The organism is Pseudomonas sp. IT-196MI5, from assembly GCF_949767415.1.
In the GTDB taxonomy this organism is placed as follows: Bacteria; Pseudomonadota; Gammaproteobacteria; order Pseudomonadales; family Pseudomonadaceae; genus Aquipseudomonas.
In genome coordinates, this window is the sequence record NZ_CATKPZ010000084.1 from 1 (window position 1) to 114,861 (window position 114,861).

Genomic DNA, 114,861 nt, shown 5'->3' on the forward strand with positions numbered 1-114,861 from the left:
GCTGAGGTCGGTGAAGCTGTCATCGACCGGCGTGACGTCGATGTTCAAGGCCGAGGTGACGTTGCTGCCGGACCCGTCGGTGACGGTATAGCTGACGGTCGGCACCGCGCCGTTGTAGTTAGCGTCCGGGGTGAAGGTGTAGGCCCCGTTGGCGCCGATCACCAGGGTGCCGACGTTGGCGATGGTTGCGGTGCTGCCGGCGGCGTAGGTGGTGTCACCGATGGTGAAGCTGAGCACGCTGACCGGGCCATCGACGCTGCTCGTGCCCGTGAGGACGCTGCCGCTCACCGGGGCATCTTCAGCAGTGGTCACACGTTCGCTGGCATCGACAAAGCTGTCATCGACCGGCGTGACGTCGATGTTCAGCGTCGAAGTGGAGCCATCAGTCACGGTGTAGCTGACGGTTGGCACCGCGCCGTTGTAGTTGGCGTCCGGGGTAAAGGTATAGGCGCCGTTGGTGCCGATGACCAGGGTACCGACGTTGGCGATGGTCGCGGTCTGGCCGGCGGCGAAGGTGCCAGTGACACCGTCGATGGTGAAGCTGACCACGCTCAGGGCGTTGTCGAGGTCGCTGTCGTTGCTCAGCACGTTGCCGGTTGCGGTGGTGTCTTCTGCAATGATCTGGCTGTCGGCAGTCAAAATGCTCGGATCATCGAACGCTGTCACGGTGAGATCCAGCGTGCTGCTCGAGCCGGTGTTGGTGGTGTACGTGACTTGCGGTACGGCACCGTTGTAGTTGGCGTCCGGCGTAAAGGTGTAGTTGCCGTTGGCATCGATGGTCAACGTACCGACGCCGACGATGGTTGCTATCTGGCCAGCGGTGAAACTGCCGGTCACGCCGGCGATGGTGAAACCGGTGACGCTGAGCGGCGTGCTGGCATCGCTATCGTTGCTCAGTACATTGCCCGTCGCGACGCTGTCTTCGGTCAGCGTGCCAGTATCCGCATTCAGTACGCTCGCAGCGGTGGCGGTCGTGAGAGTCGTGAGGGTCTGGTTGCCGATATCGAGGGTCGTGGGGGTGACAGTGGCAGCAGGGCCGTCGGTCGGGAAGCCAATGGTCGGATCGACGCGGCCAGCCGTAGCGTCGAGCATCACGAAGCTGTGACCGCCACCGGCGGCACCACCAGAGCCTGCCGTCGTCGGGCCCGCAGCGGTGGCTTCAAGGTCTTTGGTCGGGTCGGCACCGGCGACAATGGCTTGTTGCAGCTCCTCTACCGATGGCGCGGCTTGCGCAGTGGCGGCTGCCAGATCAGTGCCGGAGTCCGGGGTGTCAGCGCTCCACTGGGTGTCACGGCCCAGATCGAGGGTGCGGCCATCGGCCAGTTCCAGGGACACGGCGCCGGAAAGGCCCGTGTCGATCTGGTCGCCGGCGAACAGTTTGTCGCCTTCAACGAGAACACGGCGGACGCCCTCTGGGGACACCACGAAAACCTGACCGACAATGCTTTTGACGATGGCAACAACACTGCTCATTGAAGACTCTCCGGGGTGTCACGTTCAGTTGACTTCCATAGACCTGATGGCGCTTGCGCCGACCAGCCTGGACGTACATTGCAAAATAAGTGCACAAGTTTGACGCAAAAATACGTCAATAAATTGGCTAGAATTTTTCGCTATTAACTTAATGCCAAACTATTGACCTTCTTGGAGCCATCCTAAACAATCACCCCAGTAATGTCACATTGATATTTCAGTGGTGACCGGTCCTCGGCATGTGATCCAGATCCGCTGTTGAACTTTCCGACATACGGTCATTCCGCTTGCGATCTTCCGACGCAGCGCGCTCTTTTGCTGTGATTCAAGACAAGAAGTTCTGGGAAATTCCTACCATGCGTTCGCCTTTGTTCATGGCTATACCTTTCGTCCTCGCCGCGTCTTTCGTCCAGGCGCAGTCCTTGCCAGACGCCATGCAACAAGCGCTGGATGTCCATCCGGAGGTCCAGGCAGGCGTCAACAGCCGATTGGCTGCGGACTATCAGTTGAAGGCTGCGAAAGGTGGATACCTGCCACGGGTCGATCTGCTGGGTGGTTACGGTCGTGAAGGCACCGATAGCGTGACTACACGCACGGACAGCAGTAGCAACAAGCACTGGGAAACCCTGAATCGCAGTGAGTCCAGTTTGCGTTTGACTCAAATGGTTTTTGACGGTTTTGCGACGTCCAGCGAAGTGGGGCGTCAACAAGCCGCCGTCAACTCCCGCGCCTACTCGCTGCTGAGTACTTCCGAGCGTACCGGGCTGACCGTTGCCCAGGTTTATCTCGACGTGCTGACCCGTCGCGAATTCGTGCGTCTGGCCGAGGACAACCTCAAGAGTCACCAACGCATTTACGACCAGATCCAGCTGCGCACCCAGCGAGGTGTCGGCAGTGGCGCCGACCTCGATCAGGCGGAAGCGCGGATGGCCCAGGCGCGCAACAACCTGATCACCGAGCAGACCAACCTGGCTGACGCCGAAACCAACTACCTCTCCGCTGTCGGCCAGATGCCGGATCAACTGGAGCGCCCGGCGAGCTTCATGGCGCTGATGCCGGCCAACCTGAATGAAGCCCGTGCGCAGATGCTGGAAAACAGCCCGATCCTGCGCTCGGCCGAATCCGATATCGCCGCCGCCGAGAAGCAGTACGACACGGCCAAGTCGACCTTCTACCCACGCGTCGATGCTGAATTGGGTCGCAGCGCGGACAACGATATTGATGGCCAGAACGGCCACAACAACGAATGGCAAGCCATGCTGCGCATGCGTTTCAACCTGTATTCCGGCGGCAGCAACAAGGCCGATCTGGAGTCCAAGTCCTACCTGTCGAATCAGGCGCTGGACATCCGCAACAACGCCCTGCGCCAATTGAATGAAGAGCTGGGTCTGGCCTGGAATGCCCTGAACAATGCCAACGCGCAGGTGCCGATCGCCCAGCAATACGTCGACCACAGCACCGCTGTGCGTACCGCTTATCAGCGTCAGTTCAGCCTTGGCGAGCGCACTCTGCTCGATTTGCTCGACAGTGAGAACGAACTGTTTACCTCCTCTCGTCGTCTGGCGGAGATCAAGAACACTCAGTTATTTACTCAGTACCGTATCAAGGCGACCATGGGCGAATTGCTCAAAAGCCAGGGAGTGGTCGCACCATTGGCATCCGTTGTGCAGAACGACGTGAAGCCCAAGGTTCAATTGCCCGGTATGAATTGAGCGGGACCTTCGTTGTTCAATTGTTAGCCAAGAGTGCCGAGCGTGGAATCAGAAGTCAGTCGGGTTCAACTCATTCATGATCCGCGCGCGTTGCATGACGATCCGTTGCTGGATGGTCTGCTCGCTCTTTGCATGCTGCACCAGAAGCCTGCCAGCGCGGCAATGCTGACCACCGGCCTGCCGCTGCCCGAGCAGCGCCTGAGTGTCGACTTGCTGCCTCGCGCGGCCGCTCGCGCGGGGCTGCAAGGTCGGGTGCTGCAGCGCAAGCTGGAGGATATTCCGGTGATTGCCATGCCGGCATTGCTGCTGCTCAAGGACGGTCGCAGTGCCGTCCTGCTTGGCTGGCAAGGCGAAGATCGGGCGCGGGTGCTGCTCAGCGAAAGCGATGGCGGTGAGTCCCTGGTCACTCGCGAACTGCTGGCCGACGACTATACCGGCAAGGTCTTTTTCGCTCAGCCCCAGCACAAATTCGACGTCAACCACGGCACGCTGATTCCGCGTGCGCGCTCGTGGTTTCGCGACACCCTCAAGCGTTCGCGCTGGTTGTATGTCGACGCCATCGCCGCCAGTTTTCTGATCAACATCATCGCCATGGCTGCGCCGTTGTTCGTGATGAACGTCTACGACCGCGTGGTGCCGAACCAGGCCGAAGCGACGCTCTGGGTGCTGGCACTCGGCATCACGGGCGCCTACCTCTTCGACCTGATCCTGAAAAGCCTGCGCAGTCTGTGCCTGGATCTGGCCGGCAAGAAAACCGACCTGATCATCTCGGCCACGCTGTTCGAGCGCATCGTCGGCATGGCCATGAAGTACCGGCCGGCGCGGGTCGGCAGCTTTGCCCAAAACATCCATGAATTTCAGAGCCTGCGGGACTTCCTCGCCTCGCTAACGCTGACCAGCCTGATCGACCTGCCGTTCACGATTCTGATCTTTATCGTCATCGCGATCCTTGGCGGGCACCTGGTGTGGATTCCGGTGCTGGCATTCCCGATCGCCCTGGCCATCGGCTACGCCTTGCAGAAACCCCTGGTGGCAACCATGGAACGGACCATGGCGCTGGGGGCCGAGCGTCAGTCGAGCCTGATCGAAACCTTGGCCGGCCTGGATGCGGTGAAGGTCAACAACGCCGAAAGCGAACGCCAATATCAGTGGGAACAGACCATCGGCACCCTCAGTCGCCTTGAGTTGCGGGTGAAAATGCTCTCCGGCCTGGCGATGAACATCACCTTGCTGATCCAGCAACTGGCCGGGGTGATCATGATCGTCTTCGGCGTGTACCAGATCATCGACGGTCACCTGAGCATGGGCGGCCTGATTGCCTGCTACATGCTCAGTGGCCGAGCGCTCAGCCCGCTGGCGTCACTGTCCGGGTTGTTGACCCGCTATCAGCAAGCGCGGGTGACCATGACCTCGGTCGACCAGATGATGGAGCTGCCTCAGGAGCGCAATTTCGAAGAGCGTCCGCTCAGCCGCAAGGTGCTGCAAGGCGGCATTGAGTGCCGTCAGCTCAACTTCACCTACCCGCAACAGCAGAACCTGGCGCTGAAGAACATCAACCTGTCGATTCGTCCCGGCGAGAAGGTCGGCATCATTGGTCGAAGCGGCTCGGGCAAGAGCTCGCTGGCGAAACTGCTGGTGGGGCTGTATCAGCCAGATGATGGCTCGTTGTTGGTCGATGGAGTGGATATCCGCCAGATCGACGTCAGCGAGCTGCGCTACAACATCGGCTACGTGCCCCAGGACATTCAGTTGCTCGCCGGCACCTTGCGCGACAACCTGGTTTCCGGTGCGCGGTATGTCGAGGACGAACTGGTGTTGCAAGCGGCAGAGCTGGCCGGCGTCCACGAATACGCGCGCCTGCATCCGCAGGGCTATGAGCTGCAAGTCGGCGAGCGCGGGCAGAACCTTTCCGGTGGTCAACGGCAGAACGTCGCCCTGGCCCGTGCGCTGTTGCTCAATCCGCCGATCCTGCTACTCGACGAACCGACCAGCGCCATGGACAACACCGGCGAAGAACGCCTCAAGCAGCGCTTGGCAGCGGTGATCGAGAACAAGACCATGGTGCTGGTGACGCACCGGGCATCGCTGTTGTCGCTGGTCGATCGACTGATCGTGATCGACCGCGGGCAGATACTCGCCGACGGCCCGAAAGCCGCGGTGATGGAAGCGTTGAAGAAGGGGCAGATCAGTGTTGCTTAAGTCGGGTAAGGATTCGATCCGTCGCTACTTCAAAGGCGCTGCTTCGCTGCAGGGCCAGCCGCTGCCGGAGGTCAACAAGGCACTGATCGAGGATGCGCCGCGAGTGGTGCGGCTGACGATCTGGGCGATCATCGCGTTCTTCGTGTTCCTGATGCTCTGGGCCAACTTCGCGGTCATCGACGAAGTGACCAAGGGCGATGGCAAGGCGATTCCATCGTCGAAGATCCAGAAAATCCAGAACCTCGAGGGCGGCATCGTTGCCGAGCTGTTCGTCAAGGAAGGCCAGATCGTCGAAGCCGGGGCACCGCTGATTCGCCTGGACGACACGCGATTTGCTTCGAATGTCGGTGAAACCGAGGCCGATCGGTTGTCGATGCTGCTGCGGGTCGAACGCCTGAGCGCCGAGGTCGAGGATCGCCCGCTGAACTTCCCCGAAGATGTACTCAAGGCCGTACCGGGTCAGGCCAAGAACGAAGAGTCGCTCTATATAAGCCGCCGCCAACAGTTGCACGATGAGATTGGCGGCTTGCAGGAGCAGTTGATCCAGCGCCAGCAGGAGCTGCGCGAATTCACGTCCAAGCAGGCGCAGTATCGCCAGCAATTGGGCTTCCAGCGTCAGGAAATCAGCATGTCCGAGCCGTTGGTGGCCCAAGGTGCGGTATCGCCGGTGGAGGTTTTGCGCCTCAGGCGTGCCGAAGCGGAGACCCGTGGTCAGCTCGACGCCACCACCCTGGCCATTCCGCGTGCCGAATCGGCAATCAAGGAAGTGCAGCGCAAGGTCGATGAAACCCGCGGCAAATTCCGCAGCGAAGCCCTGACCCAACTCAACGAAGCACGCACCGACCTGAACAAGGCCCAGGCCACCGGCAAGGCCCTTGAAGATCGGGTCAGCCGGACGCTGGTCACTTCGCCGGTGCGGGGTATCGTCAATAAACTGCTGGTCAATACCATCGGCGGGGTTATCCAGCCGGGCAGCGACCTGGTGGAAATCGTGCCGCTGGACGACACCTTGCTGGTCGAGGCGAAGATCCGCCCGCAGGACATTGCGTTCCTGCATCCGGGGCAGGAAGCGACGGTGAAATTCACCGCCTATGACTACACCATCTACGGCGGGTTGAAGGCCAGGCTGGAGCAGATCGGCGCCGACACCATCACCGATGAAGACAAGAAGACCACCTACTACATCATCAGGCTGCGCACCGACCGCAGCCACTTGGGCACTGATGACAAGCCGTTGCTGATCATTCCGGGGATGGTGGCTTCCGTGGACATCATCACCGGCAAGAAGACCGTCCTCAGCTACCTGCTCAAGCCGATCATCCGCGCGCGGGCCGAGGCGCTGCACGAGCGCTAGAAATTCATCGAGGCTGATGGTCTCTTCGTCGGAACGCCGCCCGGAGCAGGCTCGCTCCCACACGGATTTTTGCTGGAGCACAATTTTGTGCCCATCGGAGAACCCCTGTGGGAGCGAGCCTGCTCGCGATGGCGTCCGCCAAAGCACCACAATTCTGTCAAAAAGTGACAAATAACATCACACCACGATTCCTCCATCCCCTTAGCAATCGCCATATCGTTATTCGTTAACGGTATTTAAATTTCAATTTTTATATCTATAAAGTCAACCTCCTGCGTACCTGCCGACCAATCGGCGCGCCGCACGACACGAACCAACACGGGACCTCCGTGAGTTTCTGATCGACGCGCGCGCCTTTGAGCGTGCCGTGCGTGGGAGTGATTTATGTCTGCAGCTTCAGCTTCGCCAAGCATCGCGCCACAGTTCTTTGAAATCCGCCCGTTCAGCGGTGCGGTAGGGGCCGAAATCATCGGCCTCGACCTGTCCCGTCCGATCAATGATCAGGACTTCGCACGCATTCATCGCGCGCATCTGGACCATCATGTGGTGGTGTTCCGCGACCAGCGCATCACCCCCGAACAGCACATCGATTTCAGCCGTCGCTTTGGCGTGTTGCAGATCCACGTGCTCAAGCAGTTCCTGCTGGCAGGGCATCCGGAAATCCTCATCGTTTCCAACATCGTCGAGAACGGCCAGAACATCGGCCTCGGTGATGCCGGGAAGTTCTGGCACTCCGATCTTTCTTATAAGGAGCTACCGAGCCTGGGTTCGATGCTGCATGCCCAAGAGCTGCCAGCGGAGGGCGGCGACACGCTGTTCGCCGACATGCACAAAGCCTGGGACAACCTGCCGCTCGCGCTACGTAAAGCGGTGGAAGGTCGCTCGGCGGCGCACTCCTACACGGCGCGTTACAGCGAAACAAAATTCGAAGGCAACTGGCGCCCGACCCTGACCCCGGAGCAACTCGCCCAGGTCGCTGAAGTCGTCCACCCGGTCGTGCGCACCCATCCGGAAAACGGCCGCAAGGCGTTGTTTGTCAGCGAAGGGTTCACCACCCGCATCGTTGGCCTGCCAGAAGACGAGAGTCAGCAACTGCTGACCGAGCTCTACGCCCACAGCGTGCTGCCGCAAAACATCTACCGCCATCAATGGCAGCCCCATGACCTGGTGTTCTGGGATAACCGTTCGCTGATCCACCTCGCCGCCGGATGCCCCAGCCATCTGCGCCGCAAGCTGTATCGCACCACCATCCAGGGCGACGCGCCTTTCTGATTTGTCGGAGATTTGATCATGTCCAAACGTCTTCCATTCGCACCGCTGGCCGCGGCCATCGGCCTGGGTTTCAGCCTGATTGCCGGCAGCCTGGTGACGCCGACCGTGGCCCACGCCGAAGGTGAAATCCGCATCGCCGAACAGTTCGGCATCGTCTACCTGCTGCTCAATGTGGTGCGCGATCAGAACCTGATCGAGAAATACGGCAAGCAGGAAGGTATCGACATCAAGGTCGACTGGACTCAGCTCTCGGGTGGCGCGGCGGTCAACGATGCGTTGCTCGCAGGCTCGATCGATATTGCCGGCGCAGGTGTCGGCCCGTTGTTGACGATCTGGGACCGCACCCATGGCAAGCAGAACGTCAAGGCCGTGGCTTCCCTGGGCAACTTTCCGTACTACCTGGTGAGCAATAATCCCAAGGTCAAGACCATCGCCGACTTCACCGAGAAGGACCGCATTGCGGTGCCAGCGGTGGGCGTGTCGGTGCAGTCGCGCTTCCTGCAATACGCGGCGGCCAAGCAGTGGGGTGACAAGGACTTCAATCGCCTCGACAAGTACACCATCGCCGTTCCACATCCTGATGCCACGGCTGCGCTGGTGGCCGGCGGCACCGAGCTGAGTGGGCACTTTTCCAACCCGCCGTTCCAGGATCAGGAACTGGCCAATCCCAACGTGCACGTGGTGCTGAACACCTATGACCTGCTCGGTCCGAACTCGCCGACGGTGCTGTTCGCCACCGAGAAATTCCGCGACGAGAACCCGAAAACCTACAAGGCATTCATTGATGCGCTGACCGAAGCGGCGCAATTCGCGCAGAACGATAAGGGCGCGGCAGCCGACACTTATATCCGCGTTACCAATGCCAAGATCGACCGCGCCGCGTTGCTGAAAATCATCGACAACCCGCAGTTCGAATTCAGCGTCACGCCGAAAAACACTTACCCGCTGGCCGAGTTCCTTTACCGCGTCGGTGCGATCAAAAACAAACCGGATTCGTGGAAGGACTACTTCTTCCAGGACGCCAAGCCGCTGCAAGGGAGCTGACCGAAATGAACGCCCCTTTGCAAGGCCACACGGTCAGCAAATCGATCGCGGCAGCCCAGGCGCTGCTGTCGGTCGATAACGTCAGCCTCGAATACCGCACGCCGCAGCGTGTGGTGCGGGCGACCCATCAAGTCAGTTTCGAGATCGATCCGGCGGACCGTTTTGTCCTGCTCGGACCGTCCGGTTGCGGCAAGTCGACGTTGCTCAAGGCGGCGGCTGGATTCATCCAGCCCGTGGAAGGCGAGATCCGTCTGCAAGGCCGGCGCGTCGATGCGCCGGGGCCGGACCGGATCGTGGTGTTCCAGGAGTTTGACCAACTGCCGCCGTGGAAAACCGTGAAGCAGAACGTGATGTTTCCGCTGCTGGCCTCGAAAACCCTCAAGCGCAAAGAGGCCGAAGAGCGGGCGTTGCACTATCTGGAGAAGGTCGGTCTGGCGGCGTTTGCCGATGCTTATCCGCATACCCTGTCGGGCGGGATGAAGGCGCGGGTTGCGATTGCCCGGGCACTGGCGATGCAGCCGAAAATCCTCCTCATGGACGAACCCTTCGCCGCCCTCGACGCCCTGACCCGACGCAAGATGCAGGAAGAATTATTGCTGCTCTGGGAGGAGGTGCGTTTCACGCTGTTGTTCGTCACGCACTCCATCGAAGAGGCATTGGTGGTGGGCAATCGCATCCTGTTGCTGTCTCCGCATCCGGGGCGGGTGCGGGCGGAAGTCCACAGCCATCAATACGATTTGCACAGCCTCGGCGGCGTGGCGTTCCAGGAATCAGCGCGGCGCATCCATCGGCTGTTGTTCGACGAAGGCCAGCCGACCCAAGCCGATCATGAACTGGATTTCGCCGACATCCGCATCGCGTATTGAGCCAGTTGAAAGGAGGGCCCGATGAGCCATTTATCATCCCCGCGTGAAGAGTTCGAAACGGTTTTGCAGCCACTGATCAGCGTGCCGCTGGAGCGGGAACTACCCCTCGGCCAACGACTGTGGCAACAGAGCTGGCTACGTAAGAGCCTGATCCTGATTTTGCTCGCCGTGCTTTGGGAAGCGGTTGCCCGGTATCAAAACAACGACCTGCTGCTGCCGAGCTTTGTGCAAACCGCACAGGCGTTTTACGACGGCCTGCTCAGCGGTGAATTGCTGGGCAAGGTGTGGATTTCCCTGGTGGTGTTGCTCAAGGGTTACCTGATCGGCATCGTCCTGGCATTTGCCCTGACGACGTTGGCGGTGTCGACACAATTCGGTCGCGACTTGCTCAGCACTCTGACCTCGATGTTCAACCCGTTGCCGGCCATCGCGCTGCTGCCGCTGGCGCTGCTGTGGTTTGGACTGGGCCAGAACAGCCTGATTTTCGTGCTGGTGCATTCGGTACTCTGGGCGCTGGCGCTGAACACCTACGCCGGCTTCCTCGGCGTCTCGGAAACCCTGCGCATGGCCGGGCGCAACTACGGCCTCAAGGGCATGCGTTTCGTGCTGTTCATCCTGATCCCGGCAGCACTGCCGTCGATCCTCGCCGGGCTGAAAATCGGCTGGGCGTTTGCCTGGCGCACGTTGATTGCTGCTGAGCTGGTGTTTGGTGCAACCAGTGGGAAGGGCGGGCTAGGGTGGTACATTTTTCAGAATCGCAATGAGCTGTATACCGACAAGGTGTTTGCCGGGTTGGCGGTGGTGATTCTGATTGGGTTGCTGGTGGAGAATCTGGTGTTTGATTCTTTGGAGCGGGTGACGGTGAAACGGTGGGGGATGGTTCGGTGATGTTTGCTAGCATTGCGTCTGAGTCAACCTTGATCAGACACGAGTGCTCGCAATGCAATTGCCAGACATGAATCTGTTGGTCGCCCTCGACGCCTTGCTCGACGAGGGCAGTGTGGTGGGCGCCGCGCGGCGGATGAACCTGAGTCCGGCGGCCATGAGCCGGACGTTGACGCGCATCCGCGAAGCCATTGGCGATCCGATTTTGGTGCGCGCCGGGCGTGGCCTGGTGCCGACCCCCAAGGCGCTGGAATTGCGCGAGCAGGTGCGCAGTGTGGTGGAGCAGGCCGGGTTGCTGTTTCGCTCGGCTGATGCGGTGGAACTGAGTTCGTTGCGGCGGCGTTTCAGTATTAGGGCCAACGACTTTTTTGTCGGCGTTTACGGCGGCAAGCTGTTCGACACCCTTGACCGACAGGCACCGCACTGTGAGTTGCGTTTCGTCCCCGAAGGCGATGGCGATGATGAGGCGTTGCGCGAAGGGCGGATCGATTTGAGCATCAGTAACACCCGTCCGCTGACGCCGGAAGTGAAAGTCCAGAACCTGTTTTCCACCCACTTCGTCGGCCTGGTGCGTGAGGATCACCCGCTGTTGGACGAAGAGATCACGGCAGAGCGCTATGCCGGTTATTCCCATATCAGCATGTCCCGGCGTGGCATTGCCCGTGGGCCCATCGATACCGCGCTCAATGCCCTGGGGCTGGAGCGGCGGGTGGCGGTGATCGCGCCCAGTTTTCATGCGGCGATGTTCGCCTTGCCCGATTCCGACCTGATTCTGCCGGTGCCCAAGGAAGCCTTGCTGAGTGTGCGGCGGCTGGGGTTGAAACTGCGCTCGTTCGACCTGCCCATCCCGTTGCCGACCTTGATGCTGACCCAGGCCTGGCACCCGCGCTTCGACAAGGACCCGGCACACCGCTGGCTGCGCGAAACGCTGAAATCCTGCTGCGATGAAACCTGGCTGGTCGCTCAACCTGAAAGTCACCGCTGAACCCCTGTGGGAGCGAGCTTGCTCGCGATAGCGGCAGGTCAAGCAATAAAGATGTCGAGGCTACCGGCCTCATCGCGAGCAAGCTCGCTCCCACAAGGGATGGCGGGACTATCGTTGCGTCTAGCGCACTTATAACCTGCCAATAAGTTGATTTTCGTCAGGCACCACGCTTCCTAGAATGCTTCGGTCTTTCCACGCCGGAGCTTGCAATACATGACTTCCCTCACGGCCCCGGCATCCGTCGCCGCGACCGGCCCGACAGCTTCACCACAGGTCTTCGGCCCGCGAATCATCATCGGCCTGGTGGGTGTGCTGCTGGCGGTGCTGGCGTCGGGCCTGAACGAGATGGTGACCAAAGTCGCCCTGGCCGACATCCGCGGTGCGTTGGCCATCGGCTACGACGAGGGCACCTGGCTGGTCGCCTGTTACACCGCGACTTCCGTGGCGGCCATGGCCTTCGCGCCGTGGTGTGCGGTGACGTTCTCGCTGCGGCGTTTCACCCTGTGGGCCATCGGCCTGTTCACCCTGTTGGGTATGTTGTGCCCGTTCGCCCCGAATTACGAAAGCCTGTTGTTGCTGCGCACCTTGCAAGGCCTGGCGGGTGGCGCATTGCCGCCCATGCTGATGACCGTGGCCCTGCGGTTTCTGCCGGCCAATGTGAAGTTGTATGGCCTGGCCGGTTATGCCCTGACGGCGACGTTCGGCCCGGGCCTGGGCACGCCATTGGCCGGATTGTGGACCGAATATGTCGGCTGGCAATGGACCTTCTGGCAAATCATCGCGCCGTGCCTGATTGCCATGGCTGCGGTGGCGTATGGCTTACCCCGGGACCCACTACGTCTGGAACGCTTCAAGTCCTTCAACTGGCGCGGTGTGCTGCTGGGTTTTCCCGCCATCTGCATGCTGGTGATCGGCATCTTGCAGGGCAATCGCCTGGACTGGTTCGAGTCGAACCTGATCTGCGGATTGCTCGGCGGCGGGCTGTTGCTGCTGGCGCTGTTCTTGACCGGCGAATGGTCGCAGCCGATGCCGTTTTTCAAGATGCAGATGCTCGGCATCCGTAACCTGTCTTTCGCCCTGCTGACCCTGGCGGGCGTGCTGGTGGTGTTGCAGGCGGTGATCATAATTCCGTCCAGCTACCTGGCGCAGGTCCAGGGTTATCGCCCGGTGCAGACCGCGCCGATCATGCTGCTGGCGGCGCTGCCGCAATTGATTGCGCTGCCGTTGGTGGCGGCGCTGTGCAACTTTCGCTGGGTCGATTGCCGCTGGGTATTGGGCGTCGGCCTGAGCATGCTGGCGCTGTCGTGCGTCGGCGGTTCGCAACTGACGTCCGCGTGGATTCGCGACGATTTCTATGTGCTGCAATGGCTGCAGATTTTCGGTCAGCCCATGGCAGTGTTGCCGCTGCTGATGCTGTCCACCGGCAGCATCAACCCGATGCAAGGGCCATTCGCATCGGCCTGGTTCAACACCGTCAAAGGCCTTTCGGCGGTCATCGCTACCGGTGTAATCGAAGCGCTGACCACGGTACGCCTGCATTTTCACTCGACCATGCTGGTCGATCGCCTCGGCAACTCGCCGCTGGCTGAGCGCGACAGCGCAAGTCTTGCCCATCGTCTGCATGAGCAAGCGGTGGTGCTCACTTCCTCTGATCTTTACCTGTGCATGGCCGGTATCGCTGTGACCTTGATCCTGTTGATTTTCTGGCTGCCGACGCGGATCTATCCGCCGCGCGCACCGACCTGAATGCTCCACTGATACAGAAGGTTTTTATGAACACTCAAGCAAAGCAGAAAGTCGCGGTGGCCGTGGTCGCCGCGTTGGCCGTCGGCGTGTTGCTGTACCTGACGATGCCCGGCCTGTTCGGCAAGCGTACCCAGCAGAGCACCAACGATGCTTATGTCTCGGCGGATTTCACCCTGGTCGTGCCGCGGGTCGCCGGGTTTATCAAGCAAGTGCTGGTCGAGGACAACCAGCAGGTCAAGGCCGGGCAGTTGCTGGCGCTGATCGATGACCGGGATTTGCGCGCCGCCGCCCAGGCCGCCGACGCCGAAACGCTGGTGGCCAGGGCGCAACTGCAAAACGCCCGGGCGACCCTCGAGCGCCAGGCGTCGGTGATTGCCCAGGCGCAATCCTCGGTGGTTTCGGCCAAGGCGGAAATGGCCTTTGCCGAGCATGAATTGAACCGCTACAACCACCTCGCCGGGGTGGGCGCCGGCACGGTGCAAAATGCGCAACAGGCGCAAACACGCATCGACCAGGCCTCCGCGCGGCTGGCCAACGCCACGGCAGTGCTGGCGGCGGAACGCAAGCAGGTGGAAATCTTCACGGCCCAGCGCGATGCAGCCGAAGGGGGGCTGAAGCGGACGCAAGCGAAGCTGGAAATGGCCAGCTACGAGTTGTCCTATACGCGGATCGTGGCGCCACAGGACGGCATGGTCGGCGAACGCGCGGTGCGGGTCGGTGCCTACGTCACTCCGGGCAGCAAAATCCTCGCAGTGGTACCGCTGGCGCAGGCTTATGTGATGGCCAATTTCCAGGAAACCCAACTGACGGATGTGCAGCCGGGGCAGGCTGTGCAAGTGCGCGTCGACAGCCTGGGCGGTGCGGCATTGAACGGTCGTGTCGAAAGCATTGCACCGGCCACCGGGGTGACGTTCGCCGCGGTCAAGCCGGACAACGCCACCGGCAACTTCACCAAGGTGGTGCAGCGGATTCCGGTGAAGATCGTGCTGGAGCCGGGACAGTCGCTGGCCGAGCGCTTGCGGGTGGGGATGTCGGTGGAGGCGAGTATCGATACCGCAAGTGCTGTCTTGCGTGAGGTGACTCAGCGATGAAAGCCTGTGTTGACAGTGCGGACGCCATCGCGAGCAAGCTCGCTCCCACAAGGGTTATGCGCGATGTACAAGATTTTCGCATCACAGAAAGTCCATTGTGGGAGCGAGCTTGCTCGCGAAGGGGCCAACTGTCGCAACTTACCTTGAGTGCCTTGCTCGCAATGAGCCTCAGCGCATGCACCGTCGGCCCCGATTTCAAAAAGCCCGAAGCCACACAAATCGCCGAATGGGCAAAACCGGCTAAATCCGCCGCCAGCCAGGCCGTTGCCGAAACAATGGCCGAGCGCTGGTGGGAGGTGTTCCACGACCCGAAACTCTCGGCCCTGAGCCAGCGCGCCCTGACCGACAACCTCGACCTGAAGCTGGCCAGCAGCCGCTTGCAGCAAAGTCGCGCGGTGCGTCAGGTCATCACTGCCGAGCGCTACCCCAACACGGCCGCCAGCGGCCGTTATGGACGCAACCGTAACAGTGGTGAAGGCCTGAACGACCCGTCAGGACACGACGGCCAATCCGCCTTCAATCTGTGGGATGCCGGCTTTTCCGCCTCCTGGGAGCTGGATTTCTGGGGGCGTGTGCGTCGGGAAACCGAAGCCGCCGACGCCAACCTGGAAGTCGCCGAGAACGACCGACGCGGTGTGCTGCTGTCGGTGCTGGCCGAAACCGCCCAGGACTACATTCAACTACGCGGTGTGCAGAACACCCGGCTCGTCACCGAACAGAATCTCGACGTCGCCCGTCATAGCCTGAAGCTCTCGCAACTGCGCCTGGCCGACGGCGTCGCGACGGATCTGGATGTCGCCGAAGCCGCCGCGCAGGTAGCGGCCATCGAATCGCGCCTGCCGACACTGGAGCAGCGCCAGTGGCAACTGATCAACGCCTTGAGTCTGTTGATGGGCGAACCGCCCCAGGCATTGGCGGCGGAGTTATCCACAGACGCACCGGTGCCACAAACGCCGCGGCAGGTCGCCATTGGCTTGCCCTCGCAACTGGCTGAGCGCAGGCCGGACATTCGCCAGGCCGAAGCACGGCTGCATGCCGCCACGGCCAGCATTGGCGTGGCCAAGGGCGATTTCTATCCGCGCATCACCCTGTCGGGGAACATCGGGTCCCTGGCCATGCAACTGAGTGATTTTGGCTCCTGGGGTTCGCGTTCGTTCGGGGTCGGACCGCAGTTCACTTTGCCGTTGTTCGATGGCGGCCGCTTGCGCGGCGTGCTCGAATTACGTGAAGCACAACAACAGGAAGCCGCTATCGCCTATCAGCAAACCGTGCTGCGCGCCTGGCATGAAATCGATGACCAACTGACCGCCTACAACGCCAGCCAGTTACGTCGCGACAGCCTGGCCGAAGCCGTGCGCCAGAACCGCATTGCTCTGGACACCGCGCAACAGCAGTACGTCGAAGGCGTGGTGGATTTCGTCAGCGTACTCACCGTGCAAGGGGCGTTGCTGGCGACGCAGGAGCAGTGGGTCGAGAGTTCGACCGGCGTGTCGCTGGCGGCCGTCGGGTTGTACAAGGCGTTGGGTGGAGGTTGGGAGTCGGTGTATCCCGTGGCGCAGACGACGCTGCGCTGACGGTGCCACCGCCGGCCATCGCTCCATTACCGGGTCAGCATCGACGTTGCTCGGCTTGAAGGGCTAAAGTGATGCGCAAACAATCCGGCTCTTCACTCAACGTCGCAAGGGGAGGCAATGGAGGCGCGCAGAGAAACGCCAATGGGCGACACTCAGGGACCGCCCGCCAATCCTGGTTTCGCCAGGGGCGCGCAACCGTTGATCCGCTGGACGCGGGAGCATTGGCTGGTGCCGATTCTGGTGTTGGCCGCGCTGGTGCGCTTTTACGATCTCACTGCCGCCGCGATTTGGGGCGACGAGGGTTCCAGCCTGCTGCTGGCCCGTTATTCGATACCTGATATCTGGTTGCATGCTGCCTATGACGTCCACCCGCCGCTGTACTTCATGTTGCTGCACGGCTGGATCGCGATGTTTGGCGACGGTATCTTTTCAATCCGCTGTCTCAGCGCCCTGCCGGGGATTGCCTCGGTCGGATTCGGTGTGTGGCTGGTCGATCGGCTCGCCACCCGCCGTGCCGCGATACTGGCCGGTTTCCTGTTGGCCCTGCTTCCCACGGCTGTGCGGTATAGCCAGGAAGTGAGAATGTATTCGCTGCTGGGGCTGTGGTTGCTGGGAGCAACCATTGCACTGGTGTACTGGATCCGCAGGCCCCAGCGTCGGCGCTACCTGGTGATCTACGTCGTGCTGATGAGCGCGGCGTTTTACACCCATTACTTCACGGCCCTTTGCGTGCTGTGTCATTGGCTGTACCTGGGGATCATCCGTGTGCAGCCGGGGCATCGCCTGCGGCACATCCAGCGGGGTGACTGGTGGCTGGCCAATGTGGCCATCGTGGCGCTGTATCTGCCATGGCTGCCGGGGTTTGTCGACCTGCTACGGCACGTGGATCAACTCAAGGCCAATGGCGATGTCGGCTGGGAGTTGCCCGTCAGCCTGGATTCCTTACCGTCGATGGTCTGGACGATACTGACCCAGGACGACGGCGAAACCCTGCCCTCGCTGATATTTATCGCCTTGCCGCTGGCCCTGCCTGTGTTGGTGTGGGTGGCGCTGGCACGTGATCGAAGCGTGTCCCGCGGCAGTGCGTTGCTCGCGGTCTACACCTTTGTCCCGATACTGCTGGTGTTCGCGGTGTCGTATTTTTCGCCGATATTCATCGAGCGCTACCTTACCGCGTATGCCCTTGGCCTGCCGCTGTTGGCGGCATTGGCAATCGACCGCTTGTACTCCGGTTCCCGGGTGCTTGCCTTGACGGTGCTGGTGCTGTTTGTCGGTGTTGAACTGGTGGGTCTGAAAAACAACGCGACGGTGGACGTCCATGATCAGGTCAATGTCCTGGTGGAAGACGTTAACCTGCATTTTCAGTCGGGGGACCGGATCGTCACCAGTGACATGCTCTGGTACTTGAGTTACGTCTACTACAACCGCAGCAATACCCAGCCCCTGCTGTACACCCCGCCACGGGCCGATGGCACTTCGAGCCGGCCGAACGACTATGGTTTCGGTACCTTGACGACGCCAGACGCGTATCTGGACCACTTGAGCGACCTGCCCAAGGGTACGGGGCGAATCTGGCTGATTGGCACCGCCGACGTACCTGACGAGTTCGCACCGTTGCCGGCGCAATGGCAGATCGCTCGTCAAATGAAGGCCGGTGGTGTTGCCGCGAGGTTGTACCTGTCCGGCAATATCGGGCAATGAGTGGCGTCATCGCAACCTTCAGGGTTTCGATGACAAGTCCGCCATGCCCTTGAGCAACTCGATCGGCAGTGGAAAGACGATGGTCGAGCTCTTGTCGCCGGCAATCGAACTCAGGGTCTGCATGTAGCGCAGCTGCATGGCACCCGGTTGGCGGCCAAGCATTTCGGCGGCCTGCATGAGTTTTTCCGAGGCCTGCAATTCGCCTTCGGCGTGGATCACCTTGGCTCGCCGCTCCCGTTCGGCTTCGGCCTGCTTGGCGATGGCGCGGATCATCGATTCGTTGAGGTCCACGTGTTTGATCTCGACGTTGGCAACCTTGATGCCCCAGGCGTCGGTCTGGGCGTCGAGTACTTGCTGGATGTCCAGGTTCAACCGTTCGCGTTCGGCCAGCAGTTCGTCCAGTTCGTGTTTACCCAGCACCGCCCGCAGCGTGGTTTGCGCCAATTGGCTGGTGGCCATCAGAAAGTCTTCAACCTGGATGATTGCCTTTTGCGGATCGAGCACGCGGAAATACAGCACCGCGTTGACCTTGACCGACACGTTGTCGCGGGTGATCACGTCTTGCGGCGGAACGTCCAGCACCACGGTCCGCAAATCGACCCTGACCATTTGCTGGACCACCGGAATCAGCAGGATCAGACCAGGGCCCTTGACCTGCCAGAAGCGCCCGAGCTGGAACACCACGCCGCGCTCGTACTCGCGCAGGATGCGAAACGTCGACCCCGCCAGTGCGATGAGCAACAGCAGGAGCGCGACAAGACCCAATTGCAAACCCATGACTATTCTCCACCCGGCACCGCGTCAGCCGCGGCCACTTGCAGCAGCAAACCCTTGCGCCCCACCACTCGTACCCGTTGCCCGGGTTGCAGTGGCGTCGCGCTGAGCACTTGCCATCGTTCTCCTTGCAGATGCACCCAGCCGCCATAGGCGTTGTCGAGCTGCACTGACGTGACCGGCGTTTCGCTGCCGACCAGCCCGGCATCACCGCTGACGGTGTGGCGCGGTCGGGTCTTCAGGGCGTGAAACACCAGGTAGATCAGCAACAGCGCGCTGACCACTGCCAGGCCGATCATCAACGGCACGGGCACTTCGGTATTGGACAGGATCACCGCACCGATCACGAACATCACGATGCCGCCCAGGCCGATCACACCGTAATTGGGCAGTGCCGCCTCAGCGATCAGAAACGCGAGGCCGAAGGTGATCAGCCAGATCCCGAGGGGGTTGGGCACCAGCAATACAACCGTGTCGGCGGCCCAGGCCGATCCGCTCAACGCCAACAGCAGCGCAATGGCACAACAACGCGTGTTCACTTGACCCTCCGAGAGAGTCTTGGGGTGGCTCTGAACACAGTTTAGTTGAGCCTTGGCCGGTATGAATTTTGCTCAATCGTCGTCGACATCCGATGGGCGGATTTCCCGCCGGAACACGTCATCGGGCCTAGACTTTCAGTACTGTAAGAATTGTTAACCAGCGTCCGCCAGCGGTTGTTGCGGACACGGAGGTGCATCATGCGTATGGCAAGAACCGTGCAGCGAAGCCTCGAAAAGGCTAAATGCGAATATGACATCGTCAGCCACCCACACTCGGCCAGCAGCCTTGAAACAGCGCGGGTCGCAGGTATTCCTGCCGAACGGGTGGCAAAATCGGTGATCCTCGACGATCACCATGGGCATTACCTGATGGCCGTGCTGCCCGCCAGCCGTCACCTTGACCTGAGCAAAGTCCGCAGTAGCGGTGAGTGGCAGGTGTCTCGCGAAAGCAACCTGGCGCACCTGTTCGACGATTGCGAACGCGGCGCCGTACCGGCGCTGGGTGAGTCCTATGGGTTGGAGGTGGTGATCGATCCGCTGCTGACCCGGCAGAAAGACATCTATCTGGAAGCCGGCAACCACGTCAACCTGGTGCGCATGGACATGCCCGAGTTTCTGAAAATGGTGCCGCATGCCGAGGTGCGGGAGTTGAGTCATTGAGTTTTGTGTCGCCAATGCTGACGTCTTCGCGAGCAGGCTCGCTCCCACAGGGAGAACGCATTTTCCTGTGGGAGCGAGCTTGCTCGCGATGACCGCGCAGCGGTCCCTGAATCGGTTCACCGGAGTTTGTCATGGAAAGCCCAACCCACAACCTTCCATCCCTGTTCAAACAACTCGGCCTGCCAGACGACGCCGAAAGCATCGATCAATTCATCGCCTCCCATTCACCGCTCAAGCCGGAACTGCAACTGGCGGATGCGTTCTTCTGGAACAAGAGCCAGGCGGATTTCCTGCGGGACGAAATTCTCGAAGACGCGGATTGGGCCGAAGTGATTGATCAGCTGGATGTGCTGCTGAGGAAGGGGCGGGGGGGGTGAATCGTCATCGACCGGGCGGCCATTGTCGGGATGTATGGACCAGGGCGAGTATCCAGATGGCGTCCAGTCCCTGTTCATAAACAATGCGGTAACTCTGATGTGGAATCAGTTCGCGAGTGCCTGAAATGATCCCGGCAGGGCCGCTTTCCGGGTATCGGGCAAGCCGGGATAGCGCATCGCTGAACCGGTTGTCCATGTCGATGGCTGCTTTCGGGTTAACGGCATGCAGGTAATCCCAAATGTCTGCACGGTCCTGTGCTGCTTCTTTCGTCCATATTATTTTCATACTTGTCGCGCGGCCCGCCTGCGCCTGGCAGCGAACTCTGCCTCGACTTCATCATTTGTCAGCCCGTCGCCGGCGTGCATCGAAGCGCGTGCGGTGTCGACCTTACGCTGCAGGAATGCTTCGTACTCGCGAGACTCCCGTTGAGTTTGAACAAACTGACGCATCATTTCCCGGACGATCTGCGAGGCGGGGCGATGAGCGGCTTCTGCCTCTGCCATGAACTGTTCACGCAATTCAGACTCGAGTTTCATTGTAAAAACGGCTTGTTTGGACATGGCTGCTTTCTCGGTTGTCGTGCTGACAAAGTATATACATCTTCTATACGGTGGCTGATTCACCCCCTATGACTTCGCGACGGATGGAAGCCAATGTGTTTCAAAACTTGACGGAAAATCCTCTCCAATGCCATATTGATAGTTAGCAAACTAACAGTGTGTGTTTTCCCTCGTGCCGAATAACCTCGACGTTCTCCAGATGAGCATCAGCAGCACCATGGTGGTGGCCGCCAGGCATTGGCGCAAAATCTGCCAGACCACGCTGGCCAACTATGGAATCTCCGAAGCCTGTGCCGTTGCGCTGTTGATGATCGGGCGTCTGGGCGAAGGTGTGCGCCAGGTGACGGTGGCCCAGGCAGCAGGGATGGAGAGCCCGTCGCTGGTACGCCTGCTCGATCAGTTGTGCCATGGCGGTTACGTCTGCCGCACCGAAGATGCGCAGGACCGCCGCGCCAAATGCCTGAGCCTGACCGAAACCGGTCGGGAGCTGGTGCAGGCGGTCGAAGCGGAGCTGGTGCGCTTGCGCCACGAAGTCCTTGAAGGCATTGACCAGAGTGATCTGGAGGCTACGCTGCGGGTACTGAGCGCTTTTGAAGCGGCCACGCCGCCATCGGTGGTCAACTCTTGAACGGATTTTTCTCTGGCATGCCCCCGGCGCGGGACTGGTTCTACGGAGTCCGAACCTTCGCCGCATCGATGATTGCGCTGTACATCGCCTTGCTCATGCAAATGCCGCGTCCGTACTGGGCGATGGCCACGGTGTACATCGTTTCCAGCCCGTTTCTCGGCCCTACCAGTTCCAAGGCGTTGTACCGGGCGGTCGGCACTTTTATCGGTGCTGCGGCGGCGGTTCTGTTCGTGCCGATGTTCGTGCAAAGCCCCTACGTGCTTGTGGTGGTGATTGCGCTGTGGACCGGCACGCTGCTGTTTCTGTCTCTGCATTTGCGCACCGCCAACAACTACGCCTTGATGCTCGCCGGTTACACCTTGCCGTTGATCGCCCTGCCGGTGGTGAATAACCCGCTGGGCGTGTGGGACGTGGCCGAAGCACGGACCGAAGAAATCTTTCTCGGCATCGCCGTGGCGGCGGTGGTCGGTGCCATGTTCTGGCCCCGGCGCCTGGCGCCGGTGTTCAACGATTCGGTGAGCAAATGGTTTACCGATGCATCGACCTACAGCCTGCGATTTCTCAGCCGCAACGTGCAGCCTGAAGAAGTCAGTGCGTTGCGCGCATCGATGGTCGCCACCTTCAACTCCCTGGAATTGATGATCGGTCAGTTGCCCCACGAAGGCTCGCGTCCGCAGACGGTGCGCAACACCAAGGAACTGCGCGGACGGATGATTCACCTGCTGCCCGTGATCGATGCCCTCGACGATGCGCTTTACGCCCTGGAACGACGCACCCCGGAGCTTGTGGACAAGTTCGCGCCGTTGCTGGCCGCCACCTCCGAATGGCTCGAACACAAGGATGCCGATCTAGACCGCTGGCAAGCCCTGAAGGATCGACTCGAGGCCCTGCAACCTGCTCCCGACGCTCTGGATGACCGCAAGCAACTGCTGTTCTCCAATGCCATTTACCGCCTCGGCGAGTGGATCGATTTGTGGCAGGACTGTCGCAGCCTGCAATACGCCATCCAGTACGAAAGCCAGGACAGCTGGCGTGCGGTGTATCGACACTGGCGCCTGGGACGGCTATCCCCGTTTCTGGATCGCGGCCTGATGTTTTATTCCGCGGCGTCTACCGTCACCGCGATTATCGTGGCCTCGGTGCTGTGGATTCTGCTTGGCTGGACCGATGGCGGTAGCGCCGTGATCCTGGCGGCGGTGGCGTGTAGCTTCTTCGCTTCGATGGACGATCCGGCGCCGCAGATTTACCGGTTCTTTTTCTGGACGGCGATGTCAGTGGTGTTCGCCAGCCTTTATCTGTTTCTGGTGCTGCCCAACCTGCATGACTTTCCGATGCTGGTGCTGGCGTTTGCCGTGCCGTTCATTTGCGTCGGGACCCTGACGGTCAAACCGCAGTTTTACCTGGGCATGCTGCTGACCCTGGTCAACACCTCGTCCTTCATCAGTATTCAGGGCGCTTACGACGCGGACTTCCTCAGTTTCGCCAACTCCAACCTGGCCGGCCCCATGGGGCTGCTGTTCGCGTTCATCTGGACCCTGATTGCCCGGCCGTTCGGTGCTGAACTGGCGGCCAAGCGCCTGACCCGTTTCAGCTGGCGTGACATTGTCAGCCTCTCCGAGCCGGCCACGTTGTCTGAACATCGACTTTTGGGCATTCGGATGCTCGATCGGCTGATGCAGCATCTGCCGCGCCTGGCCATGACTGGCCTGGACTCCGGCGTGGCGCTGCGGGAAGTGCGAGTGGCGCTGAATCTGTTGGACCTGCTCGCTTATACACCGCGGGCCCTCGGTGTGCCGCAGGTGCTGCTGCGCCAGGTGGTGGCCGAGGTTGGCGAGTACTTCAAGGCCTGTCTCAAGGCCGGTGAACGCTTGCCGGCACCGAGCCCGTTGCTGATGACCCTCGATCGCACCCGTCGCGCCCTCAGCGGTGCCGGCGATGACGAAACCCGTCGGCATCTGCTGCACGCCCTGAGTGGCTTGCGTCTGGCACTGTTGCCCGGCGTCGAATTCGTCGGCGCCGCCGAGCCCGAAGAACCGCTTCCCCATGGCATTGATGGAGCGCCTTTATGATCGGTGACCTGGATGTCAGCGGGGTGTTCCTGCCCACGCTGCTGGTGCTGATGGGCATTACGTACGTGTTGTACCTGTTGGTGCACGGGGTGCTGATGCGCCTGCACTTTTACCGTCTGGTCTGGCACCGGGCATTGTTCAACGTGGCCCTCTACGCTCTGCTGCTCGGCGCCGTGGACTCACTCAGTCGATACCTGATGACATGAAAAAACCGTTTCTAACCCTGGGTCGCGTGGTGTTGACCCTGCTGATCGTGAGCTTCGCCGTTGTCGTGGTCTGGCGCATGGTCATGTACTACATGTTCGCGCCCTGGACCCGCGACGGGCACATCCGTGCCGACATCGTGCAAATCGCTCCGGACGTGTCCGGGCTGATCCAGCAAGTGGAGGTGCGCGACAACCAGTTGGTCAAGCGCGGCCAGGTGCTGTTCAGCATCGATCCAGACCGCTTCAAACTGGCGCTGCGCCAGGCCAAAGCGGCAGTCGCCGACCGCGAAGAAACCCTGGCCCAGGCCCAGCGCGAGGCCAAGCGAAACAAGGGGCTCGGTAATCTGGTGCCGGGTGAGCAACTGGAAGAAAGCCAGTCGAAAGTGGCCCGCGCCCAAGTGGCCTTGATGGAAGCCCAGGTGGCGGTGGACAGCGCGCAGCTCAACCTCGACCGCTCGGTGATCCGAAGCCCCGTGGACGGCTACGTCAACGACCGCGCGCCACGGGCTCAGGAGTTCATCAGCGCCGGGCGTCCGGTGTTGTCGGTGGTCGACAGCAACTCGTTTCATATCGATGGCTATTTCGAAGAAACCAAACTGAACGGCATCCATATCGGGCAAAGCGTCGACATCCGGGTGATCGGCGACAATGCGCGTCTGCGCGGGCATGTGGAAAGCATCGTCGCCGGTATCGAAGACCGCGACCGCACCAGTGGCAATAACCTGCTGCCCAACGTCAACCCGGCCTTCAGCTGGGTGCGGCTGGCCCAGCGGATTCCAGTGCGCATCGCCTTCGATGACGTGCCGGATGATTTCCGCATGATCGCCGGGCGCACCGCCACGGTATCGATCATCGACGATCAGAAGCGGGAGCCGGCGCAATGAGCAGGGCCTCGGGTTTGGCGGTCGCCGGATTAGGCTTGCTGCTGTCGGCGTGTCAGATGGTCGGGCCGGATTATCATTTGCCCGAAGAGGCGGCTGTCCATCGTTCAGACTTCCAGGGTGATCTGGCGGTCGACGGCAAAACGGTGGTGTCCGCGCCGGTGCCGGCCGATTGGTGGCGTTTGTATCAGGACCCGCGACTCGATCAGTTGGTGCAGCAGGCCATGGCCTCCAACACCGATTTGCGCGTGGCGGCGGCCAGTCTGTCCCGCTCTCGCGCTCAGGTCGATGAGGCGCAAGCGGCGGGCGGCTGGAGCGGCGGCGTGCAGATGGGCGCCCAGCGCTTGCAGGAGTCCGGCCAGGCGTTCCTGATCCCGGAAAAAGTGCCGGTGGCCAACATTGGCGATATCGGTATCAGCGCGTCGTACCAGTTCGACCTGTTCGGCACCTTGCAACGCGGCATCGAAGCGGCCAAGGCCAACGCCGATGCAACGCAGGCCGCCGCCGATACGGCACGCATCACCGTAGTGGCCGACGTCGTGCGGGCCTACACCCAAGTGTGCGCGGCCAATGAGGAGCGGGAAATTGCCCAGCATTCCCTCGACCTGCAAGCCCAGAGCACCACGCTGATCCAGCGCCTGCGCGATGCCGGACGTGGTGACGAAACCCAGGTCACCCGTTCGCAAACCCAATTCAAATCCCTGCGCGCCGACATGCCGCGCTATGAAGCGGCGCGTCAGGCCGGGCTGTACCGCTTGTCGATGCTGCTGGCCAAACCGGTGGATCAACTGCCAGCCGGCACCGCCACCTGCGACGAACTGCCAAAAATCGCGCAATTGATTCCGGTGGGCGATGGCGCCGCATTGCTCAAGCGTCGTCCCGATGTACGGCAGGCCGAACGTCGGCTGGCGGCCGCCACTGCCGGTATCGGTGTCGCCACGGGCGAGCTGTACCCGAATATCAGCATCGGCGCGACCATCGGTACCGTCGGTATCCTGGACGATCTCGGCGACCCGTCCACCAACCGCTGGGGCTTCGGCCCGTCGCTGACCTGGAAGGTGCCGACCAACGGCGCCCGGGCGCGCATCCGCGAGGCCGAAGCGGTGACCCAGGCGACGCTGGCGCATTTCGATGGGGTGGTGCTCAACGCCATTCGCGAAACCCAGACCAGCCTCGCCCAGTACACCGCCTTGCTGCAACGCCGCGATGCCCTGGCCGATGCCGAGCAATCGGCGAAACTGGCGGCCGACCAGACCCATCGCTTTTTCCAGGCTGGCCGAGAGTCTTTCCTGGCTGACCTGCAAGCCATCCGCACCTACACCGACGTCACGGCGCAACTGGCGGCCGCGAACACCCAGGTTGCCGCCAGCCAGATCGATTTGTTCCTCGCCTTGGGCGGCGGTTGGGAAAGCGGACGAACGCAAGCGTCGAACTCCGGCAAACCCTGAGGCCATTGCTATGCTTTGAAGTGTTGGAAGGGCGCTGCGTGCAAAGTGCCCTTTCTTCGCTCACGGCTCGCGCAGGTCAGGGGGAAACCAAGAATGAAAAACCCTTATGCTCTCGGCTTCTGGTGCGCCATCGTGGCATTAGTGCTGCTGTCGGCCACCTATTTCTACGGCATCATGCTGGCCCACCAGATCGACAAGGCTCTGGCGTTCCTCGACAGTGCCGTCGCGCTGATTGCGGTGATGTCCATTGCGGTGGTGGCCTGGGCCTCGGTCCAGAATCAACGCATCAAGAAAAGACAACTCGAACAAGGCAAGACCCTGGTCCTGATCTGGGACACCAAGGTGGCGTTGCGTCGTGTCGAAACGGTGTTCGACCGTTATTTCTGGGGCAGTTACTGGCAACCGGGGCGCACGTTTCAGGAAGTCATGGGCGAATTGACCGGCACGCCGCTGGAAAAAAGCCTCGAGAGCCTGAAAAAACAATGCCTGGCGCTGGACCGGCAGGTGGCTGACGACGGTCGGCACTGGCTCAGCAATGCCCGGGAACTGGCCGATGTCGCCACGGCCATGGCTCGCGAACGCTATCAACTGGACGTCTGCGACCCGCGTGCGGAAGTGACCGGCGGGGCGGTGATCAATCGCGACTTCGAAGTGCTGGTGTACACCTGGACTGCGCGGCTTAAAAGCTTTGACCATCAGCTGGATGAGATCGAGGTCCAGTATTCCTGATTTTGTGGTGGCAAGGCTGACGCCTTCGCTGGCAAGCCAGCGCCTACGGTACAAGGTGATCCCTGTAGGCGCTGGCTTGCCAGCGAAGGCGTCAGAACATCCACCGAAACTCTCAGCCCTTATTTGACCGTCCCCGAGACACTCTTTCACCTTTAATCATTGGGCCGTTCGTCGCGCCCGGTGCTAATCTGCATTCCACTTTCAGCGCAGTCGAGCCGCAACCTGTCATGGGTTCAGGGAAGACGACCTCACTTTCAGCAACGGACATCGAACGGGTCATACATGAATAAATCAGCAGGCGTGCTACTGGGAATCGTTGTCGCAATCGGTGCCGTCAGCGCAGGCGGAGCCTGGTTCACCGGCACCAAAATCGAAGGTGTGTTGAACACCTCGATTGCCAATGCCAACAAGGAATTGCAGGCAGCCATGGTCGGTTCCAACGGCACAGCGTCTCTGGAACTGGTGTCGCTGGAGCGTCATGTATTCAGCAGCACCGCGCACTACCGCCTCAAGGGCGAAGGCGAAATGTTCGGCGAAGCGCCGGTCGAGTTGCTGTTTGTCGATCACATCGAACACGGCCCGTTGCCGTTCTCGCGGCTGATGTCATTGAAGTGGTTGCCAGTCCTGGCGACCAATCACTACGAACTGGAAAAGACCCCGTCCACCGAGAAGTGGTTCGCCGCCGCCAAGGACAAATCCCCGCTGACCGGCGTGGTCAACATCGGCTATGACAATGCTACCAATGGCACCTTCGAGTTGCAGCCGCTGGAAATGGCGCTGGATGACAAGTCGAGCATGAAGTTCTCCGGCTTGAGCATGGACGTCGATGCCAGCGCCCAGGCACAGAAGGTCAAGGCCAACGGCTACATGGACAGCCTGAAATTGACCACCGTGTCCGAAGACCAGGCACCGGTGCAGGTTGAATTGAACGGCCTGACCCTGGCCAGCAACCTGACAAAAAGTACCTACGGTTTCTACACCGGCGAAAACGTCCTTGAACTGGCCAGCGGCAAATCGACTTTTGGTGTCAAGCAGTCGGTGCTGGACTTCAAGAAATTCGAGATGAAAAACCTGACCGAAGAAAAGGGCAGCAGCGCCTCCGGGCGTGCCGATTACAAGGTCAGCGAAGTGTCCCTGAATGGCAAGACCATCGGTTCCGGTGCGCTGACCATGAGCCTGAAGAACCTCGATATTCCGGCGAGCCTGTCATTGATGCAGGTTTACCAGAGCAAACTGCAGCCGTATGAGCGGGCGGCAGCCGAAGCGACGGCGGCCGGTCTGCCGGCACCGGAGCTGAAACTGACCGAAGCCGAAGAAGCACTGCTCAAGTCCAGCCTGGAAAAACTGTTGGCGGCCGGTCCGCAGGTAGCCCTGGAAAATCTGTCGTTCAACACCGTCAACGGTGAGAGCCGCGCCAATATGGTGCTCGACCTGACCAAGCCGCAAGCCATCGATCTGCCGACCGATCAGTTGGTCAGGCAGCTGATCGCGCTGCTGGACTTCAAACTGCAGGTGTCCAAGCCCATGCTGGTCGATGTGCTTACCGTGCAATCGCAAATCGACGGTCAGACCGACGCCAAGCTGATCGCCGATCAGGCCACCGCCACCGCAGACATGTTCAGCAGCATGGCGGTCGGCAGCCAACTGGCAAGACTGGACGGCAACAACATCGTCACCAACTTGCATTACGCCAACAATCAGGTGGACTTCAACGGCCAGAAAATGACCGTCGAAGAGTTTGCCGGTTTTGTGATGAGCAAGTTCGCGGGTGCTGGCGCCACCGAATAACGGCGACCGTGTAACCCGGCAACGCCCGGCCTCTGCATCGCGCAGGCGCCGGGCGTTTTGCTGTCCGGTATCTAGGGGGCGTCACGGATCAGGCGCCATGCCTCTTCCCATGGCAACGTTTGTTTCATCCGCTCGGCGAGCATCGCCATGGCCCGGTCCATCTCGCAGGCCACCGCCGCCGACACCATGCCGTTTTTTCCGAACAGGCCTATGAAGGGCGGATCGTAAGGGTCGCCCTTGAACTCGACCTCGTCCCAGGCCTCGGCGTGCCCGAGGTAGTCGTAGGTTTTACCGAAATGCCAGGTCCAGAAAAACGGCACGTCGAGATAATGCTCGTCACCACCCAGCATATTCGCCGCGGCGATCCGTGCTTGCTGCTGGGCCAGTCGCCAGTGTTCGATGCGCAGGTATTGGTTGTTCAGCGGGAACGTGGCGATATCGCCAGCCGCCCAGAGGCCGTCGGACACGCGCATTGTGCCGTCGACACGTAGCGAGTGATCCTGCTCTTTCGCCAGCCCAGTGAAGGCGGCGGTGGCGGGCGTGACGCCAATGCCGACCAGCACCAGATCGGCCGGCAAGCGTTGGCCGTTGTCCAGGCACACGGCTTCGACCTTGTCCGTCCCTTCGATCTGTGCCGCATTGCCCCGGGTATGAAACACGACGCCATTGGCTTCATGCCGCGCGCGAATGGCCTTGCCGACCGTGTCTCCGAACTGTTTGGCAAACGGCACCTCGTGGTGGGCCAGTACGGTCACGTGCAGGCCAAGCTGGCGCAGGGACGAGGCAGACTCCATGGCAATGAAACTGTCGCCGATGATCACGACTCGCTGGCCGGCGCTGGCGCTGTCCAGAATCTGCTGTGCATGGGCTTTGGAGCGTAAAACGAACACTTGCGGCAGGTCGGCACCGGGCAGTGTCAGCGGGTTGGGTACACCGCCGGTGGCCAGCAGCGCGGCGTCGTATGTCAGTGCCTGGCCGTCAGTCAGCCGCAACGTCCTGTTTGGCGCATCCAGGCTTGCCACTTCGCCTCGCAGACGCTCGATCCGCTGCTCGCGGTAAAAGTCCTCGTCGCGCAGCGGCGGGACTTCGTGCAGCGGCATCTCCCCGGCGATCACGTATTTGCTCAGCGCGGTGCGGTCGTATCCGGCGTCGGCTTCGCGGTCGATCAACAGCAACCGGCCGCCGAAACCTTTCTCGCGCAACGCCGCTGCCGCCGCCGTACCTGCCGCGCCAGCGCCGATAATAAGGAAGGTCCGTGGATCGTCAGCCGGTGGCGTATGGGCGTGCGACAACGGCTGGTCGCCGACCCAGATGTCGCCGTCACGGACTTCAAGGGGATAGCGCTTGAGGCTGTCCAGGGCTGGCGGTTCACACAGCCCGCCATCCTCGATCCGAAACTGCGCCTTGTGCCACGGACAAGTCAGGCGCCCGTTGCATACCGCACCGTCAGCCAGCGGGGCTCCGGCATGAGGGCATTCGGCCTGATAAGCGCGCAGTTGCTCACCGGCCCGCAACAGCAGAATCTTGCTGTCCTGGACCTGCACTTCCAGACCCCGGTCTTCGGGCACATTGGCCACACGCGCAACGCGATGCAGAGTCATGATTACTCTCCAGACAGACGTTTCACTTATGAGTCTGGTACTTATCGCGAGGTTCAGCCAATTGCCCCTGCCACGGCGTGAACGGTCCGGCTATAGTTTGCACGCCGACGACGGCCCAACACGCACAAGGTGCTCCGGTATGACCCGATTGACCTCAATCAACACTTGGCTCGCGGCCTTGGCAGTCGCCCTTTGCGTGCAGTTCCCGGCGCAGGCCCAGGAACGTTTCACCCTGAACATTCCCGGTGTCTCCGATGACCGTCTGTTCACCTCGGTCGCCGCCAGTGATGCCGCCGGGTGCGGTGGACACAACATTTCCCCGGCGTTGAACTGGAACACCGGCCCGGCAGCCACCCAAAGCTACGCCATCGTCATGCACGACCCGGACGGCCAGAAAGGCCAGGGCGTCGATCACTGGGTGCATTACGGCATCAAGGCCGCTACCCACCAGATCCCGGCCGGTGCCGGGACCAAACCCGGCCTCGAGGGCGTCGGCGGTACCAACAGCAAAAACACCACCGGCTACATCGGCCCTTGCCCACCCGTTGGCGACAGCGCGCACCACTACATCATCCAGATCTACGCCCTGGACCTGGCCCCGGACGCCTTGCCTGCCGGCCTGACCCGTGCGCAGCTGCTGGAAAAAATCAAAGGCCACGTCCTGAAAAACAGCAGCGTGGTGCGGCGCTATCACCGCTAACCGTCTTCAGGAATAAACTGAAGTGCGCAGTGCTCGGGGAATTTGGCATCCCGACCCGAAAGCGCGCACTATCAGGCTATAGCCGATGCGTTGGAGGATGCCGTGGCAAAAAAAATCGACCGCATCGCCCAAATGCTCAACTGCCCGCAAAAGGGTGAGGAACTACGGCGAGCGATTACCGAGAGTCGCAAGGATTTTCTGCTGAATCAGCCGGAAGAAGACGTTGTTGAAGACGACGACCTTGAAGAGGAGTTCTTCGAGGACGACGAGGACGATGATGAGTACGACGAGTTCGACTGGACGACAGAATGAAAAAAACCGCTTTGGCGGTTTTTTTGTGGGCCAGGACAGCACTGGTCGGAGATTCGTTGACCCTCATGCAAGGAATGGAACACTATAAGGTACTTTTTTTCGTACCTTTGGGGCCGTCATGGAACAGCTACTTGCAAGCCGTTCAGTTAGCATCACCGAGCTCAAGCGCAGCCCGAGCACGGTGATCGAGCAAGCGGGTTCCGAGCCTGTTGCCGTGCTCATCCACAATCGCCCAGCCGCTTATCTTTTACCGCACGCGGCCTATCAACAGCTGCTGGATCGGCTACACGCTGCCGAACTTCGTGAAGCCATTGCAGCCAGCCGCAACGATCCGCGTCCGGCCATTGCTGCCGATACCGTGTTTGCCGAGCTTGATGCGCTGATTGATGAGGTAGCAGCCGAGCAAAACCGTCCATGAGGCAATTGCTTTTCTCCGCATTGGCACGGGACGATCTGCTGCAAGTCGCTCGTTTTATCGCCCGAGACAACCCTGAACGGGCCCGAACGTTTGTGGGTGAGCTACGCAGGCAGTGCACACGGTTGATCGATCAACCGAATCTGGGTGTTTCAAGAGACGATTGCGCGAAGGGATTGCGAATGCTCCCCCATGGCCGATATCTGGTTTTCTACTGTTTGATGGACGACGAGATCAAGGTCGAACGTGTGCTGCATAGCGCGAGAGACATTGGCCGGCTGTTTGAAAAAAACAGCATTGATCATTAGGCGCCAAGCCTTCAAACACCCACAAAAAAGCCTCAGGCCAGGCGAGCTTCTAACCAGACGCATATCGCATTGTTTTTTAACGATTTTCATTCTGTTTTTTTCTTGGGATACACGTTGGGATAGACAATTTTTGAGTGTCTGTAGCGGGTTTACTCCTCAAGCTGCTCGATTCTGAACAGTTTGTCTGACTGAGATAGCTTGACGATAAAAAGCTCATCTTTATTTAATTCTTCAGGCAGTTTATCTCTAAGTATTGACGCTACAAATTGGATTCCATTTTTATTTACTAACTCTGCGATTTTAAGTAACTGATTATCGTGCATCAACTCCTTTTTATCGTTGAGCAGAAAGTGAAAGCACGGAATATCATTTTCATCTGCAAATAGAGTATATGCGATATCAAAGCAGGAAATCTCGCCTTGCTTCTTTCCAGAGCTAAAGTTCGTATTGAATGCACTGAACTTGTAGAGGTGCTTACCTTTATTGTTTATCTGGTCAACTTTGAGAGCGTATTTTTCTCCATATAACTCTTCTGATACTGCCGAGAAAAAAATATTAAACTTGTCAACTTTATCTTTTATTATTTTTTCAAATTCTTGAGAGAATAGCAAATCATCAATTCCCGAAAGCTCTTTACGGAATTCGGCAAGTTCTTCATCCACGCTTTCTAGTTGTTGAATAATACTTTCGTATTCACCTTTCTTTTGGTATTTCTCATTAAGCTCTGAAATTATACTTTCAAGATCCTCAAAGGACACGCTTTGGGATATGGACTTGGCCACTTCTTCTTCTTTTTCAAGAAGGCGCCTTAAAAGCTCTGATTTAGAACGGAGGTCATTTTCAAGCTTCGGAATGTCTTTGGATATATATTGAGCGCGCTCGCTCACCATCTGGTTGTGGAAATTGCAAAGTTCAGCAAATGTTTTCTGGATGTTCGGTATAAGCGAAGCGGCTTGATTATATAAGACGCCCAGTTTTTCTATATCAATTTCAGATTTGGTTTCAAGGATATCCCTTTCCGCTTCTTTAATAAGGGAGTGCCTGATATTGAGTCTACCAATTTCCGAGCTTACGGTGTTTATTTCATACTTAATATTGTTTAGAAAGTTGAGATCTTTTTCAAAATTTTCATTTAGATTTAGTGTTCTTTTTTTGTGATTTAGTTTGGATATTTCTGTGTCTATTAGGCTTAGAGCAACTTCGTAAGCGGATTTTGTTTGACTCTTTTCAAGTTTTGCCTTAAAGGCCTGTTCTATCCTGATTTTGTTTAGAAGGTCTTGTTTGGTGTTCCCTTCTGTGAAGTTACAGTCAAGAAGGAAGAGATAAAGTGTTTCGTACTCTTCGTCCCTTGTAAACTTGTCAAGATTGTAAAGGGTGTTTGTAAGGCTCAAGTCTCGATAACGAATATTGTGTGAGATTATTTGTCTAAAAGTTGGTTTTTGACCGTAATGACCCTTGAAAAGTATCTCGGTGAGTGCTTCATCAAACTCATCATCGGTCTTGGATAAACCATTAACTTTCTGGATCTTACGCTTTCTTGCTAAAAAATTTCTTTCGATTTTAATTTCTTCTGAAGACTCTTCGTCTAGATCGCTCTTTAACGTAAGCGTGATAAGGATTTCGTTTTCAATTAAAAAACCTTTTACTAGCTTGTGCTCTTCTTTTTTATTTTCAGGGTCGGTATATATGTTTTTTGGACTGGAACCTAAGCAGAAATCGATAAGCATTAGGACTGTTGTTTTTCCGACATTGTTCCCTGTCTCTTTTCCATCAGAAGACGGCGTTTCATCAACGATTAAATTGATTCCTTTGTGAAAGTTTATTTCACGTATGGTGTGGGTCGGAGAGGCTATTTTTAATTGTTTTAGATACATAGCTCAATTTTTCCCTGGTCACCAATTTTGATTGCGTTCAAAATAAATAGCCAATCTAAACAAAGTATAAAAAGAGACATGCTTATATCTCGAGATTTTTTGGTCTCCATATAGAGCTCCAAGGGCTCGATAGGGTTTGCTTTTTGGATGGAATTTAACACGTGCGCGCCATTATAATAAACAGTCTGGTCAGGGTGTATATTATCGGGCAGCAACATTTGCTTCGTATCCTTCAGGGTTCTCAAATATCTTACAGCGGATGAATGCATCTACAACTAATATATTTACACATAGGCAGAGCTCTTCCTGCGGAATGCTAGTGTAGTTGGCGCTTTCCTGAATTACCAGCTCTACTTGTTCTGTGATTTTGTAAAAGAGCTCGTCCCCGGAGAGGGTGCCTCTGTTTTTATGGTATATGGTTCTGATTGACTGAAGCACGGACCTACTTTTATTTGCTCCCTGCCGGTCGAATTCAGTATATATTTTATCGAGTCGACTGTTATGTATCTTGTAATCATCAACAATCCACTTTGCAGTGTCTAGATCGTTGTGTTTGATTTTGTTTTCGATTTTAAAAGGGATAACTTGAATTTCTGACTCTGAATCATTCCACTCGAGTTGCGCTAGTGTATTAATAATCTGTGCGAGGTTGGTTTCAGTTTTTCGTGACGGAATCTCTATTTCAAGCTCACCCCGAATCTGCTCATAAACTTCTCTTTGCGTTACTATGTCTAAATTCAGGAATGCATTTAGTAGCGAGCGTACGTCGAGAATGTCTTCTTGTGGGTTAAACGTAGCCTTGCTTGGGTTTTTGTAACTCAGGGTTCGTAGGTTGCTCGCATCCTTCGAAATGGAAAGAAATTTGAATTTGTAACTTTCGTATTTGTCGATTATTTTGCTTAGCGATGATTCTATTTTGGCCTTCGTGGATGTAGACGATATCTGCAATATTATTTTTCTCGGGTGATCAGCGAGATCTATTGCCTCGGTATTTGACACTGTAGAGTTTAGGCTCTCCAGGCTCCACATCATGATTTTATTTATGAGGTGAAGATAGAATGACTCTGAGTGAATATTAAGATCTAGAATATTTACTTTTGCCCTTGTATCGATCCGCAGGGCTAGTTCGTTTAGCTTTCGCTCAACATAGTTGAAGTACTCTTGTCGGTTCATCCCTTTACCTTAAAAACTGGGACTTCTACATTTCGACTCTGCGTAGAGACCCCTAAGGTCACCGTCGGACATAGATCCACGAATGGTTTGAGATCATTACGCTATCAAGACTGGCTAAGCCTTGTATAGCAGCGTGACGCGCTAGTTTTCAAATGGTGCGTATCTCCACCCATCCTGCGTCGGGCTGGGGGGTGTTAACCCACCTGCTATGTGCAGGGAAATGCAGGGGATTTTTCTACGATGCGAGTGCCTATCAGCCCCAATCTGCCTGGTCTCTTTCCACCTGCGGGGGTGCAGAAAAAGTGACCTATTTAGCCCGCAGGTGTGGCGGGGGGACAACTGCGCACGCCAGGATCGAACGAATCCGAGCGAGCGCGGTTACTCGAAGTCGGGCAGGAATCGGGTCACTGGTGCTTTTTCCAGCTTTCGGGAGCCTCTTGCCATGTCGCTAGCTCTGACGCCCGCCAGGCCTTGCGACCAGCGCTGATGTGTACTGACTTCGGGAAACGTCCTGCTTTCATTTCTTGTCATAAGGCTGCACGTATAAATGAAGTGATTTGCAGCACCTCTGATGTACGTACGAATCGATCAAGCACTATCAGTTTAATTCTGGCAGTTTTGGAGGCCCCGAAAATTCGGGGCGCATTTCAAGGGTGAGTCGCCACTATTCTGTAGCTTGCTGCTAGCGAGCCTGTGTCGGTCGCGTCAACACTTTCACCACATCATCGATCACGGCCTTACTCATCGCAGTCAGATAGTGTGCGGCCCACGCGTGGCGGTCGGTGTCTTTTGCGTAGGCCGCATCCTCGGCGAACGACTTGGCCAAGAACAGCAGGTCGGATGCCTGTGCCAGTGCTTTGCTAATAGGCACGCCACCGCTGACATGGAACAGCGGTTCGTCCGGGCAATAGATGCAGGGAGTCAAACCGATGGTTTTTGCTTCTGGTTGTGTAGTCATTTGCCACCTCCATTGACGGAGATGCTTTGAGGGCGCGACTTGAAATCGTGTTGAGGGAAATGTGAGGTTTCGTACGGATTTGTATTGCGCATGGTCTAGCTCCTTGACGAGGAACTGCCACTTTTTCGTTACCAAGCGAATGGGTGGCAGCTGTGCGCAGGTTGGTAAACCGGGAGTCAAGGAATCCGGCACGCCCGAAGACGTCCCACGCACAGCCGCCATAACTCAAAATTACGGGCGAAAAAAAACGCCTGCAATTCGAATGGGGCGCTGTTGCGCTTAACTCTCGGGTTACCAAGCCCGGTCGCTGAATTGGCAGCGACGGCGGAAGGGTATCGTGCAGGCTGATCTCCTGCAACCTTGGAAGTTGGGGGAGGTGGGATAACATCTGTTGGGGGACGTGAGCTGCCGCTGACTACCCAAGAAACTACGAAGTACTGCATGCGACTGACGCTGGCGCATGTAATCAAATCGAACTGTCAAGTTGTCCTTGACGGTTGCTTCGTACCATCACCCCATGCGATCACCAGCAACAGGCTCCTTTCGGTAGATAGCCAGGGGTACTGGATTTCCCCCAATCGCTCGCCGAGTGCTGGAGTAGTCAACTTTAAGTTGACAACTGACCCTTCAGCCCGCGCGCCATCGGCTATGCCATGGAACTCACGCTGATGTTTTGCCGATGGTCTGCTATCGCTCGCCCGACGCCAACGGAGTCGGTTTGATTTCCTAAAAACAACACCCACAAAAAAGCCCCAGACCCATAAGGCCTGAGGCTTTCTCGTTACAGCGTATGGTGCACCAGGCGGGATTCGAACCCACGACCCCTGCCTTCGGAGGGCAGTACTCTATCCAGCTGAGCTACTGGTGCAGCGGGCGCCATGATACTCATATGCGCTGCGGGCGTCCATGCTGCTGAATCGCCTGCGTTTTTTTAAAGCTGTAATGCGCGTTTGCTACGTTGATCAGAAAAAATAGGCAAAAGCGTCGTTTTCGTTCTTTTTTTCGAACAGGCTATTGTCCTTTAACCCCTTTGATCCTAGGATTCGTTTGAGATTTCAAACGCTCTTCTCTGGGTGCTGAACCGCACGAGTTCAATCAGTGCGCTATTTATGTGCTTCAGCCCGGTGAATGATTTCCCTGACGGCAGCCTATCGAGGCGCCTTTCAACAATCATAATTTGCTCCGCTTATTGCGGTGCTGTTAAGGAAAGCCGACATGCAGCTTAAAGACACCCAGTTGTTCCGCCAGCAAGCCTTCATCGATGGCGCGTGGGTTGATGCGGACAATGGTCAGACGATCAAGGTCAACAACCCGGCAACGGGCGAAATTCTGGGTACCGTGCCGAAAATGGGCGCTGCCGAAACCCGCCGTGCGATCGAAGCTGCCGACAAGGCGCTGCCGGCCTGGCGTGCACTGACCGCCAAAGAGCGTGCGAACAAGCTGCGTCGCTGGTTCGAGCTGATCATCGAGAACCAGGACGACCTGGCTCGCCTGATGACCCTGGAGCAAGGCAAGCCATTGGCCGAAGCCAAGGGCGAAATCGTTTATGCCGCTTCCTTCATCGAGTGGTTCGCCGAAGAAGCCAAGCGCATCTACGGTGATGTGATTCCGGGCCACCAGCCAGACAAGCGCCTGATCGTGATCAAGCAGCCGATCGGCGTGACCGCTGCCATCACCCCGTGGAACTTCCCGGCTGCAATGATCACCCGTAAAGCCGGCCCGGCCCTGGCCGCCGGTTGCACCATGGTGCTCAAGCCTGCTTCGCAGACTCCGTTCTCCGCCTTCGCCCTGGCCGAACTGGCCCAGCGTGCCGGCATCCCGGCGGGCGTGTTCAGCGTTGTTTCCGGCAGCGCCGGCGACATCGGCAGCGAGCTGACCAGCAACCCGATCGTGCGCAAGCTGTCCTTCACCGGTTCGACCGAAATCGGTCGTCAACTGATGTCGGAATGCGCCAAGGACATCAAGAAAGTGTCCCTGGAACTGGGCGGCAACGCGCCGTTCATCGTGTTCGACGACGCTGACCTGGATAAGGCCGTCGAAGGCGCGATCATTTCCAAGTACCGCAACAACGGTCAGACCTGCGTCTGCGCCAACCGCCTGTACATTCAGGATTCGGTCTACGACGCGTTCGCCGAGAAGCTCAAGGCCGCCGTGGCCAAACTCAAGATCGGTAACGGTCTGGAAGTCGGCACCACCACTGGCCCGCTGATCGACGAAAAAGCCGTGGCCAAGGTGCAAGAGCACATTGCCGACGCCGTTGCCAAAGGCGCCACCGTGCTGTCCGGCGGCAAGTCGATGGAAGGTAACTTCTTCGAGCCGACCATCCTGACCAACGTGCCGAATAACGCTGCCGTGGCCAAGGAAGAAACCTTCGGTCCATTGGCTCCACTGTTCCGCTTCAAAGACGAAGCCGATGTGATCGCGATGTCCAACGACACCGAGTTCGGTCTGGCCTCGTACTTCTATGCTCGCGACCTGGGTCGCGTGTTCCGTGTGGCCGAGGCCCTGGAATACGGCATGGTCGGCGTCAACACCGGGTTGATCTCCAACGAAGTCGCGCCTTTCGGCGGCATCAAGGCCTCGGGCCTGGGCCGTGAAGGCTCCAAGTACGGCATCGAAGATTACCTGGAAATCAAATACCTCTGCCTGGGCATCTAAGCCAGTAAGAGCATTGCTTCAAGCGCAAAGGGCACGAGAGCGCTGTCCCTTTGCGCCGCTTCAAACCGGAATTTTCTCGGTGGCCGGGAACGCTGTGGCAGTCGATCATCGCATGCTGCCGCCGTTGCTCCCCGTCGCTTTATCCTTGAACCACGCCGCCCGATGAGCGGTGAATGAGGACTGTATGAGCAAGACTAACGCTGATTTGATGGCCCGCCGTACCGCTGCTGTTCCACGTGGTGTTGGCCAGATCCACCCGATCTTCGCCGATTCCGCGAAGAACGCGACCGTAACCGACGTTGAAGGTCGTGAATTCATCGACTTCGCCGGCGGCATCGCCGTACTGAACACCGGCCACCTGCACCCGAAAGTCATCGCCGCCGTGACCGAGCAGCTGAACAAGCTGACCCACACCTGCTTCCAGGTTCTGGCCTACGAGCCGTACGTGGAAGTGTGCGAAAAAATCAACGCCAAGGTCCCGGGTGATTTCGACAAGAAAACCCTGCTGGTGACCACCGGCTCCGAAGCCGTGGAAAACTCCATCAAGATCGCCCGTGCCGCCACTGGCCGTGCCGGCGTGATCGCGTTCACCGGCGCTTACCACGGTCGCACCATGATGACCCTGGGCCTGACCGGTAAAGTCGTGCCTTACTCGGCCGGCATGGGCCTGATGCCAGGCGGCATCTTCCGCGCGCTGTACCCGAATGAGCTGCACGGGGTGAGCATCGACGATTCGATCGCTTCCATCGAACGCATCTTCAAGAACGACGCCGAGCCGAAAGACATCGCCGCGATCATCATTGAACCGGTTCAGGGCGAAGGCGGTTTCTACGTCGCGCCTAAAGAGTTCATGAAGCGTCTGCGTGCCCTGTGCGACCAGCACGGCATCCTGCTGATCGCTGACGAAGTACAGACTGGCGCTGGCCGTACCGGCACCTTCTTCGCCATGGAACAGATGGGCGTTGCTGCCGACCTGACCACCTTCGCCAAATCCATCGCTGGCGGCTTCCCGCTGGCCGGTGTGTGCGGCAAGGCCGAATACATGGACGCCATCGCTCCAGGCGGCCTGGGCGGCACCTACGCCGGTAGCCCGATCGCTTGCGCCGCGGCCCTGGCCGTGATGGAAGTGTTCGAAGAAGAGCATCTGCTGGACCGTTGCAAGGCTGTTGGCGAGCGTCTGGTCACCGGCCTGAAGGCCATCCAGGCCAAGTACCCGGTGATCGGCGAAGTCCGTGCCCTGGGCGCGATGATCGCGGTCGAGCTGTTCGAAAACGGCGACAGCCACAAGCCGAACGCTGCAGCCGTGGCGTCCGTTGTGGCCAAGGCTCGTGACAAGGGTCTGATCCTGTTGTCCTGCGGCACCTACGGCAACGTTCTGCGCGTCCTGGTACCGCTGACCTCGCCGGACGAGCAACTGGACAAAGGTCTGGCGATCATCGAAGAGTGCTTCTCCGAGCTCTGATCGCTCAGTGTGACCTGATCCACAAAAAACCCGCTTCGGCGGGTTTTTTCATCCCTCTTGAAACGCCTCACGCGCATTAGCGCTGTATCGAATGGCCAGCTTTGGCTAAGGTTCCTGCATTGCCAGGGAGAGCTGTATGACAACCGTCATTTTACCCGCGGTTCCGAGAGTCCTGATTGCCGAGGCCGACCCCTGGTCCCGGGATCTGCTCAAGGAAGTGTTGTTGAACGTACGCTGCGATGCGCGGCTGGATTTGTGCGCCGATGGTCAGCAAGCTTTGGAGCTGCTGGCGGACAACCCCTATGACCTGGTGATCGCCGACTGGGAGTTGCCGGGCGTCGATGGCCTGAATGTCCTGCGCAACATCCGCCAGCGCAAACGCAATCCGCCCATGCCGTTCATTCTGATGAGCAGTCGCAACGACAGTGCCAGCGTGCGCGAGGCCTTGCCGCTGGCGCCGACCGCCTACCTGACCAAGCCCCTGAATATGCAAAGCCTGACCCAGCGGTTGCAGGGCTTGTTGCTGAACGCCGGTGAAGAGGTTTCGTGCGAAGTGCCGTCGCTGGCGAAGGGCATGACATTGTCAGTGTATCTGGAGCGTCGACGTGAATTGGCCGACGGTGCGCCATTGATGACCGACGTGCAAGTGGCGGTCAAACGCAGCCTCAACCCCAATGGCCTCGACCTGACGGTGCTGGAAGACGAAATCCGCACCGATCCGCAGGTCACGGCCGTGCTGATCGCCGCTGCCAACAGCGCGGCCCAGCACCACGGTGCCGCTGTGCAAACCCTGTCCCAGGCACTGCATCGCCTGGGCACCGGGCAGAGCATGAACCTGATTCTCGGGCTGGCGCTCAAGCGCAGCGCACGGCTCAGCGATCCGCAATTGGCCGACTATGCCGGGCGTTACTGGGAACTGTCCCTGCACACCGCCGAATACGCGCGAACCCTGGCGCGCTTGCTCGATCTGGATCAGGAGCGCTGCTATTGCGCCGGCATGTTGCATCGTCTGGGTGATCTGGCGTTGCTGCGCTGTTTGCAGGAATGGAAACAGGCCGGCGGCGAACTGGACGAGCAGGAGGAGGTGGGCGAAGCGCTGGCTGAATTTGGCGCGGCCTACGGTTCGGCCCTGCGCACGCGCTGGCGTCTGCCGCTGGAACTGCGGGAGCTGATTGCGGCGGCCTACCAGCTCGGTGGCGGGGTTTATTCGCGCGAAGCGCTGGTGATGAACATGGCGGCGCAGATGGCGCGCCTGAGCGAGCATGAGGGCATCGAGGCGCTGGCGAAGAGCCGGACGGCGCGGTTGCTCAAGATCGGCTTGCCGGAGTTGATGCGTTTGCGCAGGAAGTAAGTACACCACCAGCCCCTGTGGGAGCGAGCTTGCTCGCGATAGCTGACTGTCTGCCAACATTGATGTTGAATGAGCCGCTGCCATCGCGAGCAAGCTCGCTCCCACAGGGTTCCTGGGTGATCCTGTCAGGCGGTAACAATCCGGTTCTTGCCCTCGTGCTTGGCCTGATACATCGCGGTATCCGCCCGGGAAAACAGGTTCTCCACGTTTTCGTCCGCGGCGGTCAGGCTGGTCAGGCCCTGGCTGACGGTGATGCCGAACGTCTGGCCTTCATGGCTGAAACGCAGTCGCTGAATCTGCAGTTGCAAGCGTTCCGCCACTTGCAGGGCCATCTGCGGTGTACAGCCGGGAAACACCGCCGCGAACTCCTCACCGCCAATGCGCCCGAACAGGTCGCCACGGCGCAACGCTGCGCGGCCGCTATCGGCGATGCGTTGCAACACGTTGTCGCCTTCCTGGTGACCGTAGGTGTCGTTGATGATTTTGAAGTCATCGATGTCCAGCATCAGGAACGACAGCGGCTCGCCCCGTTGCCGGGCGTGTGCGAACTCGCGGTGGGCGCATTCGAAGAAATGCCGGCGATTGCTGCTCTGGGTCAGCGCGTCGGTGGTGGCCAGGCGGTGCAGCTCGCTTTCCATCCGCTTCTTGTCGGTGATGTCTTCAGCAATGCCGACGATGATCACTGGTTGTCCCGGCTCGGCCTGGCGGTTGACGTAGCATTTGTCGCTGAGCCAGCGCACCTGCCCGTCGGCGGCAATGATTCGATACTCGCGGTCTTCCACGGCGCCTTTGTCCAGCACTTCGGCCAGGCTGCTTTCGGCATAGTCCAGGTCGTCGGGATAGATGCTGTCGCGCCATTGATCGCAGTCGTCCAGAAGCAGATTAGCCGATCGGCCAAAGATCCGTTCATAGGCGGGGCTGACGTAAAGTACCTGACGGGTTTCCCAGTCGAATGCCCATAGCACCGCGTTGACGCTCATCAGCAAGGTGTTGAGCAGCTGTTCGCGTTCGCTCAGGCGCGCGATTTCGCCTTGGGCGTGCATCAGCGCCATCAGGGTTTGCGCGGCCTCGGGCCTATGTGACGGAGATGAGTCTTGCAGGTTTTTTGGGGCCATCGACACAAATCTCAAAGGGCATGCCGCGTGTTCAATGGCGGCCAACACCAAGCCCGCCGGGGGAAAGCGAAGTGTCTTTGAGATTGGGCTTTTTAGATGAAGTTCCCGCCTTTTGTGGCGAAGGAGAGGGCTCCCGCTGGGCGGTACTGGACACGAGTTTTTGTGTCCACAAATCAATGTGGGAGCGAGCCTGCTAGCGAAAGCGGCGTATCAGTCAACTTTGATTTGACTGACATTCCCTTTTCGCGAGCAGGCTCGCTCCCACAGGTTTTGCGGCTGGCGCTGCAATCAGACAGCGGCAGGGCGCAGGGAGTAAGTCTTCAACTGATCGGCGAAGTCGCGCAGGGATTGAATACCGCTGGCTTCGGCTTCGTGTACCCAATCCTTGATGGCCGCCAGCATGTCGTGGCCATTTGAGCTGGTCTTGACCCAGATCTGCTGCAGGGCCAGGCGTTTCTCGTAAATTACCTTCAGCGCCTGACTGTGCTCGAGCATGTTCTGGATGCGTACATGGTGTTTGTCGTCCAGCAGGCTGGTCTCCCGCGAAAGCAGGCGTTTGGCCCGGTGGAACTGGTGACGTACCGAGTGATCGACCTTTTCCAGCTCTTGCTTGACCAGTGGGCCGATCACCAATTTGCGGTACTGGGCCATGATCTGGAAGCGGTTGTTGAGGATCGCCATGGCGGTGTCCATGTCCAGGTTGCCCTTGCCTTCGACGCGATGGGCGATCGGCGCAACCCGTTGAACCTTGGCCAGGCGCAGGAGGCTGAAGACTTGAATCCACGCCCAGCCCAGGTCGAATTCCCACTTCTTCACCGACAGTTTTGCCGAGTTAGGGTAGGTGTGATGGTTGTTATGCAATTCTTCGCCGCCAATCAGGATGCCCCACGGCACCAGGTTGGTCGCCGCATCGCGGCATTCGAAGTTGCGGTAGCCGATGGCATGGCCCAGGCCATTGACCACGCCGGCGGCCCATACCGGGATCCACATCATCTGGATGGCCCAGATGGTGATGCCGATGGTGCCGAACAGCAGCAGGTCGATGACGCCCATGATCGCGATGCCCAGCAGCGGATAGCGGCTATAGAGGTTGCGCTCGATCCAGTCTTCGGGGCAGTTCTTGCCGTAGATGCGCAGGGTCTCGGGGTTTTCCGCTTCGGCGCGGTACAACTCGGCGCCTTTGCGCAGCACCGTGGACAAACCCTTGATGACCGGGCTGTGCGGGTCATCGACGGTTTCGCATTTGGCGTGATGCTTGCGGTGGATGGCGGTCCACTCGCGGGTGTTCTGTGCCGTGGTCAGCCACAGCCAGAAACGGAAGAAATGCTTAAGGCCCCCATTCAGCTCCAGGGAGCGATGGGCCGAGTAACGATGCAGATAGACCGTGACGGCGATGATCGTGACGTGGGTCATCAGCAGGGTGACTGCTACCAGAGACCAGGGCGACAAGCCAAGAAAACCTTCGTACCACATAGGCTATAGGGCCCTCGATAAAGAAAAAACAGCCATTGCATTATCACTAAGCCCACACAGAAAACCAGTCGCCCTTTCAGATAAGAGTGGCTGGATGTGTCTTTAAACTATAATCCCCACCTTATTGTAGGGACATGGATCGTCGGATGTCTGCCACCTATCGCGATGCCTTGCGTGCAGCGCTGCTCTATCTGTTGCTTTCTGTGGTTTGGCTACAGATCAGTGGCTATTTATTAAACAGTTTCTTCGATAGCTCTGCTGAGCGACTGCGATGGCAACTGATCAACGGTTATGTTTGGGTGCTGTTCAGCGCCGGGTTGGTCTTCGTTGCCCGGGCGCGGCTGCTGCGGTGTCTGGGGATCGGCGCCACATTGCACGAACGCAATACCAATCGCGAGCGCCTGCGCCAGGCGGCTGCTGTTTTCGATTGCACCCGCGAAGGCGTGCTGGTCACCGATCGGGAAGGTGTGATCGTCCATGTGAACCGGGCGTTCATGGAAATCACCGGTTACGGTTGTGAGGACGTGCTCGGGCAGCGCCCCACTATGTTCAAGTCCGGACGTCATCCATCTGACTTCTATCAGGCGATGTTCGCCGCGCTTGAACGCACAGGAGAGTGGAGCGGGGAAATCTGGAACCGGCGCAAAAGCGGCGAAATTTACCCACAATGGCAGACGATCCGCCTGATCCACGATGACAATGGCCAGCCGAGCCAGTTCGTGGCGGTGTTTTCCGATATCAGCGCAATCAAGAACTCCGAACACGAACTGATGCGCCTGGCGCACCACGACCCGCTGACCGACCTGCCGAACCGCCTGCTGTTCTCCGACCGCGCCGAACAGGCCCTGGCCTCGGCACAGGTCCACAAGCGTGGCTGCGCGCTGCTGATGATCGATCTCGATCACTTCAAGATGATCAACGACAGCCTTGGGCACACCATCGGCGATCAGTTGCTCAAGGCTGTGGCCGAGCGTCTGGGCACTATGTTCGGTCCGGGTATCACCCTGGCCAGGCTGGGCGGGGATGAGTTCGGCATACTCGCTGAAAGCTGTCCGCAACTGGTTCAGGCCGCTGCGTTGGCCCAGCGGATCATCGATGGCCTTAAAGAGCCGTTCCTTATTGATGGGCACCAGCTGTCCATCAACACCAGCATCGGCATCAGCCTGTTCCCCAGCGATGCCTTGAGCGTCGAGCAACTGCTGCGTAATGCCGACTCTGCACTGTTCAAGGCCAAAAGCACGGGGCGCAATGATTATGCCCTGTACACCGAAGAGCTGACGGCCCACGCCCAGCAACGGGTCGAGATCGCCTTCGAATTGCGCCGCGCCCTGAACCGGCAAGAGCTGCGGGTTTATTACCAGCCGGTTCACGACCTCAAGAGCAGTCGCCTGATTGGCGTCGAGGCGCTGGTACGTTGGCAGCACCCGCAGCGGGGGTTGGTGTCGCCGGCGGAATTCATTCCGGTCGCCGAGCGAACCGGTCTGATTGCCGAAATCGATGCCTGGGTGATGCGACAGGCGTGCCGGCAGATGTGTCAGTGGCAGCAGAGTGGAGTGGTGCTGTCGTTCGTTGCGGTCAACGTTTCTTCGCGCCTGTTTGCCCGTCGTGAACTGTATCGGCAGGTGGCGCAGGTCCTGCGCGAAACCGGGCTGGATCCGGCGTTTCTGGAGCTGGAAGTGACCGAAAGCGCGGTGATGGAGGACCCGGAAGTCGCGCTGGAGCAAATGCATCGCCTGCGCGAGTTGGGGGTGCGCCTGGCCATCGACGACTTCGGCACGGGTTATTCATCGCTGCTGCGGCTCAAGCGTCTGCCGGTGCAGAAATTGAAAATCGACCAGGGCTTCGTCGCCGGGTTGCCGTGGGATGAGGACGATGCGGCAATCTCGCGGGTGATCATTGCGCTGGCGCAGAGCATGGGCATGCAGGTGCATGCCGAGGGGGTCGAGCAGGCTGAGCAAGCGGCGTTTCTGCTCGAGCAGGGATGTGATCTGGGGCAGGGCTACTGGTTCGGGCGGCCGGTGCCGGCGGCGCAGCTCGATTGGGCTCATGCCCCGGTCATCACCTGATTTTCAAAAAACCTGTGGGAGCGAGCCTGCTCGCGATAGCGGAGTATCGGTCGACATCTCTGGTGACTGACACTCCCTCATCGCGAGCAGGCTCGCTCCCACAGGGTTTTTGGTGTGCCTGAAAGAGGGCTGTTCAGCTCAAACCCTTGTCCCGTCAAATAATTTCTTTTGGTTATATAAACATTCTCAAATAGTCTTTTTAAGAATATCTACTCCTCTCTAGTATTGCTCTCACGCCGCAAGCAGTGCCGACACTGCGAGGCAACCTCTCAGTTGAAGGAGCAGCAATATGAGCGCATCCCTGCGTAGCGTCGACGGTCAAGACGAAGCCACCATCCTGCGTGAAATCCAGAGTGCCCTGCGCGACCTGCGCTTTGGCGCCGTGGAAATCACCGTGCACAACGCCCAAGTGGTGCAGATCGAACGCAAAGAGAAATTCCGTTTGCAGCAGCCGGGCAACAAACCGGGCTGAAGAAGAGCGCAGCCTGCGGCAGCTCCTACAGAGCACGCAATCACCTGTAGGAGCTGCCGCAGGCTGCGATCTTTGAACCGGCAACGCGATTCCAGAAATCCATAAAAAAAGCCAACAAACCAAGAATTCCAGGAGCTTTCATCATGTCGTCGATTCGCCACTTCGCTTTGGCCGCCCTGGCCAGCGCCCTTTTTGCCGGTTCCGCCGTTGCCAAGGATTACGAGCTGCTCAACGTGTCGTACGACCCGACCCGCGAGCTGTATCAGGACTACAACGCCGAGTTCATCAAGTTCTGGCAGAAGGATCATGCCGGCGACACCGTGAAAGTCCAGCAATCCCACGGTGGCTCGGGCAAGCAAGGCCGGGCGGTGATCGATGGCCTGCGTGCCGACGTCGTGACCCTGGCCCTGGCCGGTGACATCGACGAAATCGCCAAGCTCGGCAAGACCCTGCCGGCGGACTGGCAAAAACGCCTGCCGGACGCCAGCACGCCATACACCTCGACCATCGTGTTCCTGGTGCGCAAGGGCAACCCCAAAGGCATCAAGGACTGGGGCGACCTGGTCAAGAATGACGTCTCGGTGATCACGCCGAACCCGAAAACCTCCGGCGGTGCGCGCTGGAACTTTCTCGCGGCCTGGGCCTATGGCCTGAAAGCCAACGGCGGTGATGAAGCCAAGGCCAAGGAGTACGTGCAAACCCTGTTCAAACACGTGCCAGTGCTGGATACCGGCGCTCGCGGTTCGACCATTACCTTCGTCAACAACGGTCAGGGCGACGTGTTGCTGGCGTGGGAAAACGAAGCCTTCCTGGCCCTGAAAGAAGAGGGCGGCGCCGACAAGTTCGACATCGTCGTGCCGTCGCTGTCGATCCTCGCCGAGCCACCGGTGGCGGTAGTCGACAAGAACGCCGAGAAAAAGGGCAACGAGCAGATCGCCGAAGCCTACCTCAAGTACCTGTACAGCCCGACCGGCCAGGAAATCGCGGCGAAGAACTTCTATCGTCCACGTGACAAGGATGTGGCCGCCAAGTACGCCCAGCAGTTCCCGAAACTGGAACTGGTGAGCATCGACAAGGACTTCGGCGGCTGGAAAGCCGCGCAGCCGAAATTCTTCAATGACGGGGGCGTGTTCGACCAGATCTATCAGGCGCAGTAATCTTAAATAGCCATCAACGAGCCTCGAATTTCGATTCGAGGCTCTGTGCGTTCTCAACCAAGGACTTTTATGTCGCGTCGTATCTCCCCCGTCATACCCGGCTTCGGGCTGACGCTGGGCTACACCTTGGTGTACCTCAGCCTGATTGTGCTCATACCACTGGCGGCGATGTTCGTGCATGCCGCTCAACTCACCTGGGATCAGTTCTGGGCAATCATCTCGGCGCCACGGGTGCTGGCGGCGTTGAAGCTCAGCTTCGGCACCGCCCTGTGTGCCGCGATCATCAACGGCATCATCGGCACGCTGCTGGCCTGGGTATTAGTGCGCTATACCTTCCCTGGACGAAAAGTGATCGATGCAATGATCGACCTGCCGTTCGCATTGCCCACGGCAGTGGCCGGTATCGCACTGACGGCGCTGTACACCCCTACCGGTCTGGTTGGCCAGTTTGCAGCGGATCTGGGTTTCAAGATCGCCTACACCCCCTTGGGCATCACCCTTGCCCTCACTTTCGTGACACTTCCATTCGTGGTACGTACCGTACAGCCAGTATTGGCGGATATCCCTCGTGAAGTGGAAGAAGCGGCGGCGTGCCTGGGGGCAAAACCCCTGCAGGTTTTCCGTCATATCCTGCTGCCGGCACTGCTGCCTGCATGGCTCACCGGTTTCGCTTTGGCCTTTGCCCGTGGGGTCGGCGAGTACGGTTCGGTGATTTTCATTGCCGGTAACATGCCGATGAAAACCGAGATCCTGCCGCTGCTGATCATGGTCAAGCTCGACCAATACGATTACACCGGCGCTACCTCCATTGGTGTACTGATGCTGGTGGTTTCCTTCGTCCTGTTGCTGCTGATCAACTTGTTGCAGCGGCGCATCGAAACCCCATAAGGAGGCGGCACCCATGTCCCAATCGTCTATTGCTGCCGCTTCCTCGAACGCTGCCCGTCGTGGCAGCGCGACTTCGCGGCGAATCCTGATCGGCCTTGGCTGGCTGATTTTTGCCCTGTTCCTGTTGCTGCCGCTGTTCATCGTGGTGTCCCAGGGCCTGAAGCTTGGCCTCGGTGCGTTTTTCACCGCGATCTTTGAAGCGGACGCGCTGTCGGCACTGAAGCTCACGGTCATCGCCGTGCTGATTTCGGTGCCGCTGAACCTGGTGTTTGGCGTCAGCGCCGCCTGGTGTGTGAGTAAGTACTCGTTCCGCGGCAAGAGCATGCTGGTGACGCTGATCGACCTGCCGTTCTCGGTGTCGCCGGTGATTGCCGGTCTGGTCTATGTGCTGATGTTCGGTGCCCAGGGCTTGTTCGGGCCTTGGTTGCAGGATCACGACATCCAGGTCGTCTTCGCCCTGCCGGGCATTGTGCTGGCGACGATTTTCGTCACCGTGCCGTTCGTGGCCCGTGAATTGATCCCGCTGATGCAGGAACAAGGCACTCAGGAAGAGGAGGCTGCGCGCCTGCTCGGGGCCAACGGCTGGCAGATGTTCTGGCACGTCACCGTGCCTAACATCAAATGGGGCCTGATCTACGGCGTGGTGTTGTGCACCGCGCGGGCCATGGGCGAGTTCGGTGCGGTGTCGGTGGTGTCCGGGCACATTCGCGGGGTGACCAATACCCTGCCGCTGCACGTCGAGATCCTCTACAACGAATACAACCACGTGGCCGCGTTCGCCGTGGCGAGCCTGTTGCTGATCCTGGCGCTCTTCATCCTGCTGCTCAAGCAGTGGAGCGAAAACCGTATCAACCGCCTGCGCGCCAGCGCCGCGGAGGAATAATTCATGTCGATCGAAGTGCGTAACGTCAGCAAGAACTTCCATGCCTTCAAGGCGCTGGACAACATCAGCCTGGACATCCAGAGCGGCGAACTCGTCGCGTTGCTCGGGCCGTCGGGTTGCGGCAAGACCACGCTGCTGCGGATCATCGCCGGCCTGGAAACCCCGGATCAGGGCAACATCGTGTTCCACGGTGAAGACGTCTCCGGCCACGACGTGCGTGATCGCAACGTCGGTTTTGTGTTCCAGCACTACGCCTTGTTCCGCCACATGACGGTGTTCGACAACGTCGCGTTCGGCCTGCGCATGAAGCCGAAAAACCAGCGCCCGAGCGAAAGCCAGATCGCCACCAAAGTCCACGAACTGCTGAACATGGTGCAACTGGACTGGTTGTCGGATCGCTACCCTGAACAACTCTCCGGCGGACAGCGTCAGCGCATTGCCCTGGCCCGGGCGCTGGCGGTGGAGCCGAAAGTGCTGCTGCTCGACGAACCCTTCGGCGCCCTTGACGCCAAGGTTCGCAAGGAACTGCGCCGCTGGTTGGCGCGTCTGCACGAAGATATCAACCTGACCTCGGTGTTCGTGACCCACGACCAGGAAGAAGCCATGGAAGTCGCCGACCGTATCGTGGTGATGAACAAGGGTGTGATCGAGCAGATCGGCTCACCGGGTGATGTCTACGAAAACCCGGCCAGCGATTTCGTCTATCACTTCCTTGGTGATTCGAACCGTCTGCACTTGGGCGAAGACAAACATGTGCTGTTCCGCCCGCACGAAGTGTCGCTGTCGCGCCATGAACTGGAAGACCACCACGCGGCCGAAGTGCGCGATATCCGTCCGTTGGGTGCGACGACGCGGGTGACGCTGAAGGTCGAAGGGCAGAGCGATCTGATCGAAGCCGAGGTGGTCAAGGATCACGACAGCCTGATCGGGTTGGCCAAGGGCGAGACACTGTTCTTCAAGCCGAAGGTCTGGCAGAAGGTTGCCAACATCTAAGGCAAAAGCATCGCGAGCAAGCTCGCTCCCACATTGAATCGGTGTTGAGCACAAAACTTGTGGCCAACCCCAAAACCTGTGGGAGCGAGCTTGTTCGCGATGGCGTCTTACGCCGCAGCGTTTTTCCGGCGCAGACGCACCCCGCCCGCCCGCGCCTCGATTTGCTCTTTGAGTTCATGCCGCATCCCCAGCATGAACGCCAGCTCGGCCACCACAAACAGCGGCCCGACAATCAACCCGGTCACGTCATCGACAAATGCCGGCTTGCGCCCTTCGTAATGATGACCGACAAACTGGATCGCCCAACCGATCACGAACATCGCCACGCCGCTGCCCAGCCAGACCAGCGTGCCTTGCTGCGCCAGCGCATGTCCTGCCCACACGGACAGCCCGAGCAACACGGTCATCAACACGCCCAGGCGCCATTCCAGGCGCAGGTAAAACCATGCCGATGCCAGCGAGACAAGCACCGCCGGTGACAGCCACACGCCGCCCAGCGACCACTCCGGCCGCGACAGCAACACCGCGACGGCCACCACGATCAGCGGAATACCGATAAAGTGCGAGGCGATGTTGCGTGGGTCACGGTGGTAGGCGGCGTATTGACTGAGGTGGTCGACGAGGCTTTTCATTGTTGTTCTCCTGTGGGGTGATTGATCATGCCCCGGGGCCACTTCCCGCTCTGTCAGCCAGGCGACAATCTCTAGGAGTTTTCATGGATATGCAGGTCTGGCGTCCACGCCTGATGAGCGGTCAGTGGTTCAGCCATTTGCCTGTTTCCCTACAGGATAGTTTGCTGTCGGTGGCCAGGGTACGGCGCTTGTCACCGGGCCAGCGGCTGTTCAAGCGTGGCGATCCACCTTGCGGCCTGTACGCGGTGCTTGAAGGTGCGGTGCGCGTCGGTGCCGTGAGTGAGCAGGGCAAGGAAGCGTTGCTGAGCCTGATGGAGCCGCCGCACTGGTTCGGCGAAATCTGCCTGTTCGATGGCCAGCCACGCACCCACGATACCTACGGCGTAGGCCAGTGCACGCTGCTGCACATTCCCCAAAACACCTTGCTGGCACTGCTCGACGAGCACCCGGAGCACTGGCGGCAACTGGCGTTGCTGATGAGCCAGAAACTGCGCATGACCTTCATCAACCTCGAACAACTGAGCCTATTGCCGGCCCCGGCGAGGCTGGCGCACCGCTTGTTGATGATTGCTGAAGGTTATGGCGAGACCGCCCCACCGCGCCGCGTCCTGCAACTGCCCCAGGAGCAGCTTGCCGCCATGTTGTCGCTGTCACGCCAGACCACCAACCAGATCCTCAAGGAGTTGCAGGGGCAGGGGATCATCGGGCTGAGTTACGGCGAAATTGAAATCCTCGATGCTGCCCGGTTGCGGGAATTGGCCACAGTCTGACACTCGATGCATATCCCTTGTGGGAGCGAGCTTGCTCGCGATGACGGTGTGTCAGTCCCCAGGTGTGTCGACTGACCGTCCGCTATCGCGAGCAAGCTCGCTCCCACAGGGAATCTGGGTGAATCAGAGATTTGTGATCATCGAAAAAACTGTGGGAGCGGGCTTGCCCGCGAAGAGGCCAGTCCAGGCAACCCATTCTCAGGCTAGATCAGCGCAACCCATCCCGAAACTGCCCCGGCGTCATCCCGGTCCAGCGCTTGAACGCACGGCTGAAGCTGCTGGTGTCGGCAAACCCGAGCAGATAACTGATCTCGCTCAATGAGCATTGCGGATCGCGCAGGTGCAGCAATGCCAGGTTCTCACGGCTTTCGTTGAGCAGCGTATCGAACCGACAGCCTTCATCCGCCAGGTGCCGTTGCAGGCTGCGCAGGCTCAGGTGCAGGGCCTTGGCGATGTGTTCGGCGCTGGGTTCGCCTTCGGGCAGTTGTTCTTCAATGGCGTCGCGGACCTTGCGCTCCCAGGTCAGCGGCTTGAGTTGCGCCAGGGTGCGCTTGAGCACGGTTTCGTTGTGTTCGGCCAGCTCCGGGTTGGCGTCGTCCAGGTGGCTGTCGAAGTCGACGAGGGCGAATTCCAGTCGATCCTCGTCGGCGCCGAAGTGCACGGGCGAGCGAAAGACTTTATGCCATTGGTGCGCGTCTGCCGGCTCCGGGCGGCGCAGGTAGGTCGCCAGCGGCGCGTAGTCGCGGCCCAGGCGATTGCGGCAGGTACGCACGTAAATCGCCATGAACGCATCGATGGCTTCGAAGGCCGGAGCCGGGTTGCCGGCGGGGATTTTCAGGCGGAAACAGTAGCGATCTTCGGTGCGGGTCAGTTCCAGTTCCAGGGCATCGCTGACCACCTGGTGATAACGCACGATGCGCTCGAACACTTCCCGCAGGCTGCCGCTGGCCACCAGCGCATAACCCAGCGCATGGAAAGTGGTCGGGCTGACGAAACGCGAAACCCGCAAACCAATCGCCGGGTCGCCGCTGACCTGCACCGCCAATTGCCACAGGTGCGTGGTGCCCGACAGCGGATAACGCGCGTTCGGGTCGTCCATCAGTTGTGGGTCGAGGCCAGCTTGCTGGCACAGGGCGGTGCTATCGATGCCCAGGGCATCGAGTTGCTTGCGCAGGGCGCGAGTCCAGCTGGCGAGGGAGGTCGGTTCAGTCATGCTGATTGGCGCTTCCGGTCAACAGGTTGGCGTTCTCGGCTACCGCCTTGCAGGGGTTGCCAAGGCAGGATGCAACCATCAATAACCAGAGGATGGAAGCATGAGCGGTATTTCTGCAAGCCCCCAACGACTGAATGCAGCCCAACGATCAGCCCATATCCGTGAAGTGGTGCTGGCCAGAGGCGTCGAGCTGCGCGAGCAATACCCGATTCTCAAGCATCAGGACGCCCTCGGCGCAGGCATTCTGACCTTCGCCATCGCCGGTATGGTCGGTTCGGCGGCGCTCTACATGAGCGGGCACATGGCCTGGTGGGCGTGCCTGTTGCTCAACGCATTTTTCGCCTCGCTGACCCATGAACTGGAACACGACCTGATCCACAGCATGTACTTTCGCAAGCAGAAGGTGCCGCACAACCTGATGATGGGGCTGGTGTGGCTGGCGCGGCCGAGCACCATCAACCCATGGATTCGCCGCCACCTGCACCTCAACCACCACAAAGTCTCCGGCTCCGAAGCCGACATGGAAGAACGCGCCATCACCAACGGCGAGCCTTGGGGCTTCGCACGGTTCTTGATGATTGGCGACAACATCATGTCGTCGTTCATCCGCATGCTGCGGGCCAAGTCCTGGGCCATGAAGTTCCGCATCATCTACCGCACGCTAAAGGTCTACGCACCGCTGGCGCTGATGCATTGGGGCGCGTGGTACGTGTTTCTCGGCTTCCATGCGGCGAATGGCTTTGCGCATCTGATGGGCGCTCCCATCGAGTGGTCAGCGACGACGTTGTCGGTGATGCAGGTGGTCGACATTGCGGCTGTGGTGATCATCGGTCCGAATGTGTTGCGCACGTTCTGCCTGCACTTCATCAGCTCGAACATGCACTACTACGGTGACGTGGAGCCGGGCAACGTGATGCAGCAGACTCAAGTGCTGAACGCGTGGTGGTTGTGGCCGTTGCAGGCGTTCTGCTGCAACTTCGGCAGCAGCCACGGCATCCATCACTTTGTGGTGAAGGAGCCGTTTTACATCCGCCAGTTGACCGTACCGGTGGGGCACAAGGTGATGCGCGAGATGGGCGTGCGGTTCAATGATTTCGGCACATTTGCTCGGGCCAACCGGTTTGAGCGCAGGGACGAAGTGGTCGGGGAAAAGGTGCGTACAGCTCAGGCTTGAGGGTTGTTTGTAAGGGCCTCATCGCGAGCAAGCTCGCTCCCACAGGTTTCTGCGTTGAATGCGAAATTTGCGTTCAGCACAAATCCCTGTGGGAGCGAGCTTGCTCGCGATAGCGGTAGATCAGGCAACATCAATCCGGCTGAAACGGCGACTCACTCAGGATCACCCCTGTCTCATCCACATACCGCTGCCAGTGCTCGATCAAGGCACCAAGCTTCTGCGGTTGGCTCGACGCCAGGTCATGAATCTCCCCTGGATCATTGCCCAGGTCATACAGTTGCCAGGTTGCCGGCCCGACCGGTCCCGGGATGTACACCGCCTTCCATTGTCCCTGTCGAATCGCCCGCCGACCGAACAATTCCCACCCGGTCACAGTGTGCTCGTCATGCACTTGCGCCGTTTCGCCCGACAGAAACCCCAGCCACGATTTACCGCGGACTTGCGCCACGGGTTTACCATGCCACTGCTTGCCCGGATGGCGCACACCGGCGAGGTCGAGAATGGTCGGCGTGATGTCCATCACGGTGCCGAAACCGTGGCTGATCTGCCCCTTGAGCGGCAGTTGCGGGTAATGCACCAGCGCCGGCACGCGAATCCCGCCTTCGGTGGTGAAAGCCTTGAACAGCCGCGACGGCGCGGTCGCCACTTGCGCCCAGTTAGGCCCGTACCAGACGTAGGAATTGGCCCGGCCGATGTTGTCCAGGCTGTTGTCGTAATGCTGGTTGAGGTAGGTCAGCAACTGCGGGCCGAATTTCGGAAAGGCCTCCAGCAATGCCCCTTCGGCGCCGTTATCGGACATGAACAGGATGAAGGTGTTGTCCAGTTGCCCTTGTTGGCGCAGGTAGTCGACGACGCGGCCGATGTTCCAGTCCATGCGCTCGACCATCGCCGCATAAACCTCCATGGCCCGCGCGGAGATCTGCCGTTGTTCGTCGCTCAGGGCATCCCATTGTGCGGTCAACTGGATCAACGGATGCGGCTCGACATCGGCCTCGATCAGCCCCAGCTTTTTGAGTTTTTCCAGGCGCTCGATTCGCAGTGCTTCAGGGCCGGCGTCATAGCGCCCGCGGTATTTTTCCACCACCTCGGCCGGCGCCTGCAACGGCCAGTGCGGCGCGGAAAACGGCAGGTAAGCGAAGAACGGTCGGGTCTGGTCGCGCTCCTTGAGGTATTGCAGCAGCTTGTCGCCGAAGGCATCGGAGGAATAGAAATCCTTGGGCAGTTCATCGATGAATTGGTCGTCTTCGATGTACAGCGCCGGGGTGGACTTCAGCAACCGTGGCGTCGTTTCATCGTAGGTCGGCTCGAAGCCGTAATGGTTGGCGGCGCCGGGCAACAGCGAAAACGAACGCTCGAAACCCCGGGCGTGAGGCGCCAGTTCTGCGGTCAGGCCCAGGTGCCATTTGCCGCTCATCAAGGTCTGGTAACCGGCCTCGCGCAGCAGCTCGGGCAGGGCGACCACGCGGTCGTTCAGATGTCCTTCGTAACCCGGTTTGCCGATCAGGTCCGGGGTCAATGCTTCGGCCATGGTGCCGATGCCTGCGATGTGGTGATCGGTGCCGGTGAGTAGCATCGAACGGGTCGGCGAGCAGGTCGGAGCGGTGTGAAAGTCGGTCAGGCGCAGGCCATTGTTGGCCAATGCATCAAGGTTTGGTGTGTTGATTTCGCCACCGAAGGCGCCGAGGTCGGAAAAGCCCAGGTCATCGGCCAGGATCACTAGAAAGTTGGGACGTTGCGGCATCAAGCATTTCCTTTTTCAGTAGGCAATGAAGGACAGCGGCAGATCGCGGACCTGCACCGGCACGGGGGGCTGGTAGTGATCGTCGCTGGTGAGTTCGTGCAGCAGTTCTTCGCGTAACTGGTGGAAGTCGAAACTGCTGCGCTGGCGCGGATGGGGCAGGGCAATGTCGACCACTTGCTTGATCCGCCCCGGACGGGGCTCCATCACCACCACACGGTCGGCGAGGAAGATCGCTTCCTCGACGTCGTGAGTGACCAGCACCGTGGTGATTTTTGCCCGGGCGCGGATCGCCAGCAGTTCGTCCTGCATCTGCTGGCGGGTCAACGCATCGAGGGCGCCGAAGGGTTCGTCCAGCAGCAGAATCCGTGGGCTGGCCACCAGGCCGCGAGCGATGGCCACGCGCTGCGCCATGCCGCCGGAGAGCTGGTGCGGATAGGCGCGGGCAAAGTCGCCGAGGCCCACCAGTTCGATGAAATCAGCGATGCGCTTGTGCTTCTGTGCAGCGCTCAGTGGCTCATTGACCAGGCCCAGGCCGATGTTGTCGGCCACGCTCAGCCATGGGAACAAGCGGTGCTCCTGAAAGACGATGCCGCGCTCGCCGCCGATGCCGGTGACGGTTTTTCCGTCGACGCTGATCTGCCCGCGAAACTGCGTATCGAGGCCCACCAGCAGCCGCAGCAAAGTGGATTTGCCGCAACCGCTGGAGCCGACGATGGCGACGAACTCGCCCTCGGCGATGTCCAGGTTGAATTCGCGAATGGCCTCAAGTGTGAAGCCGTCGACGTCGAAGGTTTTGCCCACGTGATTGAAGCTGACAATCGGTGCGTTCATGCGTGTCTCCAGCGAGTGGCGCGGATTTCCAGGCGTTGGCCAATGAGGTTGAGCAGGGCACCGGTCAGGCCCACCAGCAGCATGCCGGCCATGATCAGGTCCATGCGCAGCAGTTGCTGGGCGCCGATCATCTGGCTGCCGATGCCGCCGTTGGACGGCATGAAATATTCGGCGCCGATGGTGCCGAGCCAGGCGTAGATCAGGCTCAGCCGAAGCCCGGCGAAAATTCCCGGCGCCGCGCCCGGTAGCACCAGTCGACCCAGGCGCTGGCGCAGATTCAGGCGCAACACCTGCGCGGCCTCGTTCAGTTGCGGCGACAGGTGGGCGACGCTGCGTTGGGTGGCGATGAACAGCGGGAAAAAGGCGGCGAGGGCAACGAACACCCACTTGGCCAATTCCCCCAGACCGAACCACGCGGTGAGCAGCGGCACCCAGGCGAAAATGGCGATCTGGCGGATGGCAGCGAGGGTTGGGCCGAGCACGCGTTCACTGGTACGCGACAATCCCAGCAGCAACCCCAAGGCAAACCCGAGCCCACCGCCGAGCAGCAATCCGCCAAGGGTCCGGCCCAGGCTCAGGGCCATGCCGCCAAGCAGTGTGCCGTCGAGCAAGCCATCCCGAGTGGTCTGCAGGACGGCCAGAGGACTGACCAGAATGTTCGGGTCAATCCACTGCTGATCCGAGGTCAGTTGCCACAACGCCAGAAGCGCCAATGGCAGCAGCCACGGTTGCAGGCGTTGCCAACCTTGATAGCGCGGCCCGCGACGGATTTCGGCGGTGGCCGGGTGCGGCCAGTGCACCAGTTTCCTGTCCAGCAGACCGATGCCGCGATCCATCGCCACGCCGATCAAACCGATCACCACGATGCACACAAAGACTATGTCGAGCATGAACAGCTGCCGCGCCCAGACCATCAGGTAACCGATGCCTTCGCTGGACGCGAGCAGTTCGACAGCCAGCAGCGAAGTCCAGCCGGCGGCCAGCGCGAGGCGCACACCGGCCATGAATGCCGGCAGTGCGGCAGGCAGCACCAGGCGTCGGATCAACAGATGCCTGGGCAGGCGCAACACGGCGGCGGCCTCGCGCAGCCTGGGTTGTGCATCGCGCACACCGACCAGTGTATGCAAGGTCACCGGCACCACGATGGCCTTGATCAACACCACCAGTTTGAGCACTTCACCGATGCCGAAAAACACCATGAACAATGGAATCCAGGCCAGGGTCGGGACTTGCGCCAACCCGGCGAAGGTCGGAAATACCAGGCGCTCCAGTCGACGACTGAAACCCAGTGCCGCACCCAAAACAGCGCCAGCGCTGATCCCGGCCAGCAGCCCCCAGAACAAGCGTTGCAAGCTGATCCACAAATGGCTCCACAACTCGCCTTGGGACAATTCCACCGCGCTGTTCCAGACCAGGGTCGGCGCCGGCAGGATCTGCTCGCTCATCCAGTGATGGCGGCTGGCGAGCCACCAGAGCGTGAGCAGGGCAGTGGGCAACAACCACGGCAACAAACGTTGGCCCAGACTTGGCCAGCATTGCCTGGTTTTAAGTGGCGGCGCGGCCAAGGGCAGGCTGAGAAGAGAAACACGGGCCATGGATGACCTCCGTTGTCGGGTTGCAATACAGGCTGCCTTTTTGTGGGAGCGAGCTTGCTCGCGATGAGGGCGTGTCAGGCGGCTTATGTGCGGGATGACACACCGCCATCGCGAGCAAGCTCGCTCCCACAGGGGATCCAGGCGTATGCAAATTCGATCTATAAAAATTCAAATCAATGCTATTGAGAGATAAGCAAGGCCATTTAAGGCCTCCGGCTCAGCCGCATCCAATGCATTCGAAGAATATTTTCGATGCCGTTCCTGCATACCCGGGCAAGAGGCCCGGAGGGGTTGGTATAGATCTAAATGGTCTAAAAATGTGAATTTATAGTATTTAAGTGTTGGGTCCACTTCGGCCTACGTTCGGTTCCTCAACGCCCGTTGCCCAAGGAGCCGCACCCATGAACCTTCCCTTCAAACGTGTCATCAGCCTGTTCGCCGCACCGGCCCTGGCGGGCCTGCTGGCCTTCACGGCCAACGCTAGCGAACTCAAGGAAATCCGCATCGCCGTGCCGGACCTGAGTGCCGGCACCCAGCACAGTGGTGGCGGTGTTGTGGATGTGCTGCGCGATCAGCAAATCTTCGAAAAGGCCTTTGCCGATCAGGGCATCAAGATTCAATGGAGCTTCTTCAAGGGCGCAGGCCCGGTGATCAACGAAGCGTTCGCCAACGATCAGGTTGACCTGGCTTACCTCGGCGATCTGGCGGCCATCATCGGCAAGTCCAATGGACTGGATACGCGGTTGCTCAGCGCCTCGGCGCGCGGGGTGAAGCATTACCTGGGCGTGGTGCCGGGTTCGGGGATCAAGACCCTGCAGGACCTCAAGGGCAAACGCGTGGCGATCTTCCGTGGCACCGCCAGCCAGTTGTCCTTCGACGCGGCGCTGGCCAGTCAGGGTTTGAGCGAGAAGGACGTGAAAGTCATCAACCTGGACTTCAACGCGGCGGTCGCGGCGCTGGCGGCGAAGCAGATCGATGCCTCGTGGGGCGGTTCCGGGCTCACAGCGTTGCAGGCCAAGGGGCTGGCCGAGTTGCCGCTGAGCACCAAGGACCTGGGCGGCGCCGGCAGCGTGCAGGCGGTGCTGATAGGGACCGGGAAGTTTGTCGATGCGCATCCGGAGGCGGTGGCGAAACTGCTCAAGGCCCAACAGCAGGCCGTTGAGTGGCTGACCCGGGACAGCAACAAGGACGCCTACATTCAACTGGTGTCGGGGCTGGCTAATTATCCGGTGGTGATCCTCACGCAGGATCTGAAGGACCAGAAACTGAGTGAGGTGTTCCCCTCGACGCTTGACCCGGTGTTCCTCGGCAAGTTGCAGGATGCCGTGGATCTGGCTTCGCAGCAGAAGCTGATTCGCAAGTCGTTCAAGGTGAGCGATTGGGTGGCGCCGGAGTTGGCGGCTGCCAAGCTCTGAATCTTCAGTGAGCTCACTGGCCCCATCGCGAGCAAGCTCGCTCCCACACTGACCGTGTGAACACTGGCGGTCCCCTGTGGGAGCGAGCTTGCTCGCGATGAGGCCCTAAACCGCGACGCTGATCTGTTGTTTATCCACCGCCACCAACGTCTCGATCATCGCCCGCGCCGCCGGCGACAACCGGAACCCGGTGCGACTGACGATCCCGCACCGTGCATTCATGCTCTCGATGTTCTGCGGCAGGTTGCGCCAGTGAAGCAGCACCAGTGAACCCTGGGCAATGTCCTCGATAAACGCCTCCTCGGTCCCCACGCCAATCGCATTCGATTGCAGCACCACTTTCACCAGCGCCGGGAAATGCTCGGTCTCGATGGTCGGTGAAAAATCCACGCGCCCACTGAGGTTCGCCAGCAGTTTGCGAATGCCGGGCGGGATCATCGTGGTCGCCAGCGGGTAATCGAACATGTCGTTGGTCGACAGGCTCTCCTTGGCCAGCAGTGGATGCCCGGGGCGGCAGAAAAACACGCCGCGCTTGGGCGTCAAAGCCTGGGTCTGGAAGTTCGGGTCGGACTCGAAATGGCGGATGTCGGCAATGAAGAATTCGATCTCTTCACGGCTCAGGGCACGGCTGAGTTTTTCCCAGTTATCCACCTCGAAACAGGTGCGCACTTTCGGGTGCGCGTTGATGAATTGCGCCACTGCATCCGGCACCAGTTTCACCGCCGGTGCCGGGCCGCAACCGAAGCGCAGTTCACCGGCATCGAGCTTGGTCATCTGCGTCACTTCGGCATTCAAGAGGGCCGCGCCTTGCACCAGGCTGCGGGCATGTTGCAGCACCACCAGGCCTTCGGGGGTGGGGCGCAAATCCTTGTTGCCGCGGTCCACCAGGACACAGCCGAACTCGTGCTCCAGCCCCTGAATGCTGCGGCTGAAGGCCGGCTGGGTAATGCCCATGGCCTCGGCCGCGCGCACGAAACTGCGGTGTTCGTCGAGGGCGATGAAGTAACGCAACTGGCGAAGATCCATATGCTTTTCCGGCATCCTAAAAATAGCTCGAAGGCATTTGCGGCGAGGGTTGACTGAGGTTTTAAATGCAACCTCTTATTCCGTCAACGAAGCATGTAGATATCTATTAGATCTAAATAGAATATAGATAGAGCAGTGTTTCGCGGCCGGTTCAACCGCAAGCAGTCTGATGAGGGTCTACCCATGAGCAATGCCGCTTTCGCAGTACAACCCGCTGTTCACGCGCTTGAAATCCACCCGGTGGCTGGTCGCATCGGTGCCGAAATCCGTGGGGTACAGCTTTCAGGCGAGCTGGATGCCGCCACCGTCGAAGCCATTCAACAGGCGCTGCTGCAATACAAAGTGATCTTCTTCCGTGAACAGACCCTGCTCGACGATCAGCGCCAGGAGGCGTTCGCCCATCTGCTCGGCGAACCGGTGGCGCACCCGACCGTGCCGGTGCGCGAAGGCACGCGTTTTCTGCTGGAACTGGACGGTGCCGAAGGCCAGCGAGCCAGCTCCTGGCATACCGACGTGACCTTCGTCGAGGCCTACCCCAAAGCTTCGATCCTGCGCTCGGTGGTGGCCCCGGCTTTCGGCGGCGACACCCTGTGGGCCAATACTGCCGCCGCCTACGACGGTTTGTCGGCGGAGCTGCGTGAACTGGCCGACAAATTGGTCGCCGTGCACAGCAACGAATACGACTATGCCGGCACCCGGCCTGACGTCTCGGCCGAGAAGCTGGAGCGCTATCGCAAGATCTTCACCTCGACCGTCTACGAGACCGAACACCCGGTGGTCCGCGTGCACCCGATCAGCGGTGAGAAGAGCCTGTTGCTGGGGCATTTCGTCAAACGCATCAAGGGCTATTCCCAGGCCGATTCGGCGCACCTGTTCGGGCTGCTGCAAAGCCATGTGATCCGCCAGGAAAACATCGTGCGCTGGCGCTGGAAGGCTGGCGATGTGGCGATCTGGGATAACCGCTCCACCCAGCATTACGCAGTGGATGACTACGGGACCCAGGACCGCATCGTGCGCCGGGTGACGCTCAAGGGTGAAGTGCCGGTGGGTGTGAACGGGCAGGTCAGCCAGACGGTGAAAGGGCCGGATATCGGCGGCGTCTGACCTGACGCTTTCGCGGGCAAGCCCGCTCCTACAGGGGATCTTCGGTGTTCGCAGGATCAGTGTGGGAGCGAGCTTGCTCGCGATGGCGGCCTGGCAAGCAATAAAGCATTTCTTTTGATCGGGAACCCCGCCTTATGAGTCCGTTGTACCACGCCCCAACGTCGTCCCCCCAACGGCTCAAACGCCTGCCTCTGGCCCTGCTGCTGGCAGGAAGCGCCGGTTGGAGCCAAGGCTATGCGGCCGACGGCACCACCCCTGAAACCACCCCCGCAAAAACCGCCACGGCCGACAATGCACAACTGGAAACCGTGACCGTAACCACCCGCCGCCGCGAAGAAAGTGCGCAGGATGTGCCGACACCCATGAGCGTGGTCAGCGGTCAGACCCTGGAAACCCAGCGGATCTATCGCATCCAGGATTTGCAGCAACTGGTGCCCAGCGTCAACGTCGCCTACATGCATGCGCGCCAGTCCAGCGTGTCGATCCGTGGCCTGGGCAACAACCCGGCCAGCGATGGCCTGGAGGGCAGTGTCGGGCTGTACATCGACAACGTTTATCTCGGCCGGCCGGGCATGGCCGTGTTCGACCTGATGGACATCGAGCAGCTCGAAGTGCTGCGCGGTCCGCAAGGCACTTTGTTCGGCAAGAACACCACGGCGGGCGTGATCAACATCAGCACCCGCGCGCCGACTTTTACCCCGGAACGCAGCATCGAATCTTCGGTGGGCGAGGACGGATACTTCCAGACCAAGGGCACGATTTCCGGCCCGCTGAATGACGAACTGGCCGGACGCTTTTCTGCGTATCGCACCCGCAGCGACGGCGATATCAAGAACGAGTTTGACGGCCACGAGTTGAACGGTGGCTCGCGCGATGGCTTCCGTGGCCAGTTGCTGTTCAATCCGAACGAAGTATTCAGCCTGCGCTGGATCGGCGACTACAACGAAGAAGATTCCAGCGCCGGCACCCGCGTGTTGTTCAGCACCGGGCCGACCATCAATGGCGTCAACCTTTACCAGCGCCGGGCCAATGCGGTGGGCGCGACCCTGGTCGACGGCACGCACCGCAAGGTCAACCTGAACGATGACCAGCACGTCACCGTGCACCAGGGCGGTACGTCGGTCGAGGCGAACTGGACGCTGCCGAGCGATTTCACCCTGACCTCCATCAGCTCATATCGCTGGTGGAATTTCACCCCGCGCAATGATGACGGCCTGAACGTATCCGTCTTCCACAACGCCGGCGTTTCGGTGGAGGATAAGCAGTATTCCCAAGAGTTTCGCCTGGCATCGCCTACCGGTGGATTCTTCGATTACGTGCTCGGCGCCTATTACTTCGGCTCCGACCTGGACAACAAATCCTTCACCTTTTACGGCCCGCAAGCGGACATCTGGAACGGTACGCCCAACGGTGCGCTGAACAACATCGACAGTGTCGGCAACGGTCATATCGAAACCAACAGCTTCGCGCTGTTCGCCCAGGGCACCTGGCACCTGACCGAGCGCCTGGATTTCACCGCCGGGTTGCGCGGCACCTATGAAGAGAAAAACGCCAGGGTGACCCGTGATGCGCCGGCCGGTGGTGTCGCGGTCACCGGTGCGGCGGCCGCGGCACGACTCGCTCGTGCGGGGGTCTTCGATTCCGGCGATCTGAACCAGTACAGCTCCAGTCCCTCGGGCCTGTTGAACCTCAGCTACCGCCTCACCGACGACCTGCTCACCTACGCCACGTTGTCCCACGGCGAAAAATCCGGCGGGGTCAATCTGGCCGTCGGCACGGCGATGGTGGCCGGCGCCGATTCGCTGCTCATCGGTACCGAGCGCGCCAACAACGCCGAACTCGGTTTCAAGAGCACCCTGTGGGACCGTCGCCTGCAACTGAATGCCAACGTGTTCTGGACCCAGGTCAACGGCTATCAGACCAACGCCTTCGACGAAGTCAACCGCGTGCAGTTCCTGACCAACGCCGGCTCGGTGCGCTCCCGTGGCGTGGAGTTCGAAAGCACCCTGCTTGCGTCGCGCGGCCTGACGCTGAACATCAACGGCTCGTACAACGACGTCAGTTACCTCTCGTACAAGGATGCACCCTGCCCACCGGAAGTCAGCCTGGCGCCGGGCGCTCCGGCATCCTGCGACCTCAGCGGGCATCAAGTGGTGGGCGCTTCGAAATGGATCGGCAATGCCAACGGCGAATACAAGTGGAACCTGAGCAACGGCTTCGAAGAGTACGTCACCGCCAGCTATGCCTTCCGCTCCAAAGCGGTGGGCACGGTGGAAGATTCCGACTTCGGGCAGATCCCGAGTTATGCAGTGGTCAACCTGTCCACGGGCCTTCGCGGCGACTTCAACCAGGGGCAGTGGGACGTTTCGTTATGGCTGAAAAACGCCTTCGACAAAACCTACTACACGACGCTGTGGACGGCTGCCAACGGCGGTTATGAAGGCCTGCTCGGCACGCCACGAACGCTGGGCGTGACCGGTCGATACGACTTCTAGGAAGGGGGGTAAGCAATGGGCAATGTCCAGACCGCTGCCAGTGCGCATGAAGTGCTGTGGCACCCGGCACCCGGTGGCGAGTTGGTCGACCTCGGCCAGCCACGCCGGGTGCCCTTGGGCCAGTTGCGTTTGCAGTGCGCGCCCAAGGGCATCTTGAGTCGACGGGAGACGATCCTGCTCGGAGTGCTGGCGTTGCTGGTGCATGGCGCGGTGATTTATTGGGTCAATCAACAGCCGACCACAGTACTGCCTGTCGTGCCACCGCAGATTCCGCCGATGACCATCGAGTTCTCACGTCCGGCGCCCCCGGTGGTCGAGCCTCCGCCACCGCAACCTGTCCAGCCTGTGGTGGAGCCGCCTGTGCCCGTGGAAGACGAACTGGCGGTGAAGCCACCTCCACCGAAGCCGGTTCCCAAGCCCAGGCCGGTCGCCAAACCGGTAACGAAATCGGTGCCAAAAGCCGTTGAACAACCACCTGCGCTGGCACAACCGGCAGCGCCAGTCGCGGCCCCTGCGCCACCTGCTCCGCCTGCGCCCGCACCTGTCACACCGGCCTCTGCCACCGCCGGCTACTTGAAAAACCCGGCACCGGAATATCCGTCGCTGGCCCAGCGTAAAGGCTGGGAAGGCACGGTGTTGTTGCGCGTGCAGGTGCTGGCCAGCGGCAAGCCCGGCGAGATCCAGATTCAGAAAAGCAGCGGCCGTGATGCACTGGACGAAGCAGCGCTGAACGCGGTGAAACGCTGGAGTTTCGTGCCGGCCAGGCAAGGCGATGTCGCCCGGGACGGCTGGGTCAGCGTGCCCATCGATTTCAAGATTCATTAAACCGAAACCAAATTCGCGCGAAACGTTTACACGAGGAATACACCATGACGTTACTGACATCTCCACTTGAATCCATCGAAAGCGCGGTGATCTGGCTGCTGGTGGTTTTTTCCGTCGCGACCTGGGGTCTGGCGTTGCTCAAGGGCGTGCAGTTCGGTCGCCTCAAGGCACAGGATCGAAAGTTTCATCAACAGTTCTGGGCCGCTTCGAGCCTCGACTCGGCGGCCGAACTGAGCGAAACCCGGCCCGGCGCGGCAGCCCGGGTTGCGCAGGCCGGTTACGCGGCCATCCAGGTGGGCGAGGCGCCGCAAGCGGCGGATTTGAGTCAGGCGATCAATCATCAGGATCGTCTGGAACGGGCCTTGCGTCAGCAGATCGTGCGCGAGCGCCGGTCGCTGGAAACCGGGTTGGCGGTGCTCGCGAGCATTGGCAGCACCTCGCCGTTCATTGGTTTATTCGGCACGGTGTGGGGAATCATGGAAGCGTTGAAAGGCATCAGCGCGGCGGGCTCGGCAAGCCTGGAAACAGTCGCCGGGCCGATTGGTGCGGCACTGGTCGCCACCGGCGTAGGGATCGCCGTCGCGGTGCCGGCGGTGCTGGTTTACAACTATTTTTTGCGCCGTTTGAAACTGACGGCAGCGGACCTGGATGACTTCGCCCATGACTTCTACAGCCTGGCGCAGAAGAGTTCGTTCCGCGTACTGATCCACCCGACGGCGCACAAGGCGGCAGCCCAGGGCAATGCGCAGAAAGTGAAGGAGGCGTCCTGACATGGCCTTCTCCACGCAAGACTCTGATGAGGTGCTGAGCGAGATCAACGTGACGCCGCTGGTGGATGTGATGCTGGTGTTGCTGGTGGTGTTCATCGTCACCGCGCCACTGCTGACCAACGCGATTCCGATCAACCTGCCCAAGACCGAAGCGGTGGCGCCGGTGGAGCAGAAAGACCCGTTGGTGGTGAGCATCGACGGTGCCGGCAAACTGTTTATCAACAAGGACGAGATACAACCGGACTTGCTGGAGTTCAACCTCAAGTCGGCGAAGGCCAAGGACCCCGAGGTGCGTGTGCAGTTGCAGGCGGACGATGGGGTGAATTACGGCGAAGTGGCGCGGGCCATGGCGTCGATTGAGCGGGCAGGGATTACCAAACTGTCGGTGATTACTGCGCGCTAACGGATTTTCGTTTTCCGGGGCCGTCTCCTTGGCAGGGTGCGGCCCTTTTTTTGCCTCGATTTTCGCGAACACACTGTTCCCTGTGGGAGCGAGCTTGCTCGCGATAGGGGCCGGACATTCAACATCGATGTCGATTGATCCACCGCCATCGCGAGCAAGCTCGCTCCCACAGGTCATGCGTTTGATATTCGATATTCATCTTAATAAATAGCTTCTTATTCCTTAACGAATATATCTCGCGTCCCTATAATCGACCGGGAACAGACACGCAGCAGGAGAGCTCCCCATGCGCAACGAATCAATTCGCTACCTGATTGTGCCGGGCTGGCAAGGATCGCCGGAAGATCATTGGCAAAGCCACTGGCAGAACAGCCTGCCGAACAGTGCGCGTGTGGAGCAGGCCGACTGGCTGACGCCACGCCGTGAAGACTGGGTCGCGGCGCTGGCCGAGGCGATTGCCGCCGACAGCACGCCGGTCATCCTGATCGCCCACAGCCTGGGTTGCATCACCGTCGCCCATTGGGCAGCGAGCGCCCCCGTACAGTTTTTGCGTCAGGTGCGCGGTGCCTTGCTCGTCGCGCCGGCGGACGTCGAACGCCCGGCCTGCGCGCCGGCCTTGCGCAACTTCGCGCCGATTCCGACGGACCTGCTGCCATTCCCCAGTCAGATCGTCAGCTCCGACAACGACAGCGCCGTCAGCGCACCGCGCGCCCTGGAACTGGCGCGCCATTGGGGGGCCGAGGCGGGAATTCTGGCGGGGGCGGGGCATATCAACGTGAAGTCAGGTCACCAGCGCTGGGAGCAGGGTTTTGCCTATCTCTATCGCTTGCAGAACCGCATGGAACACCACGCCCTGCGTCGCGCTTGAACACTTTCCTTATTTAACGCCCCCGTCTCCCGGCGGATTTGGGCGGGAGTCTGCCATGAGCTTTGAAACCTTCGGTCAGCCGCTGCTGACCTTTCCCGATGCCGAAAAAAGTCCCCTGAGCATCCGCGCCAAGGCGCTGGTGTTTGTCGATCCGCGTTCGCGGCAATTGCGCGCAGACCTGGAGCAACTGGCCACGCGTTCAGTGTCAGTGCTGATCCGTGGCGAAACCGGCACCGGCAAGGAATTGCTGGCCCGCCATATTCACCGCGCCAGTGATCGCGGCGGGTTGTTCGTATCGGTCAACTGCGGTGCCATCAGCCCGACCTACGCCGACGCCGAGTTATTCGGCTATGCGGCGGGCAGCTACAGCGGCTCGGCGAGCAGTCGTGCCGGGTGGTTCGGTTCGGCCAACGGTGGCACGCTGTACCTGGACGAAATCGGCGACCTGCCGCTGCCGATCCAGACCAAATTGCTCGCCGCGCTGGAAAACCACGAAGTCACCCGCGTCGGTGCTCAGCAGCCAAGCCCGGTGGATGTGCGGTTGGTGGCGGCCACCAGCATCGACCTGGCCCAGGCGGTTGCCGCCGGAAAATTCCATGAGCGGCTCTATCACTACCTCAGCGAGGGTCCGCTCGAACTGCCGGCGTTGCGTGAGAGGGTGGGGGATATTCTCTCGCTGGCGGAGTACTTCCTCGGCATCTACAGCCAGCGCCTGGACCTGCCGGTGCCGCTGATCAGCGAGCAGGCGCAACACGTGTTGGAACGGCACAGTTGGCCTGGCAATACCAGGGAACTGGAGAACGTCATTCACTTTGCATTGCTGGTCAGTACGGGTGACGAAATCTTGCCGGAGCATTTGAACCTGTCGGTTGTCCGGCCATCTGCGGCTCTTGTACAAGGATGGATAGATCAACTTGTTCAACAAGGAGATATCGCTGAAGTCCAGGCACTGAAAAAATATTTCACAAGCATCAATATATAAACACATTGATTATCTTTATAACGAAACCAGGCAATTGATGGTTGCCTGGTTTTTTTGTGGGTGCTGATCCTTGTTTTATATTTTGTAATACTTGCAGTGTGGTTGTAACAAATTTGCGTTTTGCAGGCTGATGGGCTTTGACATATCTTTTAATTTCTCTTGGATACATTGATATCCGTCATTGTTAAATATCATATGAAAAAGGATTTTTCTGTGAGGCTTGTTGAAAATAATGCTGCGATAGCCCCAAGTGCCGACGATGAGTTGGAAGATATCAATTCCCTTGTCGAGGGTCATATGCCTGCTGATCCGGGGATGGCACCCCTGTCTTTTCAAGAGGCTGGCTCTCCTAAGTGGACAGATTTCAAGCGATTTCAAGTCTTCTCGACTTCGGGCGGAAATACAATTTACGCCAATGGGTATCAGCAGTTGAAATTGATGGTGGTTGTGCAAGCTGTAGACAAAGATGAAAAGGTAGTAGACATTTCCCAAAGCGAGTTCGACAGCATTCAACTGCTGGATGCCTATTCCGGCAAAGCCCTGCCGATAGACAACATTCGAGACGGCGAGGAACCGGCATGGAAATGCGCGCTGGAGCGACGCTTGCCATACGAGCCGTTTCCTCACACGGGTGAACTGCATGGCCCGGTTGTGCGGGGGAAAGCCGTCTTTCTCAAGGAGTTCTACGTCAGCAGCAACTCTCCCGAGCCCATCAAGCTGATTGCAGCCATTACCCGTTCGGACGGGGAGGCGTTCTATTCGGAAGAAACCGCGGATTTCGGTGAAATAAGCCTGAGGACCGTTCCACCGCCGATCTATCGAAAAGAACAGTTCAGGGTCAAACACCTACCCGGCAACTTGCAACCGACAGAGAACCTTGCCAAGGTTGATCGATATGTTCTGGACCTGATAGCGGATCAGCACCATATAAAATTCGTCAATTGCTCGATTACCGGCGTGTTGCAGGCACGCAGTGAGCATCCCGATTATCTCGGGTATTACGCCGTTGGCTATTTTAAAGGGCTCAAGGCTGATCATGGCGCAACGGTATTGTGGGAAACAGCCGATCAACTTGCTACCTACCATGATGAGCAAGGCAAAGTCACTTTTTTAATGCACTTTGCCAGAAAGGGCGGAACGTCCCAGGTTCGATATGATGATTTGTTGGTGAAGATGTTTGTTCGGGATATGTATGGGAACAGGCATGAAGTCGACGTCGCGATGAACACCCGAAATCCTTCGATGATCGAAGTGGTTTAATCTTACTGTACATGCAAAGTCAAGGAATGATGATGAGTACAGCAGTGCCAGAAGTGGAATCCAACGCGTTTAATTTTTCTGAATTTATCCAGTCTGGAGTTGATGTCCGTACCGGCTCTTATAGTACCAGCATTAATCTCACGGGGTGGGTGGCCAACAATATCAATGGTCCACAGATATCCTTCCGTATTTCATTCGATAGTTTCCGCACAACAGATATCGGTTGGGGACGCGGTTGGTCATTGGGTTTGAGCTCCTACAATCGGAAGACCCGCAAGCTGACCCTTGCAAGCGGAACGTCTTATCGTGTCTACATCAGCAGAGGGAAGCTCGTCGTCAGGGATAAAAAGCTTCAAGACACCCGGGTCACGCTCGACGGCGACAATCTGGTTGTCAGCCATAAAAACGGTCTGATCGAGAGGTTGGCCAGGCCGGATGAAACGTATGACGAATGGTTGCCCGAACAGGTTTACTCCAACGAAGGGCGCTCGATCAGTCTGAAATACATGTTGGTACGGGGCCGCCGTGTCCTGCGCGAAGTTCACGATCAGCAACACCGCGTCGTGGCCCTGAGTTATGAATCGCAAGGTCAACCCGCCGGCATTACCGTATGGCCTGATCATCCGCAAAGACGTTTGAAGTTTGTTTTGCGGGTTCGCGATGGATGGCTCCGGCAGATAACCCTTGATCACGGTCCCGCCGAGCACCTTGCATGGTCATTCGATTACCAATTACTCCATGGTTTTCTGGTCATGACGGATGTCCGCGCGCCGGGTGGCAGTGTCGAGAGAATTGAGTACGCTCCTCAGAAGCATCGGTTACCGCTCGGGGCACCCATCAATGCTTTGCCGGCGGTGCGGCGCAGTGTTCTGGTGCCGGGTCCAGGGTTGCCGACGATCACCCGTGTCTATGAATACTCCGACAATAATTTCCTCGGCTATCAATCGGGACTTCGTTGGGTGCAGGACGGGGACCATCTGCATGGGCACAAAGGGCCTTACACCTACTCCTGCACCGAACGCCTGGTGACGGGTGTGGGCGACAAGACAGTTGAACTGAGTCGTATCGAAAGAACCTACAACCGCTTCCACCTGATGACCTCGGAAAAGTCCCTTTCCAACGGGAAGGTGCAGCAAAGAACGATTATCTATCACGATGTTGACGGTCTGGACTTCTCCGATCAGCCCGCCCATTTCCAACTGCAGAAAACATCTGTCGTCAGTTATGTCGATACTTCTACGAGCGCCGCGCCCCGAACCGAAACCACCCATACGACCTATGATGAATCCGGCAATCTGCTAACGCAGATAAATCCGAGCGGAGCCCGGGAGGATTACGTCTATTATCCGGCAGAAGGTGCCGAGGGTTGCCCCCCTAACCCACTGGGTTTCATCACGGCATTGAAGGAGCGATCGGTCACGCCGTCACCTGATTTCGCCCCGGCGCCGACGGTCATTGTCCGTTTTTCCTACATTGACTTGCCCTCCATGCGCGAAGACGGTCATCGGTTTTTGTTGCCTCAAAGCGAAAGGCTGTTTGAAGGAGGGAATAAAAAGCCATGCGTGGATACTCGATTCGAGTACATCGATGATGCCAGTGATGCGTTTTACGGACGCCTCAAGAGTCGCTCGCAAGTCGATCACAACGGCAATCGCCGTTTCGAATTCAAATATTCAATTGATGGAGATTGGGTAGAAACCCTTCAGCAATTGTACGTGGGTAGCGAAAGGCATGATCGCAAAGTCTGGCATGACCGATTTATCGGGCAGGAAGTCAAGGCTCGGGATGGGGGCGGTAATGAGTTGTTGAAGGAGTACGACAATCTGAACCGTGTTGTTCGCGAGACAGCGGCATTCGATGGAACGGATATCGTGTCACGCATCACCGAATTCTACGGTGAAAGCCAGCCAGAGGACGGCGCGACCATCGGCATCACCAGCATACGGGGTGTGCTGAGCAAGGTTTGGCTCGACGGGGTCGGGCGCACGACCAAAGTCAAAGTTCAGGATGTCGATTCACCCGACAGGCCATTGCGTCTGAGCTATGAGGCCCACTACGACAATTTTGGTCGACTGGTGAGCGAAGTCAGCCAGGATTGGTTCGAGGGCACGGCCACTGCGTCAACCACGACCTACAGCCACGACGGCTGGGGGCGCGTATGCAGAACGGTAGGTCCTGATGGTGTCGCGGTGAACGATGTGTTTGATCCGGTTTCATTGACTCGAACATGCTGGTGCGACGGCGCCGGAAAAACCCGTTCCGTATTGAACGTGTTCGGTAAGCCAGATCGGGAAGAACGCATCGATTCCGAAGGTGTGGTCACTATTACCGCGACTTTTACCTATGACGGACTTGGGCGTTGCCTGACGCAAACCAACGAGGCAGGATTCGAAACGCGCTTGCGTTATGACCTTTTCGGTCGTCTGATCGAGACGATTCTGCCGGATGGCACTTCGATAAAAAAAAAGTATGACCCTCTGAGCACGGGTGATCATCCGATCGAAATCAGTGCCAATGACTACGTGTTGGGCACCCGGGCTTATGACGGTTTGTTGCGTGTCACCCGTACGACCGTCGGCGGCAGAACCGAAACAAGGAGCTATGAGGGTGGTGGCGCTCAAGCTTTGCAGCAAGTGACGGCGGCGGGCGACATTTTCAGGTTCACCCTTGATCCCAAGCTCAACGGGGCAGTGACCGCGCGGATGGGCAGCCACGCTCAATCAGCCAGATATCGATTTGATCCATTGACCGGGCAACTCGTCGAAACCTCCAGCCCTGCCATCCAGCGCCGGGTTGAGTACGCCAGGTCGGGCAAAGAGAAGTCCCAGGAGTGGATCTCCAGCGAAGGCCGCTTCGGCACTGCCACTACCCGTTCATTGAATGGGCTGCCCATCAGCTTTACCGATGTTAATGGTGTAGAAACTACTTATATCCATGACGCTGCGGCGCGGCCCATAGAAATTAAGCAGGGACCGGTTCTGGCGAAGTACACCTACGGTGCCCAGGGTCAGTTGCAGACATTGAGTGTCGAGGACACCGCCTCGAAACGTTCGCTGACGACCACCTTGATTCACGATGAGTTCGGTCGTGAGATCCAGCGTATTTCGCAGTTCGGCGACGGATCTCACCTGGAAATCCTTCAAGTGTTCGGGGCCGATGACAAACTTCAACAGCGATCGTTGGTGTCCGGTGCGCAATCACGTACAGAAACCTTCGCCTACGACTGTCGCGGGCGCCTGAAGCGCTATGACTGTGCAGGCACGCAGGCACCGACCGATGCCTGGGGAAAACGCATTGATTTTCAGAAATTCACCTACGACTGCCTCGATAACCTGTTGACGGTGTGTACGGGGTTCGATGGGGAGGAGAACCTCTGCACGTTTTTCTACGATCGTCCTGACAAAACCCAGTTGAGTTCACTGACTCACAGTCACGCGCACTATCAGCCCGGGAAAGTGAGCTTCGAATACGATGCCAACGGTAATCTGCTCAACGATAACCAAGGGCGCACGTTTAAGTATGACACTCTGGGTCGGCTCGAAAGTGTGGCCAGCGCTGGCGGTGGTGCGCATTATCAATTCGACGGCGCAGATCAATTGCATGCGGTGGCTGCCGAATCCGGAGAGTTGATCAGGCTTTTCTATAACGAGCATGCGCTGTGCAGCGAAGTGGCGGGTCAGCACCGACGCAGTCTGTTGTCAGGCGACGGGGAGTCCTTGGCCGAGCAGCAAGGTGACGACGTTGTCTTGTTTGTCACGGATGGTCAGGGCACGGCCCTTGCGCGCCTTGGATCTCAAGACGAATCTGTTTTGTCTTGTCTTCCTTATGGTGATCGCCCCGCATCGAGCGGGCTTGGCGCCCTGCTGGGGTTTCAGGGTGAGCGACTGGACCCGTCAACCGGGTGCTATCTGCTCGGCAGGGGGTATCGGGCCTACAACCCCCGATTGATGCGATTCCACAGCCCCGACAGTTGGAGCCCCTTTGAGGATGGCGGCATCAATGCCTATGCCTATTGTCTGGGAGATCCGGTCAATCTCAAGGATCCCACCGGGCATATCTCGACCTTGGGGTGGGTGAAAATCGGTGTGACCGCCGCCCTGGCTGCCGCCGCGATTGCCCTGACAGTCGTTACCATGGGCGCAACCGCACCACTCGTGCCGATCTCGGCTAATGCCTTCGCCTTTTTAACACTGGAAATCATTTCCGCGACGGTTTCAATCGCCTCCGCGGTTGTCGATGAGCTGGCCCCGGATACCGTTGGCGCCCAGCTATTGACCTATTCGTCGATAGCGTTGGGAGTGGTGTCTCTCGGGGCCACCGCGGTTGCAAAAATTGGCAGTAAAGGCATTGGCTTTGCGTTGACGAAAAGTGTGGGCTCCCTGGCGGACGTGGTGACTGCACAGCGAGGGGGCGCGCGCGTGGCGGTGGGGCAGCGTCTATACGGCGCTGTTTTCACGGCAAATGAGGCATCGAGAAGTACCGTCAAATTGCAGGGCCGGCTCAACAAAGTGTTGACGGGAAAAACGGTAACCAGTGGGGTGAGTATCGCTTCTACATCAGCGTTCATGGTCGCGAATTCGCAAAAGTACGCCGCCAAAGTCGATGAATTTCTTCAAGATCATTGGCCATCACTGGCTGAGGATTTCAGTGCCCAGAAGTTTCGAAGCGATGCAGTGGACGCTCTGGAGTCATTCGCCCATGAGATTGGCGAGCGGATCGCCACGCTGCGTGGCACTTGAGCAATGATGACCAGAGATTTGCATGCTTTAAAAATGGAATATCAATCAGAATAAAAGTTATTGTTCGGGAATAAAAAATCCCGGTATTGTCCGCTTCACGCCAGCGATAGCACTTCACTGGCACTCTCGTTTTCAAGCCGTCGCCACAAGCGACTGTGATTTTCGATAAGGACACTGCATGAAAAAGGTTCTGTTGTTCACCGCACTGGCGGCTGCCCTGACGGCAGGCCTGGCCCAGGCTGGCGAGAAACTGGTGGTTGCCGCGACCCCGGTCCCACACGCCGAGATTCTCGAGCTGATCAAGCCAACCCTCGCCAAAGAAGGCGTGGACCTGGAAATCAAAGTCTTCACCGACTATGTTCAGCCGAACGTGCAGGTCGACCAGAAGCGTCTGGACGCCAACTACTTCCAGACCCTGCCGTACCTGAAGAGCTTCAACGAAGGTAAAGGCACTCACCTGGAAACCGTGATTGGCGTGCACGTTGAACCTTTCGGCGGCTACTCGAAGAAAGTCAAAACCCTGGCTGAGCTCAAAGATGGCGCGACCATCGCCATCCCGAACGAAGGCAGCAATAGCGGCCGAGCCCTGATCCTGCTGCAGAAGGCTGGCCTGATCGAGTTGAAAGACCCGAATAACGCCGTGTCGACGCCGAAAGACATCGCCAAGAACCCGCACAACTTCAAGTTCAAGGAGCTTGAGTCGGCCATGTTGCCGCGTGTGCTGGATCAGGTCGACCTGGACATGATCAACACCAACTACGCACTGGAAGCGGGCCTGAACCCGGCGAAAGACGCGCTGATCATTGAAGGTGCTGATTCGCCTTACGTGAACTACCTGGTGGCCCGTCCGGACAACAAGGACAGCGTTGCCATCCAGAAACTGGCCAAGGCCCTGACCAGCCCGGAAGTGAAAGCATTCATCGAGAAGAAGTACAGCGGCGCGGTACTGCCGGCGTTCTGATTCGCGAAGCAAACCCCTTTAAGGTTTCAAACGCCGACGGCTGATTTAGCGTCGGCGTTTTTTTATGTGTGTTGGTTTACCAGTGGCGAGGACGCTTTTGTGGCGATGCGGCGGTCCGACAAGCCCCCTCGCCACAAAGAGCCTTTTGACTCTGGAGTTACTCAGGTCGGCCCGGCCTTCAAGGCCCTGCGCAACGCCATCAATAATTTCAGAATGTCCTGCGGATCCAGCCGTTGCGGCGTTGGTTCGTCTGTCATGTTCTCGTCCTTGTGAGGTTTGGCCGCAAGTCTGGCCAAAATGGGTGCGTCCCTGGAGCTGTGTTTCGAAAAAAAGATCCTTCCTACGGCGCAAGGGAAAATAGACGTCCTCCATCGTCCCGGCAAATCAAGCGCCGTTCAATCCGGCCAATACCATGCCGGTTCATCCAGCATGCGCTGGCCGACAATTGCGGTCTGGCCAAGATTTTTTTCCAGCACGATGCAGTTGCAGTCGGGGTCTTGCTGCAATGCCGAAATCAAGCGCCGGGCATGGGACACCACCCACACCTGGCACTGCCCGCAGGCGCGGATGATCAAGCGCGCCAGCGCCGGCAGCAGATCCGGATGCAGGCTGGTTTCCGGCTCGTTCAACACCATCAGTGTCGGCGGCCGTGGTGTCAGCAGTGCGGCGACCAGCAGCAAATAGCGCAACGTCCCGTCCGACAACTCCGCCGCCGACAACGGCCGCAACAACCCCTCCTGATGAAACTCGATGGCGAAGCGCCCGCCCGACAGCGGTTCGATGGCCAGCCTGGCGCCGGGAAACGCGTCGCTGATCGCGGCTCGCAATGCCTCGGGATCGCCGATTTCGATGATCGTTTGCAAGGCCGCCGCCAGGTCGCGTCCGTCGTGGTGCAGCACCGGCGTGCGGGTGCCCAGTTGCGGCTGGCGCACCGGGGCGTCGGCGTCGCTGCGAAAGTGATCGTAAAAGCGCCAGCGGCGGATGAACTCGCGCATCTGCAAGACTTCCGGCGAGGTGCGAAAACTGCCGACCTGGTCGAACAGGCTGTCGAAAATCGGCGTGTGCTGGGCCAACACTTCCCAACCGCGACCGACGCGGGCGCGGATCATCGGTCCGTCGCGATCCACCAGCAGGCTGGCGGGGCGGTAGAGCGGTCCGGACCAGATGCATTCCTTTTTGATCTCCGGGTCGAGGGAGAACGTTGACTGGCTCGGCTCGGGCAGCCCGAGGGCAATCGAGTAGCTGAAATCGTCACCGGCGAATCCCAGGCGCAGGCGTTTGACGCCCCGTCGAACGCTGGCTTCAATCGGCACTTCACCGTTTTGCATACGCCGGGTGATGGTTTCCGGGCCCGCCCAGAAGGTCGAATTCAGCCCGCCTTCACGGGCCAGCGCATTGACTACGCCGCCCTGAGCGGTTTCCGCCAGCAGGCGCAGCGCACGGTAAAGGTTGGATTTACCGCTGCCATTAGGGCCGGTGATCAGATTCAGCCGGCCCAGCGGGATCACCAATTTGTTGATCGAACGGTAATTGGCCACCGCGAGGGTCTTGAGCATATAGGTTCCTGAGGCGAGATCGAGCGGGCTCATTTTCAGGTACGTGCAGGCGTCTATGACACGTGTTTTTGAGGGAAAACGTTATGAATTGTTTCTTCATAAAGGGAGCGTGCGCGGTTGGAATCCTGTTCTAAGCTCTCTGTCGAGTTGTCCATAAAAAAGGCCAAGGAGTTTGCATGGCGGTTCCCGGATTGAAAGTAGTCATGGCCTTGAGTGTCGTCACCCTGCTAACGGCTTGCGAGGAAAAAAAGCCCGTGCAGGAGTACCTGCCACGGGTGTTCGTGCAGGTCGTCAAACCAGCGGATTACGCGGCCTCGGTCACCCTCACCGGTGATATCCAGGCGCGGGTACAGACGGAGTTGTCTTTCCGCGTCGGTGGCAAGATCATCCAGCGCTCGGTTGACGTCGGTGATCGTGTGACCGCCAAGCAAGTGCTCGCCCGGCTCGACCCCAAGGATCTACAGACCAATGTCGACTCGGCCCAGGCACAAGTGGTCGCCGAACAGGCGCGGGTGAAGCAGAGCGCGCAGGCGTTCGTACGTCAGCAAAAACTCTTGCCCAAGGGCTACACCAGCCAGAGCGAATACGACTCTGCTGAGGCCGCCTTGCACAGCAGCCAGAGCGCTCTGAGCGCAGCCCAGGCGCAGTTGGCCAATGCCCGGGATCAGTTGAGCTATACGGCGCTGATTGCCGATGCGCCGGGGATCATTACCGAGCGTCAGGCGGAAGTCGGCCAGGTGGTGCAGGCGACGATGCCGATCTTCAGCCTGGCCCGGGACGGCGACCGTGATGCGGTGTTCAACGTTTATGAATCGCTGCTGGCCGAGAAGCCGAAGGATGAAACCATCGTCCTGAGTCTGCTCGACAACCCTGCGATCAAGACCACTGGCACCGTACGTGAAATCACCCCGTCGGTGTCGGCGCAATCCGGCACCGTGCAGGTCAAGGTCGGTCTGGACAGCCTGCCCGACGGCATGCAATTGGGCTCGGTGGTGAGTGCCACGGCCAAGGGGTCGGGCAAGTCGGTCATCGAGTTGCCGTGGTCGGCGCTGACCAAAAACATCAGCAATCCCGCTGTCTGGATTGTCGACGACAAGGGCAAGGCACAATTGCATTCGGTGACGGTCAGCCGCTACCTGACGGGCAAGGTCATCGTCAGTGGCGGGTTGAAGGACGGGGACAAAGTCATCATCGCTGGCGGGCAACTGTTGCACCCGGACATGGAAGTCGAGATTGCCGAAGACACTTACAAGGACCTGACGTGGGGAGCCAAGCCATGAAGCCTTTATGGGCGTTGTCCATCGGGCTGGTGCTGAGCGCCTGCTCCAAAAACGAACCGCCGCCGGCGCCAGTACGGCCGGTGCTGTCGATCAAGGTCCAGGCCTTGAGCGAAGAGGACCTGGGTCGCTTCGCCGGCAGTATCCAGGCACGCTATGAAAGCAATACCGGGTTCCGCGTGGGCGGGCGAATCGCCAGTCGTAACGTCGATGTCGGCGCCGAGGTCGAGAAGGGCACATTGCTCGCCACCCTCGATCCTGCAGATCAGCAGAACCAATTGCGCTCGGCCCAGGGCGATCTGGCGAAAATCCAGGCGCAGCTGATCAACGCCAAGGCCACTGCCCAGCGTCAGCAAGCCTTGTTTGACCGCGGGGTCGGCGCGCAAGCGCAACTCGATGAGGCCAACACGGACCTGAAAACCACCCAGGCCTCCCTCGATCAGGCCCGGGCGGCCGTTAACCAGAGCAAGGACCAGTTGGACTACACCGAGTTGCGCGCCGACCATAAAGCCGTAGTCACCGCGTGGAGCGCCGAGGCCGGGCAAGTGGTCACGGCCGGTCAGCAAGTGGTGACCCTGGCGCAGCCGGACATCAAGGAAGCGGTAATCGACCTGCCCGATACCCTGGTCGATCAACTGCCCAGCGATGTGGTGTTCCTGGTCGCCGCGCAACTCGATCCGAGCATCAACACCACCGCCATCATCCGTGAAATCGAACCGCAGGCCCAAAGCGCCACACGCACCCGTCGCGCCCGCCTGACCCTGGCCGAAACACCACCAGGCTTTCGCTTGGGTACGGCCATCAGCGTCACCCTGAGCTCGGCGATCAAGCCGCGCATCGAGTTGCCTGTCACTGCGCTGCAGGAGGTCGATGGCAAGCCACGCATCTGGGTGATCGATGCACAGAGTAAAACCGTCTCCCCCCGTGACGTCACCGTGATCAGCCGCACCGACAGCACTGTAGTGCTGGCCGACGGCGTGAAGAACGGCGAGCGAGTGGTCAGTGCCGGTGTGAACAGCCTCAAACCGGGGCAACAAGTGAAAATCGACGAGGACAGTCAATGAAAGGGCCTTTCAACCTCTCGGAATGGGCCCTCAAGCATCAGTCGTTCATCTGGTATCTGATGTTCGTTGCGTTGCTGATGGGTGTGTTCTCGTACTTCAACCTGGGACGCGAAGAAGACCCTTCGTTCACCATCAAAACCATGGTGATCCAGAGCAAATGGCCGGGGGCGACCCAGGAGGAAACCCTCAAGCAGATCACCGACCGGATCGAGAAAAAGCTCGAAGAGCTCGACTCCCTCGACTACGTGAAAAGCTACACGCGCCCCGGTGAATCGACGGTGTACGTGTACCTGCGCGACACCACCAATGCCAAGGACATCCCGCAGATCTGGTACCAGGTTCGCAAGAAGATCAACGACATCAAATACCAGTTCCCGCAAGGCATACAGGGGCCGTCATTCAACGATGAGTTCGGTGACGTCTTCGGCTCGATCTACGCCTTCACCGCCGACGGCCTGACGCTGCGTCAGTTGCGCGACTACGTGGAACAGGCGCGCATGGAAATTCGCGGTGTGCCGGGGCTGGGCAAGATCGAAATGGTCGGCCAGCAGGACGAAGTGCTGTACCTGAACTTCTCCACGCGCAAACTCGCAGCGCTGGGCATCGATGAGCGTCAGGTGGTGCAGAGCCTGCAAACCCAGAACGCCGTGACCCCGGCGGGTGTCATCGAGGCCGGGCCGGAGCGGATATCGGTGCGCACTTCAGGGAAGTTCGCTTCGGAGAAAGACCTGGCCGAGGTCAACCTCAAGCTCAACGACCGCTACTATCGTCTGGCCGACATTGCCGAAATCAGCCGTGGCTACGTCGATCCGGCCTCGCCGGAATTCCGCTACAACGGCAAGCAGGCCATCGGCCTGGCGATCGCCATGCAGAAGGGTGGCAACGTCCAGGCATTCGGCAAGGCTTTGCACACCCGTATCGACGAGTTGACCGCCGACCTGCCGGTCGGTGTCGGCATTTACAACGTCTCCGACCAGGCCGTGGTGGTGGAGGAAGCCGTCGGCGGCTTTACCAGCGCGTTGTTTGAAGCGGTGGTGATCGTGCTGCTGGTCAGCTTCGTCAGCCTCGGTGTGCGCGCCGGGCTGGTGGTGGCGTGCTCGATCCCGTTGGTACTGGCGATGGTGTTCGTGTTCATGGAGTACAGCGGCATCACCATGCAGCGGATTTCCCTCGGGGCACTGATCATCGCCCTCGGCCTGCTGGTGGACGATGCGATGATCACCGTGGAAATGATGGTCACCCGTCTGGAATTGGGCGAGACCAAGGAGCAGGCGGCGACCTTCGCCTACACCTCCACGGCGTTCCCGATGCTCACCGGCACGCTGGTGACCGTGGCGGGCTTCGTGCCGATCGGCTTGAACGCCAGCTCCGCCGGTGAATACACCTACACCCTGTTTGCGGTGATTGCCTGTGCGATGCTGGTGTCGTGGGTGGTGGCGGTGCTGTTTGCGCCGGTGATCGGCGTGCACATCCTCAGCACCAACGTGAAACCCCACGAAGGCGAACCCGGGCGCATCGGCAAGGCGTTCAACGGCGGGCTGCTGTGGTGCATGCGCAATCGCTGGTGGGCCATTGGCATCACCGTGCTGTGCTTTGTACTGGCGGTGTTCAGCATGCGTTTTGTGCAGAATCAGTTCTTCCCGTCTTCGGATCGTCCGGAAATCCTGGTGGACCTGAACCTTCCGCAAAACGCCTCGCTCGACGAAACCCGTCGGGCGGTCGATCGTCTCGAAGCCACGCTCAAGGACGATCCGGACATCGTGCGCTGGAGCACCTATGTCGGTCAGGGTGCCATCCGCTTCTACCTGCCACTGGACCAGCAACTGCAAAACCCGTTCTACGCGCAGTTGGTGATCGTCAGCAAAGGCCATACCCGCGAGGCCATGATGCAGAAGCTTCGCGAGCGCTTGCGCAACGACTTCGTCGGCATCGGCAGTTATGTCCAGGCACTGGAAATGGGCCCGCCGGTAGGGCGTCCGATCCAGTACCGGGTCAGCGGCAAAGACGTCGATCAGGTGCGCCGCCATGCCATCGACCTGGCCACCGAGCTGGACAAGAACCCGCACGTTGGCGAGATCATCTACGACTGGAACGAACCGGGCAAAGTCCTGCGCATCGACATCGCCCAGGACAAGGCGCGGCAATTGGGGCTGTCTTCCGAGGATGTGGCCAACCTGATGAACGGCATCGTCAGCGGCCAGGCGGTGACCCAGGTCGACGACGACATCTATCTGATCAACGTGGTCGGTCGCGCGGTGGATTCCGAGCGCGGTACGCCGGAAACCCTGCAGAACCTGCAGATCGTCACGCCTGGCGGCACGTCGATTCCGTTGCTGGCGTTCGCCACGGTGCGTTACGAACTGGAGCAGCCGTTGGTATGGCGTAGGGATCGCTTGCCGACCATCACCATCAAGGCAGCAATACGCGACGAGATCCAGCCGACCGACCTGGTGAAAATCCTCAAGCCGTCCATCGATGCTTTCGCAGCCAAATTACCCGCGGGTTACAAGGTCGCCACCGGTGGTACGGTGGAGGAAAGCGGCAAGGCCCAGGGACCGATTGCCAAGGTCGTGCCGCTGATGCTGTTCTTGATGGCGACCTTCCTGATGATCCAGCTGCACAGCGTGCAGAAGCTGTTCCTGGTGGCCAGCGTCGCGCCGCTGGGGCTGATCGGCGTGGTGATCGCGCTGGTGCCGACGGGCACGCCGATGGGCTTCGTGGCGATCCTCGGGATTCTGGCGCTGATTGGTATCATCATTCGTAACTCGGTGATCCTGGTGACCCAGATCGAGGAATACGAGCAGAAGGGCTATGCGCCGTGGGATGCGGTGGTGCAGGCCACCGAACATCGACGTCGGCCGATCCTGTTGACCGCGGCGGCGGCGAGCATGGGGATGATCCCGATTGCCCGGGAAGTGTTCTGGGGGCCGATGGCCTACGCAATGATCGGCGGGATCGTCATCGCCACCTTGCTGACGCTGTTGTTTTTGCCGGCGCTGTATGTGGCCTGGTACAAGATTCGCGAGCCGAAGAAAGAGGTGCAGTAAAGCGAGCGCTTCGCGCTCATCGCGAGCAAGCTCGCTCCCACAGGGGTTATGTGAACGCCCGAGATCCAATGTGGGAGCGAGCTTGCTCGCGATGGCGTCCGAATGGACTACACAGCCTTACGCCAGACACTCGCCAACCAAGGCTGCTGCTCCCGCGGCAGCCCGGCCGGCCGGTAGTAATGCTCCAGCTCCACAAACCCCGCCTCGGTCAACAATTGCTGCCAGGCCGCCAGGTCGTGATACGACCCATAACGCGCCCCGTTCCAGCCTTCCTGATTCTCGCCACGGGGATTGGAACTGAACAACACCCCACCCGGTTTCAGCGCCGCGCGCAGTTGCTTCAACACCCGAGGCAATTCCTGACGAGGAACATGAAACAGCACCGCATTGGCAAATATCCCGTCGAAACGCTCGGCCGGCAGATCAAGCTTCAGGAAGTCCTGCTGCCACACCTCGCACCCGCTGTCCTCACGGGCCATCTGCGCGAGTTTTTCCGAACCGTCGAGGCCGACCGCCTTGTGGCCCATGCGGGTGAAGGTTTGCAGATCACGTCCCGGTCCACAGCCGAAGTCGAGAATGTCGAAAGGCGCCTCGCCCTGAATATGCCGCAGCAGGGCATCGATGTTCTGGCTGACGTCGTGGTCGCGCGTGCCTTCACGAAAGTCCTCGGCGACCGCGTTGTAATGACCGAGGGTCGTGGAGGTGATCTGTTCGAGGTCGTCGGGTGTTTGCTTCATGGTCGGCTGCGCAGGCAAGTGGGATCGTCTGAATATACGCCAAGAGGCTTGAGGCTGCTGCGCAGCCTATCGCGAGCAAGCTCGCTCCCACAGGGTTTTGGGTTGGCCACAAAATTTGTGTTCAACACCGTTCCACTGTGTGAGCGAGCTTGCTCGCGATGGCGGTGGCACTGAAGGCCAATGATTAAGATCAGACTCAGCCCTGTTTCATCCCCAGACACTCAATGGAGTGATCCACCATCGCCTTGGCAATCTCCAGCAAATGCCAGATCGAGTACACCATCGCCCGGTCGGCGCCCTCGAGTTGATCGCCACACTGATACGCCGTGACCGACGCACAGCGCAGCAGGTCGGCGACATAGAGCTGGGTGTCTTCAAAACTCACGTCCTTGCTGACGTTGTAGAAGCGCATTTCATCGGTTGGTGCGGGTTGCTTGCCGGTGAGGTGGAAATCAATGGCTCGGTAAAGCGCGGAACGATCTCTGAGCAAATCGTCGGTGACGGTTTCGTTGGTAGGGTTTTCGGGAGGCGGATCGGGTACGGGTTTCTTCATTGGTAAAACTCCTAGTGCTAATGGGAGCCAACCGATATCGCGACTAAACGAACAGGGGTGGCGGCTGCACGCAGGTTAGTCGACCGGTCACCAGGAAACCCGGCGCACCCAAGGGTGCCCTGCGCACAGCCACCATAACTTTCAGGTAATAAAAAACACCTGACATGAGGTGGCGCTGTACGCCTGGTAAAATCCGGGCGACTAAACCCGATCACTGATGAGCAGTGACGGACCGAGACTAGCCACGGAATTCGGCAGGCGCAAGCGAGCGAAATGATCTAGGAAATGTCCTGCAAAAGAAAGGGAACGGGCCTGCAAAACCGCTGATTTTCCTGTACGAAATATCATCAAGATCGCCACTCGTGTAGGAGCGAGCTTGCTCGCGAAAAACCTGAGGGCGCCACGGGGAATCTGGTTTCCCGCGTTATCGTTGACCTCCATCGCGAGCAGGCTCGCTCCTACAGGGCTAGCGCTTGTTCACCCCCCGCGCCAACCGATCCCCACCCAACTGAATCACCGCCACCAACGCCACCAGCAGCACAATCACCGTCAACATGATCTGGCTATCAAACCGCTGATACCCATACCGATACGCAATGTCCCCCAGTCCACCGGCGCCAATCGCCCCGGCCATGGCCGACGAGTTGATCATGGTCACCAGGGTGATGGTGAACCCGCCAACAATCCCCGGCAGCGCTTCCGGCAACAACACGTGCCAGACGATGTGCCAACGCCGGCAGCCCATGGCTTGTGCCGCTTCGATCAATCCATGATCGACCTCGCGCAAGCTGACCTCGGCAATGCGCGCAAAGAACGGTGTAGCCGCGATGGTCAACGGCACCACGGCCGCCCATACGCCATAGGTGGTACCGACGATCAATCGGGTGAACGGAATCAGCGCCACCATCAGAATCAAAAACGGGACTGAGCGGAATAAATTCACGAATGCGCCCAAAGCACGGTTCAGCGCTGGCGCTTCGTAGATGCCGCCCCTGGAGCTGGTGACGAGAATGACCGCCAGCGGAATGCCCGCCAACAGTGCGATCAACGACGACACGCCGACCATCAGGAACGTGTCGATGAAGCCTTGCAGCAAGCGATCAAACCACATAGCCCAATATCTCCACCTGTTGCGCCCAATGGGAGGCGCGTTGACGCAACTCTTCGGTACCGAGAGTCGAACCGGTCACTGCCAGCAGCAGTTGCCCGAGGGCATGGCCCTGAATCCGTTCCACGCCGCCTTGCAGCAATCGCACACGGCCGCCGAGGGCGCTGAACAGTGCCGCCAGGTCCGGTTCGTCGCGTTGGCTGCCAGTGAACTGCAGGCGCAGGACCACGGCTGCGTCCGAGGACTTTGGCTGCGCCTGCAAACGGTTTTGCAGCTCTTTGGGCAATGCGTGTTGCAACGGCGCCAGCAATGTCTTGCTGACCTCGTGCTGCGGATTGCCGAACACTTCCCACACCGGCCCTTGCTCGACGATGCGCCCGTGTTCGAGCACGACCACGCGATCACAGATCTCACGGATCACCGCCATCTCGTGGGTGATCAGCACAATCGTCAGCCCCAAGCGTTGATTGATCTCGCGCAGCAGGCCGAGGATCGACTGCGTGGTCTCCGGGTCGAGCGCCGAAGTGGCTTCGTCGCACAGCAGAACTTCCGGGTCATGCACCAGCGCCCGGGCAATGCCCACGCGCTGTTTCTGTCCGCCGGACAACTGCGCCGGGTAAGCCTTGTGCTTGGCCTGCAAGCCCACCAGCTCCAACAGTTCACGGACCTTCTGCTCGCGTTGTTCCTTGGGCACGCCGGCGACTTTCAGCGGCAACTCGACGTTCTGCCAAACGGTCTTGGCCGACATCAGGTTGAAGTGCTGGAAGATCATGCCGATGCGCCGTCGCAGCGCCACCAGGCGGTCTTCGTCGAACTCGCCGATGTCCACCTGATCGATCAGCACCCGCCCACTGCTCGGCTGTTCCAGGCGGTTGATGGTGCGGATCAGCGACGACTTGCCGGCGCCGCTGCGGCCGATGATGCCGAACACTTCGCCGCGCTGGATCGCCAGGTCGATGCCGTGCAACGCGGCCACCGGGCCTTGCTGGCCGTTGTAGGTTTTGCCCAGATTGATGAAGCGCACATGAGCGCGATTGAGCTCGGGATGCAGCTCGGTTTGTTCAGCATGCTCTGATAAAAGGCGCGGCTCTGGAATCTCCAGTCGCCGTTGAATGGCGGCACTCATGCTCAGCTTTCCCAGCCGGCTTGATAGAGCTTGCCGTGGGCCTTATCCAGTGCCGCGCGAACGGCCGGTGAGTGCTGGTAGATGTCGACGAACTTGATCAGGCGCGGGTCGGTTTTGCTCTTGGGCTGGATCACGAACTGAATCACGTACTCCTTGTGATCGAGGCCGTCGAACAGCAGCGCGGAGCCGGCATCGAAGGTTTTCGACAAGCGAATGTAGGCCGGGTAACCCTGCACCAGATCGGCATCGTCATAGGCGCGTACCAGTTGCACGGCTTCGACCTGGAGGATCTTGATGTGCTTCGGGTTGGCGACGATGTCTTCTTCGGTGGCCTTGTAGCCGACGCCGGGCTTGAGGGTGATCAAGCCGGCCTTGGCCAGCAGCTGTAAGCCGCGACCGCTGTTGATCGGATCGTTGGCGATGGCCACGCTGGCGCCTTGCGGCAGTTCATCGAAATTTTTGTATTTCTTCGAGTAGAGGCCGACGTTGTTGATGATCCCCGGCGCGAATGGCACCAGGTCGAAACCCGAGGCGGCCTTGGCGTTTTCCAGGAATGGGATGTGCTGGAAGTAATTCACGTCGATGTCGCCGGCGGCGAGGCTGACGTTCGGCGCGATCCAGTCAGTGAACTCCACCAGCTCGACTTTCAGGCCTTGTTTGCCGGCTTCTTCGACGGCGGCTTCAAGGGGAATGGCGAAGGCGGCGGTGGTGCCGATTTTCAGCGGCGCGTCGGCGGCGAAGGTCACCGAGCTGAACAGGCCGAGGGCCAGGGCCAGTGCTTTGACTGGGTGGGAGAGATAGTGCTTTTTCATGATGAGTTATCCAGTCAGTGCATTAAGTTTGTGGTGTCTGTTCGGGCCTCATCGCGAGCAAGCTCGCTCCCACAGGGGTTATGTGAACACCCGAGATCCACTGTGGGAGCGAGCTTGCTCGCGATGCTTTTAGCGTCGGTAAGTCGAGCCAATGTGTTGCTCAGGCAAAAACGCCTCTTCGCGAAAGAGCTTCTCGCGCAAGGTCCCGTCGTCGTACGCAGTCTTGTACGAGCCCCGCCGTTGCAACTCGGGGATCACCAGCTCAATGAAATCCACATAGCTTTCCGGGGTGACGATGCGGGTCAGGTTGAAGCCATCCAGCCCGGTTTCGGCGATCCAGGATTCCAGTTCATCCGCCACTTGCTGCGGTGAGCCGACCACGGTGATGTAGCGTCCGCCGAGGGCGTGTTGTTCGAGCAGCTTGCGTCGGGTCCAGTCGTTGTTTTGCAGGTGTTTGGTGGCGGACTGGATGGCGTTGCTCTTCACGTACTGGATCGGCTCGTCGATTTCATATTGGGAAAAATCGATCCCGGTGGACGCCGAAAAGTGCGCCACGCCGGCCTCTGCACTGGCGTAGCTCAGGTATTCGGCGTGTTTGGCCCAGGCCAGCTCTTCGGTGGCACCAACGATCACGTTCAACCCCATGAACACCTTGATGTCCTCGGGATTGCGCCCGGCGGAGGCGGCCGCGGCGCGCACCTTGTCCACCTGGGCCTTGGTCGACGCCTTGGTCTGGCCACTGATGAACACGCACTCGGCATGTCGCCCGGCGAACAGCAGGCCGCGATCCGAGCTGCCGGCCTGGAACAGCACTGGCGTGCGCTGGGGCGAGGGTTCGCACAGGTGATAACCCTCGACCTGATAGAACTCGCCCTTGTGCTCGACCTTGTGCACTTTGTCCGGCTGCGCATAGATCCGTTGCCGTGGGTCGTTGAGCACCGCACCGTTTTCCCAACTGCCTTCCAGGAGTTTGTAGAGCACCTCCAGGTATTCGTCGGCCTGGTCATAGCGGCGGTCATGCTCGACCTGTTCGCTCAGGCCCATGGCCTTGGCGGCGCTGTCGAGATAGCCGGTGACGATGTTCCAGCCGACCCGCCCACGGCTCAGGTGGTCCAGCGTCGACAGGCGGCGGGCGAACAGATACGGCGCTTCGTAGGTGAGGTTGGCGGTCAGGCCGAAACCAAGGTTTTTCGTCACCGCCGCCATCGCTGAAACCAGCAGCAGCGGATCGTTGACCGGCAACTGGATCGACTCTTTCAACGGCACGTCCACCGAGTTCTGGTAAACGTCGTAGACCCCGACGATGTCGGCGATGAACAGGCCGTCGAACAGCCCGCGCTCCAGCAGTTGCGCCAGTTCAGTCCAGTATTCGATCGTGTTGTAGCGGGTGGATGTGTCGCGCGGATGCGTCCACAGGCCGTGGTTGATGTGCCCGATGCAATTCATGTTGAACGCGTTGAGCAGGATTTTCTTTTTCGCGGCGGTCATTAAATGGTCCCCCGCAATGGCGGGTTTTCATCGTTGAGGTAGTAATTGCCGACGGCGTGGTACTTCCAGCGCACCGGGTCGTGCAGGGTGTGCACCCGGGCGTTGCGCCAGTGGCGGTCGAGGCCGTGTTCGATCAAGGTCGCCTGGCTGCCGGCCAGTTCGAACAGCGTGCTGCCGGCGGCCAGGGAGATTTCGGTGCTCAGGGCGCGGGCTTCGGCGATGGCAATCGACGCTACGGCGACGGTCTCGGCGTTCGTATTTGCCTGGGCCTGGTCGAGGTATTCACCGGCACGCTCCAGCAGTGCCTCGGCGGCGTGCAGGCGAATGCTCAGGTGGCCGAAGCTCTTGAGGGTCAGCGGATCGTCCGTGGCTTTTTCGTGGGTGGCGTCGATCCACGGCCGGGTCTTGCTGCGCACGAAGTGCAGCGCATCTTCATAGGCGGCGCGGGCGATGCCGGTGTCGATGGCGGCATGGAGAATCTGCGCCAACGGGCCGACCGGGGTCGGGCGTTCGAAAGCGCTCTGAAAGGGGATCACATCTTCGGCAGCGACGTAGACATCTTCGAACACCACCGAACCACTGCCGGTGGTGCGCTGGCCGAAGCCGCTCCAGTCGTCGATCACGCTCAGGCCCTTGCTGTTGCGCGGGACGAACGCCAGTTGCTGCACGCCGTTTTCATCCACCACCGAAGTGGGAATGCGCTGGGCGTAGATCGCGCCGGTGGCGTAGAACTTGCGGCCATTGATGCGATAGCCGCTGGCGTCCCGGGCCAGACTGGTGACGCGATCGTGGGCGGTTTTGGTGCCCAGTTCGGCCAACGCATTGCCGAAGCGCTGGCCGGCCAAGACTTCGGCGTACAGGCGTTTTTTCTGCTCGTGGCTGCCGTTCACCCGCAATACTTCCAGCGCATAAAAATGGTTCTGCGGGATCTGCCCCAGGGAGCCGTCGGCCCGGGCGATCAAGGCGATGACCTTGGCCAGGGTGACGTTGGAAACACCGGCGCCGCCGTATTCCTTCGGCACGCTGATGCCCCACAGGCCCGAGCGGGAAAACACTTCCAGTTCCGGGTGTGGCAAGCGGCGATCGCGGTCGCGTGTGGCGCTGTCGCGCTTGAAGTCTTCGGCAAGGTCGCTGGCGACGATCAGGGCTTGTTCATCGCTGGTGATGACCGCGACGGGGTGAGAACTTGTCATGTGTTTCTCCAGAGCGCTGGTAAAAAGTGTTCTGGTCGTCAGATCCAGGAATGGCGATTAGGCAGCGTGCCGTTGAGGCGATAGGCGCCGATCGCGTGATACTTCCACCGCACCGGATCGTGCAGGGTGTGCACCCGTGCGTTGCGCCAGTGGCGGTCGAGGTTGAATTCGGCGAGGGTCGCGCGGCTGCCGGCCAGTTCGAGCAGCTTTTCGCTGGCCAGCAACGAAATCTCGGTGGTCAGCACTTTGGCTTCGGCCACGGCAATCGAGGCACGGGCGGCGGACTCGGCGGTGAAGGGTGCGGCGCTCACGTCATCGAGCACTTGCCCGGCCTTGCGCAGCAGCGCTTCGGCGGCGTGCAGTTCGATTTTCAACCTGCCGATATCGGCGATCACGTACAGGTCATCGCTGGCCCGCTCGACCTTGGCGTCGATCCATGGTCGGGCGCGGGTTTTCACGAAGTCGATGGCGTCGTCGATGGCGCCTCGGGCGATACCGGCGTCGATGGCCGCTTGAATCAGTTGCGAGACGGCACCCTGGATGTTCGGCGTTTCGTTGATCCGCCAGTTATCCACCACCAGTTCGGAGTCGACCTGCACGTTGTTGAGCAAAATCGTGCCGCTGGCGGTGGTGCGCTGACCAAACCCGGACCAGTCATCGACGATGCGCAAGCCCGGTGTGCCGCGCCGGACGAACGCCAGCACTTGCTTGCCGTCGTCGTTCAACGCCTTGACCGCGACCCAGTGGGCGAACAGTGCGCCGGTGGAATAGAACTTCTGGCCATTGAGGACGCCGTCAGCGGTGATGCGTGCCTTCAGTTCCAGGGTGTTTTTGGTGCCGCGTTCCGGCCCGGCATTGCCGATGCGCCAGCCGTCGAGGACGCTTTTGAACAGTTGTCTTTTCTGTGCTTCGGTGGCGCTGCCGAGCACCAGGTTGAGAATGCCGAACTGGTTTTGCGGGATCTGCCCAAGCGCGGGGTCTGCCGCGGAAATGATTGCGAAAACCTCGGCCAGGGTGACGAACGAAACCTGCGGGCCACCGTACTCGCGGGGGATGGAAATGCTGCCCAGGCCGCTGCGGGTGAACTGTTCGATTTCAGACCATGGGAGCTTGCGCTGCCGGTCACGTTTGGCTGCTTGCAGACGGGCGACTTGCGCCAGTTCGTGGGCCGCCTTGATAGCTTGAGCATCGTTGCTCAAGACTTTTGCGGGCAACAACGGGGGGGCGATGTCCAGGTCACTCTGGACGATTGCATCTGCCAGACTGGACATCAGTGCCGCTCCTTGGCTGCACGCAATGCCCTGGCGATCTGCACTGGGGTGATTGTGTTCCGGACCATACCTACCTCACATCTTATGGAAGCGCCGCTTGTGGCCGCGCATGAAAACAAGGATGTCCGGTGGTCCGGTGTATATACCCTAAACGTGTATAAATATTTTATGAACTAACTTTTAGGAATATGCATAGAAGGACGTTCTGGGGGAGCGCGATCCCTGTGGCGAGGGGGCTTGCCCCCGTTGGATGCGAAGCATCCGCAAAACCTTTCTGCGCGATTTATTTGAATGGACTCAATTGCAGGGGGCAGGGGCGCTACGCGCCCCAACAGGGGCAAGCCCCCTCGCCACAGGGGTTGTGATCATTTTTCGCGGGGTTCAGCAACCTCGAGGGGCAGTTTCTTCGGGACTTTCAGATAAGGACTGGCACAACCGATCTTCAGCGTGCGAGCCGGTGCCCAGCGGGAGTTGTTACCCACCCGGTCGAGAATGCAGTACGTCACTTCCAGCCGCAGGTCTTCACCGGCTTCGAGGATGATGGCCGGCGGTATCCAGACCTGGATCGGCTGGCCCACATCGGCGGGCTTGAGCCGTGGCAGATCCATGCGCACATCACCCCAGCGCAGGGTGATTTCGTCGTCGACGGCCATGTTCAGGTACGGCTCGATGGTCAAGGGAACACCGCGTTTGACCTGACTCGGATTGACCCCCTGACGGCAAATCGCCTCGGGAATGCCCACCGGTGCCAGGCACTGGTTTTCATCGCCGCACAGTGCAGAGGGTTGGCCGCCGGGGCAGTCGAGTTTGATCTGCACGTTGCGGCTGGCCGATACCGCCGGGCCCCGGCCAACTTGCATGACCCGGTAGTGAATGCGCGATGTACCGTTGGCGACAAAACTTTCAGGCACACGCAGCTGCACCGGTTGGCCGACATCGCAGGCCGTCAACACGCGGGAGGCCACGTAGCAGTTGTCCCAGAACAGTTCGATCAGGTCACCTGCGTCCATGGCGGGGTAGGGTGCCACATCGATCAGCAGGTGCGCCGCGCAAGTGACGTTGATGCCGGTCTTGTTGGATTGCGCCAGGGTCGGGGCCGCAAGCCCGGATTTGTTTGAGGTGCTGTTCATGAAGTCTCCTTGAAGTCTTGCAACGAAGTCCGTTTCTGGAATATCAAAAACTGAAAATCGAACAGAAAAACCATTCATTACTTCGAGTTGAAATAATGAATCAAGCGTGATGAATGTCGCTGGGTGGAGACTAGATAAGAGTCAGGGAGATCGGGTGTCAATAAGATTTGTTAGTGATGAGTGATGTGTGCCGTTATTCAGAAAGTTCCTACGGTTCCAAGTAAATAAACCCTGCCTTTGCGTCGAACTTTTCTTCTAAAAGCTGGGGGAATACTGGCAATTATGTGCAAGTCATCGGCTCTGTCTTGCGAAGGAAGATCTGATTGGATCAGCCCTGTTTAATTGTTGCTGTGCCTATATATGTACCGCACACACGTACAAAATAGGCATGTCGAATAGAGGGGTTTAGTTTGGTATTAATTAGGTGTACTTAGAAGGGGTGGTCACTTCCATCCATGGAAGTTTACCGTTATTGCGCAGGGTTATTAGTTGTGACCGTTATTCAAGAACTTGCTCAGGAATTGCTTGGTTCGCTCTTCTTTCGGATTGGCAAACAACGCCTTTGCTTCGCCTTGTTCGACGATCACGCCCTTGTCGAAAAACACCACACGGTTGGCCACGTCCCGGGCAAAGCCCATTTCGTGGGTGACGATCACCATAGTGCGCTTCTCTTCGGCCAGGCCGCGGATGGTCGCCAGCACCTCGCCCACCAGTTCCGGGTCGAGGGCCGAGGTCGGCTCATCGAACAGGATCACTTCCGGCTCCATTGCCAGCGCCCGGGCGATCGCCACGCGCTGTTGCTGGCCTCCGGAGAGGCGGCGCGGGTAAGCGTCCTCCTTGCCCGCCAGGCCAACCTTGGCCAAGAGCTTTTTACCCAGAATAACGGCGTCGGCGTGCGGGGTTTTCTTGACCACGATCGGGCCTTCGATGACATTTTCCAGCGCCGTGCGATGGGGGAACAGGTTGAAGTTCTGGAACACGAAACCTACGTGCTGGCGCAAACGCCGCACCAGGCTCTGCTGCTGGTTCAGGGGACGGCTGGTATCGACTTCGATATCGCCGACCTTGATCCGGCCACTGGTGGGCTCTTCCAGAAAGTTCAGGCAGCGCAGGAAGGTGGTCTTGCCCGAACCGCTAGGGCCGATGATCGCAACCACCTCGCCTTCCTTGACCTCAAGATCGATGCCGTTGAGCACGACTTGACCCTTGAACTGCTTTGTCAGTTTTTCCACGACAATCATCGGGTCAGGACTCCTGGTCGTGCCGATTGACCCGCGCTTCCAACTGGTTCTGCAGGTGCGACAGCACCGTGGCCAGGACCCAGTAGATCAGTGCGGCGGCAAGATACATGGTGAAGATTTCGAAGGTACGGGCGGTGATCAGCTGCGCCTGGCGGAACAGTTCGGGCACCTGGATGGTAGCGGCCAGCGCGGTGTCCTTGACCAGCGAAATGAAGCTGTTGCCCAGCGGCGGCAATGCGGTGCGCATCGCCTGCGGCAGGATGGCCCGGCGCAGGGTCTGCGCACGGGTCATGCCGATACTGGCAGCGGCTTCCCATTGGCCGCGCTCGATGGAGCTGATCGCGGCACGCAGGATTTCACAGGCGTAGGCGGCCATGTTCAGCGAGAAGCCGATCAGGGCCGCCGGCAGCGGATCGAGTTCCAGACCCAATTGCGGCAAGCCGTAATAGATCACGAACAGTTGCACCAGCAACGGCGTGCCGCGAAAGAACGACACGTACATGCGGGCGATCCAGCTCACCAGTTTGAAGCGCGACAGGCGCATCAGCGCCAGGCCGAACCCCATCACCAGGCCGAAGAACATCCCGCCCAGGCTGAGGATCACCGTGTAGTACGCGCCCTTGAGCAGAAAGGGCACGGAGTCCAGTGCGAGTTGGAAAGCGTCTCCCATTATTGAGTGACGTCAGCGCTGAAGTATTTTTCCGACAGCTTTTTCAGCGTACCGTCGGCACGCAGCTTATCGATGGCCTTGTTCACCGCGGCCAGCAGTTCAGGCTCGCCTTTGCGCAGGGCAATGCCGGCTTCCTGACGGGAGAACGCATCGCCGGCGGCGGTGGTGTCCTTGGCCTTCTTGGCATATTCCAGCGCAGCCAGGCGGTCGATCAGAATGGCGTCGATACGGCCGACACGCAGGTCCTGGAACTTGGTCGGATCATCTTCGTAGGTGCGGATGTCAGCGGTCGGCACATTGGCTTTGACCCACTCTTCGTAGTTGGTGCCCAGGCCTACGCCGACTTTCTTGCCAGACAGGTCAGCGGCGGACTTGATGTTCAGCTCGGCGGCCTTCTTCGTCAGCACCAGTGCCTGAATCCCGGAAACGGTGTAGGGCTCGGAGAAGTCATACTTCTTCTTGCGCTCTTCGGTGATGGTCACCTGGTTGATCACTGCGTCCAGACGCTTGGATTCCAGGGCGGCGAGGATGCCTTCCCATTTGGTCGGTTGCAGTTTGACTTTCACGCCCAGCTCTTTGGCCAGGGCTTCGGAGAACTCGACTTCGAAGCCGGCCAGTTTGCCGTCGGCGTCGACGAAACTGAACGGTGGGTAGGTGCCTTCCAGGCCGACGTTGATCACGCCTTTGTCCTTGATTTGTTGCAGTTGCTCACCGGCAACCGCCTGGCCAATCAGGCCGGCGCTCAGTGCCAGGCCCAGCGAGCCCACCAGCAGATTGCGACGTAGTGCGGAAAAATTCATGACAAGCCCCTGTGTTTTCTTATGGAAGACGCTTTAGGAAAGTTGGCAAATTCGGGATTTTGACGACTGCGATATCCTGCACTAAAGCAGCGTATGCGTCTCGTTACAAATTCGCCTGCGGCGTGACTATAAGACGACACAGTTAGATAAGAAAATAATAAATATCATATTTGTTATTCGATAATTGAATATGTGTTTCATAGGAAAAGATCGCCTACAGGAAATCCTTATAGGCAAACAACGCCGGCGCCCCACCGGTGTGCAGGAAGATGATCGGGCCCTCGTCGAAACGCTGACGGCCGATCCCATCCAGCAAGCCCGCCATGGCCTTGCCAGTGTAGACCGGGTCCAGCAGCAAGCCTTCCTGGCCCGCCAGCAGCTTCACCGCCGCCAGTGTCCCGGCGTTCGGCTCGCCATAACGCGGGGCGAAATACTCATCCCACAACTCGACTTTGAAAGCGTCCGGCAGGTTCACGCCCAGCAGCTCGGCAGTGCGTTCGGCCAGGCCTTGAACCTTTGGCCGCTGATCTTCATCGCTGCGCGAAACCGTCACGCCGATCACGGGCAGATCCGGCAGTACTTCACTCAAGGCCAGCGCCAGTCCGCTGTGGGTACCGGCGCTGCCCGAGGCCAGGACCACGGCGGCGAACTTCAGGCCGGTGTCCTTGATCTGCTCGGCCAGTTCCAGCCCGGCGCGCACGTAACCCAGGGCGCCCAAGGCATTGGAGCCACCGATCGGTACCAGGTACGGCTTCTTGCCGTTGCTGCGCAGTCGGCCAGCCAGGGCTTGCAGTTGTTCATCGGCGTTGTCGAGGTTTTCCACCAGTTCGACCTTGGCATCGAACAGGTCGAGCAGCAGCCGGTTGCCGTTGCCGGTGTAATTGCTGTCGTCAGTGCCCAGAGGATTTTCCAGAAGGGCTACGCAGCCCAGACCCAACTTGGCGGCAATGGCGGCTGTCTGGCGTACGTGGTTCGATTGCAACGCGCCTGCCGTGATCAAGGTGTCGGCGCCCTGGGCCAAGGCATCGGCGGCCAGGTACTCGAGTTTGCGCAATTTGTTGCCGCCCATCGCCAGCGGCGTCAGGTCATCGCGCTTGACGTACACGTCGCGGCCCAGCCAGGTCGACAGGCGTTCGAGTTTTTCCAGGGCGGTGGGTTGACCGAGCAGGTCGAGGCGGTTAAAGCGGGCGAGTTGTTGTTTGATCATGGGTCCGTACTGGCCGTGGAGGATTTCAGGACTATAGGCAGGCCCCAAAGCCTGGGCAACCGTCAATCGCTTATAGCCAATCGAACTGAGCACAGCACTATTGGTTCTTAATTTGCCTTGCGAGCCTTGCCGTAAAGTATTCGCCGTCAGTGCGGCCAGACAGTCCGGTCGCCCGTGAGGAGTTTTTACCGTGAGTGAGCGTTCCAGCCATTGGCAATTGCAGACCATCGTCAGTCAGCTGCGCACGGCACGTGAGCAGTGGCGTGCACAAAACGGCCGGGCCAGCGGCGAGCAGGGCGGTCGTGAATTGCCTTCCCGCGCAGCCATGGCGGAGATTCTCGAAGCCCTGTGCGGCGCGCTGTTCCCGATGCGCCTGGGGCCGGTTGACCTGCGCGAAGAAAGCGAAGACTTCTACGTCGGTCATACGCTGGATGTGGCGCTGAATGCGCTGTTGGCCCAGGCGCGGCTCGAATTGCGCTACGCCGCGCGCCACAGTGCCCAGGCCGATACCGAGGTCGAAGCCCGGACCATCCAGATCATTCAGGACTTCGCCCTCGCTTTGCCTGGGTTGCGCAGCCTGTTGGACACCGACGTACTGGCGGCCTATCACGGCGACCCGGCGGCGCGCAGTGTCGATGAAGTGCTGTTGTGCTACCCGGGGATTCTGGCGGTGATTCACCATCGCCTGGCCCATCATTTGTACCGCGCCGGGCTGCCGTTGCTGGCGCGGATCAGTGCGGAAATTGCCCACTCGGCCACCGGCATCGACATTCACCCCGGCGCGCAGATCGGCCGCAGTTTCTTCATCGACCACGGGACCGGCGTGGTGATCGGCGAAACCGCGATCATCGGCGAGCGCGTGCGGATTTATCAGGCGGTGACTTTGGGCGCCAAGCGCTTCCCGGCGGACGAAGACGGTCAGTTGCAGAAAGGTCAGCCACGGCATCCGATTGTCGAGGATGACGTGGTGATTTATGCCGGGGCGACGATTCTCGGGCGGATCACCATCGGTCAGGGCTCGACCATCGGCGGCAATGTCTGGCTGACCCGCAGCGTGCCGGCGGGCAGCAACCTGACCCAGGCGAATCTGCAGCATGATGATGGGGCGCAGAAGTAGTCTCCTGAATCTTCGCTGACTGGTCTGGCCTCATCGCGAGCAAGCTCGCTCCCACAAGGTTTTCTGTCGTTCACAGCTTTTGTGTTCAACCCGGATCCACTGTGGGAGCGAGCTTGCTCGCGATTGGATTTCAAGCCGAATCGAGTTGTTGGTCTTCAGCAAATTTCCTCCCTTGAGCTAGCGTAAGAACACCACCGCCGAGCCCTGCGATTAGTCCTTAGCCCCCTATCCATGTTTAACTTGAACGTTCATTCAAGTTAAACCGGCGGTTCGCTGCCCGCTCACAACAGGAGGCTTGCCTTTGCTGAGTCCGATTTCTACAGCCACGTTTTTCCCCTTCGAGGTGCACCGTACATGAGTGCATCGTCCATCCCTCCAAGCGGTCTGATCCGCATGAATCCGCCGGTGTTCTGGTTCTCGGCGAGTTTCATTCTGTTGTTTGGTGTCGTTGTCATCGCCATGCCCGAGCAGGCCGGTGCCTGGTTGCTGGCGGCGCAAAACTGGGCGGCCAACACGGTCGGCTGGTATTACATGCTGGCGATGACCCTGTATCTGGTCTTCGTGGTGGTCACCGCCTTGTCCGGCTACGGCAAGATCAAGCTCGGTGCCGACCACGACGAACCCGAATTCAGTTACTTGTCCTGGGCCGGCATGCTGTTCGCCGCGGGGATCAGCATCACTCTGTTTTTCTTCTGTGTGTCCGAGCCACTGACCCATATGCTGCAACCGCCCCAAGGCGAGGCTGGTACGGCAGATGCGGCGCGCCAGGCGATGCAGATTCTGTTTCTGCACTGGGGCCTGCACGGCTGGGGCGTGTTCGCCTTTGTCGGCATGGCGCTGGCTTACTTTGCCTACCGGCATAACCTGCCACTGGCGCTGCGTTCGGCGCTGTATCCGCTGATCGGCAAGCGCATCAACGGCCCCATCGGTTACGCGGTAGACGGCTTCGGCATCATCGCCACGGTGTTCGGCCTCGGCGCCGACATGGGCTTCGGCGTGTTGCACCTCAATTCGGGCCTGGACTACCTGTTTGGCATCGCCCATACCCAATGGATTCAGGTCGGCCTGATCACCTTGATGATGGGCGCAGCGATCATCGTGGCTGTATCCGGCGTCGACAAGGGCGTGCGGGTGATGTCCGACATCAACATGCTGCTGGCCTGTGCGCTGTTGCTGTTTGTATTGTTCGCCGGCCCCACGCAGCACTTGCTCAACACGCTGATCCAGAACGTCGGCGACTATCTCGGCGCCTTGCCGATGAAGAGTTTTGATCTGTACGCCTACGACAAGCCCAGCGACTGGCTGGGCGGCTGGACGGTGTTCTACTGGGCCTGGTGGATCGCATGGTCGCCGTTCGTGGGCCTGTTCATCGCACGGATTTCCCGTGGCCGGACGATTCGTGAATTCGTCTTCGGCGTGTTGCTGATTCCGCTCGGTTTCACCCTGGCGTGGATGTCGATTTTCGGTAACAGCGCCATCGATCAAGTGCTCAACCACGGCATGAGCGCGCTCGGCATGTCGGCCATCGATAATCCGTCGATGACGCTGTACCTGCTGCTGGAAACCTACCCGTGGAGCAAAACCGTCATCGCGGTCACGGTGTTCATCAGCTTCGTGTTTTTTGTCACCTCCGCCGACTCCGGCACCGTGGTGCTGTCGACGCTGTCCGCCAAGGGCGGCAATCCCGATGAAGACGGGCCGAAATGGCTGCGGGTGTTCTGGGGGGCGATGACTGCGCTGGTGACCAGTGCATTGCTGTTCTCGGGCAGCATCGATGCGTTGAAGTCGGCGGTAGTCCTGACCTCGTTGCCGTTCTCGTTGATTCTGCTGTTGATGATGTGGGGGCTGCACAAGGCGTTTTATCTGGAATCGCAGAAGCAGATTGCGCAGATGCATTCACTGGCACCGGTGTCCGGATCACGGCGGGGCGGCTGGAGGCAACGTTTGAGTCAGGCGGTGCATTTCCCTTCGCGGGACGAGGTTTATCGCTTTCTCGATACGATGGTGCGCCCGGCGATTGAAGAAGTGTCTGCCGTGTTCCGGGAGAAGGGCTTGCATGTGGCGACGCATCCCGATCCGGCGACTGACAGCGTCAGCCTGGAGATCGGCCACGGCGATCAACATTCGTTCGTTTATCAGGTGCAGATGCGCGGTTACTTCACGCCGTCGTTTGCCCGTGGCGGCATGGGTTCCAAGCAACTCAACAATCGCCGCTACCACCGGGCCGAAGTGCATTTGAGCGAGGGCAGCCAGGACTACGATCTGGTGGGTTACACCAAGGAGCAGATCATCAACGACATCCTCGATCAGTACGAACGGCACATGCAGTTTCTGCATCTGGTGCGTTGATTTCGGGCAGGGTGCCGGGGCTTTTCAGCTCTCGGCGCTCAGCACCATGAACAACACCAGTGCCGCCACCGGAATGCTGAACACCATCGTGCCGATGGCCAGTTCCGTGCTCAACGACTGGCCAGCGTTCACCATGCCGATGGCGCCGTTGATCACCGTCAGCGCCAGCCACAGCACTACGAAGCCGTAGGTCAGTGTCTGACGGCTGAAGCCGATTTTCTCGCCGATGAACAGCATCAGGGCGAGCAAGGCCAGGCCGAAGGTGATGATGATCGTGGTGTGCATGGCTTCTTCCATCCTTGCGATAGCTATCGCTTCTTCGTTGCTTTGGCGACTTTGTTCCTGTCGGCCCAGATCACGCAAGCCTGTCGCTGTTTTGTTCAAATCTGCGGGCAGATTGAATTTCTGTGAAACGTTTCAGCATTTAGTCGAGTCTCAGGTTTTTTGCTGTTCGTGCGGGCGTATGCTGGGCGACTGGCGAAGCAGTCGAGACCAGATTCAAGACCGACAAGAGAGGATTCGATGACTTACACCGCTGCCGAAAACCGCTACGACTCCATCCCTTACCGCCGCGTGGGCCGCAGCGGGCTGGTGCTGCCGGCGCTGTCGTTGGGCCTGTGGCACAACTTCGGCGACAGCACGCCGATCGATACCCAGCGCGCGTTATTGCGCACGGCATTCGACCTGGGCATCAACCATTTCGACCTGGCCAACAACTATGGCCCACCGTACGGCAGCGCCGAGATCAACTTCGGCCGTTTGCTGCGTGAAGACTTCAAGCAGTACCGCGACGAACTGATCATTTCCAGCAAGGCTGGTTGGGACATGTGGCCCGGCCCTTACGGTCAGGGCGGCGGTTCGCGCAAGTACGTACTGGCCAGCCTCGACCAGAGCCTGCAACGCCTGGGTGTGGATTATGTCGACATCTTCTACTCCCACCGTTTCGACGCGGACACGCCGCTGGAAGAAACCGCCAGCGCACTCGCCACGGCGGTGCAACAGGGCAAGGCGTTGTACATCGGCATCTCTTCGTACTCAGGGGTGAAGACCCGCGAAATGGCGGCGTTGCTCAAAGAGTGGAAAGTGCCGCTGCTGATCCACCAACCGGCCTACAACCTGCTCAATCGCTGGGTGGAAAAAGACTTGCTGGACACCACTGACGAACTTGGTACCGGTGTGATTGCCTTCACCCCGCTGGCCCAGGGTTTGTTGACCGATAAATACCTCAACGGCGTGCCGGCGGATGCGCGGGTCAACCGTCCGGGCGGTGGTTCGTTGCAGGCCTCGCATTTGTCCGAGGCCAACATTGCCCAGGTGCGGGCACTCAACGAAATCGCCAAGCGTCGTGGCCAGAGCCTGGCGCAATTGGCGCTGGCCTGGACGTTGCGTGATCCACGAGTCACGTCGGCATTGATTGGCGCGAGCCGGCCGGAGCAGATCGTCGAGAATGTCGGGGCGTTGAAGAACCTGAGTTTCAGTGCCGAGGAACTGGCGGAAATTGACCGGTTTGCCCGGGAGGGCGGGGTCAATCTTTGGGAGAAGCCTTCGACGGCTGAGTAATTTGTCGGCGTCTGTTCCGCCCCCATCGCGAGCAGGCTCGCTCCCACAGGGTATGTGCTTGACGCAGATCCAATGTGGGAGCGAGCCTGCTCGCGAAGGGGCCAGATCGGTCAATCAAGCAATCAGGGTTCAGCGAAAGAACGGCACATCCCCCAACACCGTCGCCCGCTGCATGACCCGCCGCGCCGGCCGGTAATCATCCACCGCGTAATGCTGAGTCACGCGGTTATCCCAGAACGCAATGTCGTCCTGCTGCCAGCGCCAGCGAATGGTGAACTCCGGCCGCGTTGAATGGGCGAACAGGAACTTCAGAATCGCCTCGCTCTCGGTTTCCGACAGCTCGTTGATCTTCGAAGTGAAACCTTCATTGACGAACAGCGAGCGGCGCCCACTCACCGGGTGCGTGCGGATCACCGGGTGCGACAGCGGCGGATTCTTGCGCCGTGCTTCTTCCCACTGGGCCAGCGCCTCGGGCGTGTTGCCATAGCGTTCCAGCGGGAACGAACGGGTGAAGTCGTGGGTGGCGGTCAGGCCTTCGAGCAAAGTTTTCAGCGGCGCCGACAGGGCTTCATACGCGGCAATCCCACTGGCCCATAACGTATCGCCGCCAAACTCCGGCAGCAGTTTGGCGCTGAGCACCGCGCCCATGGCCGGGGTTGGCAAAAAGGTCACGTCGGTGTGCCAGATCGCGTTATCGCGCACGTCGGTGACGGCGGTGTCGAGGATCAGCACCTGCGGCTGTTCCGGCACGTTGGGGTAGATCGGGTGAATGTGCAGGTCGCCGAAATTCGCGGCGAATCGCGCCTGCTGCTGTGGCGTGATCGGCTGGTCGCGGAAGAACAGGACTTGATGCTTGAGCAGCGCCTGCTCAATGGCATCGCGCTGCTCCAGATTCAGCGGCCGGCTGATGTCGACGCCGCTGATTTGCGCACCGAGGGCGGAGCTTAAGGGGACGATGGTCAGGTGGCTCATGGTGGTTCTCTTCAATCCGGTGTGCCGCTCTTTTTGTGGGAGCGAGCTTGCTCGCGATAGCGGATTGTCAGGCGACACAGGTGTTGAATGTGCAACCGTCATCGCGAGCAAGCTCGCTCCCACATGAATACTGTCAGTGATTTTGGCCGTGCCACGGCACCAGTTTGCGTTGCAGGGCACGCAGGCCCAGTTCCATCGCGAAGGCGATCAGCGCGATCACCAGAATCCCCAGCACCACCACATCGGTGACCAAAAACTGCGCGGCCGATTGCACCATGAAGCCCAGACCGCTGGTGGCGGCGATCAATTCCGCGGCGACCAGCGTCGACCAACCCACTCCGAGGCCAATGCGCACACCGGTCAGGATATCCGGCAAGGCACTGGGCAAAATGACGTGGCGAATCAACTGCGCGCGCGTTGCGCCCAGCGACTGCGCGGCACGCAATTTGGCCGGGTCGACCGTGCGCACACCGGTGGCGGTGGCGATGGCAATCGGGGCGAAGATCGCCAGGTAGATCAGCAGCACTTTCGACAATTCGCCGATGCCGCACCAGATCACGATCAGGGGCAGATAAGCCAGTGGCGGAATCGGCCGGTAGAACTCGATCAGCGGGTCGAGCACGCCACGGGCGATACGGTTGGCGCCGATGGCGATGCCCACCGGCACGGCGGTGAGAATCGCAAAGCCGAGGCCCAGGCCGATGCGGCTCAGACTCGCGCCGAGGTGCTGCCACAGGGTTGAATCCATGTAACCCGAGGTCGCCAGCAGCCAGCCTTTTTGCAGTACGGCGGAGGGCGGCGGCAGAAACAGTGGCTCGATCAAGCCGGTCGCCGTCACGGCCCACCAAATAAAAACGAGAACGACCAGTGTCAGCACACTGATCCAGTGAATGCTCAAACGGCGACTTGCCGGAATCACGGTTGAGCCTGGCGTTATCGCTGCGACGGGAATTTCGTAGCTGCTCATGCGCGCTCCTGCCGCTGGGCGGCGCTGCGTTGGGAGAACACTTTGGCGAGTACGTGTTCGCGGGTTTCGATAAAACGCGGGTCGGACTTGATCGAGCGAGCCGACTCACCGGCGGCATAACGCTGACCGAAATCGAGGGGCAGGCGCTCGACGATTTGCCCCGGATTGGGCGCCAACAGAATCAGGTCGGTGGCGAGGAACACGGCTTCTTCGATGTCGTGGGTAATCAGGAACACCGGCTTGGCGGTGCGTTGCCAGACTTGCAGCAACAGCTCCTGCATCTGCTCGCGGGTGAAGGCGTCGAGGGCACCGAAAGGTTCGTCCATCAGCAACACGCGCGGGTCGGCGGCGAGGGCGCGGGCCAGGCCGACACGCTGCTTCTGGCCACCGGAAAGCTGCCAGATGCGGCGACTGTCGAAACCTGCCAGATCCACCAGCGAGAGCATTTCACGAGCACGTAATTCGCGTTTTTCCCTGGCGACGCCGGCCAGTTCCAAGCCGAAGCCAACGTTGGCCAACACATCCTGCCACGGCAGCAAACCGTCGTCCTGGAACACCACGCCGCGCTCGGCACTCGGGCCTTTGACGGGCACGCCGTCGAGGGTGATGCGCCCGGCGCTGGGTTCGACGAAACCGGCAATCAGGTTCAACAGCGAAGTCTTGCCACTGCCGGACGGGCCAAGGGCGACCAGCAATTGCCGGGGTCCCAGGCTCAGGGAGATATCCGCCAACACCGGTTCCGGGGTGCCGGGGTACTGTGCGCTGATGCGCTCCAGCTGTAGCAAGGCCATCGCATTGACTCCCGATCAGTGGGTGATGAACTTGGCGCTGACGTACGGTGCGTAGTCCGGCAGCACCGCCTCGACCTTGCCTTGCTCCTTGAGGAACGCCGCGGTGTCGGTGATGGCTTTGGTGGTCGGTGCGCCGAGGGTGATGACCTGGTCAGCCGCCAGCGGGTAGACGTTGCCTTGCAGCAGCAACGGAATGTCGCTGGCCTTGGCGCCGGAGAGCTTCACCAATTTGTCGACGTTGCCCTGGTTGGCGAGCCAGGCTTGCGGGTCTTTGCGGTAATCGGCGTAGGCGTCCAGGGTCACTTTGGCGAACGCGGTGACGATTTCCGGATGCTTCTCTGCGAAATCCTTGCGCACGATCCAGGCATCGAAGGTCGGTGCGCCGAACTTGGCCAGCTCGCCGGAGGTGATCAGTACCTTGCCGGTTTCCTTGGCGACACCGAGGGCCGGGTCCCACACGTAGGTGGCGTCGATGTCACCGCGTTTCCAGGCGGCAATGATCGCTGGCGGAGCCAGATTGAGAACGGTGACTTTCGACGGGTCGATGTTCCAGTGCTTGAGCGCGGCCAGCAGGCTGTAGTGGCCGGTGGATACAAACGGCACGGCGATCTTCTTGCCGATCAGGTCTTGCGGGGTCTTGATCCCGGAACCGTCGCGGGCGACCAGGGCTTCAGCGGCGCCGATCTGGGTGGCGATGAGGAAGGTTTCTACGGGGACTTTGCGAGTGATGGCGGCGGTCAGAGGGCTGGAGCCGAGGTAGCCGATCTGCACGTCGCCGGAGGCGATGGCAGCGATGATATCGGCACCGTTATCGAATTTGCGCCAGCTGATATCGGCCTTGGTGGCTTTTTCGTAGGCGCCGTCGGCCTGGGCGACTTTCGCCGGGTCAACGGTGGTCTGGTAGGCGACGGTGAAGTCGGCCGCCTGGGCAAAAAAACTGGCGGTAGCCAAGGAAGCGGCCGCCAGCAAGCGAAGAGGGGAAGTCAGTTTCATCAGAAAGCTCCTTGTCAGGCGACCGAATGTCGGCGTGAGAAAGAGACTAAATGATCTAAGAATTATAAAATAAATAACTTTTTCGAATTAGCTTATGAGGGGAAAACTTGAGGAGCGACCGCTACGCGGTCATCGTCGGAACGCCGCCCGGAGCAAGCTCGCTCCCACAGGGTTCAATGGTGTTTGCACGATTGCGGTCACACCGATAATCCACTGTGGGAGCGAGCTTGCTCGCGATAGGTCCGCAGGACCTTCCAGGATCAGTTACTGATCGCCAATATGCTCGCCTGGTACGCCCCGACGAACACATCGAAATCACCGACTTCGTTCTGTTCCAGCTCAGCCTGTTCAGCCAGCGACGAACGCGCCCGCTCTTCAAATTTCGCCTGTTTCTCAGCCGGCAACGGCTCGCTGCGGAAGAACTCGGCATGGGCCTGGCTCTGGCGCAAGGAGAACTGGGCGAAGCTTTCATTGTGTTCGGCCATCGCCGTCAATACCTGGGCCGATGGCGTCAGGGACGGGTCCAGGACCTTGGCCATCTGGGCGTCCAGCGCCTTGCTGTGGGCATCGCCGCCATGGCTCTGGTCGAGCAATGCCGCCAGAGGAGCAATTTTCTCCAGCAACTCGCCGGCCCATTCCTTGAGGTCAACCGGCTGGCCATCCCGTTGCAGTTGCAGGCCCGGACGACGACCTTCCTTGACCACGCTGAGGAAGTTGGAGGTCGCGTTGCCGCAACTGGTGCTGGTCAGCAACGGGCTGTCATTGAGCGCGCAGTACAGCAGGAACGCATCGAGGAAGCGCGACTCGGTGAGGTCGATGCCCATCGGCAGGAACGGATTGATGTCCAGGCAGCGCACTTCAATGTACTGGATACCCCGGGCCATCAGTGCCTGGATCGGGCGTTCACCGGTGTAGGTCACGCGTTTCGGGCGGATGTTGGAGTAGTACTCGTTTTCGATCTGCAGGATGTTGGTGTTGAGCTGTACCCACTCGCCATCCTGGTGGGTGCCGACTTCGACATAGGGTGCATACGGCGTGGCCACCGCTTTGCGCAGGCTGTCGGTGTAGCTGTTCAGATCGTTGTAGCACGGCGTCAGGCCGGCCTGGGCGCTGCTCTGATAACCCAGGTCGCTCATGCGCAGACTGGTGGCGTAAGGCAAGTACAAAGTCTGCGGGTCCAGTTGCTCCAGCTGATGCGAACGACCGCGCAGGAAGCCGGCGTCCAGTGCTGGCGATGCCCCGAACAGGTACATCAGCAGCCAGCTGTAGCGGCGGAAGTTACGGATCAGGGCGATGTAGGACGACGACTGAAAGTCGCGGTCAGTGCCGACAAAACCCTCGGCCTGCCTGAGCAGCGGCCAGAGTTTTTCCGGCAGGGAAAAGTTGTAGTGGATGCCGGCAATGCACTGCATGGTCTTGCCATAACGCAGGGCCAGGCCCTTGCGGTACACATACTTGAGCTGCCCGATATTGGACGTGCCGTAATAGGCAATCGGGATGTCTTCCTCGGCCGGCAACGGGCACGGCATCGATGGGCTCCACAGGTACTCGTTGCCGAGCTTGCTGTAGGCAAAGCGGTGAATGCTGTCCAGGCTCGCCAACGTGTCCGCCGGATCGGGCAGGGCTGGAGTGATGAACTCCAGCAGCGACTCGGAGTAGTCGGTGGTGATCTGTTCATTGGTCAGCGCGGAACCCAGGCTTTCCGGGTGCGGCGTTTGCGCCAGGCGACCTTCGTCGGTCACGCGCAGGCATTCACGTTCGATGCCGTGAAGGCACTGTTCGAGCAGAGAGAGGTTAGCGCGCTCGCCGAGCAGGGCCAGGCGGCGGTTGAGAAGTTCGCTCAAGTTGGATTCCTTCACGCGTCAGTCGCCCCAATATGGGGGTGGGCAAGACGGTCTACAAGGGTGAAGTTAAAACTGGCGTTTTCGCCTGGTTTTGGAGCTTGCCGCAATCAATGTGGGAGCGGGCCTGTGGCGAGGGGGCTTGCCCCCGTTGGGCTGCGAAGCAGCCCCAAAACCTCTGATGTTCCAAGATTTTGTGAGTGCTACGCACTCAAACGGGGGCAAGCCCCCTCGCCACAGGCCCGCTTCCACAGGTTGCGTACTGACGAAATTAACTCAAATCGATGACATCCATCTACAGGACAGCGAACGTGCCTTGTGCTTTTGCGACCAGTTTGTCGCCCTGCATCACATCGGCCTCGACTACCAATGTGCGGCGACCCGGGTGGATCACCCGCGCCGTGCACATCACCTCACCGTCGGCGACGGCGCGGATGTAGTTGATCTTGCACTCGATGGTCGCGCTCTGCTGGTCAAAGCCGTGGGTGCTGGAACAGGCCAGCCCCATGGCAATGTCCACCAGGCTGAACAAGGCCCCGCCGTGCAGCTTGCCGCCGCGATTGCGCAGCTCCGGCTCCAGCGCCAGGGCGACTTGCGCCACCCCGGTTTCCAGACTGTGCAAGCGGCAGCCCAGCAGCTTGAAAAACGCGCTTTCGGTCAGCCCGGCGGGAATGTCCATCAGCGTTTCTTCAACTGCTTGGCGTTTGCGAACAGCGAAGCCATGGCGTTGTTGCTCGGGGCCGCTGCCGTGGTTTCCTTGCGCGGTGCGGTGTTCTGGGACTGGCGTGGCGCCGACCCCGGACGCGCGCCGCGAGCGCCGTCGACTTTCTCGCCCGGGGTGTCGCTCATGCGCATCGACAGACCCACGCGTTTGCGCGGGATGTCGACTTCCATGACCTTCACTTTCACCACGTCACCGGCCTTTACCGCTTCGCGTGGATCCTTGATGAACTTCTCCGAAAGCGCAGAGATATGCACCAAACCGTCCTGATGCACGCCGATATCGACGAAAGCACCGAAGTTGGTCACGTTGGTCACCACGCCTTCGAGGATCATGCCCGGTTGCAGGTCCTTGAGGTCTTCGACGCCTTCCTGGAACTCGGCGGTCTTGAACTCGGGACGCGGGTCGCGGCCTGGCTTATCCAGTTCCTGAAGGATGTCGGTGACAGTTGGCAAACCGAAGGTTTCGTCGGTGAATTTTTTCGGGTCCAGGCGCTTGAGGAAACCACTGTCGCCAATCAGCGAACGAATATCGCGATCAGTCTCGGCGGCGATACGCTGCACGAGCGGATAGGCTTCCGGGTGCACTGCGGAGGCGTCCAGGGGATTGTCGCCGTTCATCACGCGCAGGAAACCGGCGGCCTGTTCGAAGGTTTTTTCACCGAGGCGCGCGACTTTCTTCAGCGCAGCGCGGGTCTTGAACGCGCCGTGCTCGTCGCGGTGGCTGACGATGTTCTGCGCCAGGGTCGCGTTGAGGCCGGAGATCCGTGCCAGCAGCGCCACGGAAGCAGTGTTCACGTCGACGCCAACGGCGTTCACGCAGTCCTCGACCACAGCATCCAGGCCACGGGCCAGTTTCAGCTGCGACACATCGTGCTGGTACTGGCCGACACCGATGGATTTCGGATCGATCTTCACCAGCTCGGCCAGCGGGTCTTGCAGGCGACGGGCAATCGACACGGCGCCACGGATCGATACGTCGAGATCCGGGAATTCCTTGGAAGCCAGCTCCGATGCCGAGTAAACCGATGCGCCGGCCTCGGAAACCATGACCTTGGTCATTTTCATGGCCGGGTATTTCTTGATCAGTTCAGCGGCCAGCTTGTCGGTTTCGCGGCTGGCGGTGCCGTTGCCGATGGCGATCAGGTCCACCGAGTGCTTGGCGCACAGGGCGGCGAGCACGGCGAGGGTCTGGTCCCACTTGTTGTGTGGCACGTGCGGGTAAACCGTGGCGTGATCCAGCAGCTTGCCGGTGGCGTCGACCACGGCGACCTTGCAACCGGTGCGCAGGCCCGGGTCGAGACCCAGGGTGGCGCGCGGGCCGGCCGGGGCCGACAGCAGCAGGTCGTGCAGGTTATGGGCAAAGACATTGATCGCTTCGGTTTCCGCGCCATCGCGCAGCTCGCCCAGCAGGTCGGTTTCCAGATGGGTGTAGAGCTTGACCTTCCAGGTCCAGCGCACCACTTCGCCCAGCCATTTGTCGGCGGCGCGGTTCTGGTTCTGGATGCCGAATTGCTGGCCGATCATGCCTTCGCACGGGTGCATGGTGCCCGGCAGTTCGTCGCCGACTTTCAGCGCGGAGCTGAGGATGCCTTCGTTGCGGCCACGGAAAATTGCCAACGCGCGGTGCGACGGCATGCTTTTGAGCGGTTCGTCGTGTTCGAAGTAATCGCGGAACTTGGCGCCTTCCTCTTCCTTGCCGGCAATCACGCGGGCACTGAGGGTGGCTTCCTGCTTGAGGTAGTTGCGCAGCTTTTCCAAGAGGCCTGCGTCTTCGGCGAAGCGTTCCATCAGGATGTACTTGGCGCCTTCGAGGGCTGCCTTCACATCGGCCACGCCTTTTCCCGCGTCGATGAAACGCGCGGCTTCGGTTTCCGGGCTCAGGGACGGATCGTTGAACAGGCCATCCGCCAAGTCGCCGAGGCCGGCTTCCAGGGCGATCTGGCCCTTGGTGCGGCGCTTTTGCTTGTACGGCAGGTACAAGTCTTCGAGGCGGGTCTTGGTGTCGGCGAGCTTGATGTCGCGTTCAAGTGCAGGGGTCAGCTTGCCCTGTTCCTGGATGCTGGCGAGGATGCTGATACGCCGTTCGTCGAGTTCTCGCAGGTAGCGCAGGCGCTCTTCCAGATGACGCAATTGCGTATCGTCGAGGCTGCCGGTCACTTCTTTCCGGTAACGGGCGATGAAGGGAACGGTAGAGCCTTCATCGAGTAGCGCGACGGCCGCTTCGACCTGTTGTGGGCGTACACCGAGTTCCTCGGCGATGCGGCTGTTGATGCTGTCCATAAAACCACCTGACAAATTGTGAAAGCAGGCTCGCAGGCGCGGAAATAGGGCCTTCGCGAGTCTGGTTGAGCGGCCTGGCCTGCGCCGCTACCTGGATCAAAAGGTATCCCGTTGACCCGTGAAATCGAACAATTACTGCCGGCACCATGAAAAAAAATGGTGTCCATCTGTAGTACCTGTCTGATGTTGCCTGACACAAAAGGCCGCGCATTATAACCAGCGTTACGGCATTCGGGGGGCATCGCGGGTTGCCGGTGCAATGGCCGGTTTTCTGGCGGTATAGGAAAAATCTGCTAACAATGCACACGGTGCGTATAACGGCAGCTACGCCATAATGCGTGCCGAGATCAAAGGGAGCATCCAATGAGCAGCACTGCACAAACTGCTGAAGGCGAAAAAATTCTTATCGTTGACGACGATCCGGGGCTGAGCAGCCTGCTGGAGCGTTTTTTCGTCAGCAAGGGCTACCGCGCCCGCGCCGTACCGAACACCGAGCAAATGGATCGCCTGCTGGCGCGCGAAGTGTTCAACCTGGTCGTCCTCGACCTGATGTTGCCCGGCGAAGACGGCCTGACCGCCTGCCGCCGTCTGCGCAACGCGAACAACCAGATTCCGATCATCATGCTCACCGCCAAGGGCGACGAGCTGAGCCGCATCAAGGGCCTGGAACTGGGCGCCGACGATTACCTGGCCAAGCCGTTCAATCCCGATGAGCTGATGGCTCGCGTCAAGGCGGTATTGCGTCGCCAGTCGTCTCCGGTGCCTGGTGCTCCGGGCAGCGAAGACGAAAGCGTGACCTTCGGTGACTACGAGTTGTCCCTGGCCACCCGCGAGCTCAAGCGCGGCGAAGAAGTGCACATGCTCACCACCGGTGAATTCGCTGTGCTCAAGGCCCTGGTGATGAACGCGCGTCAACCGCTGACCCGCGACAAATTGATGAACCTGGCCCGTGGCCGCGAGTGGGATGCCCTGGAGCGTTCCATCGATGTGCAGATTTCCCGTCTGCGCCGGATGATCGAACCCGATCCCTCCAAGCCGCGTTACATCCAGACCGTCTGGGGCGTGGGTTATGTGTTTGTTCCGGATGGTACCGCCACCAAGTGATTGGCGATTTGTAGGAGCGGGTCATGCGGACAACGGATCAATCGATCCTGTCCGCAGACTCGCGATCCGCAATATGCGAGCATTGCTCGCTCCTGCAAGTGTTTAACGGCTATCCATGAAAACCCCTGTTTGGTTTCCCCAGAGCTTCTTCTCTCGCACCCTTTGGCTGGTGCTCATCGTCGTTCTCTTCTCCAAGGCGCTGACCCTGGTTTATCTGCTGATGAACGAAGACGTGCTGGTGGACCGCCAATACAGCCACGGTGTCGCCCTGGTGCTGCGTGCCTACTGGGCGGCCGATGAAGAGAACCGCGCAAAGATTGCCGATAGTGCACCCCTGATTCGGGTAGTGGGCGCCGGTGTCCCGGAAGGCGAGCAACATTGGCCATACAGTGAGATTTACCAGCGACAGATGCAGACCGAGCTGGGGCCAGACACCGAAGTGCGACTACGCATGCATTCTCCCCCGGCACTGTGGGTTCGTGCTCCGAGCCTGGGTGAAGGCTGGCTGAAAGTGCCGCTGTATCCGCATCCGTTGCGCGGTCAGAAAATCTGGAACGTGCTCGGCTGGTTCCTCGCTATTGGCCTGCTGTCCACCGCTTCGGCCTGGATCTTCGTCAGCCAGCTCAATCAACCTTTGAAGCGTCTGGTGTATGCCGCGCGGCAACTCGGCCAGGGCCGTAGCGTGCGCCTGCCGATCAGCGATACGCCAAGTGAGATGACCGAGGTTTACCGCGCCTTCAACCAGATGGCCGAAGACGTCGAGCAGGCCGGTCGCGAGCGCGAGTTGATGCTGGCCGGGGTGTCCCATGACTTGCGTACGCCGTTGACCCGCTTGCGGCTGTCCCTGGAGCTGATGGGCGACCACAGTGACCTGACGGACGACATGATCCGTGACATCGAAGACATGGACGCGATTCTTGACCAGTTCCTGGCGTTCATTCGTGACGGACGTGATGAGTCGGTGGAAGAAGTGGACCTGAGCGATCTGGTTCGTGAGGTCGCCGCGCCGTACAACCAGAACGAAGAGAAAGTGCATTTGCGCCTGGAGCCGATCCAGCCGTTCCCGCTGCGTCGGGTATCGATGAAGCGGTTGCTGAACAACCTGATCGGTAATGCTCTGCATCACGCCGGCAGCGGGGTGGAAGTGGCGGCATATGTGTCCGGGGATACCAGTGCGCCGTATGTGGTCCTGAGTGTCATGGACCGTGGCGCGGGGATCGATCCGTCAGAGCTGGAGGCGATTTTCAACCCGTTCACCCGTGGCGATCGTGCCCGCGGCGGCAAGGGCACCGGGTTGGGATTGGCAATCGTGAAGCGGATCGCTTCGATGCATGGCGGCAACGTTGAGCTGCGTAACCGCTCGGGCGGTGGGCTGGAAGCGCGGGTGCGGTTGCCGCTTGGGTTGATGCTGCCGCGGGATGCTGTTTAACCGCTGACTTTTTTGGTGTGGCTGATGGCCCCATCGCGAGCAAGCTCGCTCCCACATTGAATCGCATTGGATGCGAAATTTGCATTCACTCATATCCACTGTGGGAGCGAGCTTGCTCGCGATGGCGGCCTTCCAGCCGCCAAAAAACTCAGGGTTTAACCCTTCCCTTTGGTCCGCGTCATATTCGGCCCACCATTCTTCTCCAGATGCTCAATGATGATCCCCGCGACATTCTTCCCGGTGGTGGTCTCGATCCCTTCAAGCCCCGGCGACGAGTTCACTTCCATCACCAGCGGCCCGTGATTGGAGCGCAGGATATCCACACCCGCCACCGCCAATCCCATGACCTTTGCCGCACGCAATGCCGTCATGCGTTCTTCCGGGGTGATCTTGATCAGGCTCGCGCTGCCACCGCGATGCAGGTTGGAGCGAAACTCGCCGGGTTTGGCCTGGCGCTTCATCGCCGCAATCACCTTGTCACCAACGACGAAGCAGCGAATATCCGCCCCTCCAGCCTCCTTGATGTACTCCTGAACCATGATGTTCTGTTTGAGGCCCATGAATGCCTCGATCACCGATTCCGCGGCCGTGGCGGTTTCGCACAGCACCACGCCGATACCTTGGGTGCCTTCCAGCACCTTGATCACCAACGGCGCGCCGTTGACCATTTCGATCAGGTCGGGAATGTCGTCGGGGGAGTGGGCAAAGCCGGTCACCGGCAAACCGATCCCGCGACGAGACAGCAATTGCAGCGAACGCAGCTTGTCCCGTGAACGGGCAATGGCCACCGATTCGTTGAGTGGAAATACCCCCATCATTTCGAACTGACGCAGCACTGCGCAGCCATAAAAGGTCACGGACGCACCGATCCGTGGAATCACCGCATCGAAACCCTCCAACGGTTTGCCGCGATAGTGGATCTGCGGCTTGTGGCTGGCGATGTTCATGTAGGCGCGCAAGGTGTCGACCACCACCATTTCATGGCCACGCTCGGTACCGGCTTCGACCAGACGACGGGTGGAATACAGACGCGGGTTCCGCGACAGCACAGCGATCTTCATGCAACACCTGTGGAGGAGGTAGATACCGGGAACACCGGCTTGTCTTGTACATACTTGATGCCCGGATTGACCACCAACTGGCCGTGGATCAGGGCTTTGGAGCCGAGCAACAGGCGATAACGCATGGACTTGCGGCAGGCGAGCGTGAACTCGACCCGCCAGACCCGATCACCAAGGGCCAGGGTGGTGCTGATCACGTATCGCACCTGCGCGTGACCGTTTGAGCTTTTAATGGTTTTCCTTGTCACCAGCGGTGCTTCGCAGCGACGGTGACGCAACTGCACCACCGTGCCCAGGTGTGCCGTGAAACGCACCCACTGCTCGCCGTCGCGCTCGAACGGCTCGATTTCGGTGGCGTGGAGGCTTGAGGTGCTGGCACCGGTGTCGATTTTTGCCCGAAGGCCGGCGACTCCCAAATCAGGGAGCGCCACCCACTCGCGCAGACCGACAACGGTCAAATGGTCAAATGTCTTCAAAATTGCTCAACCGGTAGAAACCGCGGTGGCCGCAGGCGGCCGAATTCGCGGTATTCACGCAGAATAATGGTTAAAAGGCGACAGATATCTACGGCCCGGATTTCCAGCCCCGCAAGGAGGTTATGGAATGTCAGCATTGTAGCTCGGGCCGGTGAAATTCTTGGTACGACAGAAACGGTAGTACAGTTCACCAATATTTCAGAATGAGGAAATTCCATGGCACAAAAAAACGAAGAGGACGACAAAGTCCGCCTCGATAAATGGTTGTGGGCTGCACGATTTTACAAAACCCGCGCCTTGGCCAAAGCGGCGATTGAAAGTGGCAAGGTGCATTGCCGGGGTGAGCGCTGCAAGCCCGGCAAGGAACCACGTATCGGTGATGAATTCGTGATTCGTACCGGTTTCGACGAGCGCACGGTGGTGGTCCAGGCGCTGTCGATCGTGCGCCGTGGCGCGCCGGAAGCGCAGATGCTGTACGCCGAAACCGAAGCCAGCATCGCCAAGCGCGAAAACGCCGCCGCAGAACGCAAAGCAGGCGCTCTGGGCGTGAGCACCGACGGCAAACCGAGCAAGAAACAACGGCGGGATCTGTTCAAGTTTCGTGGCAGCAGCAACGAATGATCGACCGGGTCCGTCGATCACTCAAACAGGCAAAGACTTGTAATTGTGCTTGCGCGTAGCCATATGGGGTAGTTCGCCTGCCCTGCACGAGCCATTGGCAGTGCCATTCGTCGTAAAGCGCACACAGTCGCCGGCCTGTAAGCCATAACCAGACAGCAAGACGCTATGGCCGAGGCGTAACCTCGAATTCCGTAATCACTTTTGTCACCACTTCAGATACCCAGACTTATGACCGACCTACCGGATAACGACTTCACCCAACGCTTCATCTTCGATGACAGCGACACCCGTGGCGAGCTGGTCTCTTTGGAACTCAGCTACGCCGAAGTCCTGGCCAAACACGCCTACCCGCAGCCGGTCGCGCAACTGCTCGGCGAGCTGATGGCGGCTGCATCCTTGCTGGTCGGCACGTTGAAGTTCGATGGCTTGCTGATCCTGCAGGCCCGCTCCGAAGGCCCGATCCCGCTGCTGATGATCGAGTGCTCCAGCGAGCGCGATATCCGTGGACTGGCCCGTTACGACGCGGACCGCATTGCCCCCGACGCTACCCTGGCCGACCTGATGCCGGATGGCTCGCTGACATTGACCGTCGACCCGAAACAGGGCCAACGCTACCAGGGTGTCGTCGATCTGGATGGCGAAACGTTGTCCGACTGCTTTACCAACTACTTCGTCATGTCGCAGCAGATTGGCACGCGTATCAAGCTCTGCGCCGATGGCCGCCGCGCCCGTGGCCTGTTGCTGCAGCAACTGCCCGCCGACCGCCTTAAAGACGAAGAAGAACGCGCCGCCAGCTGGCAGCACCTCACCGCATTGGCCACCACCCTGACCGCCGATGAGCTGCTGGGCCTGGACAACGAAACCGTGCTACATCGCCTCTACCACGAAGAGCAGGTGCGTCTGTTCGATGTGCAGAAGTTGCGCTTCCGCTGCAGCTGCTCGCGTGAACGTTCAGCCAATGCGCTGGTCAGTCTGGGTATGGAAGACGCGCAGCAGTTGGTCGTCGAGCACGGTGGCAACATCGAAATCGATTGCCAGTTCTGCAACCAGCGCTACCTGTTCGACGCGGCCG

Annotated in this window: 100 protein-coding genes and 1 tRNA gene (1 of these 101 only partly in view); 57 read left to right on the forward strand and 44 right to left on the reverse strand. The window is 59.6% G+C overall.

The genetic code is table 11. The features are described from left to right. Positions 1–1,473, reverse strand: a 1,473-nt coding sequence (locus ACM6IK_RS28165) for a retention module-containing protein (RefSeq protein ID WP_414876900.1), incomplete at its 3' end; no start/stop codon positions are given. 356 nt (positions 1,474–1,829) lie between these two features. On the opposite strand from ACM6IK_RS28165, the gene ACM6IK_RS28170 reads away from it, so the two are divergent. The 12 genes from ACM6IK_RS28170 to ACM6IK_RS28225 all read left to right on the forward strand — a co-directional run bounded on the left by ACM6IK_RS28170 (position 1,830) and on the right by ACM6IK_RS28225 (position 17,902). Continuing rightward, positions 1,830–3,185 carry a TolC family outer membrane protein gene (locus ACM6IK_RS28170; protein ID WP_414876901.1) on the forward strand — a complete coding sequence of 452 codons (1,356 nt, stop codon included), beginning with the start codon at positions 1,830–1,832 and terminating at the stop codon, positions 3,183–3,185. 42 nt (positions 3,186–3,227) lie between these two features. Continuing rightward, positions 3,228–5,384, forward strand: coding sequence for a type I secretion system permease/ATPase (locus ACM6IK_RS28175; RefSeq protein WP_414876902.1), 2,157 nt, complete (start codon positions 3,228–3,230; stop codon positions 5,382–5,384). Continuing rightward, on the forward strand, positions 5,374–6,738 hold the full coding sequence (locus ACM6IK_RS28180) for an HlyD family type I secretion periplasmic adaptor subunit (RefSeq protein ID WP_414876903.1): 1,365 nt from the start codon (positions 5,374–5,376) through the stop codon (positions 6,736–6,738). Before ACM6IK_RS28175 ends, ACM6IK_RS28180 begins: the two co-directional genes overlap by 11 nt. A gap of 384 nt (positions 6,739–7,122) precedes the next feature. Continuing rightward, a complete protein-coding gene (locus tag ACM6IK_RS28185; RefSeq protein WP_414876904.1) occupies positions 7,123–8,010 on the forward strand; it encodes a TauD/TfdA dioxygenase family protein in 888 nt (295 codons plus the stop codon). 18 nt (positions 8,011–8,028) lie between these two features. Next, a complete protein-coding gene (locus tag ACM6IK_RS28190; RefSeq protein WP_414876905.1) occupies positions 8,029–9,054 on the forward strand; it encodes an ABC transporter substrate-binding protein in 1,026 nt (341 codons plus the stop codon). A 5-nt stretch (positions 9,055–9,059) separates the two neighbouring features. Next, the gene (locus tag ACM6IK_RS28195; protein ID WP_414876906.1) at positions 9,060–9,920 is read left to right on the forward strand and encodes an ABC transporter ATP-binding protein; all 861 of its coding nucleotides are present in this window, start codon (positions 9,060–9,062) and stop codon (positions 9,918–9,920) included. Positions 9,921–9,941: 21 nt separating this feature from the next. Then, positions 9,942–10,808, forward strand: a complete 867-nt coding sequence (locus ACM6IK_RS28200) for an ABC transporter permease (RefSeq protein ID WP_414876907.1) — start codon at positions 9,942–9,944, stop codon at positions 10,806–10,808. 52 nt (positions 10,809–10,860) lie between these two features. Then, complete coding sequence (locus ACM6IK_RS28205; protein WP_414876908.1) at positions 10,861–11,790, forward strand: LysR family transcriptional regulator; 930 nt, start codon at positions 10,861–10,863, stop codon at positions 11,788–11,790. 213 nt (positions 11,791–12,003) lie between these two features. Then, complete coding sequence (locus ACM6IK_RS28210) at positions 12,004–13,536, forward strand: MFS transporter (RefSeq protein ID WP_414876909.1); 1,533 nt, start codon at positions 12,004–12,006, stop codon at positions 13,534–13,536. Positions 13,537–13,562: 26 nt separating this feature from the next. Next, entirely contained in the window at positions 13,563–14,627 is a 1,065-nt protein-coding gene (locus ACM6IK_RS28215) for an HlyD family secretion protein (RefSeq protein WP_414876910.1), read from the forward strand. Next, positions 14,624–16,201, forward strand: coding sequence for an efflux transporter outer membrane subunit (locus ACM6IK_RS28220; protein ID WP_414876911.1), 1,578 nt, complete (start codon positions 14,624–14,626; stop codon positions 16,199–16,201). Before ACM6IK_RS28215 ends, ACM6IK_RS28220 begins: the two co-directional genes overlap by 4 nt. A 117-nt stretch (positions 16,202–16,318) precedes the next feature. Then, a complete protein-coding gene (locus tag ACM6IK_RS28225; protein WP_414876912.1) occupies positions 16,319–17,902 on the forward strand; it encodes a glycosyltransferase family 39 protein in 1,584 nt (527 codons plus the stop codon). A gap of 18 nt (positions 17,903–17,920) precedes the next feature. On the opposite strand, the gene ACM6IK_RS28230 is transcribed toward ACM6IK_RS28225, so the two are convergent. Both ACM6IK_RS28230 and ACM6IK_RS28235 read right to left on the reverse strand, forming a co-directional pair. Then, positions 17,921–18,679: a slipin family protein gene (locus ACM6IK_RS28230; RefSeq protein WP_108219769.1), complete on the reverse strand. Its 759-nt coding sequence runs from the start codon at positions 18,677–18,679 to the stop codon at positions 17,921–17,923. Between the two features lie 2 nt (positions 18,680–18,681). After that, complete coding sequence (locus ACM6IK_RS28235) at positions 18,682–19,215, reverse strand: NfeD family protein (protein ID WP_414876913.1); 534 nt, start codon at positions 19,213–19,215, stop codon at positions 18,682–18,684. Between the two features lie 198 nt (positions 19,216–19,413). On the opposite strand from ACM6IK_RS28235, the gene ACM6IK_RS28240 reads away from it, so the two are divergent. Further along, a complete protein-coding gene (locus tag ACM6IK_RS28240; RefSeq protein ID WP_095945028.1) occupies positions 19,414–19,875 on the forward strand; it encodes an aminoacyl-tRNA deacylase in 462 nt (153 codons plus the stop codon). A 131-nt stretch (positions 19,876–20,006) separates the two neighbouring features. Next, on the forward strand, positions 20,007–20,252 hold the full coding sequence (locus ACM6IK_RS28245) for a DUF2789 domain-containing protein (RefSeq protein WP_414876914.1): 246 nt from the start codon (positions 20,007–20,009) through the stop codon (positions 20,250–20,252). Between the two features lie 4 nt (positions 20,253–20,256). Here the strand turns inward: ACM6IK_RS28245 and ACM6IK_RS28250 are convergent, their stop codons facing one another. Continuing rightward, entirely contained in the window at positions 20,257–20,538 is a 282-nt protein-coding gene (locus ACM6IK_RS28250) for a type II toxin-antitoxin system RelE/ParE family toxin (RefSeq protein WP_414876915.1), read from the reverse strand. Next, positions 20,535–20,813: an antitoxin of toxin-antitoxin stability system gene (locus tag ACM6IK_RS28255; protein ID WP_414876916.1), complete on the reverse strand. Its 279-nt coding sequence runs from the start codon at positions 20,811–20,813 to the stop codon at positions 20,535–20,537. Before ACM6IK_RS28255 ends, ACM6IK_RS28250 begins: the two co-directional genes overlap by 4 nt. Before the next feature lie 199 nt (positions 20,814–21,012). On the opposite strand from ACM6IK_RS28255, the gene ACM6IK_RS28260 reads away from it, so the two are divergent. The 7 genes from ACM6IK_RS28260 (at position 21,013) to ACM6IK_RS28290 (ending at position 28,562) form a co-directional block, all read left to right on the forward strand. Further along, positions 21,013–21,441, forward strand: coding sequence for a MarR family winged helix-turn-helix transcriptional regulator (locus tag ACM6IK_RS28260; protein ID WP_414876917.1), 429 nt, complete (start codon positions 21,013–21,015; stop codon positions 21,439–21,441). Further along, positions 21,438–23,510 carry an FUSC family protein gene (locus ACM6IK_RS28265; protein WP_414876918.1) on the forward strand — a complete coding sequence of 691 codons (2,073 nt, stop codon included), beginning with the start codon at positions 21,438–21,440 and terminating at the stop codon, positions 23,508–23,510. The genes ACM6IK_RS28260 and ACM6IK_RS28265 overlap by 4 nt, the downstream gene beginning before the upstream one ends. Further along, a complete protein-coding gene (locus ACM6IK_RS28270) occupies positions 23,507–23,716 on the forward strand; it encodes a DUF1656 domain-containing protein (protein WP_414876919.1) in 210 nt (69 codons plus the stop codon). The genes ACM6IK_RS28265 and ACM6IK_RS28270 overlap by 4 nt, the downstream gene beginning before the upstream one ends. Continuing rightward, complete coding sequence (locus ACM6IK_RS28275) at positions 23,713–24,600, forward strand: efflux RND transporter periplasmic adaptor subunit (RefSeq protein ID WP_414876920.1); 888 nt, start codon at positions 23,713–23,715, stop codon at positions 24,598–24,600. Before ACM6IK_RS28270 ends, ACM6IK_RS28275 begins: the two co-directional genes overlap by 4 nt. Further along, positions 24,597–26,045, forward strand: a complete 1,449-nt coding sequence (locus ACM6IK_RS28280) for an efflux transporter outer membrane subunit (protein ID WP_414876921.1) — start codon at positions 24,597–24,599, stop codon at positions 26,043–26,045. The genes ACM6IK_RS28275 and ACM6IK_RS28280 overlap by 4 nt, the downstream gene beginning before the upstream one ends. 93 nt (positions 26,046–26,138) lie before the next feature. Further along, complete coding sequence (locus ACM6IK_RS28285) at positions 26,139–26,774, forward strand: NADH:ubiquinone oxidoreductase subunit N (RefSeq protein WP_116264423.1); 636 nt, start codon at positions 26,139–26,141, stop codon at positions 26,772–26,774. A gap of 282 nt (positions 26,775–27,056) precedes the next feature. After that, positions 27,057–28,562 carry a YdgA family protein gene (locus ACM6IK_RS28290; RefSeq protein WP_414876922.1) on the forward strand — a complete coding sequence of 502 codons (1,506 nt, stop codon included), beginning with the start codon at positions 27,057–27,059 and terminating at the stop codon, positions 28,560–28,562. Positions 28,563–28,633: 71 nt separating this feature from the next. Here ACM6IK_RS28290 and ACM6IK_RS28295 read toward each other — a convergent pair whose 3' ends face one another. Further along, positions 28,634–30,163, reverse strand: coding sequence for an FAD-dependent oxidoreductase (locus ACM6IK_RS28295; protein ID WP_414876923.1), 1,530 nt, complete (start codon positions 30,161–30,163; stop codon positions 28,634–28,636). Between the two features lie 139 nt (positions 30,164–30,302). Here ACM6IK_RS28295 and ACM6IK_RS28300 point away from each other — a divergent pair, with 139 nt between their 5' ends. The 4 genes from ACM6IK_RS28300 to ACM6IK_RS28315 all read left to right on the forward strand — a co-directional run bounded on the left by ACM6IK_RS28300 (position 30,303) and on the right by ACM6IK_RS28315 (position 31,898). Beyond that, positions 30,303–30,863, forward strand: coding sequence for a YbhB/YbcL family Raf kinase inhibitor-like protein (locus ACM6IK_RS28300; protein WP_108219757.1), 561 nt, complete (start codon positions 30,303–30,305; stop codon positions 30,861–30,863). A gap of 42 nt (positions 30,864–30,905) precedes the next feature. Next, a complete protein-coding gene (locus tag ACM6IK_RS28305) occupies positions 30,906–31,175 on the forward strand; it encodes a hypothetical protein (protein WP_223530029.1) in 270 nt (89 codons plus the stop codon). Between the two features lie 118 nt (positions 31,176–31,293). Then, entirely contained in the window at positions 31,294–31,593 is a 300-nt protein-coding gene (locus ACM6IK_RS28310) for a type II toxin-antitoxin system Phd/YefM family antitoxin (RefSeq protein WP_414876924.1), read from the forward strand. After that, on the forward strand, positions 31,590–31,898 hold the full coding sequence (locus ACM6IK_RS28315; protein WP_414876925.1) for a type II toxin-antitoxin system RelE/ParE family toxin: 309 nt from the start codon (positions 31,590–31,592) through the stop codon (positions 31,896–31,898). Before ACM6IK_RS28310 ends, ACM6IK_RS28315 begins: the two co-directional genes overlap by 4 nt. A gap of 149 nt (positions 31,899–32,047) precedes the next feature. On the opposite strand, the gene ACM6IK_RS28320 is transcribed toward ACM6IK_RS28315, so the two are convergent. The 6 genes from ACM6IK_RS28320 to ACM6IK_RS28345 all read right to left on the reverse strand — a co-directional run bounded on the left by ACM6IK_RS28320 (position 32,048) and on the right by ACM6IK_RS28345 (position 36,771). Continuing rightward, the gene (locus ACM6IK_RS28320; RefSeq protein ID WP_414876926.1) at positions 32,048–33,772 is read right to left on the reverse strand and encodes a DUF2326 domain-containing protein; all 1,725 of its coding nucleotides are present in this window, start codon (positions 33,770–33,772) and stop codon (positions 32,048–32,050) included. Beyond that, a complete protein-coding gene (locus ACM6IK_RS28325; protein WP_414876927.1) occupies positions 33,763–34,041 on the reverse strand; it encodes an ABC-three component system middle component 6 in 279 nt (92 codons plus the stop codon). Before ACM6IK_RS28325 ends, ACM6IK_RS28320 begins: the two co-directional genes overlap by 10 nt. Next, on the reverse strand, positions 33,974–34,945 hold the full coding sequence (locus tag ACM6IK_RS28330; RefSeq protein WP_414876928.1) for an ABC-three component system protein: 972 nt from the start codon (positions 34,943–34,945) through the stop codon (positions 33,974–33,976). Before ACM6IK_RS28330 ends, ACM6IK_RS28325 begins: the two co-directional genes overlap by 68 nt. A 404-nt stretch (positions 34,946–35,349) precedes the next feature. Continuing rightward, entirely contained in the window at positions 35,350–35,466 is a 117-nt protein-coding gene (locus tag ACM6IK_RS28335) for a helix-turn-helix transcriptional regulator (RefSeq protein ID WP_414876929.1), read from the reverse strand. Positions 35,467–35,627: 161 nt separating this feature from the next. After that, a complete protein-coding gene (locus ACM6IK_RS28340; protein ID WP_414876930.1) occupies positions 35,628–35,903 on the reverse strand; it encodes a DUF3077 domain-containing protein in 276 nt (91 codons plus the stop codon). 791 nt (positions 35,904–36,694) lie between these two features. After that, positions 36,695–36,771, reverse strand: a tRNA-Arg gene (locus tag ACM6IK_RS28345). A 347-nt stretch (positions 36,772–37,118) separates the two neighbouring features. Here ACM6IK_RS28345 and gabD point away from each other — a divergent pair. The 3 genes from gabD to ACM6IK_RS28360 all read left to right on the forward strand — a co-directional run bounded on the left by gabD (position 37,119) and on the right by ACM6IK_RS28360 (position 41,374). After that, the gene (gene gabD, locus ACM6IK_RS28350) at positions 37,119–38,561 is read left to right on the forward strand and encodes an NADP-dependent succinate-semialdehyde dehydrogenase (RefSeq protein ID WP_414876931.1); all 1,443 of its coding nucleotides are present in this window, start codon (positions 37,119–37,121) and stop codon (positions 38,559–38,561) included. Between the two features lie 184 nt (positions 38,562–38,745). Further along, entirely contained in the window at positions 38,746–40,023 is a 1,278-nt protein-coding gene (gabT, locus tag ACM6IK_RS28355) for a 4-aminobutyrate--2-oxoglutarate transaminase (RefSeq protein WP_223463254.1), read from the forward strand. 136 nt (positions 40,024–40,159) lie between these two features. Continuing rightward, a complete protein-coding gene (locus tag ACM6IK_RS28360; protein ID WP_414876932.1) occupies positions 40,160–41,374 on the forward strand; it encodes an HDOD domain-containing protein in 1,215 nt (404 codons plus the stop codon). Between the two features lie 125 nt (positions 41,375–41,499). Here the strand turns inward: ACM6IK_RS28360 and ACM6IK_RS28365 are convergent, their stop codons facing one another. Then, on the reverse strand, positions 41,500–42,489 hold the full coding sequence (locus ACM6IK_RS28365; RefSeq protein ID WP_414876933.1) for a GGDEF domain-containing protein: 990 nt from the start codon (positions 42,487–42,489) through the stop codon (positions 41,500–41,502). A gap of 288 nt (positions 42,490–42,777) precedes the next feature. Further along, positions 42,778–43,962, reverse strand: coding sequence for a delta-9 fatty acid desaturase DesA (gene desA, locus ACM6IK_RS28370; protein ID WP_414876934.1), 1,185 nt, complete (start codon positions 43,960–43,962; stop codon positions 42,778–42,780). A 146-nt stretch (positions 43,963–44,108) separates the two neighbouring features. Between desA and dibA the strand changes: the two genes are divergently transcribed. The 6 genes from dibA to ACM6IK_RS28400 all read left to right on the forward strand — a co-directional run bounded on the left by dibA (position 44,109) and on the right by ACM6IK_RS28400 (position 50,421). Next, the gene (gene dibA, locus ACM6IK_RS28375; protein ID WP_414876935.1) at positions 44,109–46,028 is read left to right on the forward strand and encodes a phosphodiesterase DibA; all 1,920 of its coding nucleotides are present in this window, start codon (positions 44,109–44,111) and stop codon (positions 46,026–46,028) included. A 289-nt stretch (positions 46,029–46,317) separates the two neighbouring features. Then, on the forward strand, positions 46,318–46,500 hold the full coding sequence (gene oscA / locus ACM6IK_RS28380; protein ID WP_007975618.1) for a sulfur starvation response protein OscA: 183 nt from the start codon (positions 46,318–46,320) through the stop codon (positions 46,498–46,500). Between the two features lie 143 nt (positions 46,501–46,643). Further along, positions 46,644–47,657: a sulfate ABC transporter substrate-binding protein gene (locus ACM6IK_RS28385; RefSeq protein ID WP_218429544.1), complete on the forward strand. Its 1,014-nt coding sequence runs from the start codon at positions 46,644–46,646 to the stop codon at positions 47,655–47,657. A 69-nt stretch (positions 47,658–47,726) separates the two neighbouring features. Next, entirely contained in the window at positions 47,727–48,545 is an 819-nt protein-coding gene (cysT, locus tag ACM6IK_RS28390) for a sulfate ABC transporter permease subunit CysT (RefSeq protein ID WP_007972956.1), read from the forward strand. A 13-nt stretch (positions 48,546–48,558) separates the two neighbouring features. After that, positions 48,559–49,428, forward strand: coding sequence for a sulfate ABC transporter permease subunit CysW (gene cysW / locus ACM6IK_RS28395; RefSeq protein ID WP_414876936.1), 870 nt, complete (start codon positions 48,559–48,561; stop codon positions 49,426–49,428). 3 nt (positions 49,429–49,431) lie between these two features. Beyond that, positions 49,432–50,421, forward strand: a complete 990-nt coding sequence (locus ACM6IK_RS28400; RefSeq protein WP_085717793.1) for a sulfate/molybdate ABC transporter ATP-binding protein — start codon at positions 49,432–49,434, stop codon at positions 50,419–50,421. A 107-nt stretch (positions 50,422–50,528) separates the two neighbouring features. On the opposite strand, the gene ACM6IK_RS28405 is transcribed toward ACM6IK_RS28400, so the two are convergent. After that, positions 50,529–51,053 (reverse strand): DUF962 domain-containing protein, encoded by a 525-nt coding sequence (locus tag ACM6IK_RS28405; protein ID WP_414876937.1) that lies wholly within the window; start codon positions 51,051–51,053, stop codon positions 50,529–50,531. An 83-nt stretch (positions 51,054–51,136) separates the two neighbouring features. Here ACM6IK_RS28405 and ACM6IK_RS28410 point away from each other — a divergent pair, with 83 nt between their 5' ends. Beyond that, positions 51,137–51,823, forward strand: coding sequence for a Crp/Fnr family transcriptional regulator (locus tag ACM6IK_RS28410; RefSeq protein WP_414876938.1), 687 nt, complete (start codon positions 51,137–51,139; stop codon positions 51,821–51,823). A gap of 208 nt (positions 51,824–52,031) precedes the next feature. Here ACM6IK_RS28410 and ACM6IK_RS28415 read toward each other — a convergent pair whose 3' ends face one another. Then, a complete protein-coding gene (locus ACM6IK_RS28415; protein ID WP_414876939.1) occupies positions 52,032–53,036 on the reverse strand; it encodes an AraC family transcriptional regulator in 1,005 nt (334 codons plus the stop codon). Positions 53,037–53,136: 100 nt separating this feature from the next. On the opposite strand from ACM6IK_RS28415, the gene ACM6IK_RS28420 reads away from it, so the two are divergent. Beyond that, positions 53,137–54,210: a fatty acid desaturase gene (locus ACM6IK_RS28420; RefSeq protein WP_414876940.1), complete on the forward strand. Its 1,074-nt coding sequence runs from the start codon at positions 53,137–53,139 to the stop codon at positions 54,208–54,210. Positions 54,211–54,340: 130 nt separating this feature from the next. Here the strand turns inward: ACM6IK_RS28420 and ACM6IK_RS28425 are convergent, their stop codons facing one another. The 3 genes from ACM6IK_RS28425 to ACM6IK_RS28435 are packed head-to-tail and all read right to left on the reverse strand — an operon-like array spanning position 54,341 to position 58,377. Further along, complete coding sequence (locus tag ACM6IK_RS28425; RefSeq protein WP_414876941.1) at positions 54,341–55,951, reverse strand: arylsulfatase; 1,611 nt, start codon at positions 55,949–55,951, stop codon at positions 54,341–54,343. Between the two features lie 15 nt (positions 55,952–55,966). After that, on the reverse strand, positions 55,967–56,782 hold the full coding sequence (locus tag ACM6IK_RS28430) for an ABC transporter ATP-binding protein (RefSeq protein ID WP_414876942.1): 816 nt from the start codon (positions 56,780–56,782) through the stop codon (positions 55,967–55,969). Then, entirely contained in the window at positions 56,779–58,377 is a 1,599-nt protein-coding gene (locus ACM6IK_RS28435) for an ABC transporter permease (protein ID WP_414876943.1), read from the reverse strand. The genes ACM6IK_RS28430 and ACM6IK_RS28435 overlap by 4 nt, the downstream gene beginning before the upstream one ends. A 401-nt stretch (positions 58,378–58,778) precedes the next feature. On the opposite strand from ACM6IK_RS28435, the gene ACM6IK_RS28440 reads away from it, so the two are divergent. Beyond that, the gene (locus tag ACM6IK_RS28440; protein WP_414876944.1) at positions 58,779–59,792 is read left to right on the forward strand and encodes an ABC transporter substrate-binding protein; all 1,014 of its coding nucleotides are present in this window, start codon (positions 58,779–58,781) and stop codon (positions 59,790–59,792) included. Positions 59,793–59,897: 105 nt separating this feature from the next. On the opposite strand, the gene ACM6IK_RS28445 is transcribed toward ACM6IK_RS28440, so the two are convergent. Further along, a complete protein-coding gene (locus ACM6IK_RS28445) occupies positions 59,898–60,818 on the reverse strand; it encodes a LysR family transcriptional regulator (RefSeq protein ID WP_414876945.1) in 921 nt (306 codons plus the stop codon). A gap of 183 nt (positions 60,819–61,001) precedes the next feature. On the opposite strand from ACM6IK_RS28445, the gene ACM6IK_RS28450 reads away from it, so the two are divergent. From ACM6IK_RS28450 to ACM6IK_RS28495, 10 genes are all read left to right on the forward strand, one after another. Further along, positions 61,002–61,922 (forward strand): TauD/TfdA dioxygenase family protein, encoded by a 921-nt coding sequence (locus ACM6IK_RS28450; RefSeq protein WP_414876946.1) that lies wholly within the window; start codon positions 61,002–61,004, stop codon positions 61,920–61,922. Between the two features lie 134 nt (positions 61,923–62,056). Further along, positions 62,057–64,417, forward strand: coding sequence for a TonB-dependent receptor (locus ACM6IK_RS28455; protein WP_414876947.1), 2,361 nt, complete (start codon positions 62,057–62,059; stop codon positions 64,415–64,417). A 15-nt stretch (positions 64,418–64,432) separates the two neighbouring features. Continuing rightward, on the forward strand, positions 64,433–65,242 hold the full coding sequence (locus ACM6IK_RS28460; protein WP_414876948.1) for an energy transducer TonB: 810 nt from the start codon (positions 64,433–64,435) through the stop codon (positions 65,240–65,242). Positions 65,243–65,286: 44 nt separating this feature from the next. After that, on the forward strand, positions 65,287–66,012 hold the full coding sequence (locus ACM6IK_RS28465; protein ID WP_414876949.1) for a MotA/TolQ/ExbB proton channel family protein: 726 nt from the start codon (positions 65,287–65,289) through the stop codon (positions 66,010–66,012). Between the two features lies 1 nt (position 66,013). Beyond that, positions 66,014–66,415 carry an ExbD/TolR family protein gene (locus tag ACM6IK_RS28470; RefSeq protein ID WP_003220570.1) on the forward strand — a complete coding sequence of 134 codons (402 nt, stop codon included), beginning with the start codon at positions 66,014–66,016 and terminating at the stop codon, positions 66,413–66,415. Positions 66,416–66,701: 286 nt separating this feature from the next. Next, positions 66,702–67,283: an alpha/beta hydrolase gene (locus ACM6IK_RS28475; protein ID WP_223444204.1), complete on the forward strand. Its 582-nt coding sequence runs from the start codon at positions 66,702–66,704 to the stop codon at positions 67,281–67,283. Between the two features lie 55 nt (positions 67,284–67,338). Next, positions 67,339–68,265, forward strand: a complete 927-nt coding sequence (locus ACM6IK_RS28480; protein ID WP_414876950.1) for a sigma 54-interacting transcriptional regulator — start codon at positions 67,339–67,341, stop codon at positions 68,263–68,265. Positions 68,266–68,460: 195 nt separating this feature from the next. Next, positions 68,461–69,525, forward strand: a complete 1,065-nt coding sequence (locus tag ACM6IK_RS28485; RefSeq protein ID WP_414876951.1) for a hypothetical protein — start codon at positions 68,461–68,463, stop codon at positions 69,523–69,525. Between the two features lie 32 nt (positions 69,526–69,557). Further along, entirely contained in the window at positions 69,558–74,264 is a 4,707-nt protein-coding gene (locus tag ACM6IK_RS28490) for an RHS repeat-associated core domain-containing protein (RefSeq protein WP_414876952.1), read from the forward strand. Positions 74,265–74,442: 178 nt separating this feature from the next. Continuing rightward, complete coding sequence (locus tag ACM6IK_RS28495; RefSeq protein ID WP_223544635.1) at positions 74,443–75,225, forward strand: MetQ/NlpA family ABC transporter substrate-binding protein; 783 nt, start codon at positions 74,443–74,445, stop codon at positions 75,223–75,225. 395 nt (positions 75,226–75,620) lie between these two features. Here ACM6IK_RS28495 and ACM6IK_RS28500 read toward each other — a convergent pair whose 3' ends face one another. Beyond that, positions 75,621–76,781 (reverse strand): AAA family ATPase, encoded by a 1,161-nt coding sequence (locus tag ACM6IK_RS28500; protein ID WP_414876953.1) that lies wholly within the window; start codon positions 76,779–76,781, stop codon positions 75,621–75,623. 176 nt (positions 76,782–76,957) lie between these two features. On the opposite strand from ACM6IK_RS28500, the gene ACM6IK_RS28505 reads away from it, so the two are divergent. The 3 genes from ACM6IK_RS28505 to ACM6IK_RS28515 are packed head-to-tail and all read left to right on the forward strand — an operon-like array spanning position 76,958 to position 82,169. Then, a complete protein-coding gene (locus ACM6IK_RS28505; protein ID WP_414876954.1) occupies positions 76,958–78,061 on the forward strand; it encodes an efflux RND transporter periplasmic adaptor subunit in 1,104 nt (367 codons plus the stop codon). Further along, entirely contained in the window at positions 78,058–79,122 is a 1,065-nt protein-coding gene (locus ACM6IK_RS28510; RefSeq protein ID WP_414876955.1) for an efflux RND transporter periplasmic adaptor subunit, read from the forward strand. The genes ACM6IK_RS28505 and ACM6IK_RS28510 overlap by 4 nt, the downstream gene beginning before the upstream one ends. After that, complete coding sequence (locus ACM6IK_RS28515) at positions 79,119–82,169, forward strand: efflux RND transporter permease subunit (protein WP_414876956.1); 3,051 nt, start codon at positions 79,119–79,121, stop codon at positions 82,167–82,169. Before ACM6IK_RS28510 ends, ACM6IK_RS28515 begins: the two co-directional genes overlap by 4 nt. Before the next feature lie 107 nt (positions 82,170–82,276). Here the strand turns inward: ACM6IK_RS28515 and ACM6IK_RS28520 are convergent, their stop codons facing one another. The 13 genes from ACM6IK_RS28520 to ACM6IK_RS28580 all read right to left on the reverse strand — a co-directional run bounded on the left by ACM6IK_RS28520 (position 82,277) and on the right by ACM6IK_RS28580 (position 95,505). Further along, complete coding sequence (locus ACM6IK_RS28520; RefSeq protein ID WP_414876957.1) at positions 82,277–82,906, reverse strand: class I SAM-dependent methyltransferase; 630 nt, start codon at positions 82,904–82,906, stop codon at positions 82,277–82,279. 196 nt (positions 82,907–83,102) lie between these two features. After that, complete coding sequence (locus tag ACM6IK_RS28525) at positions 83,103–83,459, reverse strand: DUF6124 family protein (protein ID WP_414876958.1); 357 nt, start codon at positions 83,457–83,459, stop codon at positions 83,103–83,105. Between the two features lie 466 nt (positions 83,460–83,925). Continuing rightward, positions 83,926–84,570 carry a methionine ABC transporter permease gene (locus tag ACM6IK_RS28530; RefSeq protein ID WP_414876959.1) on the reverse strand — a complete coding sequence of 215 codons (645 nt, stop codon included), beginning with the start codon at positions 84,568–84,570 and terminating at the stop codon, positions 83,926–83,928. Beyond that, a complete protein-coding gene (locus tag ACM6IK_RS28535) occupies positions 84,560–85,693 on the reverse strand; it encodes a methionine ABC transporter ATP-binding protein (RefSeq protein WP_414876960.1) in 1,134 nt (377 codons plus the stop codon). Before ACM6IK_RS28535 ends, ACM6IK_RS28530 begins: the two co-directional genes overlap by 11 nt. 2 nt (positions 85,694–85,695) lie before the next feature. Beyond that, positions 85,696–86,505 carry a MetQ/NlpA family ABC transporter substrate-binding protein gene (locus ACM6IK_RS28540; RefSeq protein WP_414876961.1) on the reverse strand — a complete coding sequence of 270 codons (810 nt, stop codon included), beginning with the start codon at positions 86,503–86,505 and terminating at the stop codon, positions 85,696–85,698. Positions 86,506–86,634: 129 nt separating this feature from the next. Continuing rightward, positions 86,635–87,993 (reverse strand): LLM class flavin-dependent oxidoreductase, encoded by a 1,359-nt coding sequence (locus ACM6IK_RS28545; protein WP_414876962.1) that lies wholly within the window; start codon positions 87,991–87,993, stop codon positions 86,635–86,637. Further along, positions 87,993–89,186: an SfnB family sulfur acquisition oxidoreductase gene (locus tag ACM6IK_RS28550; protein WP_414876963.1), complete on the reverse strand. Its 1,194-nt coding sequence runs from the start codon at positions 89,184–89,186 to the stop codon at positions 87,993–87,995. The genes ACM6IK_RS28545 and ACM6IK_RS28550 overlap by 1 nt, the downstream gene beginning before the upstream one ends. 38 nt (positions 89,187–89,224) lie before the next feature. Next, positions 89,225–90,457, reverse strand: coding sequence for an SfnB family sulfur acquisition oxidoreductase (locus ACM6IK_RS28555; protein WP_414876964.1), 1,233 nt, complete (start codon positions 90,455–90,457; stop codon positions 89,225–89,227). 365 nt (positions 90,458–90,822) lie between these two features. After that, entirely contained in the window at positions 90,823–91,587 is a 765-nt protein-coding gene (locus tag ACM6IK_RS28560; RefSeq protein ID WP_414876965.1) for a hypothetical protein, read from the reverse strand. 485 nt (positions 91,588–92,072) lie between these two features. After that, positions 92,073–92,828, reverse strand: a complete 756-nt coding sequence (tcyN, locus tag ACM6IK_RS28565; RefSeq protein WP_414876966.1) for an L-cystine ABC transporter ATP-binding protein TcyN — start codon at positions 92,826–92,828, stop codon at positions 92,073–92,075. A 4-nt stretch (positions 92,829–92,832) separates the two neighbouring features. Further along, complete coding sequence (gene tcyL / locus ACM6IK_RS28570; protein ID WP_108216114.1) at positions 92,833–93,498, reverse strand: cystine ABC transporter permease; 666 nt, start codon at positions 93,496–93,498, stop codon at positions 92,833–92,835. Continuing rightward, on the reverse strand, positions 93,498–94,298 hold the full coding sequence (tcyJ, locus tag ACM6IK_RS28575; protein WP_108216115.1) for a cystine ABC transporter substrate-binding protein: 801 nt from the start codon (positions 94,296–94,298) through the stop codon (positions 93,498–93,500). The genes tcyL and tcyJ overlap by 1 nt, the downstream gene beginning before the upstream one ends. Positions 94,299–94,512: 214 nt before the next feature. Next, positions 94,513–95,505, reverse strand: coding sequence for a D-cysteine desulfhydrase (locus ACM6IK_RS28580; protein ID WP_414876967.1), 993 nt, complete (start codon positions 95,503–95,505; stop codon positions 94,513–94,515). Between the two features lie 190 nt (positions 95,506–95,695). Between ACM6IK_RS28580 and epsC the strand changes: the two genes are divergently transcribed. Both epsC and betT read left to right on the forward strand, forming a co-directional pair. After that, positions 95,696–96,622 (forward strand): serine O-acetyltransferase EpsC, encoded by a 927-nt coding sequence (epsC, locus tag ACM6IK_RS28585; protein ID WP_108216117.1) that lies wholly within the window; start codon positions 95,696–95,698, stop codon positions 96,620–96,622. A 393-nt stretch (positions 96,623–97,015) separates the two neighbouring features. After that, complete coding sequence (betT, locus tag ACM6IK_RS28590) at positions 97,016–98,971, forward strand: choline transporter BetT (RefSeq protein WP_414877034.1); 1,956 nt, start codon at positions 97,016–97,018, stop codon at positions 98,969–98,971. 24 nt (positions 98,972–98,995) lie between these two features. Here the strand turns inward: betT and ACM6IK_RS28595 are convergent, their stop codons facing one another. Continuing rightward, positions 98,996–99,256, reverse strand: a complete 261-nt coding sequence (locus ACM6IK_RS28595; protein WP_414876968.1) for a hypothetical protein — start codon at positions 99,254–99,256, stop codon at positions 98,996–98,998. 237 nt (positions 99,257–99,493) lie between these two features. Between ACM6IK_RS28595 and mgrA the strand changes: the two genes are divergently transcribed. Further along, positions 99,494–100,531, forward strand: a complete 1,038-nt coding sequence (gene mgrA / locus ACM6IK_RS28600; RefSeq protein ID WP_414876969.1) for an L-glyceraldehyde 3-phosphate reductase — start codon at positions 99,494–99,496, stop codon at positions 100,529–100,531. Positions 100,532–100,660: 129 nt separating this feature from the next. Here the strand turns inward: mgrA and tauD are convergent, their stop codons facing one another. The 7 genes from tauD to ACM6IK_RS28635 all read right to left on the reverse strand — a co-directional run bounded on the left by tauD (position 100,661) and on the right by ACM6IK_RS28635 (position 109,098). Further along, complete coding sequence (gene tauD / locus ACM6IK_RS28605; protein WP_414876970.1) at positions 100,661–101,503, reverse strand: taurine dioxygenase; 843 nt, start codon at positions 101,501–101,503, stop codon at positions 100,661–100,663. Positions 101,504–101,636: 133 nt separating this feature from the next. Next, positions 101,637–102,470, reverse strand: a complete 834-nt coding sequence (gene tauC, locus ACM6IK_RS28610) for a taurine ABC transporter permease TauC (protein WP_414876971.1) — start codon at positions 102,468–102,470, stop codon at positions 101,637–101,639. Further along, on the reverse strand, positions 102,467–103,261 hold the full coding sequence (gene tauB, locus ACM6IK_RS28615) for a taurine ABC transporter ATP-binding subunit (RefSeq protein WP_414876972.1): 795 nt from the start codon (positions 103,259–103,261) through the stop codon (positions 102,467–102,469). The genes tauC and tauB overlap by 4 nt, the downstream gene beginning before the upstream one ends. Before the next feature lie 15 nt (positions 103,262–103,276). Next, positions 103,277–104,254: a taurine ABC transporter substrate-binding protein gene (tauA, locus tag ACM6IK_RS28620; protein WP_414876973.1), complete on the reverse strand. Its 978-nt coding sequence runs from the start codon at positions 104,252–104,254 to the stop codon at positions 103,277–103,279. A 260-nt stretch (positions 104,255–104,514) separates the two neighbouring features. Next, positions 104,515–106,098 (reverse strand): glutamate--cysteine ligase, encoded by a 1,584-nt coding sequence (gene gshA / locus ACM6IK_RS28625; RefSeq protein ID WP_414876974.1) that lies wholly within the window; start codon positions 106,096–106,098, stop codon positions 104,515–104,517. A 292-nt stretch (positions 106,099–106,390) separates the two neighbouring features. After that, positions 106,391–106,774 (reverse strand): PaaI family thioesterase, encoded by a 384-nt coding sequence (locus ACM6IK_RS28630; protein WP_095127618.1) that lies wholly within the window; start codon positions 106,772–106,774, stop codon positions 106,391–106,393. After that, entirely contained in the window at positions 106,774–109,098 is a 2,325-nt protein-coding gene (locus tag ACM6IK_RS28635) for a Tex family protein (RefSeq protein WP_414876975.1), read from the reverse strand. The genes ACM6IK_RS28630 and ACM6IK_RS28635 overlap by 1 nt, the downstream gene beginning before the upstream one ends. 363 nt (positions 109,099–109,461) lie before the next feature. Between ACM6IK_RS28635 and ompR the strand changes: the two genes are divergently transcribed. Both ompR and ACM6IK_RS28645 read left to right on the forward strand, forming a co-directional pair. Then, positions 109,462–110,202 (forward strand): two-component system response regulator OmpR, encoded by a 741-nt coding sequence (ompR, locus tag ACM6IK_RS28640; protein ID WP_414876976.1) that lies wholly within the window; start codon positions 109,462–109,464, stop codon positions 110,200–110,202. A gap of 115 nt (positions 110,203–110,317) precedes the next feature. After that, positions 110,318–111,631, forward strand: a complete 1,314-nt coding sequence (locus tag ACM6IK_RS28645) for an ATP-binding protein (RefSeq protein WP_414876977.1) — start codon at positions 110,318–110,320, stop codon at positions 111,629–111,631. 155 nt (positions 111,632–111,786) lie between these two features. Here ACM6IK_RS28645 and rimK read toward each other — a convergent pair whose 3' ends face one another. Together rimK and ACM6IK_RS28655 are read right to left on the reverse strand one after the other, a co-directional pair. Then, complete coding sequence (gene rimK / locus ACM6IK_RS28650) at positions 111,787–112,692, reverse strand: 30S ribosomal protein S6--L-glutamate ligase (protein ID WP_007972871.1); 906 nt, start codon at positions 112,690–112,692, stop codon at positions 111,787–111,789. Beyond that, positions 112,689–113,150, reverse strand: a complete 462-nt coding sequence (locus ACM6IK_RS28655; protein WP_177413322.1) for an ATP-dependent zinc protease — start codon at positions 113,148–113,150, stop codon at positions 112,689–112,691. Before ACM6IK_RS28655 ends, rimK begins: the two co-directional genes overlap by 4 nt. Before the next feature lie 234 nt (positions 113,151–113,384). Between ACM6IK_RS28655 and ACM6IK_RS28660 the strand changes: the two genes are divergently transcribed. Continuing rightward, on the forward strand, positions 113,385–113,789 hold the full coding sequence (locus tag ACM6IK_RS28660) for an RNA-binding S4 domain-containing protein (protein WP_108216131.1): 405 nt from the start codon (positions 113,385–113,387) through the stop codon (positions 113,787–113,789). A gap of 228 nt (positions 113,790–114,017) precedes the next feature. Further along, positions 114,018–114,861, forward strand: the 5' portion of a protein-coding gene (hslO, locus tag ACM6IK_RS28665; RefSeq protein WP_414876978.1) for an Hsp33 family molecular chaperone HslO. The gene runs 59 nt beyond the window's last position; only the first 844 of its 903 coding nucleotides appear in the window; it begins with the start codon at positions 114,018–114,020; its stop codon lies off the right edge, out of view.

Bases quoted from the DNA above. Each gene is read 5' to 3' on its own strand.
- ACM6IK_RS28170 (WP_414876901.1), top strand. From the start codon at position 1,830: ATGCGTTCGCCTTTGTTCATGGCTATACCTTTCGTCCTCGCCGCGTCT.
- ACM6IK_RS28185 (WP_414876904.1), top strand. From the start codon at position 7,123: ATGTCTGCAGCTTCAGCTTCGCCAAGCATCGCGCCACAGTTCTTTGAA.
- ACM6IK_RS28190 (WP_414876905.1), top strand. From the start codon at position 8,029: ATGTCCAAACGTCTTCCATTCGCACCGCTGGCCGCGGCCATCGGCCTG.
- ACM6IK_RS28195 (WP_414876906.1), top strand. From the start codon at position 9,060: ATGAACGCCCCTTTGCAAGGCCACACGGTCAGCAAATCGATCGCGGCA.
- ACM6IK_RS28200 (WP_414876907.1), top strand. From the start codon at position 9,942: ATGAGCCATTTATCATCCCCGCGTGAAGAGTTCGAAACGGTTTTGCAG.
- ACM6IK_RS28205 (WP_414876908.1), top strand. From the start codon at position 10,861: ATGCAATTGCCAGACATGAATCTGTTGGTCGCCCTCGACGCCTTGCTC.
- ACM6IK_RS28210 (WP_414876909.1), top strand. From the start codon at position 12,004: ATGACTTCCCTCACGGCCCCGGCATCCGTCGCCGCGACCGGCCCGACA.
- ACM6IK_RS28215 (WP_414876910.1), top strand. From the start codon at position 13,563: ATGAACACTCAAGCAAAGCAGAAAGTCGCGGTGGCCGTGGTCGCCGCG.
- ACM6IK_RS28220 (WP_414876911.1), top strand. From the start codon at position 14,624: ATGAAAGCCTGTGTTGACAGTGCGGACGCCATCGCGAGCAAGCTCGCT.
- ACM6IK_RS28225 (WP_414876912.1), top strand. From the start codon at position 16,319: ATGGAGGCGCGCAGAGAAACGCCAATGGGCGACACTCAGGGACCGCCC.
- ACM6IK_RS28230 (WP_108219769.1), bottom strand. From the start codon at position 18,679: ATGGGTTTGCAATTGGGTCTTGTCGCGCTCCTGCTGTTGCTCATCGCA.
- ACM6IK_RS28240 (WP_095945028.1), top strand. From the start codon at position 19,414: ATGCGTATGGCAAGAACCGTGCAGCGAAGCCTCGAAAAGGCTAAATGC.
- ACM6IK_RS28245 (WP_414876914.1), top strand. From the start codon at position 20,007: ATGGAAAGCCCAACCCACAACCTTCCATCCCTGTTCAAACAACTCGGC.
- ACM6IK_RS28250 (WP_414876915.1), bottom strand. From the start codon at position 20,538: ATGAAAATAATATGGACGAAAGAAGCAGCACAGGACCGTGCAGACATT.
- ACM6IK_RS28255 (WP_414876916.1), bottom strand. From the start codon at position 20,813: ATGTCCAAACAAGCCGTTTTTACAATGAAACTCGAGTCTGAATTGCGT.
- ACM6IK_RS28260 (WP_414876917.1), top strand. From the start codon at position 21,013: ATGAGCATCAGCAGCACCATGGTGGTGGCCGCCAGGCATTGGCGCAAA.
- ACM6IK_RS28270 (WP_414876919.1), top strand. From the start codon at position 23,507: ATGATCGGTGACCTGGATGTCAGCGGGGTGTTCCTGCCCACGCTGCTG.
- ACM6IK_RS28275 (WP_414876920.1), top strand. From the start codon at position 23,713: ATGAAAAAACCGTTTCTAACCCTGGGTCGCGTGGTGTTGACCCTGCTG.
- ACM6IK_RS28280 (WP_414876921.1), top strand. From the start codon at position 24,597: ATGAGCAGGGCCTCGGGTTTGGCGGTCGCCGGATTAGGCTTGCTGCTG.
- ACM6IK_RS28285 (WP_116264423.1), top strand. From the start codon at position 26,139: ATGAAAAACCCTTATGCTCTCGGCTTCTGGTGCGCCATCGTGGCATTA.
- ACM6IK_RS28290 (WP_414876922.1), top strand. From the start codon at position 27,057: ATGAATAAATCAGCAGGCGTGCTACTGGGAATCGTTGTCGCAATCGGT.
- ACM6IK_RS28295 (WP_414876923.1), bottom strand. From the start codon at position 30,163: ATGACTCTGCATCGCGTTGCGCGTGTGGCCAATGTGCCCGAAGACCGG.
- ACM6IK_RS28300 (WP_108219757.1), top strand. From the start codon at position 30,303: ATGACCCGATTGACCTCAATCAACACTTGGCTCGCGGCCTTGGCAGTC.
- ACM6IK_RS28310 (WP_414876924.1), top strand. From the start codon at position 31,294: ATGGAACAGCTACTTGCAAGCCGTTCAGTTAGCATCACCGAGCTCAAG.
- ACM6IK_RS28315 (WP_414876925.1), top strand. From the start codon at position 31,590: ATGAGGCAATTGCTTTTCTCCGCATTGGCACGGGACGATCTGCTGCAA.
- ACM6IK_RS28320 (WP_414876926.1), bottom strand. From the start codon at position 33,772: ATGTATCTAAAACAATTAAAAATAGCCTCTCCGACCCACACCATACGT.
- ACM6IK_RS28325 (WP_414876927.1), bottom strand. From the start codon at position 34,041: ATGCATTCATCCGCTGTAAGATATTTGAGAACCCTGAAGGATACGAAG.
- ACM6IK_RS28330 (WP_414876928.1), bottom strand. From the start codon at position 34,945: ATGAACCGACAAGAGTACTTCAACTATGTTGAGCGAAAGCTAAACGAA.
- ACM6IK_RS28335 (WP_414876929.1), bottom strand. From the start codon at position 35,466: ATGAAAGCAGGACGTTTCCCGAAGTCAGTACACATCAGCGCTGGTCGC.
- ACM6IK_RS28340 (WP_414876930.1), bottom strand. From the start codon at position 35,903: ATGACTACACAACCAGAAGCAAAAACCATCGGTTTGACTCCCTGCATC.
- gabD (WP_414876931.1), top strand. From the start codon at position 37,119: ATGCAGCTTAAAGACACCCAGTTGTTCCGCCAGCAAGCCTTCATCGAT.
- gabT (WP_223463254.1), top strand. From the start codon at position 38,746: ATGAGCAAGACTAACGCTGATTTGATGGCCCGCCGTACCGCTGCTGTT.
- ACM6IK_RS28360 (WP_414876932.1), top strand. From the start codon at position 40,160: ATGACAACCGTCATTTTACCCGCGGTTCCGAGAGTCCTGATTGCCGAG.
- ACM6IK_RS28365 (WP_414876933.1), bottom strand. From the start codon at position 42,489: ATGGCCCCAAAAAACCTGCAAGACTCATCTCCGTCACATAGGCCCGAG.
- desA (WP_414876934.1), bottom strand. From the start codon at position 43,962: ATGTGGTACGAAGGTTTTCTTGGCTTGTCGCCCTGGTCTCTGGTAGCA.
- dibA (WP_414876935.1), top strand. From the start codon at position 44,109: ATGTCTGCCACCTATCGCGATGCCTTGCGTGCAGCGCTGCTCTATCTG.
- oscA (WP_007975618.1), top strand. From the start codon at position 46,318: ATGAGCGCATCCCTGCGTAGCGTCGACGGTCAAGACGAAGCCACCATC.
- ACM6IK_RS28385 (WP_218429544.1), top strand. From the start codon at position 46,644: ATGTCGTCGATTCGCCACTTCGCTTTGGCCGCCCTGGCCAGCGCCCTT.
- cysT (WP_007972956.1), top strand. From the start codon at position 47,727: ATGTCGCGTCGTATCTCCCCCGTCATACCCGGCTTCGGGCTGACGCTG.
- cysW (WP_414876936.1), top strand. From the start codon at position 48,559: ATGTCCCAATCGTCTATTGCTGCCGCTTCCTCGAACGCTGCCCGTCGT.
- ACM6IK_RS28400 (WP_085717793.1), top strand. From the start codon at position 49,432: ATGTCGATCGAAGTGCGTAACGTCAGCAAGAACTTCCATGCCTTCAAG.
- ACM6IK_RS28405 (WP_414876937.1), bottom strand. From the start codon at position 51,053: ATGAAAAGCCTCGTCGACCACCTCAGTCAATACGCCGCCTACCACCGT.
- ACM6IK_RS28410 (WP_414876938.1), top strand. From the start codon at position 51,137: ATGGATATGCAGGTCTGGCGTCCACGCCTGATGAGCGGTCAGTGGTTC.
- ACM6IK_RS28415 (WP_414876939.1), bottom strand. From the start codon at position 53,036: ATGACTGAACCGACCTCCCTCGCCAGCTGGACTCGCGCCCTGCGCAAG.
- ACM6IK_RS28420 (WP_414876940.1), top strand. From the start codon at position 53,137: ATGAGCGGTATTTCTGCAAGCCCCCAACGACTGAATGCAGCCCAACGA.
- ACM6IK_RS28425 (WP_414876941.1), bottom strand. From the start codon at position 55,951: ATGCCGCAACGTCCCAACTTTCTAGTGATCCTGGCCGATGACCTGGGC.
- ACM6IK_RS28430 (WP_414876942.1), bottom strand. From the start codon at position 56,782: ATGAACGCACCGATTGTCAGCTTCAATCACGTGGGCAAAACCTTCGAC.
- ACM6IK_RS28435 (WP_414876943.1), bottom strand. From the start codon at position 58,377: ATGGCCCGTGTTTCTCTTCTCAGCCTGCCCTTGGCCGCGCCGCCACTT.
- ACM6IK_RS28440 (WP_414876944.1), top strand. From the start codon at position 58,779: ATGAACCTTCCCTTCAAACGTGTCATCAGCCTGTTCGCCGCACCGGCC.
- ACM6IK_RS28445 (WP_414876945.1), bottom strand. From the start codon at position 60,818: ATGGATCTTCGCCAGTTGCGTTACTTCATCGCCCTCGACGAACACCGC.
- ACM6IK_RS28450 (WP_414876946.1), top strand. From the start codon at position 61,002: ATGAGCAATGCCGCTTTCGCAGTACAACCCGCTGTTCACGCGCTTGAA.
- ACM6IK_RS28455 (WP_414876947.1), top strand. From the start codon at position 62,057: ATGAGTCCGTTGTACCACGCCCCAACGTCGTCCCCCCAACGGCTCAAA.
- ACM6IK_RS28460 (WP_414876948.1), top strand. From the start codon at position 64,433: ATGGGCAATGTCCAGACCGCTGCCAGTGCGCATGAAGTGCTGTGGCAC.
- ACM6IK_RS28465 (WP_414876949.1), top strand. From the start codon at position 65,287: ATGACGTTACTGACATCTCCACTTGAATCCATCGAAAGCGCGGTGATC.
- ACM6IK_RS28470 (WP_003220570.1), top strand. From the start codon at position 66,014: ATGGCCTTCTCCACGCAAGACTCTGATGAGGTGCTGAGCGAGATCAAC.
- ACM6IK_RS28475 (WP_223444204.1), top strand. From the start codon at position 66,702: ATGCGCAACGAATCAATTCGCTACCTGATTGTGCCGGGCTGGCAAGGA.
- ACM6IK_RS28480 (WP_414876950.1), top strand. From the start codon at position 67,339: ATGAGCTTTGAAACCTTCGGTCAGCCGCTGCTGACCTTTCCCGATGCC.
- ACM6IK_RS28485 (WP_414876951.1), top strand. From the start codon at position 68,461: ATGAAAAAGGATTTTTCTGTGAGGCTTGTTGAAAATAATGCTGCGATA.
- ACM6IK_RS28490 (WP_414876952.1), top strand. From the start codon at position 69,558: ATGAGTACAGCAGTGCCAGAAGTGGAATCCAACGCGTTTAATTTTTCT.
- ACM6IK_RS28495 (WP_223544635.1), top strand. From the start codon at position 74,443: ATGAAAAAGGTTCTGTTGTTCACCGCACTGGCGGCTGCCCTGACGGCA.
- ACM6IK_RS28500 (WP_414876953.1), bottom strand. From the start codon at position 76,781: ATGCTCAAGACCCTCGCGGTGGCCAATTACCGTTCGATCAACAAATTG.
- ACM6IK_RS28505 (WP_414876954.1), top strand. From the start codon at position 76,958: ATGGCGGTTCCCGGATTGAAAGTAGTCATGGCCTTGAGTGTCGTCACC.
- ACM6IK_RS28510 (WP_414876955.1), top strand. From the start codon at position 78,058: ATGAAGCCTTTATGGGCGTTGTCCATCGGGCTGGTGCTGAGCGCCTGC.
- ACM6IK_RS28515 (WP_414876956.1), top strand. From the start codon at position 79,119: ATGAAAGGGCCTTTCAACCTCTCGGAATGGGCCCTCAAGCATCAGTCG.
- ACM6IK_RS28520 (WP_414876957.1), bottom strand. From the start codon at position 82,906: ATGAAGCAAACACCCGACGACCTCGAACAGATCACCTCCACGACCCTC.
- ACM6IK_RS28525 (WP_414876958.1), bottom strand. From the start codon at position 83,459: ATGAAGAAACCCGTACCCGATCCGCCTCCCGAAAACCCTACCAACGAA.
- ACM6IK_RS28530 (WP_414876959.1), bottom strand. From the start codon at position 84,570: ATGTGGTTTGATCGCTTGCTGCAAGGCTTCATCGACACGTTCCTGATG.
- ACM6IK_RS28535 (WP_414876960.1), bottom strand. From the start codon at position 85,693: ATGAGTGCCGCCATTCAACGGCGACTGGAGATTCCAGAGCCGCGCCTT.
- ACM6IK_RS28540 (WP_414876961.1), bottom strand. From the start codon at position 86,505: ATGAAAAAGCACTATCTCTCCCACCCAGTCAAAGCACTGGCCCTGGCC.
- ACM6IK_RS28545 (WP_414876962.1), bottom strand. From the start codon at position 87,993: ATGACCGCCGCGAAAAAGAAAATCCTGCTCAACGCGTTCAACATGAAT.
- ACM6IK_RS28550 (WP_414876963.1), bottom strand. From the start codon at position 89,186: ATGACAAGTTCTCACCCCGTCGCGGTCATCACCAGCGATGAACAAGCC.
- ACM6IK_RS28555 (WP_414876964.1), bottom strand. From the start codon at position 90,457: ATGTCCAGTCTGGCAGATGCAATCGTCCAGAGTGACCTGGACATCGCC.
- ACM6IK_RS28560 (WP_414876965.1), bottom strand. From the start codon at position 91,587: ATGAACAGCACCTCAAACAAATCCGGGCTTGCGGCCCCGACCCTGGCG.
- tcyN (WP_414876966.1), bottom strand. From the start codon at position 92,828: ATGATTGTCGTGGAAAAACTGACAAAGCAGTTCAAGGGTCAAGTCGTG.
- tcyL (WP_108216114.1), bottom strand. From the start codon at position 93,498: ATGGGAGACGCTTTCCAACTCGCACTGGACTCCGTGCCCTTTCTGCTC.
- tcyJ (WP_108216115.1), bottom strand. From the start codon at position 94,298: ATGAATTTTTCCGCACTACGTCGCAATCTGCTGGTGGGCTCGCTGGGC.
- ACM6IK_RS28580 (WP_414876967.1), bottom strand. From the start codon at position 95,505: ATGATCAAACAACAACTCGCCCGCTTTAACCGCCTCGACCTGCTCGGT.
- betT (WP_414877034.1), top strand. From the start codon at position 97,016: ATGAATCCGCCGGTGTTCTGGTTCTCGGCGAGTTTCATTCTGTTGTTT.
- ACM6IK_RS28595 (WP_414876968.1), bottom strand. From the start codon at position 99,256: ATGCACACCACGATCATCATCACCTTCGGCCTGGCCTTGCTCGCCCTG.
- mgrA (WP_414876969.1), top strand. From the start codon at position 99,494: ATGACTTACACCGCTGCCGAAAACCGCTACGACTCCATCCCTTACCGC.
- tauD (WP_414876970.1), bottom strand. From the start codon at position 101,503: ATGAGCCACCTGACCATCGTCCCCTTAAGCTCCGCCCTCGGTGCGCAA.
- tauC (WP_414876971.1), bottom strand. From the start codon at position 102,470: ATGAGCAGCTACGAAATTCCCGTCGCAGCGATAACGCCAGGCTCAACC.
- tauB (WP_414876972.1), bottom strand. From the start codon at position 103,261: ATGGCCTTGCTACAGCTGGAGCGCATCAGCGCACAGTACCCCGGCACC.
- tauA (WP_414876973.1), bottom strand. From the start codon at position 104,254: ATGAAACTGACTTCCCCTCTTCGCTTGCTGGCGGCCGCTTCCTTGGCT.
- ACM6IK_RS28630 (WP_095127618.1), bottom strand. From the start codon at position 106,774: ATGGACATTCCCGCCGGGCTGACCGAAAGCGCGTTTTTCAAGCTGCTG.
- ACM6IK_RS28635 (WP_414876975.1), bottom strand. From the start codon at position 109,098: ATGGACAGCATCAACAGCCGCATCGCCGAGGAACTCGGTGTACGCCCA.
- ompR (WP_414876976.1), top strand. From the start codon at position 109,462: ATGAGCAGCACTGCACAAACTGCTGAAGGCGAAAAAATTCTTATCGTT.
- ACM6IK_RS28645 (WP_414876977.1), top strand. From the start codon at position 110,318: ATGAAAACCCCTGTTTGGTTTCCCCAGAGCTTCTTCTCTCGCACCCTT.
- rimK (WP_007972871.1), bottom strand. From the start codon at position 112,692: ATGAAGATCGCTGTGCTGTCGCGGAACCCGCGTCTGTATTCCACCCGT.
- ACM6IK_RS28660 (WP_108216131.1), top strand. From the start codon at position 113,385: ATGGCACAAAAAAACGAAGAGGACGACAAAGTCCGCCTCGATAAATGG.